Origin of the sequence: Paenibacillus hodogayensis (assembly GCF_039536325.1) — a bacterium.
GTDB classification, from domain to species: domain Bacteria; phylum Bacillota; class Bacilli; order Paenibacillales; family NBRC-103111; genus Paenibacillus_AB; species Paenibacillus_AB hodogayensis.
Genome location: NZ_BAAAYO010000017.1, coordinates 1 through 115,343, shown reverse-complemented (window position 1 = coordinate 115,343; position 115,343 = coordinate 1). Strand labels below are relative to the sequence as shown.

Below are 115,343 nucleotides of genomic sequence, written 5' to 3'. Positions count from 1 at the left end.
CACCTTGGTGAGGGCAAAAGTTGCTCCACGCATACCAGCTTCCTCGTACTTGGTACAAGCCGAACTCGATTCCTGCGATTTTAAAAATCTTGCTTTTCATTTCCTCGATATCGGCTGTTTTTCCGACCCAATGTCTGCTCATTCATCTTCTCCCCAAGCATGCTCGGGAGACTGCTTCGATTTTCTGGCGATTTGATCGGCCAGGTCGTTGGCAGTGTCATCCCTTCTTGCCGGTCTTGTATGCAGCCCGTACAATTCCGCTGCGGTTCCCGCCAAAATACGCTGCTTCATTTCTTTCGGCATCCGAGGAAAGGCCATTTTGGGATTATCATTATCCCAATGCGGGTAGTCCGATGAGAACATGACTGTTTTCTCCGCCTCAATCATGTGCAAAATCTGCAATAAATACTCCGGATTATTCGGTTCTTCAACAGGCTGTGTCGTCAGCTTGATGTGGTCTTTGATATACTCGGACGGAAATCGTTTCAGCCACGGAGTCGATTCGCGAAGAGCCTTGTAATTTTTATCCATTCTCCACATCAAATGCGGCAACCAGGATATCCCTCCTTCGATGGCAACGAATTTTAGTTTCGGAAATTTCTCGAATACACCTTCGCATACAAGGCTGTTCACGTGAGTCATGTAGTTGATCGGTAAAATATTGTGCCATTCCATATACCGGGTAGGATAACCCGAAGGCGTCGGCGCTCCGGAGATGCCCTTGCCTTCTGTGCCAGGATGAATAGCTACTGGCAAGCCGCACTCGTTCGCAGCGTCGTAGATCGGATGATAAAAGCGCTGTCCATAAGGCATTCGCGCAGCGCTCGCCATAAGCACCTGAACCATATTAGGGTTGGAGGCATGACGGCGGATCTCCGTTGCCGCCTCCGTTGGATCGGATGCGTTGACAAAGATGGAACCTCTGAATCGCGGGCTTACATTCAACCATGTGTCGGTCATACGGTCGTTACATGCGGCAGCAAGTACATTTCCATAGTCCGGGTCCGGGTCCAAGGAAAGGCCCAAAACTCCGGAGCCAGTGAGAATGGCATAATCGATGCCGTACCGATCCATATGGTCGCTGATCAGAAACTGCGGATCGCTGCCTGGAACTCCGCCTTTGTCCGGAACCGCATCCTTACGGTTTGTGCCTACGGACGAATAGTACTGCGCGCCATAGGGCACTTTGACAGTTTGATATCTTTCATGCCACGCCTTTGGTAAATAAGGCAATAACGAACCGATCTGGTTATGAACGTCCGTATCGATTAAGACTGGTGAATCCTTCATTGGGTATGCCTCCTCCTATTTGTCGCGACACCGATATTATATCGTCGAGCAAGGTTGCCTAGCCATGAAATATCCTCTATTATATTTGTACAATCTTCTACTAAAATGAGCATCATCTTGATGGAGGAATACGTCAATGAATCCGCCAAATGGGATGGACAATTTCGATTTCACCATTACAAATTTGCATTATGTCGTTGACTTGCTGTCGAGAAGCTCCGTCAATGTCCAACCAACTCAAGAATCGGTTTCCCAGAATGAATATGTGCTTTCCCTGACAACTCACGGATCGACCAATTATTATATATCGGACAATCATTACAGCATCTCGAAAGGGGATATATTGTTTTTTCCAAAAGATTTGGCGCGCAAGAAAATATTGGGGGAATCGGACCAATGGAGACATATCATAGTGAGGTTTAATGTTCAGTTCGGAGGAGACGCGGATCAGGCTGCGCTCGAAAGTTTGAAGCCTGTATTCAAAAATATAGATCAGAATCGATCCGGTCTATTGTTTCAAGAGCTCCTTCAGGCGTGGGTCGGAAAACAACCGGGATATTGGATTCGATGCCGCAGTCGCATTATGGACATCTTGCATTTATTAATTATTGATTCTCTGGAGCACAAAACGTCTCATTTGCAGATGGTTGAATCGCTGCTGGAATTGATGTATGCAAACGAACAAAAATTTTTTTCGATTGCGGAATTGAGCCGCGAGATCGGCATCAGTCCCTCCTATTTGTGCCTGATCTTCAAAAAAACGACGGGCTTAACGGTTATTGAATACCAGAACCGAATCAAAATCGGCAAAGCAAGCGATTTGTTGCGAAGCGGAGAGTACAACATAACCGCAGTAGCAGAACGCCTAGGCTTCAAAGATATTTATTATTTCAGTCGGCTTTTCAAGAAAATGATGGGGACACCCCCCTCCTATATCATGAAGAAACTGTAGGGTTACAGACTGCAAACAATGCTGCATCAGCACTCGTACATCCGCCGCTCGTTAGCGTGAAATGCAATGAAGCCCGCTTGCGGATCGCTGAAACGTGCTGCGATCTGCAAGCGGGCTTTCTTCACACATGCTGCATGTGCCTATACAAGCGCGCCTGGCGACGGAACAGCAACGACGTGACCAATCGCGCTTGTGCATCTGGATGTCGGCGTAATTGGGTAACACGTAATCTCCTACGATCGCCGATCGCGCGGTGGCATCCTCATGAAATTATGGTTTTGTGTCATCTGGCACATGATCTGCTCGAATGCCGGACGTATTATGATCAGATCGCCGCACTTGCGAATGGCTTCATACTCCTTGCAGGTCTGAATGAATCGCATACAAATACGAAGGCGCGATAAGACTTTTGTGAAGCGCGCCTGGTCCGCTCACAGGCATCTGCCTCCACGCTTTTTCGAAATACAATTTTGGAATGCGAGGGTTCGCACAAACATGCCGCCCAAGCTGCAAGCCGGAATCCAGTACTGAGCCCGAATACTCAGGCTGCCCCTTGTTTTATTGGGCTTAATCGCTTAACTACAACTTCTGGAACGCGTGGACCAGTTGTGTTGTCGGGAATGGGATAAAGTTCTTGTCACGGAGAATTGACAAGAACTTTATCCCATAAATAGCAAAAGCCGCGATTTATGCGGCAATTAATGGGACAATGTTCTTGTCACCCGACAATACTTCACCTCTGTATAAAAGACAAGAAAATGAACGCTTTCTCTGAAACTCCTCAATCTCATTAAATGAAAAATGAAAAACGGTATCTTTGCCTTAATACAGGGCTAAAATAAAAAATCCGCTCTAATCGTGGGATTCGCATCGATATATGTTCTTGTCTTCTTACAATTATTTTTTTGACGTCCCGACGGACTTAGGGGCTGGATGTGGTCACTCGCTTCTCAGAGTGACCCGGAGCGTCAATATGGTGTTAGTCGAAGGAAGTTCTGGAAGCAGCCATTGCATTTAAGGCGTTCTCAAAATAGCTATATACTTCATCTGCAATTCCCAGAAACTCTTCAACAAGTACATTATTACTATCCAAGTAACAAGCATACAGATAATCAACTAAAGCGGAGTCAATCTCACAATAGTTTAATATGGCATTCTTCATCTTAATAATGTCATCTTGCCATACACCTGTATCTTCTAAAACCAAAGAGTATAATGCACGAATTAATCTCTTAGAGTAACCTTTAATATATCTATTTTTCATTGTGTTATCACTAGCATTAGAAAGTAAACTATGTCTACGATCTACTTCCTTCTTGGTCTCTGTATTTAAGTCTAAAATGAACTCTGGAGAAATAATTATCGGTGGTACTTTTTCACCAACGTCATGACCATATATGCAAACACAAATTATCTTTACCCAAAAACCCCAATCATTTGGTTTACTTAATACATCGTCAATCGAGCAAATTGTCGTATCAATCTTAGTTACTACTGGATATTCTTCCAAAAGCCTGTCTTTAATATTTGACAATCTTTCGTAATCAATATCTTTGGGATTTACACATACAATAGTAAAGTCTGCATCTGACTTAAAAGGTTTAGCAGTTCCTTTTGGAATCGAGCCACACATATAAATGCTATGAATCTTACCTTTAAATTCGGTAAGTATATTATCTATATACTTATCAACAAAATCCTTATATTCACTTTGTATTACAATTCTATTTATAACTTTTTCTAATATCATATAGACTCCTCCTAAATTAAGAACTTCTTTCGGCTAAAGTCCTTCCACCTTAAGCCCAACGGGCGGCCGCGACGCGGTTAGGTGGAAGGATGTGTCCGCCTGAATCTGCTTCTCCGAAATCCCTCGGGCGGACCGAGGGCCGTATGGCCCGAAGCGTGAATATGGTGTTAGCTGAAGTACTTCAAGTACTTTTGGTTCGAATTTCACCCCCAAAAATTCTTGTGTTGGACGAAGCTTAATAGTTTTATATTCCCAACGTTCCATTCTTACAACAATCCCCTCTACTCTATCTTATGAGTAAGCATATGATACCCTTGTTTTAATGTTTCATATACCGACCCTTCAATAATTTGGATTGGGTACTGCCGTGCTATTAGTACACAATTTCTTATTGATTACATTTCAATCAGTGTAACATTGTTCTCAGGTAAATGTATCAAAATAGGTTTTCTAAAAGCTTCTAAAACATGTTCTGCGGTAGTTTTAAGATCACCATATTCTTCCCAACCAAAATCGAATCTGCACAATCAACCCACCCTTTGATATTACCAGTTATTTCATCATAATTCCAAATAGTTCACTCCCAAATGAGTAAAAGCATGTTTTTATCGGCTCATGTAGTTTTTCAAATTAATTCTGTTTGAAGAATATATGGGAAGAAAGAGTAGATTAATTCAATGACACAAAACATATCATATCATTAAAGCGCCCGCGAACTTTTTTAATAGACAGGTTTTCTGTAAATGCTTCTCGTTCTAATAAGTATATGTTTGTCATCAGAAGTGTTTAAGGGGACGTTTGTGTCACTGGCTAGTGACACAAACGTCCCTGCACCACTCAATGCCACTCTCATTTGCCAGCAGTATCCAGAAGTCCAAAAAAGCCTGTGGGGAATTAGACCACAGGCTTTCACTGGTTATGCTCTATTTTTCGCCACATCTCCGAATTATGTCCCGCTCCAAACTAACAGTGAGCAGCACTCCACATGTGTGGGGTGGGCAAACCTTAATCCCTTTGCCTGTTGACCCCAGCTTCGCCGATTAATTGTAACTCAACTTGCTTCATCTTATAAAAATAGCCGTTTTGCTCCATCAGCTCTGAATACGATCCCGTTTCGATCACTCTTCCTTGCTCCACGACTACAATTCTGTCCATTCCTTCCAAGCCATTAAGCCGGTGACAGATTAACAGAAGCGTATCTTCGGACGCCTGTTCGTATAGGTGTGTCAAAACACGTTGCTCTGTCACGTAGTCCAGCGAAGACGTCGGCTCATCCAGCAGCCATAGCTTTCCATTGCGAAGCATGGCCCGCGCCAGGGCCAAGCGCTGTTTTTCGCCATCCGATAAATTTTCTCCCTTTTCGTACACGGGGTCCGTTAATGAAGTGGTCGGCAATTGCACTTTAGCGAGGATATCCAACAGGTCGCCGTCAGAATGGTCCTCACCATCCATGAGCAAGTTATCCCGGATCGTTCCCCGGAAAAAATGGCTTTGCTGCAGCACGACATTAGCCGTTTTCCAAATGCTCGATTCCTCCAGCTCTTGTACCGATAAGCCGCTCAGTCGCAAATCCCCGGCCGTCGGCGTACGCAGCTTGAGCAACAACTCAATCAGCGTGGACTTTCCTGAACCGCTAGGTCCGACAATCGCCGTTTTGGATCCTGGTGGAATTTGCAACGAAAAGTTCTTCAACGCTGGCCTCCAATCCCCTTCATATTGAAAGGAAACGCCGGATAACTCAATAGAAACGGCATGGTCGGTATTCAACGTGCGACTTGGCTGCACCGGCTGCATGGTAGGAGCAAATACGGCTTCCGTCAGCCGCTTGGCTGCATGTTCGCTATCTTGCTTATAGGCTGGCAGCGTGGCCATAGCCGCTGCTTCTTCAAATACAGTTAATGAGGCCATGACAAGCATAGCCAGATATACGCCAGCTAGCGTTCCATCCGATATCAGATAAGCACCAAGTGCTAACACCCCCCAGGAAATCAGATAGGTGACAAAGACATGCATCGATTGTCCGCGTAGCAGTTGTCCGGCCGCTCGCTGCTGCTCGGCTGCCAATGCGGCAGAAGCTTGGCGAAGTTGCTCCCCCCTCTGCGCAAGCTGACCATACACTTTAAGTTCGCGAAAACCGTATAACACCTCTGTTACTTCCGTAGACAACAACGCACGTTGGTTGCGAACATGCCCAATGATATTCCGATATCCCAGCAATACGATTCCCGGCACGACCAATACGGTCCCCAGCATACCGAGTAGCAACAAGCAAGCCATCCAGAAAGAAAAGGAGGCGGTAGCCAGCATTGTCGTCAAAAAGACCATGACGACAATGATCGGCGGATACGCAACGCGTAAAAAATAGTGCTGCAAACTCTCTACATCCCCAACGATTCGCGCAAGCAGATCCCCGCTACGGTTATGATTTAAAATGCCTGGCGTTAAAGGGATAAGTTTGGCAAAAAAGGATGTTCGCAAACGGCTAAGCATAGAGAATGTCGCTCTGTGCGAATATAAGCGCTCGCCATAACGACTTATCGCTCGAATCAAACCAAGCAGCTTGACCAACGAAGTAAGTACAATCAGCGTATAAAGCGGAGGTGCAAACACCGTTTGCGAAATTAGATATCCGCTCGCAGAAAAGAGGACCACACCAGCAATACCGGCGACAAATCCGCCTAAAATCGAAAGAATAATATCCTTGCGCTCCCTAATCATAGCGTGGGACAAAATAGCCAACTCGTTCATCCCGGCACCCCTTTGCGTTGGACATCGACCATCTCTGCATACGCAGGCAGGCGTTTCATAAGCTCGTCGTGATGTCCCGAGCCCATTAGGACGCCATGGTCCATAAACAAAATGTTGTCCGCATATCGAATGGTATACAATCGGTGAGCCACCGTAATCATCGTCGCCGATTTTGCCAAGGTTGCAATCGAATGTTGCAGGATGCCCTCGGTGTGAAGATCGAGTCCGACGGTCGGCTCATCGAACAAAATGATGGGGGCTCGCTTCAAAAAAGCCCGCGCTACGGCAAGTCGTTGCTTTTCCCCACCGGATAGTCCTCTACCGCCTTCACCGACGGGGGTATCAAATCCCTGCTCCAGTTGGGATACAACCTTCGAAAGACCCGCGTCCGCAGCCGCCACCTCAATTTCAGCCCTGGAGACTTTCCGCCCGGCACCGATCGCGATATTATCGGCGAAGGTACCTGCAAAAATGTAAGGATGCTGCGTAATGTAGCTAATATGTTCGAACCATATCGTCTCATTCTGTTGAGTAAGCGGATTTCCATTCACCAAAATGGTCCCCGACACCGGTTTTAGTAATCCCGCTATAAGATGGAGCAAGGTCGTTTTGCCGGATCCGCTAGGACCAACAAGGGCAATATGAGCTCCTGGTCCAATTGTGATCGAACCTGTATTCAGCTCAAATGAGTCAGGTGCATACTGAAACCGGACATTGTCCAGTTCAATGGCGGGCGGCATTGGATACAGCTTCTTCGGGAATGTCCGGAGCCCTATCGGCTGATCCTTCAGATCGTTTCTATCGTTCGTGTCCACGAGCATGGTTTCAACCTTGCGAATCGCCCCCATACTGGTTCGCCCATTGTGAAAAGCTGTACCCGAACTCTTTAGTAAGCTGTAAAATTCGGGCACGAGCAACAAAACAAAAAAGGCCGTGTGAAACGACATCGATTTGAAGACAAGCAGCTGAATGGCCAGTTCAAGAGCAACAATCCCGATGCCCAGCATCACAATCGATTCCAGCATGAGGGTATTCGTAAACGCAATCTTCAAAATATCCATTGTGGCATCGCGGTATCTCAAACTGCTGCGTTCGATTTCTTGCTGCTGACGGCGGGTCCGTCCGAATATTTTTAACGTAACGAGCCCTTGAAGGGAATCCAGAAATGTACCGGCAAACTCGGCCAACTGCGCATACTTTTCTTCTGATTTATTTTTCGTCTTCAGCCCCACCAAAATCATAAAAATCGGGATAAACGGAGCCGTAACTAGCATGATGATACCTGAATTGGCATGTTGGGTAAACGTAACGACTAAAATCAGAATGGGGATAATGACCGTTTCCACCATACGCGGCATGTATTGACTGAAATAACTATCCGCCTCATCCACAGTATCCAGCGCAATACTGACCTTTCCTCCCGTTTGCCCTCGAAGAGAGGAAGGCATGGAAGCATGCGTGAAATTCTCAAGCACGGTTGCTCGCATATTTATTTTGGCGGTCGCTGCCATTTGCAAACCAACTGTCCCGTTCCCATATGACAACAGTGTACGTATCGCCATCACAACCAGCAGGATGCCGAGCAGTAGGGAAGCCGATGAAAATGATGCTTTCTCTACAAAGATCCGCTGGACGGCTTCAGCCAGCAATGCAGCCTGGCTTACAATGGCGGCGCCTAGTGCGAGCGAGATGAATGTCAGATACATGAGACGTTTGCGTTGGGCGGTCATCTGTATAGCGATCAAGCTTCTTTTCCCCTTCACCAAACTCAGCTCCTTTACGGTACTAGCCTGCGAGTAATCAGCCTACTTTTTCCCTTTCACGTAATCTGCATCGAACAAGAACAGCTTGAAAACCAAAATAAGGGAAGGAATCAATAGACACATGCCTCCGATAAATACGACAACCAGCGCGAAGCCCATGGAGGATGAGGTTACGCCGCTCTGAATCGTAATGTAGGGATCAAGAATATAGGGATACTGCCCAATCCCGTAAGCGAAAAAGGCACAGAAAAATTGCAGCATGATGCAAACAAATGCTAACCCATAGCGGCGGCCGCGGTAGAACAGCCACATCGCAATCATGAAAAAGGCAACAGAAAGTGCAAGCAGCCACCATAAATCCATCATATTTTGATAGTGTCGCTCATTGTGTTGCCCCAAATAGATAAAGGCCGTCAGGGCGATAATAATCGTCGGTGTGCTCCAGAACAGCGCATAGGTCCGCATAAGCTTTAGCGCAGCTTGATCCTCTGCCCGTGAAGCGTAAAACGCCAGAAAACAGGCGCTAATAAACAAGACAGACACAATCGCCAATCCAACGATGCTCCACGACAATGGATTGGTAAATAAAGCCCAATAATCCAGAGAAACCGTCTTATCCTGCTTCAAGATAAAGCCGCCTTCAGACAAGGCCAGCGCCACGGACAACGAAGCCGGGATCAGCAAACCCGATGCGCCATACAAAAACAGATAGACGATATTATTTTTGGAACCATAGTTTTCAAATGCATAGAACGAACCGCGAATAGCAAGCAGCACGATCGCAACACTCCCCGGAATCAGCAGCGCCGAGCCATAGTAATAGGCGGTATCCGGAAAAAATCCGATCATGCCGATGTAGAAAAAGACGAAAAATACATTTGTGATCTCCCATACGGGTGACAAATATCGAGAAATCAGACGATTAATGAGGTGATCCTGCTTGGTCAGGCGGGCATAAAAGGCAAAGAAACCGGCTCCAAAGTCAATGGAGGCTATAATCAGATACCCGTACAAAAATAGCCAAAGTACCAAAATCCCAATCAAATCGTAACCCATCAGGCATGCGCTCCCTTCCCTGTCCTCTTGTCGCCCGCATGCTGCGACCACTTCTCCATCTCCGATTCTGCTGGATTATTGTTGAATAAGCGGCGAAGTACAAGAACGCTAACCACGCCTAATACGATATAGAGAAGAAGGAAGAGAAAAAAAAGAATACTCACGCTTGGCGATGTCGTCGCCGCTTCTTCTACACGCATATATCCTCGTAAAATCCACGGCTGCCGCCCCAACTCGGCGTAAAACCAGCCCAGCTCGACTCCCAAAAATGCGAGCGGCGCACCTAAAGCAATAATGCGGAGCAGCCATTTGTTGTGTTCATTGCGCTTTTTCCAGAATGTAAATAGGAAATACAGAACGGATATGCCCAATAACGCAAACCCGATGCCAGCCATCAAATCAAAAAAATAATGCACAAGGAGCGGAGGTTGTTCATCCGGAGGAAATTCATTCAAACCTGTTACTTTCGAGTTAAAATTTCCAAAAGCCAGAAAGCTGAGAATCTTCGGCAGATGAAGCGCGCCTATAATTTCATGCTCGGCATTAAGCCATCCTAATAGAATCAAATCCGCTCCGCTCTTGGTCTCAAAATGCCATTCCGCAGCAGCAAGCTTTTCCGGTTGATGCTCGGCCAAGAACTTGGCGGACACATCTCCAGCTACCGTGTTTAGCAGTCCGAACAACAGGACAACGGCCATCATAAGCTTTAACGCCTTTTGGTGGTATCCAGTGACCCCTTTTCTAAGCATCGTAAAGGCCGCGATTCCTGCTAGCAGAGCGCCTCCTGTTAAGTAGGCCGAGCTTAATACATGGAATACTTTGGAGAACGTCGCCGTATTCAGCATAGCTTGCACCGGGTTAACGGCTGTAAATTGTCCGCCATGCATGGTAAATCCTCCGGGTTGATTCATAAAACCATTCACAGTCGTGATAAAAACAGCGGACATGCCTGCCCCTGCGACAATGGGGATCGTGAGCAGCCAATGAATGTATGGTTTTTTGAACCTATCCCACGTGTACAGATAAATGCCTAAAAATATAGCCTCAAAAAAGAATGCAAACACCTCCATGAATAACGGAAGCGCAATTACGTTCCCCGCCAACTTCATAAAATTCGGCCACACCAATGCCAATTGCAGTGAGATCGCCGTACCTGTTACGACACCGACCGCGACGGATACAACAAACCCCCGCGCCCACCTCTTAGCCATCAATGTGTAGTGAGAATCTTGCTTGCGGATGCCGATGAGTTCAGCAATCGCGATCATGAGAGGGATACCGACACCAATCGTCGCGAATATCGCATGAAAACCTAGTGTCATTCCTGTCACCAGCTTGCTCCATAGTACCGTATCAATTTCCATTCCTTACTGCCTCCCTTCCAAAGCGATTTGTAATTTGAGTTGATTATATCTCTGTCCTTTAGCAGTTCAAGCGTGGTCACATCTTCTCCCTTAATCGTTCAAGAAGGGAACAATTCTTTCTGACAAATCGATGAAAAATGCAAAAAAAGCTCGATCGAGCTATTGATCGAGCTTGCTTATCATGATAACTTTATCCGTTTCTTTGTTTGCTGATAAATGGATTAAACAAGGTTTGTGGGGATAGACTGTGGGCTCTTTAAGCAGCATAGCTGCAAATAGGACGAGAAGGTTGTCTTGTTCATTAGCATATGCTTGTTATCTCCATCCAACTTACTTAACAAAATGCCTCCCTCCAACAAAGAAAATGCAAATGAAGCAAGCGCATCCGAATCCAGATCTTCCTTAAACTCCCCAGCTTCGATCCCGTCACGAATAATAATTTTCATCATATCCAAAACGATATTCAGCCCCTGCCTTGCCCGATCACGAAGTTCCGAATGAGTATCGTCACTTTCTACAGCCGTATTCTGCATGGGACATCCGCCAATAAATGGTGGATTGTGCACAACATCTTCATAAACGCGAAAAAAAGCAATCAACCGACCTGACGCAGACTGCTCTTGATCGACCGCCTCGGAAAATTTCCTGGTGACCAAACTAGCAGCGTAATTGTAAGCTTCAAGCGCAATCTCGTCTTTACTGGCAAAATGTCGATAAATGCCCCCCTTCTTAATTCCTGTATCGGCAATAATATCGTTTAACGACGTACCGGCAAAACCTCTCTGATTAAAGATGGCTGCCGACTTCATAATAATGTGATCTCTTGTTCGATCTCCTTTTTTCATGGGTTCCTCCGAATGATCTTATTCTTATCTAATATTATATCAATTTTTTCGACTGAGGCCTTGTCAATCACTCCAATCATGATACAATAAAGATACCGATCGGTCTCTTTTATAATACAACAACCCCTTTCTAATGGGAATCGTGTCCGGCGCGGCCAATTTCCTTTGATTTCATGTCAGGCATTTGTCTTGCTTGGGATAAAATAAAAATTGCAGGAGGAATATTCCATGACAGTAAAAGTAGGCATTAACGGTTTTGGACGGATCGGAAGACTCGCTTTTCGTCGAATTCAAGAGGTTGAGGATGTCGAGGTTGTGGCGATTAACGATCTTACCAATGCGAAAATGTTGGCTCATCTGCTCAAATATGATACTACGCAAGGTACTTTTCATGGTGACATTGAAGTTCATGACGGAGCCTTCACTGTTAACGGTAAAGAAGTTAAGGTACTGGCTAACCGTAACCCTGAAGAAATCCCTTGGGGCGAGATTGGCGTAGACATCGTGCTCGAATGTACGGGTTTCTTCACTACCAAAGAAAAGGCCGAGCTTCATCTAAAAGGCGGAGCAAAGAAAGTCGTCATTTCCGCACCGGCAACAGGGGACATGAAAACAATCGTATATAACGTGAACCATGACACGCTGGACGGAACGGAAACGGTTATTTCCGGCGCTTCCTGCACAACGAACTGTCTGGCTCCTATGGCTAAAGCTCTGAACGATAAGTTTGGTATTCAATCGGGATTAATGACGACCATTCACGCCTATACAGGCAACCAGAGCACACTAGACGCCCCGAATCCAAAAAACGATTTCCGCGCGGCACGGGCCGCAGCAGAGAACATAGTTCCTTATTCCACCGGTGCTGCTAAAGCCATTGGCCACGTTCTTCCCGAACTGAAGGGCAAACTTGATGGGGCGTCTCAACGTGTGCCAGTATCAACAGGTTCCGTAACGGAACTCGTAGCCGTATTGAATTCTACGGTAACGGCTGAGGAAATTAACAACGCTATGAAAGAAGCGTCCGATCCAGAAACTTACGGATACACGGAAGACGAGATCGTGTCTTCCGATATTAAGGGCATGACATTCGGTTCGCTTTTTGATGCCACTCAAACGAAAGTTCTGACAGTCGGTGACCAGCAACTGGTGAAAACCGTAGCTTGGTACGATAACGAAATGTCTTATACAGCCCAATTGGTTCGCACCCTGGAGCATTTCGCTAAAATCGCTAGGTAAGTAACCTCCCAAAATCAAAAGATGAAAAGCTGTTATCAAGAACGATCGGGGCAATAGCAGTATGTTGCGTATGACTCCTGTGCTCATACTATTAGCGGCCGTATTGTTCGCAGGAGTGGGTACCCAATAGTGGATAGCGAATGTTTTTGTGTACATGCTAATGAACTTAGGTTTTGCTATCATCAGCATTAGCGTTTCAAACAAAATTTCGCGCATATTGCCTCCTCCCAAATTGGTTCAGGCACGGGGTTGTTTCAACTGATGCAGTTTATCAGCGGCGCATTCGGCCTTGCCACGTTGTCTAGTGCGTTAGAATGGCAACAATTCCTTTCACTTAGCCATGCTTTTGCAAACCTATCATTTTTATGCTCATTACACTCATTATTTCAACAATCTGAATGCAATGTATAGTTAATAAATCATTAAACTAAACTCCCGTTAGCGGAACGAGCCGCCAATCAACTCGTCAGTCTCGCGGATGTAATTTTGTTGAGTCCTCAAGATTTATGATGTAAACAATATATTGGTGATACGGCAATCAATATAGGTTCTTGTCCCAATACGGCAAAGGATATAGGTCCTTGTCCTGAGCCAAGGACAAGAACCTATATCCTTAAAACACAAAAACCGCGATTTGCGCGGATTTTTAAGCATACATGTTCTTGTCCCCGACATCACCTCCTTGCGAGAAAAATGGACAAGAAACCGATATCCGAAGGGTGCAGCGGAGAAAAATCGCCTTTCCTGGGCAAATTCGCACAAAAATATGAAATCACAACAGCAGACATCGGTTGGAGCGAACGCCTACGAGTGGTAATCTGTATAAAACGGATGCCGTGGGAGGAGTAGCGAAACATGCCCGAACCCGTCTTGAAGCAGGATCCGACAAAAGGAAAGCGCTTCCCATTCAAAACTACGCACGTCGTCATGCAGGTTAACAAATTTTTGGTTCTCGCTCACTGGCACGAGGAGCCGGAGTTTATCCGAGTGAGAGGCGGAACGGTGCTCGTTACGATCGACAACCACCAGTTCACCGCGACCGAGCATGACATCATTTTCGTGAATAAGGGTCAGATCCATTCCGTCAAAGCGTTATCGGGAGCGGATGCCCGAATCGAAGGGATGATATTCGACAATCTGTTTCTGACGCAGCCGGGCGACCGTATGGACACGATGTACTTGCATACGCTCTACTTGCGAGGGCATCAGTACAATATGTACCCCCGCTCCCACCCTTTATGGGCGAGTCTAAGCGAATGCATGGATGCGGCCATACGTGAGTATGCCGAGAAAGAGATGTACCACGAGACGATTATCCAGTCGCACGTAAGCCGCATGATCGTATCGATCCTTCGTCATTACTGGAAAGTAAACTTAATGGACCCCGCTGTCCATAAATTGCAAGTCGAGCGGCAGTTCGCCATCCTCGCTCCGGTTCTCGATTTTATCGAAGTGCATGCCGCCGAGCCGCTTTATTTAAGCGAACTATGCAAGCTGGTCAATATGAGCCCCTACTATTTCAGCAGATTTTTCAAAAAAAGCATGGGCGTCACCTTAACGGAGCATATTACAGCCACCCGCATCCGGCTAGCCAAAAAAATGCTGCTTACCAGTGACGACACTGTCGTGGATATCGCCGGGAAAACCGGCTTTTGCGATATTCAATACTTCGGCAAAGTGTTCAAACGAGAGACAGGCTTATCGCCCTCGCTGTATAAAAAAAGTTACCGACACACCAGCTTCGATCCGCAGTGACGACTAAAGGGCAAAAAGCTGGATTCGGGATGTAACCGAAGCCAGCTTTTTGTATTTTGGCCGAGCTATGAAACTTACATGTGGTGGTAATATACGGGGTTCAATCGACAGCTAGGAGGAGGCGCTCCATCCTGTTTTCAAGTTTCCGCCCAGCTGTTTCGTCCATGCAGTTCCTGTGCTTTTATCGATCCAACGGCTCGGAACGGATGCCCGTACCGCATTTTCTGGCGTTCCAGTACCGACATGGTCGATCCAGAGATAGTCAATTTGGGCGGTGTCTTCCCACATGATTGGCACCGCCGTATTCAAAATCGTATTGTGTGTGATTTCGGCTTGACCAAGATGAGCATTGCATCGGATACCTTCTCTCATCTGCCCAACGCTCGAATTTTCAATCCAGTTGTTCGAGATGCGAAGCGCTTTCAATTTGTTCAGGCTGTTTAAGGAAATCGCGCCCTTGTAAGCCTGATTTTGTGTGCGGCAGCAATCGATAATTTCATTGTGATCGAATCGCAGCGAGGTCAAGTTCGGTTCAATAATGGCAAGCTCAATGGCCCGTCCTGCCAAATATTGAAATCTATTGTGGGAAACGTCCAACTGCTCCACTTTGCCGACCATAATACCGGAACCTCGGTTCGTCGATGCCGCTTCTGTGGATACAAAGGAATTGCCGCGAATGGTCATCGATGTCACTTTCGTCTTCGTTTGCGTACTAATATTGATAATCGGAAGGAACGAGATGGACTGCTCAAATACGTTGTCGATGACCTGGACCCGGTCCATTGTAAAGTTCGCGTGGCACCACACCTCGATCGCGTAGTTGCATCCATTGACCACGTTGTGGCTGTATATCGTGTTTACCTGATCATTGACTGTTGCCACGATATTGAATCCTTTTCCATAGTTTTGAACGACGTTTCCGTATACAAGAGCATTCAAGCAGTGAATTTCCATTGCGGTGGCGACTTGATCCTTCACCGGGTTCAGGAACTGATTGTTGGCAATGACGCAGACGTTAGCCTGTGCATAAATCGCGCTATGATCGTTCTGGAGGACATTGCCGGGAACAGCAGTTGCGACTGTGTCGAACAAACAATTTTGAATGGTCAGGTTGCGAATCGTAACCGGGTTGTGGTTGCTGCCAAACATAAAGCATTGACGTCCGGCGTTATTCACCACGACGACATGATCGACGACAATATTGCTCCCGACCGGAATGCCTATGGCGGCGTTTTTGTGCGATTTTGTTTCGACCTCGAGATTGTTTTGTCCGTTGCAATCGATTTTAAAGTTGCGGAATGTTACGTTGTTTACAGGATCTCCGTTTTGGACCGGGAAGATCATATTCCATCCATATCGACGTCCGTCATTTAAATGGTCGGCAGCTTTCAACACGGAGAAGTGGCTCTGGCCAATCAAATTGACATTGCTGCGTGGAATAATCAATGCATCGGCATGACCTTGCGGGGATGCAAGCAGATAGGTGCCCTCGGCAAGAAAGACGGTTCCGCCGCCGCTTTGCCATACCGCGGTAATGGCCGCATTGATCGCCGCTGCATCATCATGAACGCCGTCTGCTTGCGCTCCCCACCATTGGGGATACACGTGCTCCGCCCCCATAGAGCCGATCACATGTCCAGCTCCGGCAAAAATGGCATACAAACCGGCCGTTACCCCAGCATGGATCGTTAGCGTCGTCTGGGCATCTGGTGCGAAACAGGCTCCATGGTCAAACAACAGACGAACCGTTCCGGGGATCGTCACATTGCCTGCAAATACATACGTCCCTGCAGGAATGTAAAGGGTTGCATGATCTTGCACACCGGCAAGCCAGGCGATCAGGCCAGGGGAACAGTTCGTGATGCCGTCTCCCGCGCAGCCAATATCACGGATATGGACCCAATCCGTTTCTGTATACGCTTGCAGGATGGTATCCAGTTCATGCGAAGTAACAGGCTTGTTCCCATTTTTCGGCAGGCCGGCGCCATACGTATCTCCCGTTACAGAGGTGACAGGTCCGTTTGCATGCCCCGTTACATTAGTCAAAAAGGCGCTGCCTGCGAGAGAAGCGCCAGCCATGCCGATCGTAGCCAGCATTTGTCTACGGCTGAATGTTTTCTTCATCTTCCTACCTCCTATGTTTGTAAACATGCAAACATTTCATCGAATTCAACAAACGTATGTATGGACGTCGGGCGAAAGACAGGAGACGCCTGTCCCTGTCTTCCGGTACCTTCTGCTGCGTTTTACGCTCCGTCGTTACTTCGGCTGGGCCGCAATGTCTTTGCTCGCCGCTTCCTCCGCTTCGCGAAGAGCGCTGTTGACGTCCGTTTCACCGTTGATCACTTTTTTGACCGCTTCGTTTAGACGGACAGTGACCAACGCATCGTACTTCGTCGGCGTAAAGGGAGACGCGAAAGCGCTTTTGAATACGGCTTTAATATTTTTCCCTTCCATCGACTTCATGTTTTTGCCGTACAGCGCCTTAATATTTTCATCTTTAAGAGAGGTAAACCTTCCGCTCGCGGTCGTTTTCTTCTGCACTTCTTCCCCGGTCACCACCTGGATGGCCTGAAACGCCGCTTCCTTCTGCTTGCTCAACGACGAAACGAGCAGGAAGTGACCCGACGAAGTGAGACTCGTATTCGGCCGGTCGGCTTGACTTGGGAACTGGGTCACGTCCCAGTTGAACTGGTTCGGCGTACCGTGCAGCTTCTCCAAGGCGGCGAATCTGGCGTCGTAGCTAGCCACCATCGCCAGTGTCTGATCCTTGAGGAAATGATCCAGAATGGCGCCCTTGTTGCCGGGCACATCGTTCACGGACTGGATGAGCTGCATGATCCGTTTCCAACCGTCCGTTGTGATCTCTACCTTGTTCGTAGTTTTGTTGACATACGGCAACGTAAGCTGGGTGTTCAACTCTCCAGCGCTGGGGATCGCACCGAGCCCCCTGTACTGAACACCTTCCATAACTTTGCCGAAGCTTTTGGACAAACCGATGACTTGTTCCCACGTCATGCCTTCCTTTGGATAGCCGACCCCGAACCTGTCGAACAGATCTTTGTTGTAGAACGTCGCGAGGAAATTCAGAGAGAATGGAATCGCAAACAAATGATCGCTTTCGCCATATACAAGTGACGTTTGCATGGCCGCTGGATCGAACTTGCCGGTATCCATATTGTACTTTTTGATCAGATCGTTCAGATCGTAAGCTGTGCCGAGCTCTTTGAACACCTTGATTGACGGATATACGGTCAGCATGAAGTCGGGAAAATCGCCAGACGCTATCATATTGCTGAGCCCGTCCTTCCCCTTCGTGTTTCGGAGCATCGTGACCGTAATATGCGGATATTTGGCATGAACCGGACCCGCGATGAAATTGTCGAATTCCTCGTCCGTAATCGTCGCCCCGTCCTGCAGCATCACTAGCTGCACCGGCTCCGGCGGCTTCTCTTCCGGCTTGACCGGCGAAGCGCCGCCCCCGCCGCCTCCGCTCCCGCAAGCGGTTTCAAACAGCAATGCAAAACCTGCTAAAATGGCCGCGCTTTTTTTGAACAAAACCATCGTTCCCCCTATCGCCCTTCAGTTTTTTGTTCCAGCCGTTCTTTGTACTTCATCGGTGAATGACAACATCTGTGCCCTCCTCCCTATTTATCATAACAATCGCACCGCTCGCTCCCAACGGATGATCTTGCCGGATACTAAGTAATTTTTTGTTCAATTGCACAAGCCGGACGGAAAAATAGCCCTGCTCCTTGTCGATAGGCCGACAAAGGAACAAGGCTATTGTGGCTGCTTCCGCTCTTGGGGCAGAACTCGCTTATCTGGAAGCGCGAATATTGAAGTTCAGACCGGTCACGCCCATGAACGGTGTAGGCGGACTTTGGCAGCATGGCGACGACCTTTTGCTGCATGAAGCCTGCGCGGTCCTCGGCAATTTTGTCGGGACGGTTTCCCGGAATCGAATACAGATCCTTGACGAACTGCTTAATTTCCTTCAAAGGGGTAATCTTTGTGTCATTAATTTGCGACAGAAAGTTTTTCCCGAAAATAAAAAAAACTGAACATATCAGGTTTCTTTACAGGTTAAACTTGTTGTCACTGTACAAAAAACTCCACTTGCCTTTAATACTCTTCCTCGGCTTCAAGCTATTAGACCGATGCGAGCAGCTACCATTGGCGCTCCTAGTACTGCTTCCGGAAAAAGCGAGACTTTGCAATCGGCCGGCCCGACAAAAATCGGACGCTAGCAAATCCCGCTTTTCTACGAACTTACCTATCCGAAGCTATATATAACGCTCCTTCTCCTGCAGCAGCTCGTGGGCGGCGCGACCTAACCCGCGACCGGCTCGCCGTATCATCAACAAGATGAACCTCAGCTTGTTCCTTGTCTACTCGATCATTGATGTCGCTCATCACCATTGTTGAGAACTTTAACTGGATCGCCCTTCAGTTGACCGCTTTGCCATCCGAAGAGCGATCTTTTTTTGGAATCAAATCCAACCGTCTGCGTCGCATATATCCTTGTTTGCTAACTCGATTTCGCCGATCCGCAACCTGGCTCTTGAATGGATTGAAAAAAATGGATTACGAGCCTACCTTTTTGCGGAATTGTGCTGGCGACAGCCCAATCTGCTCTTTGAAACGTCGGCTAAAATGCGTAGGGTTTTTAAAGCCGACCTGATAACATACATCCGTAACGGATAATGGTCCGCCGAGCAAAATCAATATTCTCGCCTCGTTGATTCGGCGTTGGATAATAAAATCGAATATCGTCATGCCGGTTACGCTGCGAAATAATTTGGATACATAGTATTTGCTCATATGCAATTCCTTAGCCATCTGATCCAAATTGATTTCGTCCATAAACCGATTTTCGATGTAGGCGACAATTCTTTGCACATTCCATTCTTTACTAGAAGATACTGATCTGCACTCTTCCATTGCACTTCGGCACTTGTCGTAGATGAATAGCAGCAGGTCGTAAAATGCCGTTAAAAAACGGTGGTAGCATACAATATCCTCTTTACCATAAAAACAGTCGATGCGGCTTAAAATATCCTCGACCTCTGATTGGGATTGTTTATTAAGACGAATATGAAAGTTTTTCAGTTTCTCGAATGGAGATAGCGGATTGAGCGAACGGACCTGTTGTTCAAACATTTGGATAATGGATGGCTCGAACGAAATCATGGAACGAACATACTCCCGCAGATCGTCAACCTTGGGCTGATGTCTCGTCATGCCATGCATGATAATCATATCGCCGGGCTGCAAATCGTAAACTTGATCGCCTATCACATAATTGCATACGCCACTGTGAAAGTAATAAATTTCATATTGCGGGTGGACGTCGAACTCGAACTTGTACGGAATATCAAAACGATAGTTATACTGTTTGAAGAATGGAAACGGGATAAGTCGATTCATGCGCATCCTCCTCGTTCAATACTGCATTTGGATAAAGCGTTTTCAGAAATTCACAAGCGAAGCCGTCTATAGATTTATTATATCAGGTTCTTGCCGGAAGCAATCAAAAAAGCGTATGCTTAGCCGAATACGGCTGCGACACACGCTTTTTCAATGAGCCCAATCAAGGATTCCATGTCCGTTCAAGTGGGTCCGGCAAATTGGTTCCAAAAGTAGCTCCCGTCCGAGTGTTTCATGCAAACATAACAACGATCCTCAGAACCATTGGACGAAGTCGTGACCGTCTTTCCGTGATAAAACAATACTCCTAAATAAATCGGTATGGACAGGAAAAGGGCCGGATTGGAAACAACCGGCCTTTTTCTCTTCGATTTGTTTACCGCTCCGTTACAAATACCCTGCCAGCCGGATCAAAATATCCGCCTTCTCCTGCGTGAACGCCTTCCCGGCAAGCGCCTTCACTTCAAGCGCGAACGCTTTCATTACGGCTTTCTTCGCGTTCTCGTTTCCGTTTTCCTGTGCTTTCTGCGCGACCTTCAGCTGGGCGCACAGCGATTTCTCGACCCAATCAAGGTGCGAGGAGGAAAACTGCTCGGCCAGCTTGCACACGCTGTCGTATGTAACGGCGACGGTAAAGGCGAATTCGGCGGATGCCGTATTGCCGGCTTTATCTTTCGCTTGCACGTTCAGCTTGTGGACACCCGGGTCAAGCATATAGACGGGCTGCTGCATCAAGGGCGCCGTACAAGGATCGGCAGCGAGACCCGAACCGAAATCCGTCGCCGTACAGCTAATCGACGCTACTTGGTCAACCGTGTATGTGCCTGCCCCAGCAGAACGGATTTGCGGGGCCGTCTTATCCAGCCGTATTGCCAAAGTATGCGCCGGCTCTGCATTGCCCGCGAGGTCCGTCGCCCCGTAAGTAACGGTTGTAACTCCCTCGGTCGTAATAGCGATTGCGGCTGCATGGCCTCGTACCGTAACAGGAGCGAGGGGCTGAACTCCGTATGTGGAATACGTTACACTCACCACTCCGCTGCCTGCCGTTCCGTCCGTCGCCGTAATCCGGACGACTGCGTCCGTGTTCAGCCAGCCGTATTCGTTCGGCTGCGGCGTTATGACCGCTTCGGAGCGGGGAGTTTCGGAGTCCGCATTGCGAACCGTAATTTTGTGCATGAGCGTTTTATTCCCATAGGGCGAATAATACAGGTTGCCGTCTTCGCCGAGCGCGAATGCCTCGGAATCGCCGAAATAGCGGGATTCCAGCGTAATCGGATCGATAACCGCCAGCCGGCGGCCGAGCACCGCATACAGGAGGCCGTCCTCCGTCCATTCGGTTTTGTAGGAGCCCCATTGCCCCCAGCTGCCGTCCTGCGGGAATACGTTTTTCGATTTGATCACTTTCAGATTGCCCGGTTCGATCGCGAAAATGTAGCCGTTCACGCCGCCCCACAGCAAGCCGTCCGGCCCGATGCTCAATCCCCCGATCGCCGGCGGTTTATTCAGTCCCGGAATATCCAGTTTGAATTCCGTTACTTTCCGAGCCGTTGCCGCGTCCCATACGAACAGCTTCGCTTCTTCGGTCGTCGGCTGGGAGCTGAGTCCTCCGTTGATCGATGTCGATCCGTAAATTTTGCCGTCCTTGTATGCGAGCGAGATCATACTTTGATCCTGAACGATGTTCCGGTTGACCTTGTAAGACTGGGCCGGATCGGTTACTGCAGGATCGTAGACGGTAATGGCCCCGCCAAGCTGCCCGTAGTCGGGAATCGAACCGATATAAATTTTATTGCCGCCGACGACACTTTGGCCCGGCCGGTCCTGCTCATCGCCGAAATTGAACAACGTTCTCGGATTCGTGCCGCTCGGCTCGACGGCCGGATCGTAAACCCGGAACAGTGCTTTCGGGTAAGAGCCGAAATACATTTTGCCCCCGTAAGGCGTAATGCTCCCCGCCTGTCCCATGCTGAGCAGCTTCGTTTGCCCGGTGTAGACGTCATATTCGGCCGCTCTTGACGCCTGTATCCCCGAAATGTAAATTTTGCCGTTCGGTCCTTTTTCGAAAGTATGGGTAATGGACGGCGAAGGAGGCAGCAGGTTCGGATAAGACTTTACCTTGGTAGTCTGCGGGTTGAAGAAATGAACGCCCCCGCTGAAGTCCATGCTCGCTATGCTTTTGCCGGGCAAATCCGGATCGTCGACCTCGACCCAATCCGCACCCCGGAACGCGGTGCTGAACCACATACCGGAATCCTCGATTGCATGCGTGTTGACGTCGAACGTTTTGATTTTTTTGTCGGCCGGAAAATAGACTTTGCCGTTCAGCGACTGCTTGGCGATGTGCAATCCGGAAGAGCTGTTCTCGATGACGAGGTCGAGCCACTGGCCGGTTTCGATGTTGTAAATGTACCGTTTCTGGGACGTGTCGAACCGGGCGATGACGAATTTGTCGTCGACGACGTCCATATCGTAGCAGTATCCCGCTTCATTCAAGGAAGCGCCGATCTCGACCTTCTCGCCGGTGTCCACGTTCAGCTTATAGATTTTGGCAAGCGATGTGCCGACGTACACGTAGCCGTTGCTGTAGGCGATCGATCTGGCGTATTCTTGGCCGATCAAGCCCATCAGTCTGCCGTAGTCTCTTCCCTGCTGCGTGACGGGATCGTAGTGGAGCACTTTGCCGCCCGGTCCCGTGGCGATGTACACCTTCCCCGCCGCATCGATATCGATCGCCCAGAACACATTCTCCTCGGGAAAGGTGAATGCTTTGCGCGCCTGCTTCGTAACGGGCGAATAAGCCCACAGTTGTCCGCCGGCGGCGATATAGACCGTTCCGTCCGGAGCGACCCGATGGCTCCAAACGTCCCCCGCATCGTCGAGCGGAATGCTGCGAACCAGCTTGTAGTCGTCGATATCGATTATATGGAACATTTGCGGAATGCCTTTGACGGTCGTGTACATGACGTTGTGGCCGTCTTCCTTGCCGGCGGTTCCGTCGAAGAGCCCGATCGTATCCGCGATCGGAGCGCCAAGGTTCTCCGGAGCGCCGAACACTTTATCGGACAAGGCGGGCCAATGCCCGGTGCCGATCGTCATGAGGGAAACCCGGTCCCGCGCAACCGGATGGGTGTCGTTAAGGACGGACTCCTTGCCGATTCCGATCCACGTGTCGCCGCTGTCGCCGATCACTTCGAACCGGACTACGGCGATATCCGTGTCGGCATTCAGCTTCACGTCAGCCGGTTGAACGGCATCGATTACGAGCGCACCGTCCAGCACGGATGGATTGACGGAAGCGCCCGCATTGGCGAAAGCACCGGCCGCCTGTACTTCCGCGAATCGCAGCTTCTGCCGGTCATAGAACAGATGGGCGCTCGCTTTCGCGAGATTGTTCACTTCCGTTGCGCGCAGCATAACGGAGAGCGACTGGCCCGGCACAACCGACGAAGGGCCGACAAGTCCCAGCACGGCCGGCATATCGTTGATTTCGTATGTAATGGACATATCGTCGTAATAGGCGACGCCGATCGCGTAGGTCGTCGTGTACGCCATCAATTTGGCGTACTTGGCGTTCGAGGGAGCGACGAGTGCGGGTGTCGAAGTTTCCTTCCACTGATTGATCGGAAAGCCGTTGGACGTTTCGTTGTGAACCGGCGCCTCGGCGATCTGCTTGTCGCTTGCATCATAGAAGCGCAAGTTCAAGCTGGCGGTGCTTCCGTACTCGAGCAGCATCTTCGCTCTGCCCGTATAAGCGACTCCGGGGACGACGTTCAGCCGATCGCTAATGACGGCGACCGATTTGTCTCGGCGGGAATCCGCTATTTTCAAGCTGTACGAGCCGGATGCGCTCTTCGTGTCTGTCCATTCGTAGCGGAAGTCGGTTCCCGTTTCGTCGAAAAAGGAAGTCCATCCCGGTATTTTGCCGTTTACAAGCGGCTGCTCGAAGCCCGGATTAGCCAAGGTCAGATTGGCGATCGCGGCATAGGCCGGCAGCGGGGCGATCCACGTTGCGGCGGATAAGAAGACGATGAATGACAGCAGAAGCGCTAACGACGGTTTCCTTTTTCCTTTCAATTCTCAATACCCCGTTTCTTTGGAAGATTGGTTGGTCGGCCCCGAGTGCAAGTGCTGGATATTCACGGCAGCGGCGAACGTTGCGGATTGCGTACGGGGTGTCAAATCCGTGACAGTCCAAATTCGATAAAATCGGTTGTTATAGATTAATAAAGCGCTTGCAGAAAATACGGCGGAACCGGCAAATCGTACAAAGCGCCGGAACGGCCGGCTTCGATGATTTCATCGATAAACAATTGGACAAATTAGTGGTTCCCAAATATAAAAATAAAAGGAACCACAACCAAGTTTGGATATTACTGACCGGATTTCAGCTTCTCAATCTCCTTCACGGCATTTTCATCAGCCATCCGCAAAGTTGTATTAATGTCAAGCTCGCCTTTGCCGAGTTGATACCAGAGCTTTTCAAGCTGGTTGTTCGTAATCGCTTGATAAGGCGATTGCTGGAATGGGGCAGCCGGTTTGTTTTTCGTCAAGGCCTTCAGGTTTTTCCCTGCCAGATTCGGATTGTCTTGCCCGAAAGCTTCTTTTGCCGATTGCGTTTTGATGACCGGCAGTCCCAGCGCTTTTTTGGCACTCTCGGTTTGATATTCGTCGCTGGTCATGTAAGCGATGATTTCAAAAGCTTGCTCCTTATGTTTACTGATGCTTGGTATATAAGCCAAGTTCAGCGAAGCCTGCGAACCGATACCGCGAAGATTGCCGAATTCCGGCAAGGTGACCAAATCCCAATTCACTTGTTGCGGTGTTCCGGGAATCGAGGCGGCATACATAGCCGCTACTTTTGAAGTATAGAACAGGTTGTTGATTCCGCCGAAGCTGCTTTCCAACAAGGCATTGCCTGGAATTTCGTAGAAACGGTTAATATTTTTGACATACTGCGACCAACGCTCATCGGAAGAAAATAACGGCTTATCCGTTTTTGGATCGGCAAATCCGAGAGACATTTGGTTCTGCCAAGCGATGCTGTAAGACTGCGTAATAAAGCCTCTATACTGCGTTTCTCCGTCTTTCCGAGTGACTCGCTTCGCAAGCTCGTAAGCTTGGTCCCATGTCATTCCGTCCGTTGGATAAGGAACAGCGAATTTATCGAAAATGTCTTTATTATACAAAAGGGACATTACATTCATCCGCAAAGGCAAAGCATAAATTTCGTCATTCGGTGAGAGGGCTTTCACAGCCTCTAGCGTACTAGGCTCGAGACGATTCAGATCATAGCCGCTTCTCTTGATCATGTCCGTCATGTCGTACTGAAACTTAAACGGCGTAATGTATCGGTAATGGTTCGTATCACCATTCAGGAAAATATCGATCGGCTCTTGCGAAGCGAGCAAGTTGGACAGATTGCCCGCCACGTTCGTATCCGGGGAATTGATGACTTTTAAATTAACATGCGGAAATTTCTTGGCGATCGAATTGCCATACTGCTCCATGAACGTAGCCGTATCACCTGCGTACGGCAAATAGAAGCTAATAGTAACAGGCTCCTTCGGTTTTTCCCAAGCCTTCGCCGCCGACTCCCCGGCTTGACCGGATTTGCCGTCTTGCCCCCCGCCGCACCCGGCCAAAATACCGACTCCCGCTGTCGTAAGCATTAACAACTTCAACATTCTCTTTCTATCCAAAACAGTTCATCCTCTCTGTACTTATTATCAACGCGGCTTTCCCCCATCTAAAATCGATCCATTACATGCTCACATAATCACATAAACCCGTAAACGAATCACGGGCCGCCATTCGCACTTGCCGCCCGCCCTCTCTGGCTGAACGATTTCCCCTGCCCGGTCAAAAAAGCCACTGCCGTACCCGCCGCTTCTCCCCTTGCAAAGCAATTCGGCAGAACAAACCAATTGAACGTTTTAACATGCTGCTCCCCCTTAACTTGTTTTTTTCAATTTTCACTTTTTTTGAACCCTCTAATAGGGTACCATTTCATCGATTTTGATTCCTACCTTCCATTGTCCGTTTTCCAGGCGAACCTTGCTGTAATTGTTATCTTGTGTGATCGCTGAACTCTTCGTCCTGAGCATGTTTGGCAAATTGGATAGCCCAGCGGTCACCGTTTGATCAAAAAGATCTGTGGCGTCCTTGTGTCGCTCACACAGCGTTCTTTGCCGAAAATGTCCCCGTTATCGGAAATGCTGGTGGTTAAGCCGACTCCACTTCGACGAGCCGGTACAAGGATACGTGGAAACGAACGAGTCGGAAGTCCAATTCAGCGGAACAGCGAGCGTTCGTGTTAATAGGTACTGCCCGTTAGCGCAACAACGGCAGCCGAACATTTTGGCCGGCTGCCGTAGTGTAACGATTGAGCTATCGTCTCCGTTAGTTTATCGCTGCAAAGAAAATAACTACGAAATAATAGCTATTGCGTCCATTTGCACCATAACTGGACCCATATTTGCAGGGAATATCGTTCTTGCGGGATATGGTTGACTAAAGTAATCCTTATAGATTTTATTGAAGGAGTCGAATTTCGGCACCTTCGCCTAGAACAACTAGCAGTTTCCGTTTTCTGTAAAAATCGAATCAGCGGATACTATCGGCATAAACGAAGAATTGTCCGTGGTAGCAGTGATTAAAAATATAACTGACCAAACTCACGTGATTCAACATGGCATTACAGTATTTAAATTTTTGGTGTTTGACATTAATGGAAAGCAACCAAATACATCTAAACGACCATCTGTTATGAAAGATACTACCGTGGAAGCCAGCGGAACCATAGAAGAGAAGTTCAGTTACATTTTTAAGGAACCCGGAATTTACTATGTAGAAGAAATCGCTGATATTTCCGTTTTAAATGGAGAACCGTATCAATTAACAACGGATAAAAAGAAAGTTACAATAAAATGAAATAAGGCGCACTGGACCTACTTTTTGATCCAGTGCGCCCCGACTACATGACCAGTTCAACAGCCCATAGGTTAAGATCTTGATAAGTGGCCCATACTGGAGCATAATTCCCGTAAGTTCCGCCAACAATGACGTTACTGCCCGATATTGTGATTTCCGCCGTGACTGTCCCTGCTAGGCTAAATAACCAGCTTTGTTTACTGTTATCCCACCTGTAATTGGCTAATACAACACCTCCGCTATCTCCGCTCATTGGAATCCAATCGACCCATACTTCGTGATTGTTGTAACCATATCCACTGGAACCGTTCCAAGACATAACGTTAGCATATTTTATAGTTCCGCTCCTAAGATATTATAATGTTCTTGTCAATTTCGGGAATGGGATAAAGTTCTTGTCATTGAGTTTTGACAAGAACTTGATGACGCTGCCGGTTGCGAAGGCAGAGATCCAGTATACCTTTATTGTCGATACCGCTTTTCAGATGAAGCTGCAGACGGCGGGCAGCGGCGACCTGCTGACGCCGGACGGGGCCAAATCGTTTATCGCCAGCTCCGCTCCCGGCAGCGCGATCACCTTGCGCGGGCGCGCCGATCTGAAGTGGGAGATCGTAACGGCCGTCGGCGACTGGCTGACCGACAGCGGCGTATAGCGAAGGGATATGCAAGAAAAAGCGCTTCCGAAGGCGATGAGCCGTTCCGGAAGCGATTTGTTTACTCAGGCCAAGCCAGCTCAATCCCCTGTGCGACAAGCCGGCTTTGAAAATCCTCCAGCATTTCCGCCTGCTCATATACGTCTCGCGGTTTACAGCCCTGGTCGAGACAGTATGAGACAAGCAGCCCCGCGCTTTCGCCAATGTTCCATTCGACCGGGTGCAGCCGGTAGCAGCCGTTCGTAATGTGCGTAGTTCCGATGTTTTTGCAGGCCGGGATTACATTTTGCATACGGATCGGAATCAGGCTGCCAAGTGGAATTTGAAATGGCAGGCTCGGGACGTCGATATAGGGACGGTTGCCGCTGCTCGGATGCAGATCGATCGGGTAGCTGCCGATGCCGACAGCGTCCCGAAACAGCTCGGCGCGGCCGTCAGGATGCTCTGCCGCACTGACGTGCTGCTCCAGCACCGTAAATGCCGCCCGGATGCGGCGGGACTCCCGTATGTACGGGGACATGGCCAGTCCATCCTTCGTTCCTACGGCATCCCGGCGGTGGCGCAAGCCGGGGTAACCGATGCCTCCGTCAGGACGAGGCGCTTCCGTCTGCATCCAGTACAGCAGCGACAGGCTGAGCTGCTTCGCCCCCTCGAGATGCCGTTGACGCTCTTTCTCGGGAACGTCGATGACAGAGCCGAGCCAATAATCGTTTTGCGGCCAGTTGACAACCGTCATGTCGCTGCCGAACGTCCCCGGCTCGAACAGTCTCGCATCCACGATGCGCCGGTATTCCCATAGCGGAAACAGTCCTTGTCCCCGAAACAGCGCATATTGCCGCGGCTCCAGCGTATCCGGCCTAACGCCGGTCCAATTCAGCAGCTCATTCGGCCAAAAGTCTGCCTTGTACGAACGCCAAAACGCATAGTCCTTCGGTTTGTCGATCGTATGGTCTTCCCCGTTCCAATAATCCAGCACATAGCAATAAGTGAAGGCTTGCATATCCATCGGCCGCGCCGGTCCGTCCACTGCGTGCGCTTCGCCCGTGTCGCGCTTCGACTCGGCTCCCGTCACATACTCGATGCCGGCGAGCGGCAGCACGTCTCCACAGTCGGTTGCGTCGAGCATATACGGAGCAGTCAGCACGGTCCGCTCCCCACTCCCGGTATCGACAACGGCAACGGCCCGAACGGCATCCCCGTCCGTTTCCGCCGACTCGATGCGTGTGTGATATAAAATGATCAAGCGGCCGCTGTGGATATAGGGCGCCAGCATCTCCAGCAGCACCGCGAGCGCCGCCCGGGGCTCGTGGCTGATCGGGCTGACAATCGCGCTGCCGGGATTAAGCAGCGGATTCAGCCGGGCATCGGCAGTAAGCGGAAATCTCGTGCGGTAATAGCTCCTCACGCCCTCCCGAAATGCCCGGTAGCTTCGCGTGCATCCGCGCGCTTCGATCCAACGGTGCTCGTCGGGCGGAACGGCCTGGCTGGTCAGTTGACCGCCGATCCATTCCGTCTCCTCGGTCATCACGACAGTTTTGCCGGTGCGGCAGGCAGCTAACGCAGCCGCGCATCCTCCTGTTCCCCCGCCGATTATGACGAGATCCGCCCGCAACTCAGAGCCTATTTTATTGTTGTCCTTCACTGGATAAGTCCCCCGTTCTCTTTCAGTCCGGACCGTTTACGCATGTCCCCCGCCTCGCTGCCTGTTTACTGGCTGTGTATGGCCGACCAGTTCAGCTTCACCTCGGCTCCGTTTGCCGGCGCGGTTACGAACCGGACGATGATATGCGTCGCATCTGCACTCTCCGCCCATACCCCTGCCGCCGCTGCGGCGGCCGAAGCGGCGCCGACCTGATAGTCCCCCGCCTCCGGAGCGCTGCCAAGCCCGTGAGGAATCTGGCGCACGGCAGTGATCCCGTCTCCCGTAAATGACACCTGCCCGCTTGTCACGCGGTCGGCGCGGACATAAGCTTCGAACGGCTCCTGTGCCAGTTCGTACATCGTCGTGCTGCCCGGGACCGTATCGCAAGCGTTGTTGCCGACGAACCGGTTCCCGCTGCTGGCCGGTTCGCTCCCCCTGATCGCGGTCAGCGGCCGGTTGTCCGGATTGACGATCATATTGTCGCTGAACACGGAGGCGATTTGCGCATATCCCGGGGCATCGACCTCGATGGCCGCAGACCCGTCGGCGCTGAGATTCCAGCGATACACGATGTTTTGGGACACCACATTCGCCTTGCCGCCTTTGGCAAAACGGATCGCCGCCTTCTCGCAATAGCCGAATCGGTTGCCCGTCACATTCATATAGGTGGCGCTTTCGGCAAATACGAGCCCCCTGCTGGCGTAGGAAGGATACACGCCGGGCACCTCGTTGTAGCGTCTGGCCTGAATGAAGTTATTACCTGAAATGGTCGAATTGGAAGCCTCCAGCACATAACAGCCATAGTTGACCGTGTGGTAGCATGCATTGTTGGCGAGCAGCGAATCAACCAGCCGTCCGTAGAAAAAGGTAGCAAACGAATCGTTGAAGTTGTTCTGTATCGACAGCCCGTAAGCCGCCGGGGAGGACACGACGATGCATCCCATTTCGCTGTGGTCTGTACCCGACCATTTAACGGCATGAAAGCTGTTGTCGTGAATCCGGTACGCGCGAGACGGCCCTCCATATAGGCCAGTGCTGTTCATTGAATTGATCCGCACGCCAAGATAGAGTGAGCTGAACAGATTGTCCTTGACCAGCAGCTGTCGGCCGTAAACGTCCAGACCGATTCGCAGCACCATAATCAGGCAGTCCTCCACGATGGAATCCAGATCGTTATATGCGTCGATATTGTTGTCCGGCGCATCGGCCATCTTCATCACGATGCCGTCCTGCGGCGCTCCCGCTCCGCGAATATACAGATTGGACAGCTTAACGCCCCCGGACATGCAGCGGATCATCGGGCTGAACGAGCTGTTCGCCGCCTGGATTCTCGCCCGCCCGTACCATGCATTGTCGGAGGAAATATGGATGCCCGACGCATGGACATACGGCACGGTAACCGTATCCGAAATGAGGTAAACCCCTTCTGAAAAAAACAGACTTCGGCTCGGACTTCCGACGATATAATCGAATGCGGCCTGGATCGCAGCGGTATCGTCCGTCGTCCCATCGCCCTTTGCCCCGAACCATTTCACCTCGACGCGGCCCGTGTACAGTCTTTTAAAGCGCGCCCCCGAGGACGATACGAGGACCGTTCCCGTATTATCGGGCGATGTGTTGTCCGTCGGATCATAGATAAAAGGGCCCTCCTGCCCGGAATCCTTAACATAATAAAGGAAATCCTGGACAGGGTCCGTACAGGCGCGAAGCGAAACGATCGTTGTCGCTATGCACAAATCCATATGCAGAAGCTCCCTAAGTTTCATTCTGAACGGTTCGGAATCAGAGCCATATACAGCATTTAACACCGAGGCGTCCGCATGGGCGTTCCCGTTCCCGTTCCACAAACCGCCGACCACCGCCGCTGTTCCCAGCATCCCGATAGCTGCCAGCACTTTCCTTCGCTCAAGCTGAGGAGTTTGTCCCTCCTGATCCGCCATTTTGCATCCCTCCGTTTGAACATTTTGGCCATCCACGCCTTCGCATGGCAAAGGACTGCACCCCAAAAAAAGAAAGCGCTTTCCAATAAAGGGAATCGCACACGATTGCCCTCTGTACTACAAGTGTGGTGAAAAACCGAAAGCAGCAGCAGAGATTTTCACCACATTTGCCTCCTGACAACGGCTTGTCAAAAACGTATAGCCTGTTGTCGATCAAGGCGGCAATTCCAACCCTATCCCACTCCGGGAGCTCACCGTTACTTGAATTATAGCTTTCCGCTTCTTGGCTTGGATATAGGACATTGTTTTCGTAACAGGTCAAATTATTGCTGCTCTGCTAAGGTGGACCCGGGGCGCACCTTTGTCGTGACCGACCGGGAGAGGCATGTCAGCTCCGCTCGCAAAGGCGAGTTGCCTTATCCGCAGCGGGCCATTCGGACTGAAGAATATCTGTACATCATCAATTTTGAGCCGGACCACTGGCCAATGGGCGCTCTCATCCAGAAATGCATTCGACAGTTATTTCCAAAATCTTTTGTCTTCTTCATTAGATTGACTTTTAAGCACTTCTGCCCGTTCGTAAACATGCCGCCTGGGCTGCAAGCGGGAATCCAATATTCTACCCGAATACACAAACTGCCCCTTGTTTTATTGGGCTCAATCGCTTAACTACTCTTTTAAGTACGCATGGACAAGTTGTCTTGTCGGGAATAGGATAAAGTTCTTGTCACCCGACAAATGTCAAGAACTTGATAACATTCCGACATTTCCGCCGATTATTGGTTTTGAAATTAGTTGGTAATTTGGTAATATATAATAAGAACTCTTACTGTTACTCTCAGTAAGAGTTCTCAATTTTTGGGGTTGAGGTGAATTTATTGAAGAAGTTCGGTTGGTTCATGATCAGTGTATTTTTCAGCGCCCTACTGCTTCTCGTCTTCACTACAATTCTAAGTGAGAAAGGTGATTCTGGACTTATCTTTTCGATTTGCCTAGTAATTTCAATTCAAGCTTCGGTAATTATTGCGTTAATAATAGATTTCAATAAGAACACAAAGATCCGATGAATAAAAAATTCACAGTAAATCGCGCCATCGCCCAGTAACGGGTCGGGTGGTTTAATAAGCTCTCGACCCTCATCGGTTGTAATACTTTTCAGGACCTCTTCAGGAATTGTGGTTGATTTTACCATTTATGGATAGCTCATTAAGGTCCTCCATTCATCCGTCCCAGGTTTTATCGGATAATCATAACCAGCAACTACTTTATTCATCTCTACTTTAGTATGATCTGGCGCAGAGTAAATCAAAGTTGGCCCCTTAGAATATCCTGCGAAAAGAATTAAAACTAGGAGAAATGAAATTAACTTCAGTTTCATAAATTATTCCTTTATTAGTTAAGTTATAAATTAATAATTATACTTTACCAAAACATCATAACAGCGAAACTGTAACTCTGGAAATAAAAAACAACTATAATTGAACTAATCTGCCCGTTACTTCAATAAACATCAAGAGGAGCTGTCCTTGCGGCAGCACCACGGGGTAGTACCAGCGTCGCTGTCACCAGGGGCAAAATGAATGGATAAATATGCCAAATATAAGTGTTGGGAATTTCGCTTTGATTGGAGAAATACCAGCGTCTCAAACGTATGGAATAAACCTATATAAGATGAACTGAAGAAGACTTTGATATTTAAGTCAGCAAACGGTCAATCACCCGCTGTGGCGAAAGGTTGATTTGCTTCATGAAATCAGTGACATGCTTTCGAATATGATAGAATTTGCTGAAGAAAACATTGTTAACAACGTCATGCTTGAGCCACTTCCACAGCCCTTCGACCGGGTTCAGTTCGGGACTGTACTTCGGCAGAAAAACCAGCGTTAGACGTTCCTGTTTTCGGAGAAAAGGTTGCAACCGGTCCGCATGATGAATTCGAGCGTCATCGAGGACCATCACGATTTTGCCTTCCGCATATTCTTCAAGCACTTGTTCCAGGAAGCACTGAAACGCCGCAGCATCACACTGTTCGACCTCCTGCTGCGTGACCTTTCCGGTCTCATAGTGAATGGCAGCCAGCAGTTTCGCACCTTCGTGGCGTCCGTACGTTGGAATCTTCCGCTGCTGTCCTTTGGGAAACCAGTTATATTGCAGGGCCAGATAAGCACGGATCATCGACTCGTCTTCGAAAAGCAAATGATCGATCTCTCCATGCACGATCTGCTCTTTCAGCTCCGGCAGCGTAATTTCACGAAATACGTTTTGCTCGGCCGAGTTCGCGCGGGCGAGTGTATACGTCGCTTTGGTATAGCTGAATCCAAGTCGCTTGAGCAGTTTGGATACACCTTTTTCCGTAAACGACTGGCCGAATTGACGCTCGATCCATGAAGCCAGAATGGCAAGCGTCCATGTATGCCGGGCATCGAAGCCGACATCGACGGGCTTCTTGCTGACAATCGTCTCTGCGATTTCCTGCTCCTGCTCATCGGTCAGTTTTCGGGGACCACCGGGAGAGTGACCCATTTCGAGGGCAGGCAAGCCGCCTTCTTCATAACACTTGCAGTAGGTGCTGATGGATTGGTACGTTCTTCCGAGGATGTCCGCAATCTCGGTATAAGTTCGACCCGTCAAATGAAGACGAACCGCCAAATATCGCTCATACTGACGTGTGCTGTCCGTTTGTTTCATCGCCACGGTTAGCTTCTGAATTTTCTCTTGAGTAGACATTGTTCATCCCGCCCTTCGGTCGTCTTTCTTTTTTTTACCCGAATTGGCTGGTTTGACGCTTTGTTGAAATCATGAGTTCATCTTATATACATTTATCTTGTTGGGTTGTTTACGTTAATGGCCAAAGACAGAGCTAGGCTGCCGACATTGATCGGTAGCCTAGTTACGGAAGCCTTCGTTTTATGGATATTTTCCCCATATGGTTTCAGGATTATCCTGCCATTTCGTTGAGCGACGGCTTCGATAAGACAACCGCCGCTGCATACCTAGAAATAACGACGATACCGTTCTCGTCGATGGCATTAACCCCAATCTTCCCTCGACTTGCAAGCTTTTGTCTAAAAAAGAAAAAGCCGCGATTTACGCGGCAATGAGCGGGACAATGTTCATCTTTGAAACGCTTGCAGCGGCCCGGCATATGGCGCATGTTCAAATCGACATGGGTTCTCCGTTACCCGCGGGTCCTGCTGCTTGTGCAGCACCTCCATCAGCTCCACGTTCAGCTTCTTCTTGATGTCCGAATATTCCGACCTGTCAGCCACATTCTCCATATAAAAAGGATCCTTCCGCAAATCGTACAGTTCCTCATACGGGCGTTTACCGAAGCCCAAACGGAACAGCGGCTTGATCTCCTCTTCATTTCGGTGATGAATCATCCATGCTTTAGTTGGGCTAGCATCCATTTCGGCGTAGGCGACTCCGGTTTTCCAATGCAAGTCCTCGTAGGAGGGAGGCACGGTATTCGGATTGTCCAAGCCACGGGGAGCGCCCATTGGCCAGCGGTCCGGCTCAAAATTGATGATGTACAGATATTCCTCAGTCCGAATGGCCCGCTGTGGATAAGGCAACTCGCCTTTGCGAGCGGAGGGGACATGCCTCTCCCGGCCGGTCACGACAAAGGTGCGCCCCGGGTCCACCTGACCGCTTATCTCGCTCAGCAGAACCGGCAGCAGACTGCGTCCCGTCATCGATTCTGGAACCGGCATCCCCGCCGCCTCCAGGAAGGTCGGCGCCAGATCCATCAGGTTCACGAAGTCGTCGATGACCCGTCCCGGCTGGATATGACCCGGCCAACGCATAGCGAGTGCGACCTCGCAGCCGATATTGTACAGATTGCATTTGCCTCGCGGCATTCCGGGAATCCCGTGGTCCCCGCTCACGACGATCAGCGTCTCGTCGAGCTCGCCTAACTCCTCCAGCCGCTGCAGAATAATGCCTAGTCCGGTATCCAGCGCTAGGCATTCGCCCAAATAATCGCAAACATCCTCTCGAACCTCCGGAACGTCCGGCAAAAATGCGGGCAGCCGGCCCATGAGATCGTCTGGATTCAGCCCCCACAGCGCCTTGCCGGAACCCTGCTCCCACGAACGATGGGTATTGGTCGGACCCCACCAATAGCAAAACGGCTTTCCCTCCGGCCGGGATTCCATGAAAGAGTCAAAGTTCATTCGAACTTCGTCTAGAAGCTCTCGCTTGGCTGCTTCTATCCCGATCTCCTGCGCGCGCTTGGTGGCATGGTGAGAAAACTTGCCGAAGTTGGCGCCACCCGTTACATACGCGGTTCGCTTCCCGCCATACGGAGCATTGGCGGTTTTCCCGGGAGACCACACTTTGTAAGTGTGGCCGATGTGGTAGCCGTTTTTCTCCAGCTCAAGCGGATAAGTCGGAATCGTTTCGTCCCAGACGGCCCCGAGCAGAATGGCGCCGAGACCAGTCTGCCAAAAATATTGGCCGGACAGCAAGGAACTGCGGCAAGGTGTGCAGCTCGGCGCCGGAACGGAGGCATTCATAAAGAGCGCGCCTTCTCGGGCGATCCGATCGAAACTCGGAGTGGAGATAAGCTTATTGATAGAATCAGGTCCTTCGTGCTCGGCATAAATGCTGGCATAGCGTCCCCAGTCGTCGGCGAAAGCAAACAAGATATTCAAATCGAAATCACCTTTCCTTAGAAAGATTTTTACGTCTCCTCGGCAAAATAATCATTCAAAATCCTTACCTATACCACTCACTCCGTTTGCGGAATGTCGATGGTTTGAATAGGTCTTCATCAACCAACTTTTAAAAGGTACCCATTCACTTCTCCACCTTCGAGAAATTACCATCCACCGTCTTTCTCATCATGAGTTACAAGTAATATGGGGCATGCAATTGATACAATTCAATCGCTAAAGCTTTAATACGTTCTTCGAGCATATTGGGCAGCCGTAAGCTAACAGCGTTTCAATTTTTCGAAAAAGTATATCATCATTTGTTGAGGCGAGTGAGCCAACTTTCGGTCTTTTATCAATTGAAGATAACAAGCTCGCTTCAATAACAAACATCAATCGCGTCTTCTTTTCATAAATTGGGAAGGAAAGGAGGGCGGGACGCAGATGGTTATTAATGATGTTTATGAAGAGCGGGCGATCTTTCTGGCTGCAATCTGCGGTCAAACCTATACCCAATTTACCAATACAGATGGTTCCTTCGTTGTTCCATTACATTATTCAGTCAACTATACGTTTCAAATGAAATCGGTCGCTAATATATGGGAACGATTCGGATTTATTATTGAATCTCCGAAAGAGATCATTATTGCGTTTCGAGGAACCAGTTCAACGAGTGATTGGATTTCTGATATCATTGCCTCACAAACGAAGTTCAAATATAGTAAGGGAGACTGTTACACGCATCGCGGCTTCACAAATATCTATTCTTCAGGTAGGAGCGGGATTATCTCCGCGCTCGCCGAGCTATCACCTAATAAAGCATTATACATTACAGGTCACAGTCTCGGTGCGGCACTCTCGACGTTATGCGCTTTTGATATTGTGGCGAACACCGTTTACAGCTCGCCCAAACTGTTTACGTATGGATCTCCTCGAGTAGGAGATCCGGCTTTCGCGAAAGCTTTTTCAAAGTATGTCCAGAACAGCTACCGTATTGCCAATCCATATGACGTTGTCACGCATACTCCGCCATCCATCTACAAACAGCCCAAACGGGATGAAAAATTTTACTACAGTCATGTTCGAACCTTCGAATCACTGCCTTTCCAAAATGGTGCAATAGACCTTAATCACGCGATTGATAGCTATTTCGCAACGCTCTCCCAGCTTAAACCGATATTCGCCCAAAGGTTATGTTCATCGAACCCTGGTTTCTGTCCATCCTAATCCATGCACTCCCAAATAAGTAGTTGCAGCAGAAGCTAGTCCTCGCAATGAAAAAGCCCCGTATCAGAAAAATATCTTAGTAAATTGAAGAGAGACATTGGAAAAATTCAACCGGTGTTTCTATCGGAGCTTTGTAATTTCTTCGACGATGTGATTAAACTCTCCTGCCTGTTACTTCAATGAATAAGAGGAGCTGCCCTCATTAGCAAGCTCCCCCACACTATCGTCTCCGTTAGAATTCCTGTAAAACGAATAATTTGGAGTTTGAACAAAAACGAGCGCCTCTGTATGATGGGGTTACGCACGAGGTCAAAAGCCTCAAAAAGCCCATCAGGAGGTCGCTAGCGTCATCGTTGGCATGGAACCTACCGGCCACTACTGGTTTAGTCTTGCACGTTGGCTCCTCGATCAAGGTATAGAGCCCGTTTTCTGGTACATGGTCAAAAACGGGTACTATTCCCCTGTTCGTTTCCATCCCGAAGACTACGAGGAACTGCGTATTCTAATGGCAAATCGAGAGACGGTTACCAAACGCCTCAATGCTGCGGTTAATCAGATTCATCGTTGGGTAGATATTGTTTTCCCTGAACTTCGCCAGGTCTTTAAAATTCTTACTTGTACCAGTGCAATAGCAACACTTAGGCTCTTCCCTTTACCGAAAGAAATCAGTAGACTAAGCACGGAACAAGTCCTTGCCGGTTGGAAGCAATATGTAAAGCGTCATGCTGGTGTGAAACGTGCTGAACTGCTCATTTCACTAGCAAAAACCAGTGTGGGTACCACTCAAGCACTTCATGCTTATAAGCTCCATCTTGGGCAATTAATTGAAGAATATGACCTGGCTCAGCGTCAGCTTGAACAAATTGAGCATGAGCTCCGAATCATTCTTGAACGCATTCCCTATGCACACAAACTCCTTGAAGTACGAGGTATTTATGTAACAAATCTAGCTGGTATACTCGGCGAAGCTGGCGATCTATGTGGCTATGTGCATGGCAATGCCTTGCTTCGTCATGCTGGGTTAAATCTTGCTGAGGCTAGCTCAGGGAAATGGCGAGGAAAGATGGTGCTTAGTAAGCGAGGCCGGCCACGCTTACGTCATTTTCTTTATCTCATGACGATGAGTATGGTCATGACAAATCCGGAAGTTCGAGCGGCACATCGTTACAATGTAGAGGAAAAGAACCTGAAGAAGATGAAATCCATCATGAAATTAATTGGTAAGGTTGCACGAATGCTAATCGCTTTGGCTAAAAGCTGTAATGCTTACGAACCAAATAAGGTATTCTCACAAGCAGCATAAATCCACTTTTTCCTCATCAGCTCATGCATTCGCAGGATGACAAGAAGCACGGAGTATCGGGAGATGTTACGCAAAAGGGCTCGGACCCGTTCCGTTAGAAAGACCGACCTCCACCCCTTAGTTAAGATGTGACGAAGGAATGAAAGGGCTTTGACCCGTTGAGACATGGGAGCGTGAATCGCTAGGGCGAAGTGGAGACGTGCGCATTATGGAACAATATGGGTGATCCCTATTCACCTTTATTTCCTCATGCCCGTTCCCCCCATCTACGGGCTACCGCTCTCCCTCATCCTTTTCTTCAATTTAACTATAAGGATGAAATCCTGCGAATTCATGAGTCTGAGTGAGGAAATTGATTCATTTCGAGGGAGCGTAATGATTCGAAATTCATATTGATACCTGATCTGTTGCTGACACGAATAATTGAATCTAGTTGACTCTTGGGATATTCAATCCATCCCCTGCTCATTACTTGATTACTTATTTCAAAAGAATGATATCCTGGATAGGTCTTAAACTGCTTCAAATAATCTTGAATTTGTTTGATCATATGAGCTGAGTTAAATAATTTTGAGTCAAATGCAAATATTATAGCCCCTTCTCCCCAGGGTTTACCTGGTGCATTTCCAAAAAATCCTCCAGTTAATGCACCTGCAATAAACTCCATACCCATAGCTAACCAAAGACCTTTAGTTCCACCCAAGGGCGGAAAAGATCCGCAACTTCGATCTCCTTCGAGAATCTTATACAATATATTTAAGTCTTGAGATGCCTCACCATTTGCATCTTGTACGATTCCAGGAGGAAGTATTCGATATTGGTCAGCATATTCTTTTAGCCCGACCGCTGAGTGACGAATATCATGAGTACTTAAAGAACCGTCAAATAAAAAGGGCGGGGTACCTGGTGCACATATTGCAAGCGGATTATTACCAATAACATTTAGATCGGTAATGCCTTTATTCAGTAATGGGTTGTTTTGCGTTATTATTAACCCTATTTGGTTTGCTGATAAAATCGGTTTTAATCCTTCCCCAATGATGTTCGGTTTAGGCACCGCGACGATCCCAATTCCATACGTATCAGCTAGGGATGATGCAAGTGACGCACCTTTCCTGGCGACTTCATCAGGCCAATTTCTATAAGTAGAAAAAACACGAGCTGAAATTGGTGTAATATGCTCCGTTGTGACTTCCAATTGCTTAGTCACAATTCCGCTATTAATTCTATCAATAATTGATTCGAGCCGTGCAGTACCTCTTGGAAAATCACCAATAATATCACGATTGATTTGTATTTCTGTCCACGTGTTTACAACATAGTCATCTTCCACCCATTGACGTAGAATACTCTTACACCAATGAGTCATCTCAGAAATACTTATTTTTACTGACTCAGGCATTTTAGTTGCGCTCCTTTCCCTTTTTCAAAGTACAACCGAACATCTTTCTTAAAAATTATTTTTCCAATTATATCCTTCCACTCAGATGCATGCAACACTTATTTTTAAACATTCTTTCAATTTATTACTACTCTAACGAGTTGGATACTGTAGCTCAACTTTTTTGCCCGTCCCTCGGCATCTCAAAAGTACTTTTCGTTAAACAGCTGCACGAGTTTTGCAGCCAGCGCCTCCGCCGCTTCTTGCTTAAAGCCTGTTTTGAAAAAAGTATAGGGACTGAGTTGAGATCAAATATGCGATCTGCTGTCCCGCCTAATCTTAAATATTGCCGCGGATGGGCGGGATGGATACGCCCTTCGTGATCATGCTTGTCTGGCGTTCCTAGAGACTCGGACCCTCGACGAACTGTAGATAAGCAAAACGTACGATTAGTGAAGAGAACAGGAGAAATGTAAGCATGAAAAAGACATTTAACCTAATACTGAAATGGCGACGGTTTCGAACTTTTTCTTTCGTACTTCGGTTTTATCATTAATTTCCATACCGTTCCCTCATTCCGTCACTCGATATCCACCCTTTAATTGTCATATATTCAGACGAATTCCTTTTTAGAGAGGTGCAATCTTTATCCCTGCACAATAAGAATAAGCAACCTTACGGGAATGGCGGGTATCCGAACTCAATACCAAGTTATTTTTCAAAATTTACGCTTCCGAATCCATGAGACCGATGAATTCCCGGATCGGCTGTCGTCTATATAGACGAAGGCATAAATGAACACAACTAATTTGACGAAGAGGTGTTTTGAAAATGGCATTAACGTCCGCATTCACGAGCTTCAACCTGCCTGTAAAAAACGTAGAACAATCGAAAGCGTTCTTCACCGGACTCGGATTCGAGCTCAACCCGCAATTCCCCGAGAACGAGAATTCGGTAGCCATCGTGATCGGCGACAACCTGCAGGTCATGCTGATCAATCAAGCATTCTTTAATACGCTCACGGAGAAGGAATCCGTCGATACGAGCAAGTATGCGCAGATGACGATCGCATTGGCCTTCGAGAGCCGGGAAAAGGTCGATGAAATCGTGAATACCGCGGTCTCCTTGGGCGGGAAATTGCACGCTGAACCTGAAGATCATGGGTTCATGTATCATTGGGGCTTCGTGGACTTGGACGGCCATCTGTGGGCCATTAACTACATGAACATGGATGCGGCACAAGGTTAAGGCTAACGGAGAGCACGCTCGTACTAGGGTTCAAAAAGAAAGACGCCGGGCATCTTCCCCGGCGTCTTCTTCGTGATGATTAGTTTTGTTCGGTATAGGCTTTGAAATTGTCCATGATCGCTTGCCAGCCTGCTTGCTGGAACTCGACGGGATTGGAGCTTTCCGCGTCGAACGTTTCAATGACCTTCGTCTCATTCCCTTGATCGACGAAAGCAATATCCACTCTTCTTCCGTCTTCCATGGTGTAACCGATCGCCTCATGCCGATTCACGACATCGTAGACGCCGCCAAAATCAAAGCCCATGCTGCCATCCTTCGCTTCCATCCGTGTCAGAAACTTGCCTCCGACCCGCAGATCGTTTTCGGCTCTCGGCGCATGCCAGTCCTCGGACGCTTGATTCCACTTCGTGATGTGATCCGGCTCGGTCCAATAGCGCCATACCTTCTCGACAGGGGCTTGAATAACGGCTTGCACGGTTACTTTCGTAGGTTGACTCGTTTCCATTTTAAATAGACACCTCTCTCATGATATTCGTCGTTTGGTTATTCTCAATGATATAGACGTATGCCAATGACGAAATTCATCGGTCAATTCGCTCAGGTAGCCCAAATCGCGAAAATAATGGCGTATGAATGAAGTTTTGAACGTGCAGGATTTGATTTTCTTTGGTTTCGATGACGTGGATGCCCCAGGGTACCAGGCCAGAGCCCTCTTTGCCCGGCATATACTGGGCCAACGCCGGATAACCGCCATTCACCGTAATGGGCACAAATCGTGAACCTTCGCAATGCCAGCGAGTAAGTGAATAGAAGGCGGACAAATCTTCCTTGCCGCGGATCCACATCTCGAAGGGCGGCATCGACATGCAGCCTTCCTCGTGGAACAACGCGACGAGCGCAGCAATATCGAATTGCTCGAAGGCCTCCACATACCGGGACAGCAGCTGCTGCTCCGGTTGAACGACCATGCTGCTGAGCTCATCCGAGCGAAGCTGCGCCCGGTCCATCGTCTCTCGGGCTCTTTGCAAGGCGCTGTTCACCGCTGCCGGCGACATCGCCAACGTTTCCGCGATCTGCTTGGAGGACCATTCAAATACATCCTTCAAAATGAGTACCGCGCGCTGCCGCGGAGGCAAGGTCTGCAGGAGAGCGATGAAGCACAGCTGAAGGGTATCTCTGCGGACGAGCCGATCCTCCGGATTGCCCCCAAAGTCGGGAGATGGCCAGATCCAGGCAGAGTCCGGCAGCGTGTCGCGCGGCTCGACGATGGCGACGGCCGGATCGAACAGGTCAACGGGAAGCGCGCGGCGTTTAGATTGTCTCAGCTTGTCCAAGCACAGGTTGGAGGCAATCCGATAGACCCAAGTTTTGAACGAGGAATCCTGTCTGAACGTGCTCCAGCTCTGCCAGACCCGAATACTCGTCTCCTGAACGGCATCATCCGCATCGTCCATGGAGCCTAGCATTCGGTAACAGAACGAGGTTAAGCCCGGCTTCAAGCTTGCAAATAATGGTTCGTCAAATGCGGTCTCGTTCATCGCGGCCTCCCTTAACGATCTCCCCGAAGGGCGGTACCTTCATTATATGCAATGAAGCGGACAGCTTCAATCCGAATAAATAGGCAGGATTATGGGTTCATTTATCATGGGTGCTCCGGCTGCCGTAGCAGGCCGTGCGCCCGGTCGATCGGCGACCGCAATCACGTAGTGGAGCACATACAGCTCCCGCGTATAGTCGGGCAGACGCAACGGGTCTTCGCCGGCTCGAGTAGCTCCTGGAGCGCCAGCAGGCAGGCGATCCAGCGCGGCGGCGTCCGGTCGGCGTGGCTCGGCAGCGCATCGGAGTCGCCGCGGCCGGACTGACGCAGCCACCACAGCGCCGCGCCTTCGTCGTCCGTGCCAAGCGCGGCGATAAGCAGCTAGAGCCTTTGCGGGCTGCGGACGTAAGCGGCCGTCCAGACGCCGGTCTCGCGTTTGTCATCGCCCAGCACGACCCACGGGGCGTTCGGCCGGCTAAGGTCCGCCTCTCCCAACACGCCGCACCGGACCAGCCGTCTTTGCCGTTGAGCCGCCGGTAGCTCGCTTGGCTGGACTCCGGCCGCGCAGCACATAGCGGCGGCCGTGCCGGCCACCTCGCCGACGAGGTGCATATTGGGCTGCATGCGCAAGCCCGTATGTACGTTGCGGTCCATCGACAGCGCCTGGCAGCCGATCAGCAGGCCGTCCAGCCCTTCCGGCATTCCGGCAGGAAGCAGCAGTACGGAATGTCGCCGCCGATTTTCTGGCTCCACTTGTTCATAACACCAAATGCATCGCGCCATCCCACTCCCGTCAGGCCGTGTAAGGAACACAGGCCAGCGCGCATAAGTCGCCATTGGCCGTACAATCGATAGTGACCACTCGGCTACCGAAACCCTCTGTCTACCTAAAACGCAGCAGCAGCCGAGAGCGCCTTCTCTTCCCTATTCAGCATTTCAAGCGTCATTGAGATTTCCCGTTCATTTATATTACTAATGGTGTATTACTAAGCACAAATTTTTCAAGCGCAACTGCAACACCATCATTATCATTTGATTCAGTTATTTGTTTTGAACAATCTTTCAGTTCAATTATCGCGTTTCCCATTGCGATTGGAGATCCGCACATATGGAACAGTCCTAAATCGTTAAAGTCATCCCCGAAAACCATAACATTTTCTGAATTCACACCAATATCGTCAAGCACCCATTGCACAGCCTTTTCCTTTGATGCTGACTTTTGCATAATTTGAATCAATACGCCTCCATCAGTTGCAATTACGTTCACATGATTTCCGAATTGTTCTATTATTTCTCTCCATGAACTGTAGCCATGCACTAATATTTTTGTGGGGGAGATTGAACTAATAAACTCATTCTCAACAACCTGGGGTGAGGGATCATTTGGTCGAAGACCGAAGTGAGCACGTTGCGAGTCGGGGATTTGATTACCCGGATACCATGAATCATTAACCTCATATGAAATTAACGATTGAGGAGCATTTATTTCGATGAATTTGCTAATCTGTTGGCTAATGTCGTTTGGGATACTTATGTGCCGATTTGATTGCTTTGACTTACATGTTACCAGAGCACCATTGTAATAAACCAAGTAGTCTACAAAAGGAAAATCCTTTACAAATTGATTAGCATCTCTAGGCGGCCGCGCCGTGGCAACAATAATATGTATTCCAGAATCATAACATTTTTTAACAGCCTGATAATTCCTAGGAGATATCGTCTTATCACTACTAAGCAAGGTTCCGTCTAAGTCTAGTACAATCGCCTGAATATCAGTCATCTATACCCTCCTTAAAATAAATTAAATTGGAAGAATAATACTACTTTTGTTAAACACCTGTCAATGCTTAATTTGTATTGTCCAGCCACTTTGACGAACAACGACAGCCGGCTATTGTTGTCGTTCTAACAATAATCGAATTCTGTACGAGCATATGATTCGACAAAGTCAATTTCTGATATTCCGCAATAAGGTGTGTTTGGGTAGGTAACAAACCGGCGTATAACAATGGGGAGTTGAAACATCGTTGTTCTTAGATGATAATAAAGTTATTTAAAATGGTTGCAAAAAATGCAGTAAACCCGACCTATGATGCGGGCCGGGTCAGAATAGAGTTGTTTAAAAGCACTGAATCATGTTCCTCGTTAGAGTAGTGATAAAACTACTATCTCAGGCAGCATAGTCCCTTCTAGGTTGATACTATAAATTTCTCGACCTATTATTCGGTGTATTCCGCAAGATTCTCCAGAGTGGACCTCAAACCAACGTCGTGATCTTCCTTCCGAATTCCTTCGGGTACGTTCTCACAAACGACAGTAACATTGGTGCCTTCTGGAACAGCTGTTAAGGTCCATGTCATGATCATCTCTCCGGCGTAAACGGGGTCCTCAGACTCGAATTCTACCGACCATACAATTCGCTCTCCCGGGGTGAGCTCTAAGAATCTCCCTTTGGAAATGTCAGTATTTTCCGAGGTCTTGCCCTCTATTGGATGGTCCGTTCCGATATAAGATAGAGATATGCGATAGGCTCCACCGGCTCGAGCGTCGAACTCGAAGATATGGCCTTTCATACCCTTCGGTGGCAGCCACAAAACCAAAGCCCCAGGGTCCACGAATGCCTTATAGATAGTTTTCGTTGATGCTTTGATGATTCTCGAAGCAGAGTCAACTCTCTTCTTACTCGACTCATTTGTCATAACTTCAACCCTCCAAAGTTGCGTATTGTAATGGCCTTCAAATAATAGACCAGTGCGCCGACATCATAGAAACACTGACTTAGAAACTGTTCAGACTGTCTCACGACTTTATGCTTCGCAATTCGTGTAATTGTATTGATTACTCCGCTTGAAACAAGTCAAATTGATTACCGTACAAATCCTCAAAACCGACCCCTTTTCCTCCCGGAACTAGGGTTGGTTCTCCGTGGAACACGACACCACGTTCTTTCATTTCAAAGTAGTCGCCTTCGATATCATCTGTTTCAAACATGATCAGGACTTGATTAGCGCTTTGTTTGCCTATCAAAGCTCTTTGGTCTGGTGTGTCCGCCTTTACAAGTTCAAATAATGTTTCATTACTCTCTCTCGGAGCGACCGCTAGATATCGCGATCCCGGACCAAATTCCATATCCGAGATTACAAAAAAAACAAGTCTTTCCGTATAAAATTGTTTGGCTTCCTCCTGATCTTTCACTAGAATCGTAAGTTGGGCCGCTTTAAGAATCATGTCCCCAGTCCCTTCTTTCTTTGATATTTCGAAATCAAACTTTTATGATTAAATTATACCTTCTAAAGAAGAAATCGGGTTCTTATCGATTGCGAACCTGTTCATTCAACGGAATTAACATTCACTATGCTGCCCGTTACTTCAATGAAAAAAGCAGCTGATCATAGTGACCGGCTGCGCTCATGTCCCATTTGAACTATCGTCTCCGTTAGTTGAGTCTTATAGTATCCTTCCATTCAGTTATAAGGTATGAGTTTCCAAAAATTGAAGAATAGTGTCATTTACTAAAGCTGGATATTCCCTTACCATGTGAGGTCTGTGGCTTTCCTCGCAAGTTGAAAGCCAAGCCCCTGACCACGCACTGATTTATTCACTTGGATTGAGAGCTCTGCCAACCCACCCCCAAGAAATGCGGAATTACACAGTCCCATCACACTTCCATCTGATGACAAAGCGATCCATCCAACATCATGTTGCAGATAATTTTCTGTACTTCCCCAAAGACCTTGTATCTCTCTACGCAACGATTCATGTGACTGAAGCATCGCTGCATCTATTCGAAACATGTCTTTGTTGGTTTCGACTGGTCCTAGAGTTTCGAAGACGTGTCTGTCAAATTTAAATTGTGTCCTGCTAATACGAAATACCTTATAACCAAATATGCAAAAAATTAATTCATCCCATGTTTCGGAGGCAGTTGACCAGAATAATTTAAAGTTACTGGAAGAAACATTTGAAAAAAAATGTTCTTTCATCGTAGCAATAAATCCTTCGTTAAATTCCTTATCGACAGCATGACCAATCAAACGCCCCCCGATGAAATCGCTGGAAATTACAGCGGCACACTGAGGATGATCTTGGTTGTCTACAAAGACGATGCCATCAATCGTTTCTTCTAAAATTGAGAGTGGATAGGGCGTAAACACCGATTCCATCCCAGAGAATAACCCCTTAACAACATGATATTGATCTCTTTCAATGCGAACAAAGGACATTTAGGACTCCTCCATTGGAAAGATTCTTCCTTTAGTTACATTGTCACACAATACGGACCATTTTTTCAATGAAATAAGGCAGCAGCAGCCGCGTAGTCTGTTCCCTAGTTTCGTCACACTAATGTATCCGTTAGTTCAATCATTGGAAGATCACCTTACTCTTAAGGTATTTCTAAAGTCATTATCGTCTGTTATATATGTCAATGAGTCAACCTTGAGCGATGCTGCATTAACGTACAATTCACTCAAGGTTTTAAGATCTTTACAATAAATTGACGTGTATACTGAATCCACAATTAGAAAAATTAGTTCGCAGTCGCTTACTAGAAAATCTTCGTAGGTGTTAATATCAAATGAATTGGTGTCTAGAGGGAAAGCCTTTAGATCAGCAAAGACTATATATTGGGGTTCAACAGTATCGATGATTTTAAATAGTTCCTCGCCCCTGAGTATACTTACATCATCTGAAAATAACCGTATTAAGTCATTATCTTGGTATTTGTATTCCTCTCCTGAACCAATAGACCATTTGTATTTCTTGAAATCAATCGGCTTCAGAATATTAAATAGCCATTTATCGTATTCGTTTGGGATCAGAAAACTAATACCCCTCACATTTTGTCCCATATTCTTTCCCTTTCTAACACCCACTACATTGTCCGGCTGCCGTCGTGTAAGGATCGAGCTATCTCACCCGTTAGCGCACACAAACTATTTTACGTCATCTGAGTCTGCATCGCCGAATCGACTCCATCGAACACTTGCAGCGAGAAGCAACCGCTTGGGAAACGAATCGCAATCAGGCACAGAAGTCGGTACACTGGCATTGCACTACGGAGCAGGCCAGAGGAAAATTAAAGCATTTATACCCTGTAATTTGATCCGGCCAAGGTACTAGAGAATGAATCTGTTTCTTAACGATTCTTTTTTCATTGAATTCGACAAGATTAGGGGGAATTCCGCTTTAATCCTCCATCCTCATACAGTGTTCTCGCAGTCATACACAGTGACCGCTTGCCACTCCCTCATACTCGTCCAAAAACCATTCGGCGGCTTTGATCATATAGACGGTCACTTCATTTTCCTTGAAGGAGACGGTCATCTTAAGCGAGCCCAGATGAATATCCGTTATATAGACCAGCAGATTAAGCTTATGCTCTTCTACCCATGCTGCCGATGAAAGGCAATCATAGCCTTTGCCGGATACGGTTCCGATTCTTTTGCCGTAATAGTTCGTTTGAGGAAATGGCCCTTGAACCATCTTGCCTATTCCAAATCTCAGACGGTGTTCGCCCGAGGCATTCTCATATTCCCATAGACCTTCATCTCCTAGAAAACTAAACCGCATCCGCTTGAGTCCCATCGTATTTTCTTGGAAGGCATACCAGTTTCCAGCCACCTTCCGTTCAAAGGAGGAAGTGTGATTACCTGTCTGTGGCAATATCTCTAGCGTTTTCAGTTTTTCTTTCAGGATCGTATAGGTCGCATCCTCCTCTGGTAGCGGATACTCAGTAACAGCATTAAATATCTCTTCGCGAAACGCGTGAACAATGTTGACCTCTGCATTAGGGGAGCCCTGCGTATCGGCTATACAAGCAAAGATTAGATCCTGTTCGGGAAAGCAATAGGCAAGCTGGGACCCCATCCCTCGGAACGAAAATCCGTTATTCCTCTCTATCCAAATTTGATAGCCGTACCCGTGATGGCCTGTGATGGAATTATCCATTTGCTTCGATGTAGCTTCGCGAATATACGATTCCGAAATAAGCTGACGCTCATTCCAACGGCCTTTGTTCAAGCAAACATAGGCCAGTTTGGCCATATCCCTCAAGCTGCAAATTACGCCGGACCCTCCCCACGATGTGCCTTCTGGAGTTTGAACACACCATGCATCCTGGGAAAAGCCGATTGGATCTAACAGCCGCTCGCGCATATACGACAGAAAGGTAAGCCCACTGATCCGTTCCACAATCGTGGAAAGGGCTACTGTAGCCGAGGTGTCGTAGGAAAAAAGGGTTCCCGGGATGTGCGTTGGCTTGCTGTTCAAAAAAGTGGCGGCCCAGTCCGTATCATGGCGAGTATACGTCGTTCTGATATGAGGACTTGCCATCATCAATAGGTCTCTTACGGTGGCTTGAGCCAGATAAGGATGAAGGGGATCCGGCAATTTATCCTTGAAGAAGGCGACAACCCGGTCATGTAAATTAAGTTTACCTTCATCAATTAACAACCCTATAGCTAAAGACACGATGCTCTTGCTTACGGAATACATGCGATGCATGCTAGTCTCCGAAAAAGGTGACCAGTAGCCTTCAGCGGCTATTTGCCCCTGTCGCAACAACAAAAATCCATGCATGCAGATTTGTTCCCTATGTAATTTATCCATAAATCGAAGGATAGACGATGAGGGAATCCCTAAACGTTCAGGCGAGAATGACAGCGCAAACAATTCATTTTGGTTCATTTGCTTCTCCAGCTCCTCTTTTCATAATGTTTCGTAGGTATTGTGTCGCTGCGGGGTCGGATCTCGTCAAGTTAAGCAAATCGTAAACAATCGCCCCTTTCGGCCGAGTAAGGCTTATGATGAAAAACCCTGATCTCCTAACGAGACCAGGGCTGCAACTCGACTTTTGAAGTACTAGAATTTTTTTAATCAATTAACGGTGACATTCGTCGTCCGTTGACTCGAGTTTCCTGCTTGATCCGTCACCGTAACTTGAACGACATGGGCTCCTAACTGACCTGCCCAATTCAATACTGTTCCCGGCACGTAAGGCTGGCCATCGACAGTAACCACCTGTGAGGCAACACCGGATAAGCTATCTCCGCTTACAATAGTCAGCGTAACGGGCTGGCTGTCATCAAACACCGCGCTCTCCATCAGCGGATTTCCGTTCGCCGATACCGTAAACGTCGGTGCAATCTTATCGGACTTCACTGTTATGGATTTGGCGGTTTCTGCATTGCCCGCCTTATCTATCGAGCGATACTGCACATCATAGATGCCGTCACCAAGCACAAGCGGTGAAGCGTATGCTATAAAGCCAATCGTCGGTGGCGTGCCGTAAACGCTCTGTACGACGGTTAACGCATATTGGGTCGCATGGATACCGGCAATGTCATATGAGGCTGAGAGCGAAACCGTGACGTCCGATTTATACCATCCTCCCGATCCGGCCGTTCCGGACACAGCTGCAGAGCTTACAGGCGGAGTGGTGTCCGGCTGCCACTTGGCGTATAGAACGGTATCCGCTTCGACTGGTTTGCTGAAATCAAACTTGTTCGCATATGTGGCGTCGAACCAGCCTAAGAAGGCATAAAATTCTTTTGTCCGCGTCGGAGGGGTAACGATTGCGCCGAGCGACATTCCGTTTGCATTGACGGTCGCCGTTTGTTCGAATGCCCCGTCTTTAAAGGTAACATTATGGCTCGCGTTATAACTGCCTTCCGTCACATATACCGAAATCGGCAAGGAAAGACCATCTGCCAATTTAACCAAGAAGGCTCCTTTCCCTTTTGCCGGTTGACCCGTTAATACATTAAACTTCGAATTAGCCAGATCAACCAGACCTTTTGTTATCGTTGTTCCGAATTGTCCGCCCATGAAATTTTTACCGATTTTCTTGGGATAGCCAGTTACAGTGAGCACCAGGTCGACACCCTCTGTAATCGTGCCGCTGGTACCCCCTGCAGCATTTGTAACGGTAAACCAAACATTATCGTTGTTCTTCCGTAGATCATATTTGGTTCCGGTCGGAATACCGTTCGTTTTGATCGTGACGGTTTGAGTTGTATTCCCTGTAATGTTGACCTGATATTTGTTGCCATCTGACCTTAAAGCGGTTGGTCTGGTAGGAATGATCACATCTTTGCCGCTTTCGATAGCTCCAATATCAGGTGCGGAGCCTGAGTACGAAGCACTGGTTACAAAGTTAGGAATCGTGGTGCCCGCATCAAAACCGAGACTCCCGCTCGTTTGGCTATAATCCCCTTCCGTTCTGTTGGAGAACGTCGCCTTTTTGCTCGAATCGGGTGCTATAGCTGTTCCGGTCTTTACCCCGGTGATCCCGTGAGGCTCAACGGTCGGCGCAGGTCCGCCGGTACTGGTATTATTCGTGGATGTCGAAGCTCCGTTAAGCAAGTCGTAATCGTAGCTAACGCCGGGATAATTGTACATATGTTTAAGCGTAATTACGTTCTGGCCGCCAACAGGACTATCTTGGGATTCAATGATATTATTCCGATAATACGGTCTGTATAATTGAGCGTCTTTCCGGGTTATGTGCCCCATTGGACTAATGATTGTATTGTTAAACAGATAGTTAACGCCCAATCCCATTCTCCAATCAGCAGGATCTGTTCCGTGCTTGGTTACTCCTGTAACCAATCCCCATTCGTCACCCAAGTTCGTGATCAGATTTCTAAACACATACACGGGACCTATATAAACCGAATCCATCCCTAAGCCGCCAGACATGCCCTCTATTTTGTTGTTGTAAAACCTTACGTTCATATTCGAGCCTTCTAATTCCATGCTGTCGGCTTGACCAAACGCCAAATAGTTTCCGTATACGTCGGAATCGACCCCGATACCGCCGTCTGTATCGTGATTTCCGTAAGTTTCAATGAGAGCGTTAAAACGGTGATCGTCGCTTCCGACAATGTCGTTGTATCGGATCACGACGCCTACTCCTCCTCTTGCATACATGCCGCTTACACCTTGCGGATGTTTTTCATTCCATTCGAAGAACCCCGGCACATTTTCGTACCATCCTCTACCTCCGCCGGCATTCCAGGCATTGGATTTTGTTCTTGCATTATGGATAAAGTTTTTTTCAATGACGAGATAACTGGCGTCGCTTACATGGATACCCGAGTCATTGTTGACAGGCGTGGAGTTGGCCGAATAAACTTGCCCTGTGCGCAGGTCAACAGCCAGATTCGGATTTGAATTGTTGACTATCGTTTGCTTTCCCAAGTAGAGAGTTGCTTCTCTTCCGAAACCGGAAATATCACAATTGATAATTCGGATGTGGTGACTGGAACTGAGAACCGAGATCCCGCTCCTTTTGCCTCCCCGGATGATGACGTTTTCCAAAATTACATATTCGGACTGCGCGATCATGACCGCTTCCCAAAATTCATCGGTTACTTCGACCACAGTAGTTCCGTCTCCGATGATACGGATATATCCGCTTGCTGTTCCTCTCAACCCTTGAACGGACAGAGGTTTACCCGGCACATAGATGGATGAGAGAGGGATGTCCGTTGCGATCGGGACCTCTTCTTTCCATGTTCGGATTATATCGGTGTACGTAGAATTGTCCTTAAGGACTTTCACTTGCACTTCATATTCCGTGTCGGGCTCAAGACCGACGATAGAGCCTCTGAAATTCTTGTTAGCCGAATCGTATGCCAGAGAAAGGCCTTCTTCCCATGCCACAGCTCCAACTTTCCTGAAACGTACCTCATTAGCAGGATCAAGTGGAACTTGCATGGTGTTAGGAGATGCAACTGGAAGCGTATACGTAATTGAATCTCCGGCCGTATATCCGAAATAATCCAGATACACGCTTATATTATTGAACGTACTTCTTAGATGATAGGTGTAGTCGGGTATACTGTTACCGCCTCCGACGACTGTGGAAATGGTGGTTTTAAACCACTTATCCGGCGTGATGCCGTCTGAGTATTTAATTCTAACGCGAATGATTTCGTTGCCGGGGCCGCCCGCATAACTAATGCCTCCTTCAAAGGCGCCTATTGCCGCATTATAACCGGGCTTAGGCATTTCAAGCCAAGCGTAGCCCGTATTTCTCGGTTTAGCAGGGATGACATAGTTGGCCGGATCCGCCGATTTCCGCCATACCGTTACTACAGCATTCGGATCGCTAAGCGGAATCCTATAATAGCCGTCTCTCGATTTTCCTACGGCTGTTATATCAACACCAGGCACGGCTGTAGGTATAGCGGCCTCATCGGTAATATGCCGGTTTTCATCATAGAGCATTTCCGCCGTATTGCTCCCGGCATTCCACGTGTATGTGGCTTCAAACGCATACATGAGCGTATCCAATGGGATAAAACTTCTATAGCCGTCTTTAAAGGGCATTGCGGTAGTAAGGGTTGTAGTCGTTGAACCGTTATTTACTGTTACTTGATTGCTTCCGTATTCGGCTGTCATTTTATAGTAATCATTTTTTAAAACAAATTGCGTGTGATCGGTAGTTTCATAAAATACCGAATAGAGATAATGAGCCATTGCCTCGGCCGATACCCAGATTTTACCATCGATAAATTTGGGCGGTAAGTCCGATTTCACTAATTTGCCGTTCACCGTTATATTGATCGGCGAGGCCGGGCTTGTAATTGTAACAGGCGCATGCGTATATCCCGCCCATATCGAAGTAGGAAAAACAAGCGAAAGAAGTAAGGCAACAACAAAAATAAATTTCAACCTTGGTTTCACCTTGTTGGCCATTTCAATAACATCCTCCCTTTTTCGATTTGCTGATTGCCTCCTGGAATATCTGGTTGCCGGTAAATCCATCAGAAAAATATAAAGTACTATTCACCCCTCCTTTTTCACAGTTTCGCAGGTATTGTGTCGCAATGGTAACGGAGTCTCGTCGAGTTAAGAAAAACATAAAACAACGCTCCATTCTATTCAATCAATCATTTTCCAATCGGTCCTTATTATTCTACAAGCCCCGGCGTTTTCTCCATTCCAAGTTGGACTTCTTTTTCACAAGGCACACAAATTCTACAATGGGTACAATTCAACTTTTCCAGCAGCAGCTCACGAAAAGCCTCGCTGTCTACATCGATACAGGCCTCGACATTTCCGCGAGTGTTTCCCAAGTCCAGCCATATACTCTCTTCCGGAGCTATTGCAACGGTTTGGCCGGTACCTACACGGTGATCATACTCGACCGTTACTTTCATTTTTCGGGTGGTAACCAAAGAACGGTTCAATAATAGGGAGACGGCTAGTGGATCTTGCATATGTGTTTTATCTTGACCGGTTTGACGGATATCCGGTCTCTTGGTGCGAATCACTTCAAACCATTGTTCCACCATGTTCGCCAGCATTTCGTTCAGCGGATTTCCTGATTTTCGCAACAGGTCGCATTCATTTTGCGTGAAACCCACCTTCATAGTAACGTCTAATCCAACCATCACAATCGGTGCCTGGGATGAAAACACGACGGAGGCCGCTTCGGGATCGCGCTTTACGTTAGCTTCGGCAGGGTTAAGCCCCGCTCCGTTGCCCCCCAGTCGGTGAGCTCCCCCCATCAGGATAATTTCCTTGACATGTTGGATGATCCTGGGCTCCCGGACCATGGCCACGGCAACATTAGTCAGTGGACCGAGAGCCACAAGTGTGATTTCCCCGGGATTGTCCATAATGGTCTTGATCATGAAGTCAACCGCATGCCCTTTCCATTCCCTTCCGATGTCAACACCTTCATCCTGGCGACCGGCCTCCCAAGGCAATCCGTCAATGGTATGCCCGCCAGGACGATTGCGCAGCATCGTTTCGCTTAATCCGGGATAAACGTCAATGTCATCCCTGCCTCCCAAATGCAGGATCTTTTGTGCAAAGCGGGCGCGCGGTATCGCATCTCTATAAACTGTGGTCACGCCTTCCAGCTTGATTTCCGGTGAGTTCATGGCGAGCGCAAGGGCTATAGCATCGTCCGGGTCCCCTCCGAGTACGGCTCCGGTTCCAATATCCGTATCGATTATGATTCTGTTCGCAGACATATCATCAACTCCTCTTCTATAGGTGAGGTTGTTTCATCCCATACTTATTGGCTGCCTACAATTCGGCCAGCATCCCTCCGTCAATGACCACACCGGTACCAATGATAAACTTGGCTTCATCACTTGCCAAAAAGCAAATAAGGCTAGCGATCTCTTCGGGTTTTCCGATTCGGCCCAACGGCTGGGAGTCTTTCCATGCTTCGTTCAGATCCGCATGGAACAATCCCCCCAATTCGGCATATCGATTCAACATGCCGGTATCGGTGGCCCCCGGGAGGACGGCATTCACGCGGATCCCCTGCTTGGCATAATCGATGGCCATGCTTCGGGTCAACGCCATCAATCCTCCTTTGGATGCGGCGTAGGCGGCATAATTGCGTATCGTAGCCTGAGCATGTACGGAAGCGACATGGATGATCACGCCCCCGCCTGCATCGATCATAGGCGGAATCCCGTATTTCCCGAGCAGAAAAGCAGACGTTAAATTGACATTGAGCGTCGTATGCCACTCCTCGACCGATAAATCCACGACTCCCTGTAAGGATTCAATGGCGGCGCTATGGACGATCCCGTCCAGCCGCCCATAGGTATCGACCGTGGTTTGGATCAAGTTCCGAATATCGTCATGCTGCCCGACATCCGTCTTCACGAACAACCCAAGTCCCGCCAGACCTTCAATCTGCTCCAGGGTCTCTTCGGCATGTTGCTCCGACCGGTTCGCGATGACTACGCGAGCCCCTTCGCCAGCCAAGCGTATAGCGGTTGCCCGCCCGATTCCGGTCCCTCCGCCGGTAACGATGAACACTTTGTTATCGAATCTCATGGCATCGCATCCTTCTTTACGGATTCAGAATGATTTTGCTGAAAGGGGATTTCCCCTCCACTAAATGCTGAAAAGAGGCGGGGCCTTCCGTCAAGCTGCGGGCAGCCGTCCACGGATCCATTCGGATGTGACCTCCGGCCAACAACTGAACCGCTTGTTGGAAATCCGCGTTGGAATACGAATAGGAACCGATGATGGATACTTCTTGCCGCACAAGGCGGCTCATCAGGATCGGCGATTCCTCATGCCCCAAGCCGACCATAATGATTGTCCCGCCGGAATTAATCAGTTGCAAAGCTTGGTTGCGAGTGGCCGTCACGCCGACACAATCAATGATCGTATCGATTCCTTGCGGCAAGCAGTCATTCGCCCCGTTGCCCAATCGTTCCGGCGTGACAACGTCCGCCCCCAGCGCCTTGGCATGGTGCATGCGCGCCTCTTGCCTCTCCACGACCAGAACTCGATTGGCTCCCATCCTCATCGCTGCTTGCACGGTGAGCAGCCCGATAGCTCCGGCGCCGAATATAAGGACATCCTCAAACGGCTGGAGACCCAGCTTGACCGCATGGATGCAAACCGCTAACGGCTCCGCCAAAGCAGCTAACGAGGCGTTCATCTCCTTGGGAACGGGGTACAAATTGCTCAAAGGTACTGCTACATAGTCGGCAAAGGCACCGGGCCGATGAACGCCGATCAACTCGCGCCTGCGGCATAGATTATGTTTCCCCTTCGTGCAACGATCGCAGCTCCCGCAAGAGATAAGCGGATTCGCAACGACCTTATCCCCTACGGACCATTCGGATTTGTGGCCGGATGGTCCGACGACTTCGACGATCGTTCCGCAGAACTCATGGCCCATGATGAGCGGAGGAATCCTCACGCTGCTATGGCCCAAATACCCTTCCAATTCGCTCCCGCAAATGCCTACGGCTTCCACCTTGATCAGGGCTTCGTGCGGGCCCGCCTTCGGCAGCTCTTGCTCTTCGACGCTGATTTGCCCAGGTCCGTGATAAACCAAAGTTTTCATGATTTCCTACACCTCTACCCCGTTCACGACATACTTGGGACGCTCGCCGCTGAATATACGTTTAATTTCTAGAGCCGCATGTCGCTGCAATCGGTTTAACGAGCTTTCCGAATACCAGGCGCAGTGGCTCGTGATGAAACAGTTGTCGAATTGGAGAAGCGGGCTGCTCATCGGAATCGGTTGCTCCTCCAAAACATCCAACGCCGCACCCGCGATTTTGTTGGTTTGCAACGCATCTATTAAACTTTCGGTTCGGATGACTCCGCCCCTGGACGTGTTAACAAGGTAGGCGGTTGATTTCATTCGCTCAAAGGCTTCATCATGAAAGAGATGCTTGGTCTCCGGGGTTAAGGGCAGATGAACCGAAATCATATCGCTTCGTTCCAGCAAGGTATGCCAATCGACCTTCTCTGTGTTTAACTCGTTGCAGACGTTTTCCGGCACATAAGGATCGTAGGCGATAGTCTGGATTCCAAAGCTTTGGGCTCGTTTCGCCACATCTTTTCCGATATGGCCGAAGCCGGCGATTCCGAGCATTTTCCCTTGCAAGCCCATAATCGGTCGGCACGGAGTCGTTTGCCACACCCCTCGGCGCACCTGGGAAACAATTTGAGGTATTTTCCGAACGCTCGAGAGCAAGAGCGACATCGCATGATCGGCGACTTCCCCCGTCCCATAATCCGGTACGTTGACAACGGGAATATTTCGTTCTTTTGCCGCTTGAATATCCACGCTATCGACACCGACGCCATACCTTACGATGATTTTGCAACGCTCCAAGTTCTCGATGACTTCTTTGGTGATCGGCGCTCTTTCGATTAAAATCGCATCCGCGTGTCTGGTTAATTGCATCACTTCATCCGCCGTTTTGCACTGTCCCGTTACAAATTCAAAGCCCATAGGAAGTAACACATCTTCTTCCTGATGCAAATCAGGAAAGCCATAGTCGGTCACCGCTACCGTATACTTGGTCATCTCATCAACCTCTCCTTTGCGTTGACTATAGCCGGACCATACTCTCCTGTGGTAACCGGGATATATTTCACCATATTCATATCCTCGGATTCAAAGGCATGCTCCCACATCTTGCCGTACATTTCCTTCAAAAGAGCTTCCGATTCCGGACGGTTCGCAATATTGTGCATTTCATACGGATCCGATTCCAGGTCATATAGCTCGTCAAAGTCGGTAGGATTATAGACGAACTTATAGTTTTTCGTCTTGACCATCCGGCTGGTATAGTATAATTCCGTACCGTTGCATTGGGCGTATATGCTGTCCCGCCAGTTATCCGGCGTTTCACCGGACAGGAACGGAACCAGGCTGCGCCCGCTCGTTTTGCCCAGCGGCTCCGCTCCAGTAAGTTCGATCAATGTAGGAGCTATATCCATGAGGGTCACGAATTGTTCGACGGCTCTCCCCGGATTCTGGACAAGCTTGGGAGAGCTCATAATAAGAGGAACGCGATACCCTTCATCGAACATGCTGATTCCTTTGCAATATAACCCGTGGGCTCCCGCATGTTCGCCATGATCCGATACGACGATTATCAGCGTATTGTCCATCTGGTTGTTGCGGGCCAAAGCATCCAGGACTTCCCCGAATAAATCGTCAACTAGCGTGCAGTAGCCCCAATAATGCGCAATGGATTCCTTCACTTCTTGTTCGCTTAATTGGCTGAACACCTTTCGCATGCGTTGATAGATTCGGGGTTTATCCTGCAGATCGTCATAGTAATTGGGCGGCAATTCGATTTGATCGGGATCATACATAGTGGCGTACTTTTCTGGAATAACAAAAGGATCATGCGGACCGTTCGGTCCGATATACATGCACCAGGGATCAACACTATCTTGCAGCCGATCCAATTGCGAGATGGCTTGATGCACGCATTCATAGTCGTCTATCTCGGTGTAAGATTTGTCCGATGTGCCGTAAAGGGTATAGCCTCCCCATCCGGGACGCAAGATTTCCCCGCGTTTTCGGCTTCTTTGTCCGCTTTCGCAGATCATTTCCCGATACGCTTTTCTGCGTGATCCATTGTCCAATTCCTGTTCCTTCAGGTACAATTCCGTCCACCCTCTGGATTGCGGCGTTTCTGTGGCTGAGACGTGCCACTTTCCGGCATAGTACATTTGATAACCGCTCTCCGCTAGTTTCTCGGAAAAGGTTTCGATCCCGGGGTTTAGATGGCTATGTATCGCCTGATCATTGGAAACGTTATTGTAGATCCCATGCTGCGAAGGATAAAGACTTGTCATGAATGAAGCCCTTGCCGGACAGCAATGTGCCATAGGCGGATACGCGGAGTGAAAACTAACGCCGGCTTCTTTGATTTTATCCATGTTTGGGGTTTTACAGGGGTGACCGGGAAATGTGATTTGGGCCTGCATTTGATCCGGCATAAAGATCAAGATGTTGGGACGGGTCTCGTTTTTCAACGGTTTTTACCTCTCCTATTCTTCTTGATTTAGATACAGATGCGGCTTTCCACAATGAACTGAAACTATTTCTTGTTCTTTTTGTTGGAATCGGCCATAAATTCATCCAACATTTTGTCTCCACCAGTTTTGCGCCATTTCTCGATTTCCTTCCTGAAACCGGCTTCGTCCATTTTGCCCATAATAAATTGGGTGGCCGCATCCGTGATGATTTGTTCCAGTTCCTTTCCGCGTTCCATGTAGGTTGCAGAGGTCAAAGTCTTGGACGCATCAAAAACACCGTATTTTTCATCATCTTTGTCGCTGCGATCCGATTTATCCAATAGAGCATGCTGTTTGGGCGGCATGGTGTTGTGAAATATCCAGGTTTTCAGAAGCTGGTTGCGTAAATCGGCTACTTCCTTAAGGAATAATGCGCCGTCGGTGGTCAGCGCTTTGCCGTCTTCAACTTTGTAGTGCTTTCCTTCGATCCCTCTCGCGAGCAGAGTCGCCATTTCCGGTTCCGCGAGTTTATCGAAGAAGGCGAGAATGCGAAGCAGCTCTTCCTCTGTTTTCACGGATGATTTAGGAATAAGGGTCAAGGTTTCCGTATTAATCTCCGCAACCACTTTTCTGCCCTTTGGCTCCTCAAAAGCTGTGAAATAATCCACTTCCGCTTGAGGCACCGGTTTGACCAGAACTGCATAGAAGTTATACGCGTTGCCGGAAACGGCTTGAACCATGCCCGACTTTCCTGTAGTGAATGAGCCTTGCGTTTGAGCTCTCGTGGCGACCGCAAAATCCTGATTCATCAATTTTTCGGCATATAAACGCTTCATGAATTTTAAAACATCCATGTACTCATTGGTCTCAAAATCGGGAATCAACTTTCCGCTTTCGATCGCAAATTTGTTAGGACCGCCATGCATCACAACGATGTTGTTGAGCTTGCCTAAGCCTTCCATGGCTAGGCCAACCGTATCGTTAACGCCATTTTTGTCCGGATCATTTTGTGTATACGCTTTTAAGACTTGATAAAGCTCCTCTAAGTTTTTCGGCTCCTTCAAACCTGCATTCTTAAGCCAATCGCTGCGGTAAATGAGTGATTGCCTGGTGATCGGCCGTGAAGAGGGAATTCCATAAATTTTTCCATCGACCACAGTATGATCGAAATACGCTTTATTGAAAGTAGATAAGTTTTTGAATTTGGACAAATGCGGACCGATTTCCCAAAACATGCCGGATTTCATGGCACTTTGAATCGTAGGACTATAGTTTGCATTCACGACCTTAGGCAGCTCTCCGGATGCAATCATCAAATTGATTTTGTCGGTATAGGCAGCCAAGGGAATCCACTGAATGGACAGCTTGGTATTCGTGAATGCCGCAATCCGTTTTTCGATTTCATTACCATCGACGGGCGGTTCTTGAAAAGCCACCGCGGCCATTGTAAGCTCGAGGGGCTTTTCCTCCTTCTTGACTGCACTTCCTTCCGGATTACCCGAGCTGCTAGTTCCTGCGGTGGAGCAAGCTAAGGTCGTCAAGAGCATCGAAGCAACAACCATCCCTTTAACCGGTAGCCATCCTTGCTGTTTCATTGACAAATGCTCCCCTCTCTTTGTAATAAAAACGGTCCCTTCTGATTTCCGGATAGCCATTCCTCACTGCCGATTCGTTCGTTTCACCCCCCTCAAGACTAACCTTTTACCGAACCCAACAGAACGCCCTTAGCAAAATGCTTTTGCAGGAACGGATACACCATTAGGATCGGTGCCGTCGCAAAAGTGATCACTGCCATTTTCACGGTTTCCGCCGGGAGTATCGCATCCTCCAGCGAAGACGAATCCGCGAAGCCGGATTGCGCTAAGATGACAATTTGCCGCAGCATAACTTGGATCGGCCATTTATCGGAATCGTTCAAATAAATGATGGCGTTGAAATAGCTGTTCCAGTGTCCGACCGCATAGAATAAGGCAAAAGTGGCCAAAGCCGGTGCCGACAGGGGAAGCACAATGCGGAGCAGAATCCGCATATCGTTTGCGCCGTCGATCTTGGCGGATTCCTGCAATCCATCCGGAATTTGCTGAAAGAAGTTTTTCAGAATAATCAGGTTGAATGCGCTGATCGCATTCGGGATCATTAGTGCCCACAAGGAATTGATCAGACCTAGTGACTTGACGACGATATAGGTGGGAATCAAGCCGCCTGTAAACAACATCGTAAATAGCACGAGTATAAGCAAGGTTCGTCTTCCGCGCAGACGATGATGGGCAAGCGGATACGCCATCAAGGAAGTGAGTATCAGATTGATCAGCGTTCCTACAATGGTCACGTACAACGAAATCATCATGCTGCGAACGAGTGTATTGGTGGAAAAAATATACTTGTATGCATCAAGCGTTACATCAGTCGGAAAAAGCAAGAACGTTCCCTTCGCAACAATATGTTCCGATGAGAAGGATGCGGAGACGATATATATAAAGGGAAGTACCGCCGATAAACCGATCAAGGTCAAAAGAATGACATTGAATGCGTCAAACATATGACCCCCGAGGCCTCGATGATTCACCAGATTCCCTCCTCTCCCGTCTTTCGTACCGCCCAGTTGGCCGACAATACCAGAACCAGTCCGATTAAGGATTTGAATAGACCGACAGCGGTGCTGTAGCTGAATTGTGCTTGTGTCAAGCCTACTCTGTAAATGTAAGTTTCAAACACTTCCGCAACCTCCCGATTCATCGGATTCAGCATCAGAAAAATATGCTCGAAGCCTACATCCAAGAAATTGCCCAGACGGAGGATAAACAAAATCACGATGGTGCTGCGGATGGCGGGCAAAGTAATCAGCCATAGCTGATGCCAACGGTTAGCTCCGTCTATACGAGAGGCCTCGTAGAGCTGGGGATCGACTCCCGCCAAAGCGGCCAAGAAGATGATCGTCCCCCATCCCGCGTCCTTCCAGATCGCCTGAAGCATAAACAGAGGCCGGAACCATTCCTCGCTCAGCAGAAAAGGGATCTTCTCCATTCCCATCGAGGCGATCAGGTCATTCACGACCCCGCCTTCTGTTGTGAAGAAAAGATAAGAAATCGCGACCACAACGACCCAGGATATAAAGTGTGGAATATAGACCAGCGTTTGGATGGTTCGCTTGAACAATTGAAGACGAATCTCGTTGAGAAGCAGCGATAAAATAATCGGTATAGGGAAATAAAAAACGATGTCGTACACGGCCAAAATCAATGTGTTTTTCAGAAGATTCATAAACTGCGGATCCGCAAACAGACGTTCAAAATGCTTGAACCCGACCCACGGACTGTTTAAGATCCCCAAATGCGGCCTATAATCTTGGAACGCCATAGCTATACCAATCATGGGTACATATTTAAACAAAATGAAAAAAACGATACCTGGAACAAGCATTACATACAACCATCGATCCATGATCAGGTCGGCTACCCACGGCCTGCGTTTTTTAACAGACGGAGTGCTTTGAAGATCGGTTGTCGCCATGGCGTTGTTCTTCATGTTTGATGTTCTCCTTTCCCTAATCGTTATTGGATACCTGAAATGTAACGCGCCGTGTTCAAAGAAGTATATATCCCTCAGTTAACTATTTCACCGAAATCGACATTGATGATCGTTATATACAGCAGATAACCTATACATCCACCCCATTTAGCTATTAGGTCTGATAAGAAGAAACACCCAAGTTTCCTTAGGAAGCATGGGTGTTTGTATGTCCTACAACTGCTTATGATCTTTACGATACGTTCCAGGTGTAACTCCGGTAGCCTTGCTAAAATATCGGATAAACGGGGTTGAATTCGCGTAATTCAGCCGCGTGGCGATTTCCAAAATGGTCATATCCGTCTCGACCAGCCATTTCTTGGCGAACCGTAGCCGATACTGCGCCAAAAAATCACTGAAGGTTAACCCGGTTTCCTTCTTGAACACGCGACTGACATAAACCGGGTGAAAATTAAGTCTCGCCGAGCAATCCTCCAGCGTCAAATTGGACTCGAATTCTCTTTCTATTATCCGAATCAGATCTTCCGTTATCCGATTATTGTGCGATTCGCGTTCATCCCTTAAGTGGTTGGCTATAGGCATCGCGATTTCGTCCAATAGCCATCGTTTCCACTCTATCAATGACTTTCCTTGCAACAAATGATGGGCAACCTGCTTATCGCCAAGAGCCTTCTCGGCTGACAAACCTGAATCGTAAAGCAACTCAGTCAAACTTCCGATTAATTGCATCAGCATAAATTGGAATTCTTGAATATGGATATTGGATTGGATGGCATGTACCAAATAGACTTCCAAGCTTGCGGAGATCCGCTCGGGATGCCCGAGCTTAACCGCATCCACAATATCCCTTTCCAACTGCTTGGGGTATACGGTTTGCTTGTTTCTGTTCAATTGAATGTCATTAATGTGCAATATCATTTCCGATCCCAGTTGGAACCTATACTTCAGAGCCTCAAGACCTTCCTGGTAAGCACCCGATACATCGACAAGGTCGCCATAAGAACGGCTGACCCCAATGCTTACCTTCAAACCGAGGAATTCCGCTATCTTGATTCGAATATCTTCCGCAATCGAGAGAGCCCATCTGCCGCATTCTTCATCTGTTTCAAATTCCGAAGCCAGAATCGTCACTTGCGAGTTGTCCATGGATACCGGCTGAAATCTTTTCATGGGATCTACCAAATCGCCCACAATATTCCCGATTGCGAAAAGTAACAAATCACGGTCTCGTTCCTGATAATGGGTATTCTTCAAAGTATCAATTTGGACGACAAGCACAATCAATCGCTTCCAAGCAACGGGAAAGCCTATTGCGGACAAGTGCTCCAGCAATTTGCTTTTAGTGATTTTTCCGGCCAATAACCGCTGCACGAAGCTGTCCCTGAGTTGGACGGCATAGAAGGTCAATTGGTCCTGCATCTGAAGACTGCTGTTCATCAAATGACGAATACGTTGGGCCAAGTCGGCGAAATCTTCCTTCACATCCCCGTCTTCTTTCTTGCCTAAGTCACTTCGCAGGAATTGGACAAATCCCCGGATTGGCGAATACATCCAATGGGAGCCATAAAGGGCTGCCGCTCCGAAAAGCAGGAATAACGCCGCACAGCTGGCCAATGTGAAGATCCCGATTTGTCGAGCCTCCATTGTAGACTTTTTGGCATCTTGAACGGCAAGATAAGTCCAACCGTGCTGGGGTGATTGTATAAAATGAATCCATACATCTCGCCCTTCCCACTCCATCGGAAAGTGACCGTTGCGACTTTGTAAGGACTCTATCCTTTCAGTAATCCGGTTTTGGACTTCCACAGATAATTCACCGATATTCGGATCACCGAGCACGGCTTGGGGGGAACGATCCAGCACGAACAAGTTTCCCAGCTCATTTTGCACCAAAAATTGCCGATTCAATTCACTTTTTTTGATTTTTAAAACTAACAAAGCACTAGTTTCCACGGAAAAATTCAATAGTGGCACTTTGCAGATCAGATTCAAGGTTCCCATCTCCGGGGAGGAAGTCGAATCCGGCATCCACACCAAATTGTTCCTCATCGAAGTATATCGTTCCAAGCTTTCATAATCGGCAAGCTCCTTAAGGTTGCTTCCGAATCCGTTTTTTCCTATGTACCAGTTTTCCCTCACATTAATCAAAGAAGCATCTTGCACACCGACGAAAAAATGAAGATTATGCAATCCTTGCGACAAATCGTTGATTTCCTTGAAGTGGGTGGTGGTAGTGAGCGGCTTATAAAGAGCATTAGTAACAATTGGCGAACTGACATATTGCATCACCACGTACTCCAGTGTTTTGAGCAACTGCTCCACCCGCATTTGGGTCTGTAACAGATTTTGCAGATTGCCCTCGTCTACTTTCTCCTGAATGCCCTTGGATGCAATTGTATATGAAAACACTCCCAAAAAAAGAATCGGGAGTAGCGTAAGAAGCGTGCTGAACACAAACCATCTTCTTAACAGTGAAGAAGCGATCACCGGTTGCACCTCTCCCGATAAGCTTTTCTGCGTTTTCCGGACGGGTCTGGTTTTTCATAGGGAAGCCCATAAATCGGTCATGGCGATCAAAGGGTTATGGCCCATATACTCGCGACACGGTTGATTAAACTCGGTATAAGGTTTTCTTTGGAGTTCGGTCGGATGTCCTCCATGAGGATGATAGAACTCCCATAATGTCCCGGTCTCGGAAAATTTCTCGGCTGTATGGTCCAATGCGCGTTCCAGAATCACTTTGGCTGCATCGTTTCTCCCGTACAGGGTACAACCCCGGGCGACCCAATAGGTGATACTGTTCCAGGAAGGCCCCCGCCACATGCGAAGTTCAAAGGCCGGATCCTCCAGAGCGATGGTCGGAACCGGATGCTTGGTGAAAAAACGCTTGGGATTCAATACATTTTCATCGATCACGCGATTCGCTTGCTCCACGGTTGCCGCACCTACCATCATCGGCCACATGCCCTCAAACGTAAGGCGACGGCTCCCGGGATTATTAACCGACCAAATATCGTGGAATAGAGCCGTTTCTTCATCGAACAAGGCGCTGCGCATAAATTCCGCCAGCTGTCCGGCTCTGCTTTGCCATTTCGCGGATTCAGCAGGCAAATCAAGGAGGCTCGCCCATTGTGCAGCGTAGACATGCATTTGATAAACATGCGCAGTCGCATCGACGCACGCATAGGGACCCGGTGTGATATGGTCATAACGAATTCCGTCATCGACACCGCTTTCCCATACCTTTTTCCACAGATCGATATAATAATAACCTTCATTTTCAGCCTTCCGTTTGGTTTCAAACCAACCGATTTGACGAACCAGGGCAAGGTAGGCTGTTTTCAACAAATCGATATCTTCGTATAGGTCATAATAATCCTGCACGGCCACCGGCCAAAACGGAGGATGCCCCTTCACCGTACTCCATTTCACCTCGCCGCCGCGGAACCAAATGCAGCCGGGGATCAATCCGTCGGAAGTCTGCAGCTTTAAGTAGTTTAAAATTTGATGTTTGGCATGATCCCGCTGATAACGGAGGGTGTCCAAAGTCGCATGGGTTAGATCGATGTGACCGAATGCCGGACCGTAGCAGTACCCCGTTCCGATTTCTTCCCATGGATAATGAAAGGGAGGCTCCGGTTCCCGAGTGCACTTGTTATGAAGCTCTACCGTATATTCCAGCATCGATTTCCACTCGGGCTTGCCCATGTCATACACTTGCTGTTTCAAACTTCTCATGAAAGTGTCTCCTTCTCTCTCCACAATCCTTCCCCGAGCGAACGTCCGTGACCGTGATACATCCTTCGATTCTCCAGCCGGTGCAACGTTTCCTTGACTGCGATATCGACAGCAGCATCGATGATTTCATTGCCGAATTCCGCGCTTGAATCCCTGGGATCCATCTTACCTCCCGCACCGATCAGCAGTTCTCCTCGTGGCGGAAGCACATCCAGTTTCACTGTATCGGGATGTAGCGCCATCATATGCGATGTCTCCCATCCTCCCGCATGATCGCCGGCAACTTCGTATTGGTCGGCTACCAGCAAATGATCGACGAACGCCCAAGCCAACATTCCGACGCTTCGGCTGTACTGCCGTTTATTGAATAGCAGCGCCGCCGACCTTGCATGGTCAATCAAGGGGTAATGACCCGCTACCAATACGCCGACTCGAAAGCCGAGCGACTCCGCTTCGGCAAGAATGTGCAGCAGAAGTTTCTCATATTGAAACACTTGCTCGGTTGCGGAAAAAGGCATGCGCTCCGGAAGAAAATTGTCCGGTGGCAGCTCCATTTTCTCGGCAATCAAATGTCTGTCTTGCGCACTGGCCTCCATTAAACATTCCAACCGGCTCTCGCCGTAGTACAAAGGGGGGAACACAAGCCCACCACCTTTCTGCGCACAGCGAATGGCAATACCTTCCGCCTGCAGGGAATCAGCGCCGACTGCATTGTGCAAGCCGTGCCATTCCAGTGTGCCGATCGGAATATACACAACCGGACACGCTTTCCTCCGGGAAACAATTTGATCGGGACGCAGCATGTGATACCTGACTTCGTCGCTCATAAGTAGTTTCGCTCCTCTTCAATCGATATGGTTCTAGCAAATTTGGAAACTGGCGAATGATTTCCGGTCGGAGGATCGATTCAACTATTCTGTCCGCCCATCGTTCGGTACAACTGCTCGTAGGCTTCTGCGATCGCTTCCGATGCCCGGTAGGCGCGGACAGGCCAATATCCAAAAGCGTCGTGCGTTCGAATCGTGGCAACGACCAATTCTTCGGCAGGAGCGCCTGCAAGCTCGCCGGGAGAATCCGTCAACTTGCATTCCGAGCTGATGGCGAGCAGGTTGTCGAATTTTTTCGGTCCGATCACATAACTGCCCCCATCCGTAGCGGCTCTCAGGTAGAATGCGTGCGTGGTTGCTGTTTCATCTTTGGCCACTGCCTGTACGGCTACACGGGCACCTGTAACGAGTCCTCCGTTAACCGGATGAATGATGAGTCGTGCGCCGAACATGACAGGCAACGTTCTCAGATCGGGATATCTTCGGTCATGGCATACATGTAGGCTGACCGGGACGCCGTAAATGTCAAATTCGTTCAGCATGTGCCCATGGTAATAGTACCTTTCGCAAGTCCTGAATTTTAGATTGTCGCGCACGGTATTGCCGTCCGGATCGTACAACCTGCAAGAATTGAAGACAGGTTCGGACGAACCGGGTCTCACCTGATCCCAATTCGGTCTCCCGACAATCAGGTAGGGCGAGTTTGCGGTTTCCCGCAAACAGGCTCGAATGATCGCTTCGGCCTCTTGCATCGGTTCCACCTGATCGAGCGTCGGCTTGGTGCGAAAAAAACCGAATATACAGTATTCCGGCGCTACTAATAATTCAATACCGAGCTCCGCCGCGCTTCGTATCCCTTTGCAAATGGATCGAACATTGTCATTCACATCGCGGGAATTCAGCATTTGCCAGGCGCCCGTCTTCAAATACTCTTTCATCAGCGCTGTTGGACCTTCATGCGCGAATCGCCGCAGCTCCACATCCGCATCCTCGACACTAATCCTTACTCCCAGCTGAGGGATGATATCATGATCGACGCTGCGAATCACGCATTCGCCGTTCCAATAGATTGCCAGATCGGCCAGCTTGATCCGATTGCCGGCTCCTTCAGTTTTGACCAAAGTAACTTCGTTCTCGTCCTGCACAGCAGGCGGCAACGCGACCCGAACGACGGGCTGTGCGCGATTCCACTCGCTGGTGAAAAGCGCAGCCTCGCGACAATCGAGGTTGCATTCCACATAGGCGTATTCGAAACCGCCGTCAAAGCCGAATCGCACATAACCGGAGCCGCTGCCCAGATCTTTGAAAACTAAGTGAATGGCGTCGCCGTTGCGCGTATGAACGCCCGGACCTTCAATCTCAATCGACGGTCCGCCCGAAGCCCGTACGGACAATCCGTTCTCCTGCCGTACAACCCGATCCGATTCCGGGATCACCCATGCATCGGATTCTTTTGCAAAATCGAACTTGTTTAATACAATCACAGGATCGTCTCCTCCCCATTTTTCGATCAATCGTTTCATCGAGATATAGTACTTCTCGGTAAGTATCCACATCAGAGATGTCGGCTTCATATCCGGCTCCGACGCCGACTCTCGCTTCCACCCGGTTGCAGTAGGCCATGATCGCCGCATCCGCGGCTTTCACCGCCAGCCATGACTGGTAAGATTCGTCCGCTTTATAAAACTTCCCGGTCACGAGCAGGTCCTTCCATGCCCGAAGTGAAGATCAGCCGTTCGGTGCCGGGTCATAAGCAACATTCCATTCTTCCAAGGACAACGGGCGTCTCAGATATAAGGATTCCATGGCGGAATTGATCAAGTAAGTAGTAAGCAAATTTCTTTCAATCCGGCAAGGAAGGGTCCCGTTGATGAACATCTCCTCCATCATTTCGGTCAGCCTGGTAAAATGGCGATAAGGCCTCTCGGTCCCTGTATTACAGTACGCAGCGATATAAGCTCCTTCATCATCCTGAACGGCAAAGCTCCATCGGGTTGCAAATTTATCGAGCTGAGCCACGTACCCCATCGTACCATCCTGATAGGTTACGACGAACAGCGCGGGATTAGGACACTCCTTGCGGGGATGTCTCCCTGCTAGCTCCGGCTCGAGTGCGAGGGCACGCAGCATCAGCGCTTCCGGCCATTCTCCACGGTCCATCGCTTGCCACATCTCGTTACCGGACAAGGCATGAACGGATGCGACGCCCAACTCCGCCCCGTGACGGTGTTCAGCTAGCGCCTGCAGCACTTCCATGCCATGGAATCCGTAAGACTCATGCCCGCCATGACTGTTGATGAAGAATATCCGTCCTCTCTGCAGAAACGCCCGATCGAAGTGAGGCAAATAATCCGTGTAGGGGATGGAAGAACCGGCCATGAAAGGAATACCCCGACGCTTGACCTCATCATAAATCCAGCGCGCATCCGTATTGTTGTATGAGAAATGCTTATCCAGAAAGATCGGCACGCGAATGCCGTGAAGATCCATGGCTGCCAGCGTCTCTTGCATGAACCGCAGCCGCGGATACAAGTGCTGCTGCTTCTCATTCCACGGGTAATCTCCATGCTCTCCGATGACGACAACACCGTCGACCGGCCGTTCTGGGGCACCCCAGGCGACCGCTTCCTCAATGGTGGCACAGATGGGTACGCCGTGCCTCACGGATAGCTCACGACTCAAGTCTCTGGCTGTCACTTGTTCGACGTACATAGCGACAAGCTCGACTTGCGGTTTATATCCAAGCTCGCCAAGCAGCCTGCTGACGATCACATCAGCGTGGGAATTAAGCCAGTATTGGGTAATGATCACCGCAACCCGCTTCCTCATATCCGGATCCCTCCGTCGATCGTATACAGCGATCCCGTGATGTAGGCGGAGGCATCTGACAGCAGGAAGGCGGCCAGCTCGGATACTTCGTCCGGAGTTCCGCTTCGCCCGAGCAAGATGTCCTTACGAATCTCCGCCGCCTTTTCTGGTGTCCGCTGCTTCGGCTCTTTTATGTCCCCCGGTACGATCACATTCGCCCTGATGCCATGATTGGCATTCTCGGCGGCAATCACTTGCGTTAAGAAGTTAATCCCGGCTTTAGCCGATCCATAGGCCCCTTCGCCCACTCGCGGTTTCATGCCCAAGATCGAGGAGGTATTGACGATGGACCCGCCACCGGAATCCTTCATCAGCAGAATGGCATGCTTGCTGATGAGAAATGTCGAATTGAGCGTGCCCTGGATCACTTGGTTCCAATCCTCCAGCGTATAACCCGTAACTGGCTTCCGATTCTGCAAATAACAATTATGAAATGACCCGTCCAGTCGGCCGAACCTATCGCGGATTTGGCTGAATAGGCCGATGACCTGATCCTCATCGCTCGCGTCTGCTTCCACAAACAGCAGCCTTTCCGGGCCATATTGCTCCATCAGCGCCAACATCCGGGGAGAATCATTCGCAACTACCCAATCATTGGCGACCACCTTGGCGCCTCTCGCCAGAAACATTCGAGTGGAAGAGAAGCCGATCTTGCCCAGCGCGCCGGTTATGACAATCACTTTATTTTGAAGCTGCATCCTCATCCAGTCCCCTCCATGCCTGGATTCAAACACCACTTTTAACGTTCGAACACCGCAGGCTTCCATAGCCGCTCGTCTGCAGCGTGATCATTTACGCCTACCTCCGGCGAAAAATTCCTGCTGCAGCCTTCCGGTTTCCTCTTCGGCTTTTAGGATCGTTCGATAATAATAAAAGATCGGGTAGTAGTACTGGGCAAACTTTTTCGGACTGTCTCCCCAAAAAATAAGCGCCTCGCCGGATATTTCCCTTGTTTTACCACTCGCCTGAGCGACTCTGATGGCCTCTTCGAAGGTGACTCGGCCGGCTTCCAAATAGTTGAGGTCGCCGGTGAATTCGTAGGCATAGGAGAGCGATTCCAGACAGATTGGATTGCTGTGCAGATGCTGCGTGCTCGGCAGTTCTTTGTAATAGAACATGCCCGTTTCCTTCACATAGCAATGCTCCACATAATCCTCCATCGCGTCCACGATCATTTGCTTGATTCGTTCTTCCGGGCGGATTCGATAATAGCGCATCAAGCTGTTGACGGCGATGCATATCATGAAGCCTGAACGATAAACGACATGCCCTGCAGCCGGTGCCAGCCAGGCGCCATACTTCTTTTTCCAGGCTTCGAAATGATCGACGATTTGGTCGGCGGATTGCAGCCATTTCTCGTCATGGGTCTCGGAATACAAAGCTCCCAGACTGCGAAGCGCCCAACCGCTTTCTCTTGCGGAAATGCCGCCTTCGCCTTGGTAACGGGGAGTAGCCAGCAGCCTCCTCACATTGTCTCCGATGCCGATTGCGGCCTCGAGTGCGGATGCTTCCCCCGTTAGGTGGTAGTAATCAAGCAACCCTTCCACCCACTCATGACATACTTTCACCTCGCCTGTCACATGCTTGGCGGAATGCATCACTTGACCTTGATGACGCAGCGGATTGGGGCTGTAATGGAGAATGTCCACGTCCTTCCAATGTTCCGCCGCTCTCATCAAATAGTCGTAAAACCTTCGTTTCCCGGTTCTCGCATACAAATGCATCATGGCATGCGGCAGATCATATTCGTTGTTCACCCATACCCAATCTCCGCCGCCTCTGCCCTGGGCCGTATAGTCTTTATCCGGCGCATCGCCCCAATAAAGCATGCCGTATGTTTTCGTACGGCCGTCGGCCATCCGATAAAATCCGCGTTCCACCCAATCTATCGTCTGATCGCCGGGAATCGATTCGATTATGCCGGCGCGCTCGAACGCAGCGGACTCCAGAACAGGATGATCCGCAAGCTGGAATTGCAGACTGCGCACATTCACCTCATCTAGCGTTTCGTCCCCGTCATGCACATTCAGGAACAATCGATGGGTCTTGGCCATCCCCTGCAGCATAGTAATCGGATGTCCCGCAGGAATGATGCCGACGGTTATTTCTTCGCCTGTAATATCCAGCGATTTGGGGCAATTTTGCAGGGCCTGAAACAACGTAACGGTAATTCCGCCCCGCTTCTCGTCGGACAGATCCGCCCAGAATGTACCCGCGAACGTTTCCGCCTGGTCCTCAATAAATTCTTTTTCGAGAACCTCAGCCGTAAATGTACACGACAACTGTTCTCCCGCCGATCCGCTCTTCATCCTGCGATCGGCTCCGGCGCGGCTAATCCCCAGTCGAAGCTGATCGGACGTCACAATATGTTGCGCGGAACGAACATGCAGTTGGGCTGCGTGAATCACCTGCTCGCTCTCCGGCTCCTTATTGACAATCTGATAATCGATCATCAGCCAAGGCTTGCCGGCATACGCATAGACCCGGACTACAAAATCAAACCATTGGCTCTCTTTTGCGCGACCGCGGTGCTTTCCTCTCGCTTCAACCGCGCAGCGAACAGGACCCGCTTCGATGACGCGCCAGCCTTCTGAGGAAATCTCGCAATCATACTCCTGCTCGGAAGCGTCTCGAAGCGAGGGTCCAACCACATCATGGGTGGGTACAAATCCCGTTCGCTTCAACGATTGGAATAATCCCGGTCCTCCCGGGGCTGTCAACTCGGCTTCGATCGCACCCGTGCGGATCACAAACGTGCCATTCACCGGCTCGATCACGACCGGTTTCGCAGGTACTGCCGTTACGCGATCCGTCGAGAGTGCGAACGCTTTGCCCGAATTGGCCGGAAGATCGGCTAGAAAATGCAGCAGCAGCCATTTTACGGAACCATCCGGCCATTTGGCGGTCACCCTTGTTTGCGTCGGTACAGCCACGGTGCCGTCAAGGACGGATACTCTTGTTGTATCAGACACTGCCCCTTTCGCGAATGGCACCGCGATCATGCACGGTTCCTCATGTCTGGGATACATGGAAATTTTCTCGAAATGGAGCGATATCATTCGCGCATCTCCTTCTCAATCAAGCTTCATGCTGTGATTAACCCGATCAATCGCGATTGTAAATTGGAAGGCGCAACTGCCTTCCAATTTACAATCTTTATTGCATTCTTGCATTCTTGCATTATTGGGAAGCTTTCAAAGCACGTTGATACGCCGCATTATAAGTCTTGACCAAGTCATCCAAACCGCGTTGCTTCAGTTCTCCTACGTATTTATCGAAGTTTGTCAACGGTTCCTGGCCGATGATGAATTTGATCATGTACTCGCTCGTTTTGTCCATAATCGGCTGCAGGTTTTTGGACACGATATCTTGCTCCGCTTGCGTAAAGCTCAGTTGCGGCTCCTGCTTGGTCCAATCGGGCTTCGACGTCTCTACGGCAGCGGCCACTAACATGCCTTCGTTTCGATCCTTGAATAGGCTCGGCAGAGGAGCGGTAAAGAAATATTTGGATGTGCCTATGCCTAGATTTGTGGGGTTATTCACCATATCTTTCTTGAAATCATCCGTATATTGCGGCTTTCCATCTTTCATGGTATAGCTCTGACCTTCAATGCCATATTGCGTCAGAAGCCTGCCTACAGGGCTGTACAAGAAGTCATAATATTTTACGATCAACTCCGCGTTTTTGGACTTGGACGAAATCGCCATGACACCTTTCAGGCTGAAATCCGGCAGCAACTCTCCTTTTCCGTTTTTATCCTTGAGCGCTCCGCCGCCCACCATCTTGGCTTTCGCATTTTCCTTCTTGAGCACATCCGTGAAGAAATCGGTGCGGCCCGGGTTAAAGAAGATCGCTCCCACATTGCCTTTACTAACCTTCGCTTCCCATTGCTGTTTCGAGATGATCGCAAATTCGGGATCGATTAATTTTTCGTTATATAGTTTGTTCAAGAAGGTCAGCGCATCTTTCATCCCTGGAAGAGCAGGGCCAAATTGATACACCCCCTCTTTGTTCAGATACATGCGCGGATCCGTTCCGAACGCCCTGAAGATCGGGAAGTTGTTATACCCTTGCGGAGCGAACGGAATTGTGTCCTTTCCGCCCAAATTCGCATCTTTGAAAGCTTTGAGGACTTGATAAAACTCATCCGGGTTTGTTGGGGCTTTCAGTTTCACCTCATCCAACCAATCCTGTCTGTATTGCGGGACGGTAGCGGTGGTACCCGGCATGGAGAAATAGGGAATTCCATAAATTTTCCCGTCGGCTGCCCGCAAGGAAGTATCTATGCCTTCTTCTTTGATCGCTTTCAAAATGTTGGGGCCGAATTTTTTGAGCAAGTCGTCCAGCGCCAGGAACGCTCCATCCATGCCGTACTTTTTCGCCGAGGCGACGTCCGAATCCATCACATCCGGCAAATCGCCGGAAACCAGAGTTACCTTGAATTTATCGGCGTAGCTTGCAGTGGGAATGTTGGTCAATTTCAGCTGTACATTCGTTCTTTTTTCAATTTCGGCAAAAATTGGTTCGGTTCCCCTTTGCGGTTTCGTATCGTGGGCGGCGGAGAATATTTCGAATGAAGCCTTTTCCTTTAGCGGGAATGTGGCAGTTGGAGGCGCGCTTGACGCTGCACCGGCAGACGGCGCCGCGCTCGGGCTGGATGGCCCTGCCGAACCCGAATCCGAGCTGCCGCATCCTGCCGCGCAGATCACCAAAGCCGAACCGGCCGTCATCAGCCACGAGATTTTCTTGAATTCCTTCATCGTTATACCATTCCTTTCGCTTCGCTCAAAACACAAAACGGAATGAAATCCGTTGGCGGCGATGAGCAATTCTTTTTGTATGCTGGAAATACAGAGACCCCGTATACTGCAAATCACGCGGAGGTGAGTGGGCCGCCTCTTCACGAGGTGACCGCATCGTTATATGGGTCGGTTGCAGGATTGACGTCCACCAAACCTTTGTCGTTGCAAACCCTAGGTTACAGTTACCATGTGATGCCGTGGCCACCTGACTTTTTACGCGCCCCCACATACATTTTTTTCCATGAAGTCGTTCTGAGCACGACTTATTTTGCTATGCCCGTTCTCCCTACTACGTGCGGTGAGCTTAGTTTTCAGACTTCGAACCCCTCCTAAGGTTTTTGGATATATGGTAAAAAGCTTGCGCTTCTTCACCCTTTCAGCGAGCCGATCATGGCACCTTTTACAAAATGCTTCTGGACAAACGGGTATACGAGCATGATCGGCAAAGCAACAATCATGATCGTTGCATATTTGAGCGATTCCGCCATCAAGATCGTCTCCGTGCTCCCTTGTCCCCCCGTGATATCGGCCGTTTGACCAAGCAATACGATCTTGCGCAAAAATAATTGCACGGGATACAAGTGTTCACTCTGCAAATAGATCATCGCCGGAAAATAGCTGTTCCAGTGTCCGACCGCATAAAACAAGGCAATCGTTACGAAGGCGGGTTTCGATAAAGGCAAGATGATGCGAAACAAAATTTGCATCGACGACGCGCCGTCGATCGTGGCCGCTTCTTCCAGCTCTTTGGGCAAGTTTTCGAAGAAGGTCTTCATCAGAATGACGTTCCACGTACTGATGGCGCCTGGAATTAACAGCGCCCAATAAGTATCCACCATACCAAGCGACTTCACGATCAGGAACGTAGGGATCAAACCTCCGGAAAAGACAAGGGTGAAGGTGATCATGATCATGAACGGTTTGCGGAATACGAGGTTCTTCCTGGAAAGTGGGTAAGCCATCAAGGAAGTGAGCAACATGTTGATGGTCGTTCCTACAACGGTATAGAAGACGGTGTTCACATATCCCATTCTTAATTCCGGGTAACTTAATATGGTTTTATACGCCTTCAAGCTGAACCCGATCGGCCACAAAAAGATTTGATTTTTATATACCGCTGTCGGATCGCTGATCGAAGACGAGAAAACGTATACAAACGGATACAAGGTAACGAGTACGACGAACCAAACCAGGATCCGCGAAATATTGGCAAAGATTCGGTCTCCCCAGCTATCGGCGATTTTCATTGGATGTTCCCCCACTCGGCTTACCATATACTGGTTTCCGTTGCTTTTTTGCTGATTTTGTTCGCAGCGAACACAAGAACGAGGCCTACGACGGAATTAAACAAGTCGACCGCTGCAGCGAAGCTGAACTCGCCAGAAATCAATCCTCTGCGGTAAACGTATGTCGACAGCACATCGGCCGTTTCATAGGTGACCGGATTGTATAAAAGAATGATGGATTCTGCGCCGACGCTAAGGATATCGCCCAATTGCAAAATGAATAAGATGATGATGACCGGCATTATCCCCGGGAGTGTCACATACCACACTTTTTTAAGCTTACTGGCTCCATCAATGGAAGCGGCTTCGTACAATTCCGGATTAATCCCCGCCATCGCTGCCAAGTAAATGATCGTTCCCCATCCCACCGATTTCCAGATGCCCATGCTGATGAAAATCGTCCTGAAATAATCCGGCATCATCATAAACGAAATCGGACTGATCTCGAAAAGGCCCAGCAATTTGTTGGCAAGCCCCGTCGATGGCGAAAGAAAATTGACGACAAGTCCGGCGATGACAACGGTAGAGATAAAATGCGGCAGAAAACTGATTGTCTGACTAATCTTTTTGAACCAGACCTTTCTCAATTCATTAAAGGCAAGCGCTAAAAGGATCGGCGCCGGGAAGGCAAATAGGAGTTGATACACATTGAGGAGCAGCGTATTGCGGATCAGCCGCCACGCGTCCGGGCCTTGAAAAAACTCTATAAAATACTTGAGGCCCACCCATTCGCTGTGAAAAATGCCTTTGTACAGATTGTATCTTTGGAAGGCGATGACGACTCCGTACATGGGGGCATACTTGAAGACGAGAAAATAAAGGATTCCGGGAAGCAGCATGAATAAAAGCAAGCGGTCTCTTTTGATTAATCGTAAGGTTTGTTTCAACTTATCTCCCTCTTCCTGATCGCAACCAATTGCATGTCTTTTCCGCATCGTATTGGATCTGCTCACTCTGTGTTAACCCGATCATAAGAGCGGTTTCAATGCGATTCAAGCATTCAATTTCGAAGAGGAATTCAAATTCTACATTCTGGGCAAATGCGGCATCTATTTTCTATATTTGCTTCGTAAAAACCGCAAGTCCTAAGAAAAACCGTCCGGTTCGCGGACGGTTTTTGGCTTCGGCGTTCGGTTAGGCTCGTGAAGCGGGGGTTCGATGGGATAAATCGGAAAATTGCGGCGTTACGTTTGTCAGAGTAAGAAAAAACCTCTGAGCAGATCACTTCAGAGGTTTTGGGTCGATAGTTCCCTGAACTTTCCGGGGGTCATCCCTTCATGTTTTTTGAAAGTGGTAATAAACGTATTTTTGTTCAAATAGCCAACTTTTTCCCCAATCTCTTCGATATGGAGCCTTTTTTCTTTTAGCAATAGCAGTTTGGCTTGATCTATCCGCAGCCGATTGACATACTGGATGAAGTTCGTTCCGGTCTGGTCTTTAAAATAGCGGCTCAAATATTTGGGGTTCAAGTTAAAATGATCCGCAAGTGTTGTTAAAGATATATCGCTGCTAAAGTGGGATTCGATGTAGTGAATCATTTGGTTCTTTAAATCGTAGTTTTTGCTCTCCTTATTCCCGTATAACGTTTCGATCATATACCGGTAGATGCCGAATACGGAGTCCTTCATACTTTCCAGGCTCGCCATTTCTTTGTTCATATAAATGCTGATGACGGCTTCGTCAAACACCTCTTCCTTCTTCACACTGCTCCTTTGGATGATTTTGTTGGCCGTAGCCATAAGCGTGTTGTAAAGATCGTTCAATAGCACATACGAGTTTATGGCATGCCTGTTTCTGTCGATGGTTTCATTCAATACCGTTTCGAGCTTCGCGTAATCGCCGGAAAGAACATTTCCAATGATTTGCTGTTCCAAATCGATCGGATAATCCACAAACTTCTGTACGAAGTGGATGTCCTGATGTTGAATAAGCTGAATCGTTTTGTCTACTTCACGATAATTTAATGCTTCCAGCGCTTCTTCGTAAGATCGATTCACGGTCAATAGATCATCACACGGTCTTCCGATCCCTAGCGCAAGAGAAAAGCAAACCTTTTCCGGCAACCCGGATATTTGCTCCATGGCCGCCTGCAAGTTCAGAGTGAGTTTGTCTTCTTGTTCATAATTCGCAAGAATGGAGATTTGATTCCGGCCAATATTCGTTACCATGCACGAGATATCCGCATCATTGTTCAAGAGCTGATTGAACACCTCGATCAGGCGGCTATTGAAATTCAATTGTTGGAAGGTGGTGCTTAAGGGATCAGTTATTTCGATCTTCGCCGCGATAACGGAAAACAACGGATACTTGAATCCAGCCGCTGAATCCGGCCTGACCTTCATCCGTTCCTCCGGTATGCCCAGGATCATCGTTTTCGCATAATAATCTTTCAAAAGAGAGATATGCTCCGTTTCGCTTTGCATCAAATGCTGATTTCGCTCTGTGATGTAGTGAATGTGGCTCGAGATCAGCTCCAATTCGCTTATTTTTTTCTCCTTTTTCCAATCCACGGCGGACATGTCGAATTGGAACGACCTCATAATTTCTCCAATCGGCTTGTATAAGTTTCTCGCGAGAAAGATGGACAGCATCACGCCTAAACTTAGCAGGAATAAGCTGGTGATCACCATCCAATTGCGTAAAAAGAAAACCGGTTTAAAAATATGGGCCGCCGATGAAAACGCGATATATTTCCAATCCGTCACATTGGAATGAAATTGGGAAACGAAGTAATTATTGTAGCGGGCTCCATTGGAAGGGCTTTCAATCAGAGTCTCATTTAAAAACTGCTGCAGCTTCCAATCCGAGAATCGTACATTGAAATGGTTCGCATCCGATTCCATGATCGTTTGAAGCTGCTCGTTCACGATATAAAAACCGGTTTGAGCGTCCGATGGATTCACGGAATTCATCATGGACATAAATTTAGTCTCATTGATTAAAACAACAAGAGTCCCCCTGATCCCAGCGTTGTAAAGGGGAAACGACGACAAAACCACGATATACCGTTTGCCGGACCCAGCACCGTCTGTCAGCTTGAAAGTACCCAGATCTTGAAAGAGATTGCGGTCCTGCAGCTTCTGAAGCAATTGTTCTCGATCGTTCGTTTCGGGTTTATACACGTAGTCGAAGAAATAATCCGGATAAAACAAACCCGACTCCGTGATAATCCAATTCTTCTCCTTATAGTACACGTATACATCGTCTATAAAAGATTGCGTGCCCTTGATGCGATTTAATGTTTTGGACACGTCCAGCAATTTCGTTGGATTGCCGGGATCGACATCAACGGTCAACGAAATTTGATACAAGGTTTGCCGGACTTCCTCCATTTTTTGCTCAATGTTGACATACACATGCTTCAACAGGAGTTCGTTGTTCTTTTTCACTTCCTCTTGAAGCGCATTAGAGAATAGGAAATAAGCCAAGCTTCCAAAGATTAGAATCGGCACCAAAATCAGAATGATAAAGGAGCTTAGCAGCTTGAAAAAAACGCTGCTCGTATTAGGAAAATGCATTTGCAGCCTTCTGTTTTTCATTTCGAAGCGCCCCCCCTTTGGGATTGCCAAGATGAACTATACTTCTCATCTTGTGCCAATATAGAATAGGGTGACACAAGAAGTCAAGGCAAAATTTTCTAAAAATAATAAGCAAAAATCTCTTACAAGGAAAGAGAGACTTCCTCTGCAAAGTCGGTACTCTTTATGGTGGCAATATCGAAAGCCGGCGAATTTCGCACTTGATAAAAATGCCCCCCTCCTGTTGCCCAAAATGGATCCAGTAGCACATCCATAATATTCGGACAATACATCTCCTTATAACGTAATCAAATTACCCCAGACAGCCTGGTTCTCTAATCTTTTCGTCTCCCGTTGGCGTACTCCCCGTTAAGCTCGCCCTTGAGTTCCAACGTGGACGAGATGACCGTCACGTTTTTGAGCAGCCCGGAAAAATCAAAGACCGAAGCGCCGGACAGATTCTTTAACAACACGAACGATATTTTGAAGATTTCGGACGTCTTCACCTCCACTTTCACCCAAATTGTAGCAATCTGATGCTTCGACAACAATTAAATAAAGGACATCTTTTCATTGAAGATGTCCTGATTCATGCAACCGTGGGATAGCCTTCCAGTCAGCTCTCGAAGCAAGGACAGAGGTGCAGATATAAGGCGCGATCAAAAAATGGCGGATCCAATTTTGTTCGAAATTGCGCGTCACTACGCTGTAATGGATCATCTAATTGGTCTATTCTTTTTTGATCGCGCCTAAACGAAAAGACATGGGCACCGATACGATATCGGACTCATGCATTTTCCTCTTGCAAACGGGCCGCGAAGCAGTTCGCTATCCTTTAACGAGCCGATTATCGTCCCTTTTTCACAATAGCGAAGCAGGAACGGGTACACCGCCACAGGCAGCACGGAGACAATCACCGCCTCCATCTACAAACCTTCCGGCGCAGGCGGAATCTCGTTTACCGCAGACGTAGACGGGGCCAGTCGGTTTCAACCGCTTCTGCACTAAACATCAGAAACAGTCTTACCTATACGATTATACGAGGAGATTGATGTAGATCCCGCCGAGAACCGTACGGTTCTGAAATCCGATATAGCGTCCATATTTCACTTGATGAGCGGTTGAACTGTAATACCAATCCGTAATCGGTACGCGCTGCGGAGTCTCATGAATGAAGTTCCACAGAGACCTGTACAAGCTTTCGCAATATTCGCTGTTTTCTGTAAAGACGGTTGTCCACGCCAGCCAGTCAATCTTCGTGTAATCGGATCGCGAGTCTAGCGGGATCCCGTACCTGTTCATTTTTTTCGCATATAATTCGATTTCATGTTCATAAACTTGTTCGTCGAACAACCCAACATCGAGCAGCTTATCCCACACCAGGTTGTATTTGAGGCTCCAGGTGTCGGGCTGATCGAAAGCGAGCTTTGAGCCATGTTCCAGTTGAGCGTCGGCGAGCCATCTGTTCGCCATCTCCTGTGCGGCCCGGATATACTTCTCGTCGTTCATCAGTTTGCCGTATGCCCCCAACGCAACGATAGCTTTGACGCTCAGGTTGCAGTTATGAGCAAGATGGCCCGCAAAGTCGTCCGTACATAACTGATTCCCGGGATCATAACCATACCTCACAAGGTAATCCGCCCATTTGTCCAGGATACCCTTCTCGTTTAGGGCGAATTCGTTCGACCGCTCAAAGCGGGACAACGCTGCTACGGTAAGAAGCATGTTGCCGCACTCTTCGACAGGCATTTGACTCTCCAGTTTATTGTCTCCATAAACTTGACCATTGCACAGTGGGTACTGACCACAGTCATGCGGAGCGAAATCGAACGTCCAGACGTTGGAATGGGCATATTTCAAAATCGGACGCAGCATCCCCTTAACGAGTTCGGGATTATATTTGAGAAACAGAGGAATAGAGGGATAAGTGACGTCCAACGTTGCAATACAGCCATTGCTGAAGCATTCCTTGGACAAAAATAGGATATCCCCATCGTGCAGCACGAGCTTATGCGCGGCGATTGTCTGACGATAAGCGAGGGCAGCGATGTCCGCATAATAACGGTTTACTTTCGCTGCTTCGCCGGCGAGCTCCTCCTCGAACTCTTCCGCAAGGGAACGAACGTGTTCAAAGTCGGATAAGGCGGCCTTCAGCATATTGTCAAAGCTGCCGTACTCATTCTTGTAGTATGCATCAACCTGTTTTCCAAAATATTCAATCGATTTGATATCGTCGTAAGCAAGGCAGATCCTATCGGAGCGTTGATCGCTGATCAGGGCAATACAGGAATAGGCGCTGGCCGGGCTTGGCGTTTCGTCCTCCAAACGCGTAACTTCCTTATTGTTCAGAAATTGATGCCTACCGTTATAATCGGTCACAAACGCTTTGGGGTGCGCAACGTGAAGATAGCCCCAATCGATTCGTATGTTGTCCCCGCTTGCATGAAGCGGATTTTGCACCTCGTTGCCGCAATAGACGGAGTCTGGGCCATGGCTGAAAACGATCTGCTGCTTCATGTCATTGACACAACATTCGCCAGCAATGTCAACATACACTTGAATATCATGCACGCCTCCATCCTTAACCTCGATGTCATATGAGATGTAAGAAACGGGACGAGACAAAAGGTGAAGCCGATCCGGAAGAAGCGGGGTCAGAAATTTCAGCGTCAATACGACTTTCTCGTTTTCGAAGGTGTATATCGTCGTCAGCGGTTTGACTTCCACCTTGACTTGCGGGATCACTTGCGGCTCTGCGTAATATCGCTCACTGAATGCTTCCACTTTTCCCATGAAACGATACACTTGACCGTCTATTTTCAACAAACCGAGCATTCCGTTACGCTGTCCTGTCCAATGACGCGTATGGTCGTCGTACAGATGGTCAGCGAAGGACCAGATACTAAAATACGGATCTACCGTAATAAGGGGCACTGCGGATGGTCTAAAGCTCATTTTCTCGGCTCCTCGATAGAGATTTTACATCTAGTATAAGAGCGGAGCGCATGATAAGGTATAGAGAAAAGAAGAATATGGATGAGGAAAACACGCATGAGGGAACAAATTTATTATTTCGGCGAAGGGGCCGATAGGCAGCTTGGATTGAACTTTGAGATGGCAGGGAAGTCATTTTGCGATGAGACCTATCGGATTGGGCGCCCCTGCTCGAAAGTAAGCTGCATAGAGTATATCGTCAAGGGAAGAGGTACAATTAGAATCGACTCGAACGAGTTTTATCCCGCGGCAGGGGATACGTATTTTTTGCACCAGGGTAAAGACCACTATTATTTCTCCGATAGAGATGACCCGTGGGTGAAGATCTGGGTTAATTTTAACGGAGAGTTGTTGACGGAGTTGGTACGCAGTTACAAGCTTGAAGGCTGTTATCATATCCCTGATTTTTATTCCATGCACTATTTGCAGCAGATCATCAGGAATGCCCGAACGAATGACAACAACTCCGTTCTGAATTGCACCTTGGCCGTGCATGAGCTTCTGTTCAAGATCAGTGAGCATTTGCATACCCCGGATATTCATTCGGATGCAATGAGGATGAGAAAGTATTTGGATGGCCGCGTCTCGGAGAACGTTTCCTTGTCAGAGCTTGCGCAAGTGATCGGAAAATCGGAATCGCAGGCGATACGCCTGTTTAAACACCAGTACGGCATCACTCCGTACAACTACCATCTTCAATTGAAGATGGAGTTTGCCAAAAAGCTTCTCAGAAGCACCAGTATGACCATTAGAGAAATTGCGGCCTATCTTTCCTTTGCGGATGAATTTTATTTTTCGAATTTGTTTAAACAGAAGACAGGAATAGCCCCATATTACTTTCGAAATACAGGTTTATGATACAAGCTTACATACCAAATGTATTTGTCTACTGAAAATCCGGCCACATGGTCATTTAATTTCCGGCCACTGTGCACAAAATAAAAAGCTTGTACGGCTGCTGATTTAGTTGTCAAAGAACAAGATTCTGCCGGTCCGATAACGCGGTGTCGCGTTAAATTAAAAAAGTATATTTAAGGCTGTCGACACTTTCTCGACAGCCTGAAGCTCTTGCCACCCGGCAAGAGCTTCTCTTCACGTTAAGATACGGCGAGACGCTGCTGCAGCTTGTCCGCCAGCTCCTCGGCTTGCTCCCATACGATTGGTCGCATCTGATTCGACTGAATGACGAGCCGTTCGGCGTCGCTTCGCTTCACCGAGCAAAGCACCGGTACTTCCAAACCAAGCGCGTAGCCTGCGGCAAAATAAATGTCCGCACAGTCGCCAGACAAGTCGGCAATGAGCAGTTTGCTTTCGGCAATTGTCTGAAAGGCGCTGTCTCCCACCTTGTTAAACCTCGAATGCTCGATCATGCGAGGAAAATAACCGCACTGCTGGAGCTTCGGGAATATGGTCATCGACCATTCCGCCCGGACCTCTTCGAGGTCGGACACGATGACGGCGCAAGGCTTCAGCAGCTTGCCGCCGGCTTTTGCGTCCGCTTCCCGCCACCCGTTTTCCGTCAGCTTGAACGCCGTTCCCGTTCTTTCGAGCAGCCGCTCGTCTCTCAGCTTCTCGATAATGTGGACGAACTCCTGCAAGTTCGGCGAATAAGTAAGGTTGAAATGTTCGCCAAGCTGCCTGATGACGACCGTTTCGTTCGGTCCTTTCACATGTCTGTGAAAATAGAGGAGCAGCTTTTCCGATTTCGCTTCGATCGTCACCGGTATGCGCGGCGAATTGCGAATCGCTTCCAAGTCCTCGAACGAAAGAATGACGGGTTCCTCGCAATCGACCAGCTCTCGAATGTAGGCCGAGACGATCGGGAACATTTGATGCTTCGTTTGGTGGGGAAGCGAGGCGTATGGCTCATAGCTGTCGATGCGCAGCTTGTAGGATTCGCCGGGTGCGCAGTTGCAGCCCAAAAAGGTGTAGGTTTCGTCTTTCTGCTTGATCGGTACGATTTTGTCGCAAAAGATGCACCGTTTTGTTTCCATTACGTTCATCCCCCCTACCATCTTAGTTCGTACGGCAGCGGTGGGTTGAGGGGGCAACGATCGGATTAAAATTTACCTTTGACTTCTGCGGGAAACGCGCGCTTTCTGCGATTGGACAACGATAACCTTATTGCCGTCATCGTCACGAATTCGAAAATGGGCCTGACCGGAAGTCCGGTCGATGCCCTCCGCCTCTTCAAAGCCCGCGGAAATCGAAAAATTGTATGCCGCATCGATATCGGCCGCGTACACCGTGAACGACTGGGAGCTTGATGGCGAAATACGTGCATCGTCCACTCTGTCCTCGCTATCCCTTGCCTCGAGCACCAAATCGGTGCCGTTCTCAAGCTTGAACGTGTGCAGCTTGCCGTCGAACCGGTCCACCGGGTTGACGTTCAAATCGAGTAGCCGGGCGTAGCGCTCCACAGCGCGGTCCAAGTCGCGGACCGCCAAACGGACTGCGCCGACATGCGGCCGAATCGGACTGCGCATCCCGCCGGGCCGGCCGTCCACGCCCCCGATCGCAATCCCGTATCCGTCCGGATCGCGTACGATGAACTCTTTCCACGGCCCACCGTCCGGGTATGTCACGATGTCCTGCGCAAGGAAGGCGCCTTTTTCTTTAAACTCCTTGTATAAAGACTCCAATTTCGCCCATGTATCCACGTACGCGTAAATGTCTACTCCGACCGAGCTGCCTTTCGCAGCTGCCTTCGGTCGCACGTCCTCCGGCGAAGCGGCCTGCAGCAGCTTGAGCGCCAAGCCGTTCAACCCGTCCCTCTCCGCCCACCAGTCGGTGACGTCGAAGCCGAGCACATCGCGATAGTACGCCTGCGACTTGGCCGTATCGCTTACAAGCAGCACGGTCAAGGAAGATCCGATCGTTTTCGGTTGCGCCATTGTTTATCCCCCTTTATTGTGTGCTGCTTTGATTAACGACCAGGAGATGACCGTCCGGATCGTAAAACTTCACGTACCCGCCGCAAGGCTCCACGAAATACGGTGCGGCTTCGATCCGGACGCCCGAGCGGACAAGCCTCCGATGCAGCGTGCGAACGTCCCGGCTGTGCAGCTCGAGGCCGTGAACCGGCTTGCCTTCGCGAAGCCAATGGTCGGTTTTGAACTCGCCATCCGCAACCTCGCACAAATGCAAGCCCGGGCCGGAGCCGGATTTGGTGCGCAGAAACGCATGCTCTTCGATCGGCCGCTCGGGATGTTCGAGCACATAGCCAAGCATATCCATATAGAAGGCGACGGACCGCTTCAAGTTCCGAACCGGCAGTTGAACGAGTGTATAGCCGTCGATATCTCCGGCATGCTCTTCATCGTCGCCGCATACCATGACCAAGTTGCCGTCCGGATCGGCAAGCGCGAAGAACGCTAAGCTTCGGTGACGCTCGATGCCGTGAAAAACGGTCAGTCCCCGTTCCAAGACGTAAGCAAGGGCGCCGCCGATGTCATTCGTATCGAGCATAAACGGGATTTCGAACGAATCTCCGTTTTGCGCGCGATTATCGTCCAGCAGCAGATCGGCCCCCCGGGAAGCGGATATCACATAAATCGAACCCGACGTTTCCTTCTCCCTAAGAGGAACGCCAAGCAGGTCGCTAAGCCAAGCGGCGCTAGCGCGCATATCGCGGACATTAATAAACACTCCGCCGACTCGCGGCCTTACCGGACTTAAGCTTGCCGGAAGCTCCGGCTGGGTGCCACCGTCCTTCGACCAGCACACCATATACACCCGTCCGTCCGGCGAACGAAAACAAAAATGCGCTACGTTCGTATATCGCTCCGGCTCGCCCAGCACTTCCGCCTTTGACTGCACATAGTCGTATGCTTCATCGATATTATCACAGGCGAACATGAACAGCGGCTTCATTTCCTCGCGCCAATCCGGATTTTCGCGGTTGCCGCTATTGTCGTCAAGAAGGAGGCCGGTCCCCGGCAGGTCGAACCAATACACTGGTCCTCCATTCAACCGTTCCTCCATAATCGGCAAACCGAGCAAGTCGCTGTACCATTCCGCAGCTCTGCGCAAATCAGATACGTGCACGAACAGGCTAGCCGCTCCCGTCTGCAGCGGAACCGTTTTCGAGGTTGCTTCCATCGGCTACTCTCCTTTTTGGGCCGGCGGCTGCCAAGCCTGATACTTATTTCCGTCCGGGTCTTTGAAATCGAGCTGCAAGCCGCAGCCACCCTCGTCACGGACGGCTGCTTCCGTCCAGGTTCCCGACTCGGCGAGCGAGGCGTGGAGCGCCGCAATGTCGTCCGTCTCGAAGCAGAGCGGGAACATCTCGAACGATTCTCCCTCTCCGGCCCAGCCGGTCGTTTCGAACGTCAGCGGCGTCATGCCCGGGCTCGGCAGCAAAAATAGCCATTGCCCGCCGCCCATAATCATAATCGCTCCGCTGCCCGGCTTGACGGGGGAGCGCAGTTTCAAGCCGAGCACCCGCTCGTACCATTCCGCAGACACGCCCGGATCGGATACGGGCATATAGGCGCACTCGATTTTGTTCAAAAGCGCTTTCTTCGTTTGCGTAGCCGTCATTCGATTCACTTGCCTCTCTGAGTAATAATGGGGTTTTGGGCGCCTTACACGACCGGCGCGTCAATCGGAATCATCTCGATCAAATTGATCGGGTGCCCGTCCGGGTCGTACAGATCGAACATCCAATGACGGTTCCACGGGCTATCCCATGACACCAGCTCCGTTACGCGGCATCCGTGCGCCTGCAGCAAGCGATGCATCTCCGTGGCATCGCTGCACGAGAAATTGAACCAAGGCCTGTCGGACACCATAAAAGGCTCCTTCGTTTCCGCGAGCGTAATCATCGCCGCACCCGCAGGCGAATTGCTTACGAACAACGTCGCGCCGCGCTGTCCATCGCCCCATTCCTCGATTCCGCGACACGTCAGCTTCAAGTGATTCGTATAAAATTCGATCGAGGCTTCCAGCCTGCTGACTGGAATAAAGATGCTTCCCAGCAATTTAACCGCCATTTCAGATTTCCTCCTTATTTAAGCAGGTTATTGAAGCTTATTTAGGGTAAGCGACGAGGGGAGACATCGTCGCATTTCGCCCCGACGGGCGTACATGCGCGTGCTCGCGTCGACCGATACCGACTAAAGGCGTTCGTCCGGGTCCGGATGCGGCATCATTTCGAAGAGCCGGGTTTTAACGGCAAGTCCCCACCCGAATATCGCCTCGGTGCTCCCAACTTCGGCGCGAATCGTGTTCAAACCGGCTCGCCAGCGTACCCGGGCTTCCGCAAAATCGGGCCGGATTCGTCCGTCGCTTCCCGGAGGAGTCCAGGTCCAATCGCCTTGATACACCGCTTCCCCGTTCACCCACAGACGGAGACAGTCGCTAAAGCCAAAAGTAAGCACCGTCTCCTTTTCTTCGGGTATCGTAAACTTGCAGGAGGCTTGCACCGCCATCCCGCTGGCGCATGGGAATAACCGGTTCAAGTTTAACGTGCCGTTCTCCTCGACGTCCGCATATACCGAAGAGCCGCCGCCGCTAACGTTAAAGTCCCCGTCCGCGAAGTACGGTTCCGAAACCGTCCAGCCGGTTATGAACGTTTCGGCTGCGAGCCGTTTCAGCCCGGCCGCTTTTTCAGCCGGAACGGAATCGTTCGGCTCGATGGTCTCCACGCTAAGATTGCGGATATAGCTGGGCAAATAGCCCCAGACGCCGATCGTGCCGCAGCAGCGCCCGTGCTGAAGATTGCGGATGACGAGTTGGGGGACAGGATCTTCGCCGACGCGAATCGATACTTCGTGCTGCTGCACCTCCAAACAAAGCTTCGACCATTCCTGATCGATAAACGGGGCCGCCGCCTGATACTCCGGGCCGTTATTAATTTGCCATGTTGTCGATCCGTTCATGACCGGATCGTATTGAATTTCGCCTGGATCAGTTTCTGTGCCAGGCGATACGTATACCAATTCATAGTTGCGCGAATCGCGGACTCCAAAGACGAGTCCGATAAAGCCCGGTGCTTGAGGACAAGCGATTTCCGCCTGTAGACGGTAACGATCGAGATTCAACTGGCTTTTCAGCAAAACAGGGGCTCCCAGCCGATTTTCAATATATAGCGCCTCCCGGCCGTGCCAAGCGCCGGGGTAAGCTCCGGAGCCGTTCAAATCGAATTCGTTCAAGTCGGTAGTCAGGCTCCACGCCGATTTGGACACGAACACACCTCTTTCCGCCGATTCAGCTGCAAACTTTACAGCGTTTACATCTATTACCATATAGAACGTACGTTCTCTTGTCAATATATTTCCAATTTCCGTTTAACACCTGTTCTAAGATTCCGGTAATACGCTCAAACTCGTCTAAATCGGCGAAACTGGACAGCAAACTGAATCGAACTGCCAAATCGGCGGCATCCTCTCCGGCCCAGAGCTCCGGAAGCGAATGGACAGCGGCTCGGCCCTTCTCCCCGCCTGATATCCGCTTCCTGCAGCGGACGGTAGGCAATCAGGAGGTCCGGATGATGCAGCCGGATTCGCCGGAGCGCAAAGCTCTTGCCGCGAAGCCGCACCGGACCGCCCCTGCCGGCACTCTCGTACAGCGGACGCTAGGAGATGACGACCCAACCCGCTTGCAGCAGCGCTTCGCAAACGAAGCGAAGCCGACGAACCAAGCCGCCCTGAACGCCGAGCGTAGGCTTAAGAACGCGCTTCCGGAAGAATCGTGGCTGGAAACCGAGTACAAGGACATGGACCAGACGTTTAAGAAAAACAAGCCAAGCGCGGATGCGGGCACCTTGGACACGCAGTTAACGCAGCTCGTTACCGCGGCCAATACGATCACGGCAGCCGAAACGGCCCGGCAAGCCGAACTGAACAATATATGAGGCCTATATCGGATAACGGGTATTACGGGGGGATAAAATGCCTTAGCCGGCTCGATTTCCAAAGCGGCCAAGCAGCTGCATATGACCCAGCCGAGCGTCAGTCTGGCGATCAAACAGCTCGAAGGAGCTTTGCAGCTGAATCTGTTTGTGCGGACACCGAAAGGCGTCGAACTGACGATCGACGGCAAGATGCTCTTTTCTTTTGTCGAACAAGCATATGGGCTTATTTCGTCGGCGGTGAAAAAGATGGGTGAGGTCGTCAATCTGAACAACGGGGAAGTAAGAATCGGGGCAAGCGATTCTACTATCCGATTTGTGCTGCTGCCGTTTCTGAAAGATTTCAAGCAGCATTATTCGGGAGTTAAAATCAAGCTGGTCACGGGCTCGACGCTAGGTTGCCTGTAGCATCTGAGAGACGGGACCGTCGATTTCGTTAGAGGCCACATATTGTTCTTGTCCTTTATCAAGTTTAAGATTTTATTCTCGTGATTAATTCTCCTACAAGCATGATTGAGATTTATTCACACCCTTTGGTGTCACATTCCTCTTCGATAAACCTTATAAAATCTAATCATTCCACATTCTTGTTACTTCTTCTAATTCTAAGTCCTCGAATTGCATTTTATAGATATCTGGTTTCTTTAATTGATTCAAAAACTCCAAGCCAAAAGCTGGATCGAAATGATTCATCATCAAAGTCATTACAAGACCATGAGTCCCGATTGCTATTTTCTTCCCTGTGTGCTCTTTTAATATGGTTTTTAGAACTGAGATTGCTCTTTTCTGACAATCAGCATTAGACTCTCCACCCGGTAAGGTATCGTTAGGGTCATTAAAACTCTCTCTAATACTAGACATTAACTCTGCATTTTCAATAATATAAGATGCAAAATGACGTTCTCTAAGATCTTCAAATACTTTAATACCTAACTTTAAGTGCTCGGCCAATCCCTCAACACTAAGAATTGCTCGAGTATAAGGACTTGATATAATCATGTCTATTCCTTCACCTACAAGTAACTTCGTTACTTTTTCAATATCGATCTTTCCTTTTGGGGTAAGCCCTCTTGTTCTTTCATTTCCTTCATTGTATGGTGATTCTCCATGCCTAACCATATAGATAATTGTCTTCATACAAGCCTCCTTTAGATGCTTTCATTTACTTCTTTAATATCAAGAGCATCTAGCGAAAATCTTATTCACTCTTAAAACCTGTAATTCCACAATAAACCAATTATCACTGCTATGCAAACCTGTCAGTTACTTCAAAGCAGAAGGGAGCAGCTACCGCGGTGATCTGCTCCCCCGCCTAATTTCACTATCGTACCCGTTACTTCAATGAGGCCAGCTTAACAGATTCAGCGGGGTCTTATGAAATAAAAAAAGACCAGCATGACGGCTAGTCCCTTCCTTATGTCCAACCCCAGAAAAAAACGTCCCGATCCCAAGCGACTTTCCGCTGTGGAGCTTTTTGAAAACTTTTGTACGAATGTAGTTCACGGCCTCCTATTGGTACAGAATTCCCACGAACTCCAGCATCCCGATGGCGAATACGGTGTTAGGTGAAGTCCCCCGCTTCATTCTAATTTACGTTCGAGACCATTTTATATGTTCAGTTATGTACTTTCCATCTTGGAAAATTAGACAGTTCAACTGCATACCGTATGCGCATCCACCATCTATTCCGATCTTATCCTCGCTAAACCAAATATCAGGTTGAGTATGTATATCAACTGTTCTCGTATGACCAAAAATAACTTTCCTCTTCAAGTCAAAGCTCGATCTTATAAACTCGTCCTTTATATACATAAAATCACGCTCAGATTGTTTCTTCCAGTCTGTAAAGCTAGGATTCAACCCAGCATGAACATATATGTGATGATTGTCTTCGTAATATAGAGGTAATTGTCCAAGAAAATCTGTATGGTGCCGATAGTTAGTCCGAATCATCTCAATTCCCTGTTGCAATCGCTCTTCCGTGATCTCAGCATTCGAGCCACAGTAGCTTTGAATCGTTTGTATCCCACCATGCTCTAGGAATTTGATTCTCACTTCCTTGCTATGGCTATTCACTAGATCATAAAGTCGTTGGTCATGATTACCTCGTAATGCTATTGCTTTATTATTTCTCACTAGTTCAATTACTCTATCGACTACTGCTTTGCTATCAGGGCCTCTATCTACATAATCACCTAGCAGGATGAGCTGATCATCAATTGGATTATATTCAATAAGTAAAAGTAATTGATTGAATTGCTTGATGCATCCATGAATATCACTGATCATAACTGTTCTCTTCATAAGATCTCCTCTAATTATGGCTTGGGGGATTTTGCCTAACGTCTTTATTGCAAACTCTGAAGGGCGTGTTGAGCGCCGAACAAAGGAATTAGGGCACCGCTGGAGCGCAGTCAGGCGGCCAACTACGCCAAAGCAACTGTATGTGATCCACGCCGGGTTATGGCGTGCCAGAGCGCCCTTGCCTTCAGCTCGCCTTCGTGAGTCTCGTGCCGCGAACGGATGCCACAGCGTATAGGACGAGCGCTGACCAGATGAGCGCGAAGCCGACAAGCAGAACCGGTGAGACTGCTTCCTTGAATACGATTACGCTCAAAAACAGCATGATCGTCGGCCCGATGTATTGTACAAAGCCGAGCGTGGATAGCGCCATCCGGGTAGCCGCCCGCGCAAAGAAGAGCAGCGGCAGCGCCGTTACTGCGCCGGACAGAAGCAGCTCGACGAGCGTGAACGCGGGCAGCGTCCAAGCCGTCGTCCTTCCCACGGCGGCCAAGTAGATCCAGTAGCCAAGCGCGACGGGCAAGACAACAGCCGTCTCCGACAGCAAGCCTACAGAAGCGTCTTGCCCGATCTTCTTCTTCGCTAAGCCGTACAAACTGAACGAAGCGGCTAGCGAGATCGCGACCCACGGGAACCGCCCGTAGTCGATGGCAATGATGAGCACCGCGATTCCAGCGATGGCAATCGCGAGCCATTGGCCTCGGGTAGGCTTCTCGCGAAGGAAGACGACCGCCAGCAGCACGTTCAGCAAAGGGTTCAAGTAATAGCCGAGACTTGTCTCGACAACATGGCCGTTGTTGACCGCCCAGATGAAGATGAGCCAATTTGCTGTGATCAGCAGTCCGCTGGCAGCGAGCGACAGCAGGAGCACACGGCTAGCTGCAATCCGCTTCAAGTTGCCCCAGCGGCGCTGAACGGCGACGAGAATACCCATGAAGACGAACGACCAGACGATTCGATGCGATAGAATCTCGCCTGCCGGCACGTTGTTAAACAGCTTCCAATATAGTGGGAGAATCCCCCACATGATATACGCGATAATGGCGTTGACCAACCCGTTGTTCATAACCAATTTCCCCACTTCTTACTCCGGCGTCAGAACGGATTATACGCCTCGCTCAGAACTTAAGCAACTGGGTACTCTTTCGACAATCGGATATTCACCATCTTTGTTACTTAAAGCTGTCTTCAATGTGTGTTCGGTTAGTTGGCTTTGCGAGAGTAATTGGCCTAATGTCTTATGTCGATTAACTCCATCGGAATTTTTATCTTTTCATATCCGTGACATTCGCATAACTCCCGTTACTTCAATGATCAGGAGCAGGTCGCCGCGGCGCCTGCTCCAGTTCTGATGATTGCACTCTCGTAACCCGTTAGGGCAATGAAGATTTTTTTATTTAATTTATGTGCTTCCAGAATCGCAACAGTCTCAATACATAACACCGTAGATGCGTTTATTACCTCTGGAGCAACACTTGTCAAAATTAGGCCATTTTCAGTACACATGGCTGCTGCACCGCCCCATCCAGTTATTAAAACGATTCAAACGAAGATAAAAGTCCGGTAATTGAGTAGGCTGCCGATTATGTCGGCAGCCTGTGTCATGGATAATCGTATCCGTTTGTTCAAACTAGTTTCTGGTTTCGTAGGTTGCATTTTTTACTTGACAGTTTCGGCGAATAGAATTATTCTGACCGTAATTTTAATGAATAAGGGAGAAGTTGCCGTGGCGATCTGTTCCCTATCTAAGTTCACTATCGTATCCGTTAGGGCAATAATCCAAACGTTCATCAGGCGGATCTTCGATAAAAAGATCCGCCTGAAAGGATTGTTTTACTTGGACCCTACAGCTTTGAAATGACCTCGAGGCTTTTTGCCGCTCCAGCGCTCATCAACCTTCTCGAGCGAAGATTGGTAGCGCGTATCCACGCTGATCCGATATTGGTTCGTCATGTTCTCGAGCGAACAGTGCATGAGGAACATACCGAAGATCAACACGTCTCCTGCCTGGAATTCCGTTGTCGCCCACTTGCCTCCGTATTTATTCGTGATGGCCAGAGGATCGTCCGTGTAATGGCCTATGCCGTCATTGTCCGAATCTTTGGTGCCGTATGTTTTCTTTAACTCATCAAAATTGTGGGATTCTAAACAGATGGCAAGCCCGCCCATATCATAATTGATATCACCAATCGGCGACCAGACGGTATACAGGTTGTGCGTACCGCGCCCCATGTATACGATATCGTAATGCGCGCCCGTATAGGCGCCCTGTCCGATGGCCCGGAGCCACTTATATTGATAAGTAAGCGACTGCTCGCCCAGTAATTGATCGAAGAAGCGCATGATGTGATCGCCGTTCAGTACGTCAAGCAACTCCGGCAAGTCCTCGTTCGTGCCGCCCATGAACAATGTTTTGCTTCCGTCCGACATGATGCCTTCTTCTAGGATCGTATCGCGTTCGATTTTCCCCATTTTCTGCATCTTTTCCAATATGGCTCGTCTTGCGTTGAATACTTTCGCACGATCATGGAAGCCTCTAAGCAATAAATAACCATCCTCCGCGATCCGCTCTCTCATAGCGTCGAAGTCGTGAAGAAGATCATTAGAATCCCGCAATTCCGTTAGATGGGGACCCCCAAGCTCCAGTTCGCGATTGCCTACTTTTAAGAACATTTGCTGATACCCCTTTGCGTCGTTATGCTCTTATTGTAGTTGCAAACTTGCCTGTCTCCCATGGAACGCGATCTTTATTACATGTATATTCGTACGGAATTGAACTAAATTTATTTACCGGCTATTTATCCGTTAAACATTGCCGATATGTGCTAGGTGCCATGCCGTATCTCGTTTTAAACAGCTTAGAAAAATGAAATTCATCGTAAAATTGAAGTGCGCCCGCGATCTCTTTCACGGATGCGTTCGTTGTTTCCAGCGCCACTTTGGCGGTTGCAAGCTTAAGCTGTTGGATATAACGGCTTGGAGTCATCCCCGTTCTTGAACGAAACCGCGCGAAGAAAACGGTGCGAGACAATCCGCTTTGGCGGACCAGATCATCGATCGGCATGGGATGTCCAATCTGTCTATGCATTTGAAATAAGATGTCGTCCAGTTCGGGATGGCGACTCTGTGCATAAGCGAATTTTTCCTTCGCGAAATGCAGCAGCAACTCTTGCGCCGAAAGTTGAGCAGTTAATCCGAAGCCTTTGGGGCTAATGATCAAATTGTCGATCAATCTCTCGCACAACCGAACCGCATCCGGCATTTTCGCCGTCGTTACCGGTTGACCGACGGACAAATCCAGATGGGATACGATTTCCATGGGATCGAATAAAATAAAATAAAATTTCCAATCCCCGTCCACGCAACTGTAAGCGCTAGGAATGCTCGGCGGAACGATGATGTACGTACCGGTTTCAAGCCCAAACGTCTGATCCAACAGCTTAAGCGATCCTTCGCCTTCGAAGGTGACGAATATTCCGGTATATTTGAATCCGTGAGGCTTGGACACCTGATAAGTATCGTTTGCATGCACTTTCCAGATCGATTTGAATCGAAACGTCGGGAGAGCCACGCCATCGTCCAATTCATACGGAATATCCATGTAAACCATTTTATTGAACTCCATTCTCCTGGAACATCCAGCGCTTATTAGCGATACTTCCTTTATTGTCATCCTAATTCCGCAAAACCCTGAAAGACAATAACGGGTACAAAGTCAGACCTTAAACGGTATCCTTGGAATAGACGGAATCCCTTGCACCTCAAGGGATCGGGCCTTCCCGAATACACAGGATTAGCTCTGGCTTTGTACTGGGTCCATCGTACCGTGCAGTTCAAAAATAATCAATTCGTTTTTTCCTTCGCAAAGTAAAGGCGTACGCTAAAGCAACTGTGTTGTGATCCACGCCGGCTGGCGGTCTCCTCCCGGGAAAATACTCCTCTCAGCACCAAATAGCCGTTTTGTTTGATTCGTCCAATTCCGCGTACGGTAACGTGTTCCTCATTCCATTTTCTCCTTCCCTTTTTTGTTTGCCTTCCATTTCATATCCGTATCGTATATCTTTATGGTTATAAAGAACATGCATTGCTTTGCTGCTTTGCTGTTTTGCTTATACCTTATTGCAAAGTGAGGGAAAGCGTATGCATCATGCGAACATAATCGCGATCGAAACGAAACTGCTCGCCCAATCCTACTCCCGGGACCGAACCAGCTTCCTGATGCCGGAGGAAACGTACGAAGGCTGGGTATTGCTCGCCGGCGAAAAAGGCGTGTTCCGGTACACAGTTGCCGACGAAGCCGGGGAAGCTAAAGTCGGGGACGTGGTGCTTTGTCCTCCAGGCACCTCGCTTCATCGCGAAATGATCGAGAAGCTGGATTTCCATTACGTGCATTTCCGGCTGTATGCCCGGTCCTCCGAAGGGCCTATCGAATTTCCGTACTTCGGAAAAATCGTCTTCCGCAATACGTCCCGCCTGCTTTCCATCCTAGCCGGAATGCGCGCAGCGCGCAGCAACGTATCACTGTCGTATTTGGAGCATCTGGTCAGCGACGTTCTGTACTAGTTCATCGGGGAACGCGCGCTGCGGCGCAAAGAAATGAAGCCGCGGGATGCCGCCATCGACGAAGCCGTGCGATATATCAACGAACGGGCTTGCCAGAGCATTTCCATGCAATCGGTCGCTTCGCTCGTCGGACTGAGCCATTCCAAATTCACCCGCAAATTTCAAAAAGAGCTGGGCATCTCGCCGGTCAAGTATTGGACGGGAATCCGGCTGCACAAGGTCAGACAAATGCTGGTGGAAACCGATGATTCGCTCGAGACCATCGCCGAAAAGTGCGGGTACCAGAACGCCTTTTATTTGAGTCGCGTCTTCTCGAAGGAAATGGGCATTAACCCGTCCTGCTACCGCAGCACTCATCGGGTGTGAGTGGCTTGATTCCGAGGGCGGCGGGGCCAGGACAACAAAAAAGACCGTCAGGGACCCCGACGGTCCTTTTTCTGCGCGAGACGAAAGACAGTCTTGCTTACGGGACGGGGTCAGCCCGTTTCCCGCTGAACAACGGTGCTTCTCACTCCCATCATGTCTCGATTCGAATCAGCTCTCCCATCGTCCCGCGCTCGATTCTGTTCTGCACCAAAACTATACGTTCGGGATGACGGTCGTCCCTTTGTAAAAATCGCCCTGCAGCATCGTATGCTCATACGGCGCGTTCGGATTGGCGATGCGCCACAGCATTCGTTCCTCTGCGCGTGCCCCTATTCCCGAATCAGGAGCAGCGGGCGAGACAGCTCGGGAATATACGCATTGACTGTGTCTTCCAGACTGATGAGCGATATGTCTTCCGGAATGCGAAGACCAGACATCGTCACGCCTGGTAAACCCATGGCAAATGGTAGCCGACGCCGCATAAAATAGCTGTCGCCTGACGCTCGCGCACCTGATCCAACAGATGCTTAATCTTAATGTCTCGCTCGAGACCCCGAATATGTGTCAGACGATCTTCCACGCGCGCTTCGATGCCATGCTCAGCCATCGCCATCCGAAACGCATCCCAACGCATTACAAATCCGCGTATCGCCATATCCAGTTCGCCTACGTACACCACGCGCCGATGCCCTTGTGCAAGCAAATACTGAACAGACTGATACACGGCCGTCCCCGTATCCCAAATGACACTGTCCACTTTCCAACGCGGTGTAGGGAAATGAAGCAGAACACGCGGAATGGAGCACCCGAGCAAATAAATCGATTGTTAGCTTAATCATCATCGGCCACTGGAACATATTCTTGGCCTATTTCGTTAGCGGTATAGATTCTAGACATTGACTTTTGACAAGAATCTGGACCGCTAAAAAAGAAAACCCGCAATTAATGCGGGTTCAGTGCAGACCATATTCTTGTTACGAAGAAGCTCATTGAAAGTATAGGGAATGTGGTAAGTATCTTGTCAAAATCGGCAATATGGTAATATTCCTATCATCCGACACTTAAGCCTGCACCATCAGCGTTCCGCATCACAACATGCTTGTGCGGAGCTTTTAGCTCGGACCCATGTAACCTTCTAGATACCTACCCGATCTAATATATGTAACGTTACGAACATTCTAATACTTCTAGTCAAGAAAGCAGGTGAAGCCCTTGCATACAGTTCCTATTGTCGTCAAAGCCAAAGCTGGGGACCCTGAAGCATTCATGCAGTTGATGCAAGAGATAGAGTTACCTTTATATAGAACTGCAAGGTCCATCGTCAATAAAGACGAAGATTGTGCAGATGCCCTGCAGGAGACGATGCTTAAAGCCTTTAAGTCCATCCACACACTCAGAGAGCCCACTTTTTTCAAAACGTGGATCTTCCGGATTCTTATTAATGAATGCAACAAAATGGTCAAAAGCAGCTCAAGAGTCCTCCCTTATGGAGAGCTTCCCGACATCCCTTCCACTTCCAAGGATTATGAGAAAATCGAATTGTGGGATGCCGTTCAACATCTTGAGGAGAACCTACGGATTGTCATTCTCCTTCATTATCTACAGGACATGCCGATCAGTCAAATTTCTGACATTCTCGAAATTTCTACGATAGCCGTGAAGACCCGGCTGCATCGCGCCCGCAAAAAGCTAAAGCATTCATCTCAAATCCATCAAGAAAAGGGAGTTGCGACATGGTGAACACTAAGTTAGAAGAACAATTAAAGAACTGCCAAAGCCTACTTCCCGATCAGTTATCTGATATTGCCCGCTCCAAGCTGAATAAGACTTACCAAATCATCAGGGAAACCGATAATTCCATTTCCCCCATTCCGAGAAAGATAGATGTATCAAGAACTTTTAATAAATGGTGGGTTTCCACTTCAGTCGCTGCAATACTTGGAGTTACATTCATTGCTTCCGGCTTTGTATCGCCCGCAATAGCTGATGCACTCAAGCAAATTCCGGTACTGGGACAAATCTATTCATTATGGAGCGAAAAAAACGCAGATCCCGGTGTTCAACAAGCCGAGGATTTCATCACAAACGTAAACCAAAGCGTGACCCATGGCAAGGTGACTATGAATATTCCAACGTTGTTATTTGACGGGACCCGAATTCTCATGAACATAACCACTCCTGGAAACCGTCTGGCTTCGGAGCCCAATTCGCCGCCATCCGATGCCAATAAAGGGTCGGTAGATAAGTTTGAGGTCCTCTATAAAGGCCAACCTCTGCTCTGGAATTACGAACACATGGACGGTGAGACTGCTTCCAGCCTAATCGTTGAGGTTTTCAGCACTTATTATGAGCCGCGCACAACACAGACGACTGTCCAGTTCCCTGATCAGTTTGACTTGACTGTAAATGTAACGTTAAAGGGCTACGATGTCCCGTTCCAATTCGTTCTGCCTGTTACAAAATCAGCGCCCGTTACCGTTTGAATGCTTCAAGGGATCAGATCACCGTCGCTATCGCCACCTTTTTCGTTATGTTATTTGATTTTCTTAAGTTTAGGTCTTGATAATTTTCAGTCTAATGGTTTATTTCTTTTAACACCGATGAACATGCTGTATTGGACGGGGCATTGGGAGCGAACCGAATGCTGTAACGCTTCGGTTGGATGAAGCGATCCGGCAAAGGGCCGCCGAATCATTTCAGCAGCCCCGTCTTTATCGATTATTAAACTATCGTGCCCGTTACTTCAACGATCAAGGGCTCGAAAGCATGTTCTTGTCATCCACTAACAATCGCCTCATGGCTTCGGCTGTTCGTCTATCATTTTCTGCGTCTCTTCCGCCATCATGCGTAAGCCTGTATTGAGATCGACCGTTCCGGCGAGCAGTGTATTCAGATGCTTCTCGTAGATGCTCCTCGCTTTGGAATCAACGTTCGTTGTCGCAGCAAGCGGCGCGAAAGGATAATAGGTGACCGCCTTCCAGTTTTTATCCGGAAAAGGAGATTCCGATCCAAGTGCCTCCCTCACTTCCTTAGCTCTCGAAGCCATCAAGGTGCCGCCTTTCGAATTTTCGACAAAAAATTCGAGCGAGGTCCAAAACTTAATCGCTTCCATTGCCGCCTCCTTATGTTCGGACAGCGAAGTGACACCGAAATAATTGGGAGAAACTTGCGAGCCGATTTCCGTCAAGCCGGGCATTACCGGAAAGGAAACCATGTCCCAATCGAGCGACGAAAACTCTTTCGTCAGTGCGAGCGGAGCGGCCGCCGTGTACAAAAGCATGGCAACCCGGCGATCCTTGCTGAACGAGGACCAATCCGGTATTTTCCCTATTTCCTTGTATGCTTTCGTAAATACGGGATTCAGAAGTACGCTTTGGATCAGTGTCTGCCATTGCGCGCTCGTATAAATCGTCGGTGTTCGCTTGGTCCCGTCCACCAGGGGCAACGAATAGGGATTCCAGCCGATCATCGCCCCCGTACCGTGGCTGCCGATTCCGTAATATTGCACGCTGCCGTCCAAACGTGTCATTCTGTTCGCCAAATCGAGCGTTTCCGCCCATGACATCCCGTCTTTCGGATAGGGCACTCCGAACGTATCGAAAAGCGTCTTGTTGTAGTAGAGCAGCAGGCTGTTCATCTTTACGGGAAGGCCGTAAAGCTTTCCGCCAAACATCTGCCTCATTGATTCGATGGCCGTCGGCTCCAGATGGCCGATATCGACGTTCTGTTTGCGAATCAAGTCGCTCATATCGTACTTCAGATCGTAATCGAGCAGCGCCTCCTCGAAACCTCCCCGCGAATTGGTGTACAGATCGAACTTGACGCCGACCGCCAGCAGTTCGGGAATCGTCGTGCCGTCGGCCTTTGAGGTTTGAATGTACCGCACATCGAGATGCGGATATTTTTTGCGCAGCGGCTCCAAATAAACCACTTCCATCTCCTCGAGAGGGGAAATGGATACTAAGGTTAGCGTAACACGTTCGGCCGGATTTTCCTTAGCCGTTTGAGGAACATCGGCTCCCTCTTTTGCCCCTCCGCTGCAAGCGCCTACAATAACGGTTACTCCTGCTAAGAGGATTAGCAACCTCGCTCTCTGTTTGAACATAGGATCAGAGCACCCTCGCGTCTCCATTATTCCGGTTTAAAACCCGCTTCCTTCAACATGCGCTCCAGGTGCATTCGAGCATCGGCGATTCGCTGATCGATCAGTTCGGGTACAGTCGGTCCGTCCACCCGCTCCAAAAATACATGGCCCTCGAACCCGCTCCTCTTTAAAACGGTAAAAATAGCCGGGAAATCTACATCTCCTGTGCCGGGTATCGGGAAGTCGCGTGCGCCCCGCTCCCCGCGATGATCTTTAGCGATAAGCGAATGCGTGCGCTCCGCCACCTGGGGAAAATCGTCAGAGGCAACAATTCCTTCGTAAAACTCCACATTGCCAGGATCGTAGCATCCCCGAATATGCGGGGAATCGATCTGCTGCAAGGTCTCCAGCATATGCGCGGCGGTTGCCGTATTGCCGGTATGCGGTTTGATCGTTATGATGAGGTCCCGTGCGGCCGCTTCCTCAGCAATTTGTTTGTACCGTTCGATGTAGGCCCGGTTTAGCAGTTGCATGTCCCCCTCTGTCAGAGGAGCCGACGGAAAGGAGCGGTAGCTTTGCGTCCCGATTGTAAGTATTTCCCTGATTCCCAGCGCTTTCGCTAGTTGCATTCGCTGCCTCGCCCGCTCGATCGGCTGATCGATTTTAAAATGAGCATTAGACATAAGCTGTAGCGGCTGCAAGTTGTACCTGGCAAACAGTCCGTTCAATTGACCGATGGCACGGCTGTCGTCCGCATCCGGTAATTCAATCCCCGCGTGAGGATTCCCGATGCCAATATATCGAAACCCTGCGCGCGAGATTCCTTCCAAAGCCCTTTCCAGTGAACAGGTTGCATAAGGCAATGTCATACAGGCCAGTTTCATCTTCCGTCCCCCTCCTATTTCAGTTCCCGCAATCCCGCGTTCAGTACCATTCGTACGGAACCCCAACCTCGCTCAATACGGGATGGGCGACATAAACGAGACTGGTTGCATGGGCAGACAGTTTCCGTATACCGAAGGAAACCGTTCCCGAGGATGGCAATAAGTCTACGTAAGAGACGAGCTGCCAATCCGTATTCTCAAAATAGGCTGACGTGTTCGGACCCAACTGACTGGAATAGGCCGCAGCACCCGTTGACGCCTCCGAAGCTCTCGCATAAAAAGCAAAATAAACGTACTTGCCCGCTAACTCCGGATACAACGCCAAATCGATCGTGAATCCCCAGTCGCTCGTATTGGCGGCCCCGGACAGTTCAAACGCCTCGTAGGTGCGGTAGGTGGCACTCGACAAAGCAAACGATCCGCTTCCCATCGTGACGGGAACGAATTGTCCCAGAGCAGGCGAGTAGTTTACTCTCGCGACACCTTGAATTTCGGCCTTATGAAGGTGTGTCTTGGCTGCGGCCAAGTCGTCGATTTGCAAATTCGCCAGCGAAGCGTATGTTTCGTCGTAAGCGATGCCGTTCCCGTATATTTTCAGATTGTTAACCCACGCTCCCATTCCGGTCCTGCTCGTCCCTGTTCTTAGCAGCGTGTAGGCTTTGAAAGGAGCGCTCGAGCGGGAGATGCTGTTGTTGCCGATCTCCAGCCCAAGCTTAGCGGAATAACAAGCTACCAAGCAGTCGGCATCCCGCAGACTGGCGAAATTATTGACGATCCGAACGGAGCTGACCGGCTGCGTGTTGCCAACCGTGGCTGCTACGACCGTGCCGTTTATAATGATCTGCGCTTTCACCAACCGCACCGGATTCGTAAACGAATAACCCACCGAGCCATTATTTTCGAAGTAATTGTCAGACAGATCGAAGGGCATGATCGAATTGCGGGCGAAAACGCCGCATACTTTGTTTCCTTCGATATTGCAGCCGTTGATCCGGACGCCAAGCGCTTTCCTGGACAAATAGATGCCGATGCCGTCATTCGTGAATATTTTCGTATTCACAACATTAAAGACGTTCATTTCGCCATCAACAAATTGAATGCCATCGCCGCGGTTGTACGATATTTCGCATGTCTCCACGTCATTGCACCAGCCGTAGCCGATAGCAAGCGCGGCCAAGGTCGTACCTTTAATGGAAATCCGGCGGAACAGCGAATGCGCGATTTTTTTGGAATAAATCCCATATTTCGTCTTGTTGTCCCCGGATATGTCGAGATTCGAAAATTCGAATTGATTCCCCACCTCGGTATCCGTAAATTTGAAGATCGCCTCCAACGGAGCCGACACCGTGACGGAAGCATGCGTACGAATGACGGAAGAATGGACCCGTCGGTTGTAGTCGTCCCCGATCAAACGAATCCCTCGTTTACTTGAATCAATCAGGATCGGGCTTGAGATCAAATAAAAATCGGAAGACGGAAAGTAGACGACCGCCCCCCGGTTCTGCGCGGCATCCACAGCCGCTTGTATGGACTGTGTATCGTCAGACGCGTTGTCCCCTTTCGCCCCAAACCATTTTACGTTGAACGCTCCTTGGAAAATGCGCTTGAACCGCGCTCCTGTAGCCGACACAATGACCAGTCCGGTATCATCCGCGCTCGACACGTCCGCCGGATCGAAACGGAAGACACCCTCCTTGCCCGGGTCTGTCACATCATACAGTTCCGCAGGAGCCGTCGATAAGGAGCGCAACTCGGCAATCGTTACCTTGGGCCAACAACATCCCTCCTCTTCCGCCCCGTATACCCCTTCTGTCACACTTTTCCCCTGGACATTCGCTGCACTCCACATACTGCCTGCGACCAAAGCCGTGCCTGCCAAGCCAATCGATGCGAGCAGCTTTCTTCTGCTGACACTGACCGTTCCCGAATCGAAAACTTTATTCATTGTGTCGATTTCTTTCTCTTGATTCATAATAGACCTCCCATCGGTAGTTTTGGGTTTCAAGTATCGGTAAGCGTTTGCAAAAAACAAGCAAGCCGATCCTGCTTTCAGCATAGTTGAACCCGATTGCTTTTAAAATAAAGAGAATTAAACTAGACTATATATAAATTTTAACGAAATTCCGAGAGAAGTCCCCTTCCTCAACAGGGAGAGGCTGAATGTCGGCAAGGCAAGGCAACGCCTGGCTGATCTTCCTGGATCCTGCCCTCGTATGATACAATCAGTCTCAGAGATTCCGAACAGATTTTCAACAGAAATTCAAGGGAGGGAGCGCAAGCAATCCGCCCTCAAGCATCAATTCGGCTTGCACTCGCAATCCGTACAAGCGGTCTACCACAAGTACCTCTTTGCCAGAGACAGCGCCAGACAAGCCAGACGCCAAGGCTTACCCGCCCAATACCGGATTCGCCTCAGCATGGGTCAAGTTGGTCTACGGCCGCAAGCTGATGATTACCATCAGCTATGAGGATGGAAGAGTAGCCGAAGCGAACCATGGCGCCGAGGTTGCGTGGTTTGTTTGTAGAAGGGAACGGTTATGGCTTCCTATTTCTAAGAGCAGCGAAAGTAGGGGAGGTTCATTCTCTCGATAGGTACTCTCGCAGAACGGAGGAGCCGATCTTGCATACCGAAGAGGGTCGACATGTTCTGATCCCCCAGCTCACATACTGTAGATATTGGGAGCGCAAAGACAAATTTTTGTTTTATGAGGATACCTGCAAGGAGTGGACCATTTTCGCCGTCATTGACGGGTCGTTCCAGTATGAATTTAACGAGGAGAAAGGCATTGCCGCATTCGGCGATTTGATCATTTGTCCGGCAAATACTGTTCTGCGCAGGGTCGTTATATCGCCGCTTACTTTTTTTGCGATACGGGTTCGATGGCGGATCAACGACATGGTGAGCATGGGACAGGCGGAACCGCCCCGGTTTGTCGGCAAAACGAGTATCGCCGACACGAAGCGGTTGGCAGGCAACTATTCCTTGATGAAGCAATCCGAAGGACTCAGCGAGGAAGTTAAGCTGTGGCTGTGCGGTCACTATATGCAGGATATTTGGTTGTTATATGGGAAGGAGTGCAGCAAATGGCCTTGGCCGGTAGAATGGCAAGCGGGCAAACAGCCGGAGCCGATCATGAACGAAGCCTCCTCCCTCATTCGCAAGCATGCCTTTGAGCCTTTTGATCTGAAGGAGATTGCCGCACAATTGCGACTGAGTCCAGCACGGCTATGCCAGAAGTTTAAAGCGAGCTTCGGACAAACCCCGATCCAGTTTTTGACCGATTTGCGTTTGGAGAAAGCGAGACAGCTGCTGCTGGAAACAACAATGACGCTTGATCAAATCTCGGAATACATTGGTTACCAGAACGCCTACTATTTAAGTCACATCTTCAAGAAGCATATGGGAGTCACGCCGTCCGCCTTCAGAAAAACGCATCGGGTCTAGCTACTTCCCTTCCTAACCTCCCCCCCCCATTCTGCATAGAACTATAGACCAAGGGCATATAGGGAAATTCGGAAAAGGAACAGCATATACTAGGGTGAAAAAAATGGATCATTTCGCTTTACTCCCTATATCAAGGTGATCCAGTAAATACTTGCATGCGTAAGCATTTGGCAGCCCGTGTTCAATTCCGGCTTATAGATTGCTACACATAACTGCTGGTTACTTCAATAGAAAAGAGGAGCTGCCTTGTAGCAAGCTCCTCCGCTAACGTATACGTTAGTTGAATACCATAATGGTTTTCTTGTACTTTCTCTCTACAGGTATAATTCATCGACTTCAGCTATTTTCCTCGCTCGCCATAAACGGATTAAAGCTCATCTGGGCGTATTCCATAGCATCGATATACTTTTGCTGTTTTGACCGCTCTATCATTTCTTCAGGGCTAACGTCTTCTACTTTAGAAGTTATCCACCAAACATTACCAAAATGGATCAATCACTCTCCCTCCTCGCTCCCCCCCAGGCCATGGTTGTCGGCTTGGTCATAGATATAGCGCCAGCCATTATGGCCTGCGAATACACCTCATCGCCGTTCTCTACATACAGACGAATAAAGCAAGGAAATGCTGGCCATTCGTCAGGGGATGTCTAACGACAAGAACATGTGGTTGCATCTGCAACAAACATCATCCGCCAAGATGGACATCGACGGCGAGCTGCCGGACGGCACGATGGAGCCGGTATTCCGCCGCGGCAATTGGGCGATCCAGCCCCGAGCCTAACCCTCCTATTACATCCCGCATTAGAGCCGCTAACCGCCCGGATGCGGGATTTTTCGGCTGTAACGATTTTCTCCCGTGTCCTATTACCGGAAAATGTCTATACTAGAATGGAATTCAAATGCATCCGAAAGGAATTGATGTAATATGCACATGACCTTTGCCGCCAACCTTCAATCACTCTCTGCAGCAGGCGACCTCGGATGACGTCATGAGTAAGAGGATGCCTGCCCTGTAGAGAGATTCGGGTATACCCCCTGCATCTACAATCTACTTTACAGGAGGATCATCGCAATGAATTTACAACAATTAGGCTGGACCCCAAGCTGGGAAACCGCCTTTCAACCTTACCGCACGAAAAACCTGGTCCCGGGCCGAATCGCGCTCGAGCACAAGCACATGTATCGCGTCTATACCGAGCAAGGGGACTTTCTCGCAGAGGTCTCCGGCAAGCTGCGACACGAAGCGCTGGAACGCGCGGACTATCCGGCGGTCGGCGACTGGGTCGCCCTGACCGAGCGGATCGAGGAAGGCCGGGCGACGATTCACGCCGTGCTGCCCAGGACGAGCAAGTTCTCTCGGCGCGCGGCCGGCAGCGTCCCGGAGGAGCAGATCGTTGCCTCCAATGTCGACACGGTGTTCCTCGTGAACGCGCTGAATCAGGATTACAACCTCAGGCGCATCGAGCGGTACCTGACCCTTGCCTGGGAGAGCGGCGCGAATCCGGTGCTCGTCCTGACGAAGGCCGATCTGTGCGGCGATGTTGATGCGGCCGTTCGCGAGGCGGAAGCCGTCGCGATGGGCGTACCGGTTCACGCCGTCCATGCGCTCTCCATTGAAGGGCTGCAGGCGCTGGCGCCTTACATCGGGCAAGGCAAGACTGTTGCCCTGCTCGGCTCCTCGGGGGCTGGCAAGTCAACGCTCGTCAACCGGCTGTATGGACGCGACGTACAAGCTACCGGCGTTATCCGGGAGGATGACGACCGGGGGAAGCATACGACAACCCACCGGGAGCTCGTCGTGCTGCCGACAGGCGCCCTTCTCATCGATACACCAGGGATGCGGGAGCTGCAGCTGTGGGAAGCGGACGAAGGCATTAGTGCCTCGTTCCACGATATCGAGGAGCTGGCGGAGCGATGCCGGTTCCCGGACTGCAAGCATCAGAAGGAGCCGGGGTGCGCGGTGAATGCTGGTCTCGCCGACGGGACGCTGGAGCGCAGCCGTTACGACAATTACGTGAAGCTCCAGAAGGAGCTAGACTACTTGGCGCGCAAAGAAAACCGCACCCTGCAGGCGGCCGAGAAAGCGAAGTGGAAGAAGATCCACAAGGCACAGCGGGCCCAATACAATAACGACCACTAGCTCAACGCAAGAAAAGGCATCCAATAACGGCGCAGCCGCTCCTGGATGCCTTTTTCTTTTCCCGATCACTTCTTCCGCAGCGGATACTCGTCAGCCGTGGCTCCCTCGTCGCTCCCTGCAGAAACGGCATCCGCCAGGCGACGATACCCCGCGCCCAGGCGCGGCGATCAGTCGGCAGCGTTTGCCCCGGAAGGAGCAAGGCTTCGATCGACAACGCTATCCTCTTTACCGAGAACGTGCGGGCCGAAGCCCAAAGCCGCAGCATAACGAAGAACCTGCTTTCTCCCAGGGGAAGAAAGTCAGGTTCCCTGTTATCTGCTGCGCATTGTTCGCTACACCCTCTTCGGCAGCAGCTTCTGATATTTTCGCCGCAGCTCGTGCAGCTCCTCACTGACGGCAACCGCATGCTCCTCCATCTGCTTGCCTACCTTCACGATCAGCGTTTCGAGCAGAGCGATGGGCGCTACCATCGAATGAAACTCCCATAGCTGACCTCGGGCCGTATACAAAGTGACGGTCGCCTTCTCCACCATCTCGCTGATGACAAGGTCGGTGATCAACAGCGTTTTGCAGCCCTTGGACCCGGCATGGTCGAGCAGCACCGCAAGCTCCGGCGATTCGGTGACGAAACCAAAGATCAGCATCACATCCTGCGGCTGCACATGCACCAGACGGTCGAACAGCTCATGACCGCCTCGGGATAAGTGGCTTACCCGTATCCCGAATCTCGTCAGTCGGAAGTCGATCAGCGCGGCAAGGCTCGCGGAGGAGCCAGGGCCGTAGATATAAACCGTCCCCGCCTCGCGCAGCATGCTTGCGGCCCGCTCGAAGGACTCCTGGCTCAGCCTCTCCGCGGTTTGCTGCAAATAATCGACGCCGATCAAGAGACTTGCGGCCGCATCCTCCTCATTCATTTTGGAAAAGGCGGACTGCAGCTTCTGCGACGGCGACAGAAAAATCTCATCCTTCACCTTCTGCTTGAATTCCTTCAGGTTTTTGCAGCCGACCTCAGCCCAGAACCGCGATACGGTGGACGTGCTGACCTGACAAGCAGCAGCCAGATCTTCTTCTACCATAAACGGAAGCTCTTCCATGTGTTTGCTGATATAATCGGCGATCCGCCGGTGTCCCCGGGATAACTCCTTACTCTCAAACGTCAGCTCCAAGCTGCTCCCCCCTCCCCAATGATCGAAACGTACGGTTATACGTTACACGTCTTCAACCTCAACTTTTTTCTTCAGCAGCCTTTTGACCGCTCCCGCTGCCCTCACCTGCAGATGAAGGCTCGGCGAAATGACTCTCTTGTAAGCACCGGACTGGATGGCCACCTTTAGGTCGGCCACCGACTCGCAAGGACCGGACAGCTCGTTGTGCACGCAGCCGACTTGGAACATCTGGTGGGCGTCACTGCCGGCGACCACAGGTACGCCGAGCTCCGCGCCAAGCGTGAGCACCTTGGCGACATTTTCCTGGATGCCGATCTCATGCAGATCTTTACCGTTGAGATCGAAAGCATCGAAGCGGCGCAGCAGCTCCCGGTCTACATGATACAGATGATTCGACTCGCGGAATGGATGGCCGCCAATCACCAGCATGCCCCGGGGCTCGCACAGCAAGAACAGCTGCTCCAGCCCGATAAAAGATTCGGCTGTTGTATGGTTATCCAGCAAGGCGCGAATTTCCAGCAGGGCGTCCTTGGGCCCGCTGACCAAAATATGCCCGCCTTCCGCCACATCGACTTCCATGCCAGTGAAAATTTTGAAGCCGTCACGGTCATAGTAGTGATTGTTGCCAGGCAGCACCCGATCCAGTGTGCCGTACACTTCGTCGAAGCGGCGCGTATTAAAATGCTCCGTCAGCGTAATCGCCTGAAGCCCTTGCTCCCGTGCTTCATCCAGCATTTCGTTGAAATGCTCTAGGGAAAAATCCGTTTTTTTGGACAATTTAACATGAAAGTGAAAATCGATTTTCATTCGTGGTGTTCCTCCATTGTACATGTTGAGATGAATAGAGAACAGCCTCCAGCCGGTGGCCGGTAAGCTGGTCATAGAGATTGATGCGCTCCTCCCGGAACGCGGCATACAGCATGCGGCCCGGTGCATAATCCGTATCTCCGAGCGTACGTGCAGTTAGCGCGATGTCTCCAGCCTCGACGCGTACGAGCGATTCCGGGCCCGAGGACAACACATCGGTCACCCGGACCGGGATGAAGCCGCGCTCCCCCGGATGCTCGTGCAGTGCCATATCCTCGGGCCTCAAGGTCAGCACGACCTGGCGGTCCGCTTCCAGGGCATCTCCCTCGACCCGGAAATCCCCGAGAGGCGTGCTCACGATGCCGATCTGATCGATGACGCGTGCAAAGCCGTCTATCCGATTCAAGGGATGATCGGAGCTGCCTATAAATTCCGCCACCTCCAGCGTTCTCGGATGCCGATACAGCTCTCGCGGGGTATCTAGCTGAACCAGCTCGCCGCCGAAAAACACAGCGACCTTGGTCGACAGCGTGATCGCCTCGTGCTGGTCGTGGGTCACATAGACGATGGTGGTACCGAGCTCGCGGTGCAGTCGCTTGAGCTCGGCCCGCATCTCGGTCCGCAGCTTGGCGTCCAGATTGGAAAGCGGCTCGTCCAGCAGCAAAATATCCGGCGAGGTGACGATAGCGCGAGCGATGGCGACGCGCTGCTGCTGGCCGCCGGACAGCTCGCCGGGATACCGATCGCTGAGCTCCGGGATGCGCATCTTCTCGAGGGACGACATCACGCGCTGCCGGATCTCGCTCTTCGTGAGCCTACGGATCTGCAAGCCGAAGGCGATATTGTCGAATACCGTCATATGCGGCCAGAGGGCATAGCTCTGGAACACGAGGCTCACGCCCCGCTTCGCCGGGTCCATGTGAAAGGCCGTTCCGCCGCTCGCAACTTCGCGGCCGGCAATGACGATCCGGCCTTCATTCAGCTTCTGCAGGCCGGCGATCGTACGGAGCAGGGTCGTCTTCCCGCAGCCCGAAGGACCGAGCAGAGTCACGAAGTCTCCCTGCTCGATGATCAGGTCGATGCCTTTCAAGACCTGCTTCTGCTGGATATGGACCTGAGCCTGCTGCAATTCAATAGCGCTCACTTTACGAACCTCCTAAGCCCTTGGTCAAATCGGCTTTACCAAACTTCACAGCCAACAGGTATACCGTGATGACGATGGCGATAATGATCATCAACACGACGTTCGTCAGCTGCTCATACCCTTTTTCCACATAATAAAAAGTCAGCGTGGTCAGCGTCTCTGTCCGCGGCGTCACGAGCATAATGATCAGCTCCATCTCCTTCAAGGCTCCGATGAACACGAGTATGAAGATGGACAGCAGGCTCTTGCGGCTAAGCGGCAGCAGCAGACGCCGGAACCGGGTCAGCCAGGAGGCTCCGCTCAGCACGGCGGCTTCCTCCAATTCACTGCCGATCTGCATCAGCGACGCCCCTCCGGCTTTGACCGTGAACGGAAGCTCCTTGACCACCGTGATGAGAATAATAATGGTGATCGTGCCGTACAAGGCCGGGATAAACAGCACCGGCTTGGCAAACATCGAAATGTAGATCGCTGCTAGGGATATCCCCGGAATGAAATACGGGAAAAACGAAAGCTGGTCCACCAACCGGCCCATGAGGGTATTTTTGCCCCGGGAGACAACATAGCCGAGCAATAACCCCATCACCGCCGCAATGACCGAAGCGCTGACCGCAATGATCAGAGAGTTCTTCAAGGCGAGCAGGAAAATCGGATTTTGCAGCACGCCCATCTCCCCCGTGTTAATCGCCGGGTTGGAGCCGCCAAGCCAGTAGTGAAGCGTTAGGTTGTCCAGGCTGAAGGTGCCGTTTTGGAGCAAGAAGGTTTGCAACAGCAGCACCAACAGCGGAATGACGGCTACCGCCCCCATGCTGAGCAGGATCAGGACAGCACCCGGCCGCTTCCATCTCCCCAGTGATAGGTAGGTGACGGAGCTGCTTTTGCCGGATACGGTCACATAACTGCGTCTTGCGCCCATCAGGCGCTGGTTCGCATAGATCGCGACGATGGAGATCAGCATGAGCGTCAGGGACAGGGTGTTGGCTTCGGTCGTCAGCCGTGAGCGCATGCTGGAGTACAGCATCGTCGAGATCATGTAGAAGTTAACTGGTGTCCCCAACAGAGCCGGCACGCCATAGGAGCTAACCGCCTTGGTGAAAATCAGGATAAAGCCCGACAGCACCGAAGGCAGAACCAGCGGAAATACAATCCGGCGCAGCACCTGCAGACGGCTCGCCCCCGCCATCTCCGCTGCTTCTTCCAACTGGCTGTTCATGGAGCTAAAGGCCGCACCAACCAGCAGGAAAAAATATACGCTGTCGTGGATCGAAAGGGTGATCACGATCGGGACATACCCATAGGCCAGCCAGTCGGGAGGCGCCACATGCAGCAGCGACTGCAGGATGCCTGGGGTTCCGCCGATCTTGCTGTTTTTGAAAAAGGTCAGCCACGCCTGCGACAGCATCCAGGACGGCAGCAGGTACGGGATGATCGCCAGCAAAGCGATCGTCTTCTTGAACGGAATATCCGTCCTTGTCACGAGCCAGGCCAGCCCGCAGCCCAAGCCCATGGACACGGCCGAGACCGAGAGTCCCACCGCCAACGCATGCAGCACCGGCTTGTAGAAGAGAGACCAGCTGATGTCGCTCGCCAGAATGCGCTGCCAATGGTACAGCGTCAGATGTCCCGGATCGGCGGCGGCCGTCAATCTGGCATCCTGGGTCCTCCAGACAAACGTTGTATACAGGATGTTCAGTACGGGCCAGATGATGGTATACGCAAGAAAAAGAAGCGACACCGTCCCAATTAGATTCAGCGGATTGCGCAGACCGTTCCGCCACCGGTTCCACCACCTCGTCTGCCATATGGGCCGAACAGACTTGTCAAGCAAGGGGGCCCCTCCTCATTTTTTCACAGACTCGCATAGAACCCGTTACTTTTGTTTGATCCAGAAATCGCGCACCTTCGGCGATGTCTTGTACAGGGCATCCCCGTTGAACAGCCACAGGTTCAGGCTCTCGAACGGAATATCGTTTTTGGTTTTCACATCGGAGCGAGGAACCCACGAGCCGACTTCGTTGAAGGGCTTCACGCCCTCACCGGTGCCATCCTTCTCCCCCATCATCCAGCGGATAAAGAGCTTACCAGCAGCCGCATGCGGCGCATTTTTCGCCATAAACAGATAGCCGGAGTCGGGAACCGAGGTCTTGGGCTTGATGTCGTAGATCGGCAGAATGCTCCAGCCTTTCTCTTTCACCTTGGATACATCCCCGGACACCGCCAAGCCGACCGCATCGCTGCCCGACTTGCCGATCGCATCCAGCACGTCGTCGCTGCCCTTTAAAACGACCAGCTTGTTCGCGAACAACTGCTTGATGAACTCATAGCCGGCATTTTCGGTCCCGTGCAGTTCAATTTCCTTGCCGAACTTCAGCTTATAGGCAGCCGCCATGTCGTTGCTGTTCACCACCATGGTCGTGAACAAGTCCATGAAGGCCGGGGAGCTCAGCGGATCGGCCGTATAGACCTTGCCTTGGAATTCCGGGGTGGTCAGATCCCACCAGTTGGTGATGGGAGGCGACTTGTAACGATCGGTATTGTAGAAGACCGTGCGGAACTCGACGTAATTGGCGTAGCTTTCCGCCTGAGTCCGGTAAGGCTCGTCCACCTTGGCAGCCAGGTCTTCAGGCAAATACTTGATATATCGTCCCGGTTTCACCATCTCTTCCTCCACGGCTCCGCTGACTTCCTTCGTGATGATGACGTCTGGATTAAATTGTCCCGCATCCTGCTCCTTCGTCACCTTGTCCATCAGCTCGTCGGATTTCACTTTACTGACTTCTACTTTTATGCCCGGGTACTGCTTCATGAAAGATTCCGCCGCCACATTGGCACGCCCCGAAGGGGAGTAAACGATGAGCTTGCCTTCCTTCTTAGCCTTCTCGTACAGAGCCTCTACGGTTTCGTCAGGCCCGGATGCGAATTTCGCCGAACTTGCTTCCTGTACGCCACTGGCGGACTTCGATACATCGGCCTTGAGTCCGCTTCCTCCCGCATCGGAGCATGCCGCTAACAGGAACATGGTGCCCAGCACCAAAGCAGCCGCCTTATTCCGTTTTGAGGTTTGAAGCTTGTTGCCTGCCCAGTGTTGCATCTTCATTAGAATGTCGCCTCCCCAAATTCAATCCCATTTTGTAAAGCGTGTAATCATCCGGATATTTCGCTTACAACGTTTACTATAAGAATGGATTGTCATCGGAATGTTAAATAGAAATTATGGTTTGGTAAATAATTATCATAAAAGTTAGTCACGGTAATAAATTATCATTTTTCAAGCAACTTTGAAGGTCATGAGTGGGATCTAGCTTCTACCTTTAGACATGAACTTGATTCCATAAAAAGAAAAAGCCGCGTTTTTCGCGGATTTGAATGGGACAATGTCGTTGGCTTCCGGCTTGAAGCAGCGCGTATCCGACGGGCGTTCACGCAGGCTGTAACCGACAATAAGTTGGTTTTTCGTTCCGATACCGTCAAGCTTGCCGGAATTTCCGGAGAATGCGGCAAAACGGCAAGTTTGCGCGCCACGCCTGCTGTCGCCAACTTTGAAATCGCAATTCCAAGCATAGTTGATCATTTAAAAACTTGCTCTGTTACTGCTGCTTCTCTACATGTACCCGCTTCAGGAAGAATGCCAAAAACAAACCGACAGTAGCCATAACGCTGGCAAAAATAAAACTGTTTTGGGTACCTTCAATCAAGGCAAGCGGACCGTTGGCCGGGTCTGAAGGGTCTGCCGCCCTCTCCATAAAGCGGTGGATTCCGGCAGTCATAAGGCTAATTGCAATGGCCGTACCAATCGCGCCTGCTATTTGCTGGAGCGTATTCATAATTGCGTTTCCATGTGGGTAAAGCTCGGGAGGCAATTGGTTAAGACCGTTTGTCTGGGATGGCAGCCATACCAGACAAATACCGAGCATCAGACTAGAATGAAGCACGGTAATCAGCACTAGGGGGGTAGCAGCCGTAATGCCTGTAAGAGACCATAGCACCACAAAAATCAAGACAAATCCTAAAGGAACGATCCGTCTGGGTCCGAATCTATCAAATATTTTCCCCGTAACCGGGGACATAACGGCTTGTAAAATCCCTCCAGGCAATAAGACGAGCCCCGCTGTTAACGCATTGAGACCGAGTCCGCGAATCAAGTACATGGGCAACACGACCATTGCCGACAATGTAAGCACCATACAAATAAACAGCATTAGTGTACCGATGGCGAACATCGGATGTTTAAGTGCTCTGAGGTTCAACATCGGATGTTTCATCTTACATTGGCGAAGGACAAAAATAATCAAAAACAACAGGCCAACGCTCATCGAAACGATGACTTTTATGCTACTCCAGCCGCCTTCGCCTTCCCCCACACTGCTAAAAGCAAATACAATTCCACCGAAGCCTGCCGTAGACGACACAAGTGAAAATAGATCTATTTTCGGTTTTGTAATGGCTGATACGTTTTGCATATAACGCAGACCAATCAATAGACAAATCACTAAAAAAGGAATAGACAACCAAAAGATCCATTCCCATCCTAAGCTCTCGATCATCAGTCCGGACAAGGTAGGCCCAGTAGCAGGAGCGACCACCAGAACGAGGCCGAGAATACCAATTACTCCTCCTCTTTTTTCTGCCGGAAAAATGATCAGTATCGTATTGAACATAAGCGGCAATAAAATACCCATACTAACGGCTTGAATGACACGTCCGATTAACAGCACTTCAAACCCTGGCGCAAGAGCGGCTACCAGTGCGCCGAAAACAGATAAACAAAGCCCTGAGATGAATAACTGCCGGGTCGAAAACCATTGAAGCAGCAAACCCGATAATGGCACTAATATGCCAAGCGTCAGCAAGTAGCCGGTCGTCAGCCATTGCGCTGTTACAGCGGAAATATGAAATTGACTCATTAAGTCGCTTAGTGCGACATTCAGCGCCGTCTCACTGAACATCCCGATAAAACCACTCAGTAATAATGAAATCATGATAGGAATAACTTTATAGCAGGCCTGTTGAATAACCACAAAATGGTAGAAAAAGAGCCGTCAACCCGGTAAACTGTT

At 49.5% G+C, this 115,343-nt stretch carries 89 protein-coding genes and 3 pseudogenes (1 of these 92 running past the window's edge); 17 read left to right on the top strand and 75 right to left on the bottom strand.

The features are described 5' to 3' along the window. Positions 1–142 carry the 5' portion of a Rieske (2Fe-2S) protein gene (locus tag ABD796_RS31295; RefSeq protein ID WP_139606902.1) on the bottom strand. It extends 215 nt beyond the left edge of the window, so only the first 142 of its 357 coding nucleotides appear in the window; its start codon is at positions 140–142; its stop codon lies off the left edge, out of view. Next, the gene (locus ABD796_RS31290) at positions 139–1,074 is read right to left on the bottom strand and encodes an amidohydrolase family protein (RefSeq protein WP_344915881.1); all 936 of its coding nucleotides are present in this window, start codon (positions 1,072–1,074) and stop codon (positions 139–141) included. Before ABD796_RS31290 ends, ABD796_RS31295 begins: the two co-directional genes overlap by 4 nt. Positions 1,075–1,444: 370 nt before the next feature. Here ABD796_RS31290 and ABD796_RS31285 point away from each other — a divergent pair, with 370 nt between their 5' ends. Beyond that, entirely contained in the window at positions 1,445–2,242 is a 798-nt protein-coding gene (locus tag ABD796_RS31285) for a helix-turn-helix domain-containing protein (protein ID WP_344915879.1), read from the top strand. A gap of 979 nt (positions 2,243–3,221) precedes the next feature. Here ABD796_RS31285 and ABD796_RS31280 read toward each other — a convergent pair. The 6 genes from ABD796_RS31280 to ABD796_RS31255 form a co-directional block, all read right to left on the bottom strand. Continuing rightward, positions 3,222–3,992 (bottom strand): nucleotidyltransferase domain-containing protein, encoded by a 771-nt coding sequence (locus ABD796_RS31280; protein ID WP_344915877.1) that lies wholly within the window; start codon positions 3,990–3,992, stop codon positions 3,222–3,224. A gap of 1,005 nt (positions 3,993–4,997) precedes the next feature. Then, on the bottom strand, positions 4,998–6,740 hold the full coding sequence (gene cydC / locus ABD796_RS31275) for a thiol reductant ABC exporter subunit CydC (RefSeq protein WP_344915875.1): 1,743 nt from the start codon (positions 6,738–6,740) through the stop codon (positions 4,998–5,000). Further along, positions 6,737–8,503, bottom strand: a complete 1,767-nt coding sequence (gene cydD / locus ABD796_RS31270; protein ID WP_379117217.1) for a thiol reductant ABC exporter subunit CydD — start codon at positions 8,501–8,503, stop codon at positions 6,737–6,739. The genes cydC and cydD overlap by 4 nt, the downstream gene beginning before the upstream one ends. Positions 8,504–8,545: 42 nt before the next feature. Further along, the gene (locus ABD796_RS31265) at positions 8,546–9,559 is read right to left on the bottom strand and encodes a cytochrome d ubiquinol oxidase subunit II (protein ID WP_344915873.1); all 1,014 of its coding nucleotides are present in this window, start codon (positions 9,557–9,559) and stop codon (positions 8,546–8,548) included. Then, positions 9,559–10,923, bottom strand: coding sequence for a cytochrome ubiquinol oxidase subunit I (locus tag ABD796_RS31260; protein WP_344915871.1), 1,365 nt, complete (start codon positions 10,921–10,923; stop codon positions 9,559–9,561). Before ABD796_RS31260 ends, ABD796_RS31265 begins: the two co-directional genes overlap by 1 nt. A gap of 221 nt (positions 10,924–11,144) precedes the next feature. Beyond that, positions 11,145–11,768: a TetR/AcrR family transcriptional regulator gene (locus tag ABD796_RS31255; RefSeq protein WP_344915869.1), complete on the bottom strand. Its 624-nt coding sequence runs from the start codon at positions 11,766–11,768 to the stop codon at positions 11,145–11,147. A 228-nt stretch (positions 11,769–11,996) separates the two neighbouring features. Between ABD796_RS31255 and gap the strand changes: the two genes are divergently transcribed. Continuing rightward, complete coding sequence (gene gap, locus ABD796_RS31250; protein ID WP_344915867.1) at positions 11,997–13,007, top strand: type I glyceraldehyde-3-phosphate dehydrogenase; 1,011 nt, start codon at positions 11,997–11,999, stop codon at positions 13,005–13,007. Positions 13,008–13,862: 855 nt separating this feature from the next. Continuing rightward, positions 13,863–14,762 (top strand): helix-turn-helix domain-containing protein, encoded by a 900-nt coding sequence (locus tag ABD796_RS31245; protein WP_344915865.1) that lies wholly within the window; start codon positions 13,863–13,865, stop codon positions 14,760–14,762. 111 nt (positions 14,763–14,873) lie between these two features. Here ABD796_RS31245 and ABD796_RS31240 read toward each other — a convergent pair whose 3' ends face one another. The 6 genes from ABD796_RS31240 to ABD796_RS31215 all read right to left on the bottom strand — a co-directional run bounded on the left by ABD796_RS31240 (position 14,874) and on the right by ABD796_RS31215 (position 25,876). Continuing rightward, complete coding sequence (locus ABD796_RS31240) at positions 14,874–16,886, bottom strand: glycosyl hydrolase family 28-related protein (protein ID WP_344915863.1); 2,013 nt, start codon at positions 16,884–16,886, stop codon at positions 14,874–14,876. Between the two features lie 135 nt (positions 16,887–17,021). Then, positions 17,022–18,320, bottom strand: coding sequence for an ABC transporter substrate-binding protein (locus ABD796_RS31235; RefSeq protein ID WP_344915861.1), 1,299 nt, complete (start codon positions 18,318–18,320; stop codon positions 17,022–17,024). A 143-nt stretch (positions 18,321–18,463) separates the two neighbouring features. Beyond that, positions 18,464–18,763, bottom strand: a complete 300-nt coding sequence (locus tag ABD796_RS31230) for a hypothetical protein (RefSeq protein WP_344915859.1) — start codon at positions 18,761–18,763, stop codon at positions 18,464–18,466. Positions 18,764–19,349: 586 nt separating this feature from the next. Then, complete coding sequence (locus tag ABD796_RS31225) at positions 19,350–20,192, bottom strand: AraC family transcriptional regulator (RefSeq protein ID WP_344915857.1); 843 nt, start codon at positions 20,190–20,192, stop codon at positions 19,350–19,352. 387 nt (positions 20,193–20,579) lie between these two features. Then, positions 20,580–24,266 (bottom strand): hypothetical protein, encoded by a 3,687-nt coding sequence (locus tag ABD796_RS31220; protein ID WP_344915855.1) that lies wholly within the window; start codon positions 24,264–24,266, stop codon positions 20,580–20,582. A 296-nt stretch (positions 24,267–24,562) separates the two neighbouring features. Next, entirely contained in the window at positions 24,563–25,876 is a 1,314-nt protein-coding gene (locus ABD796_RS31215; RefSeq protein ID WP_344915853.1) for an ABC transporter substrate-binding protein, read from the bottom strand. A gap of 955 nt (positions 25,877–26,831) precedes the next feature. On the opposite strand from ABD796_RS31215, the gene ABD796_RS31210 reads away from it, so the two are divergent. Next, positions 26,832–27,122, top strand: a complete 291-nt coding sequence (locus ABD796_RS31210; protein WP_344915851.1) for a hypothetical protein — start codon at positions 26,832–26,834, stop codon at positions 27,120–27,122. A gap of 401 nt (positions 27,123–27,523) precedes the next feature. Next, positions 27,524–27,775, top strand: coding sequence for a hypothetical protein (locus ABD796_RS31205; protein WP_344915849.1), 252 nt, complete (start codon positions 27,524–27,526; stop codon positions 27,773–27,775). 61 nt (positions 27,776–27,836) lie between these two features. Here the strand turns inward: ABD796_RS31205 and ABD796_RS31200 are convergent, their stop codons facing one another. The 4 genes from ABD796_RS31200 to ABD796_RS31185 all read right to left on the bottom strand — a co-directional run bounded on the left by ABD796_RS31200 (position 27,837) and on the right by ABD796_RS31185 (position 36,012). Further along, positions 27,837–29,399 (bottom strand): FAD-dependent oxidoreductase, encoded by a 1,563-nt coding sequence (locus ABD796_RS31200; RefSeq protein WP_344915931.1) that lies wholly within the window; start codon positions 29,397–29,399, stop codon positions 27,837–27,839. Positions 29,400–29,482: 83 nt separating this feature from the next. Then, positions 29,483–31,357 carry a right-handed parallel beta-helix repeat-containing protein gene (locus ABD796_RS31195; protein ID WP_344915847.1) on the bottom strand — a complete coding sequence of 625 codons (1,875 nt, stop codon included), beginning with the start codon at positions 31,355–31,357 and terminating at the stop codon, positions 29,483–29,485. A 1,695-nt stretch (positions 31,358–33,052) separates the two neighbouring features. Further along, positions 33,053–34,084 (bottom strand): IS630 family transposase, encoded by a 1,032-nt coding sequence (locus tag ABD796_RS31190; RefSeq protein ID WP_344915845.1) that lies wholly within the window; start codon positions 34,082–34,084, stop codon positions 33,053–33,055. 386 nt (positions 34,085–34,470) lie between these two features. Next, complete coding sequence (locus tag ABD796_RS31185; protein WP_344915843.1) at positions 34,471–36,012, bottom strand: sulfatase family protein; 1,542 nt, start codon at positions 36,010–36,012, stop codon at positions 34,471–34,473. Between the two features lie 444 nt (positions 36,013–36,456). Between ABD796_RS31185 and ABD796_RS31180 the strand changes: the two genes are divergently transcribed. Together ABD796_RS31180 and ABD796_RS31175 are read left to right on the top strand one after the other, a co-directional pair. Beyond that, on the top strand, positions 36,457–37,239 hold the full coding sequence (locus tag ABD796_RS31180) for a lipase family protein (RefSeq protein ID WP_344915841.1): 783 nt from the start codon (positions 36,457–36,459) through the stop codon (positions 37,237–37,239). A gap of 346 nt (positions 37,240–37,585) precedes the next feature. After that, positions 37,586–38,542 (top strand): annotated as a pseudogene (locus ABD796_RS31175) (transposase); the annotation flags it as partial. A gap of 331 nt (positions 38,543–38,873) precedes the next feature. On the opposite strand, the gene ABD796_RS31170 reads toward ABD796_RS31175, so the two are convergent. After that, complete coding sequence (locus ABD796_RS31170) at positions 38,874–39,944, bottom strand: Ldh family oxidoreductase (RefSeq protein ID WP_344915837.1); 1,071 nt, start codon at positions 39,942–39,944, stop codon at positions 38,874–38,876. Positions 39,945–40,754: 810 nt separating this feature from the next. On the opposite strand from ABD796_RS31170, the gene ABD796_RS31165 reads away from it, so the two are divergent. After that, the gene (locus ABD796_RS31165; RefSeq protein WP_007729208.1) at positions 40,755–41,171 is read left to right on the top strand and encodes a VOC family protein; all 417 of its coding nucleotides are present in this window, start codon (positions 40,755–40,757) and stop codon (positions 41,169–41,171) included. A 79-nt stretch (positions 41,172–41,250) separates the two neighbouring features. On the opposite strand, the gene ABD796_RS31160 is transcribed toward ABD796_RS31165, so the two are convergent. From ABD796_RS31160 to ABD796_RS31005, 32 genes and pseudogenes are all read right to left on the bottom strand, one after another. After that, entirely contained in the window at positions 41,251–41,676 is a 426-nt protein-coding gene (locus ABD796_RS31160) for an SRPBCC family protein (protein WP_028548475.1), read from the bottom strand. Positions 41,677–41,752: 76 nt separating this feature from the next. Then, entirely contained in the window at positions 41,753–42,709 is a 957-nt protein-coding gene (locus ABD796_RS31155; RefSeq protein ID WP_344915829.1) for a sigma-70 family RNA polymerase sigma factor, read from the bottom strand. A gap of 380 nt (positions 42,710–43,089) precedes the next feature. After that, a complete protein-coding gene (locus ABD796_RS31150) occupies positions 43,090–43,461 on the bottom strand; it encodes an FAD-dependent oxidoreductase (protein ID WP_344915827.1) in 372 nt (123 codons plus the stop codon). A gap of 211 nt (positions 43,462–43,672) precedes the next feature. Then, positions 43,673–44,488, bottom strand: a complete 816-nt coding sequence (locus tag ABD796_RS31145) for a Cof-type HAD-IIB family hydrolase (protein ID WP_344915825.1) — start codon at positions 44,486–44,488, stop codon at positions 43,673–43,675. Between the two features lie 439 nt (positions 44,489–44,927). Further along, complete coding sequence (locus ABD796_RS31140; RefSeq protein ID WP_344915823.1) at positions 44,928–45,407, bottom strand: SRPBCC family protein; 480 nt, start codon at positions 45,405–45,407, stop codon at positions 44,928–44,930. 139 nt (positions 45,408–45,546) lie between these two features. Further along, positions 45,547–45,936 carry a VOC family protein gene (locus ABD796_RS31135; protein ID WP_344915821.1) on the bottom strand — a complete coding sequence of 130 codons (390 nt, stop codon included), beginning with the start codon at positions 45,934–45,936 and terminating at the stop codon, positions 45,547–45,549. Between the two features lie 302 nt (positions 45,937–46,238). Beyond that, a complete protein-coding gene (locus tag ABD796_RS31130; protein WP_344915819.1) occupies positions 46,239–46,931 on the bottom strand; it encodes a GNAT family N-acetyltransferase in 693 nt (230 codons plus the stop codon). Between the two features lie 150 nt (positions 46,932–47,081). Then, positions 47,082–47,582, bottom strand: a complete 501-nt coding sequence (locus tag ABD796_RS31125; RefSeq protein ID WP_344915817.1) for a DUF2691 family protein — start codon at positions 47,580–47,582, stop codon at positions 47,082–47,084. 346 nt (positions 47,583–47,928) lie between these two features. After that, positions 47,929–49,395, bottom strand: a complete 1,467-nt coding sequence (locus ABD796_RS31120; RefSeq protein WP_344915815.1) for a serine hydrolase domain-containing protein — start codon at positions 49,393–49,395, stop codon at positions 47,929–47,931. Positions 49,396–49,584: 189 nt separating this feature from the next. Next, positions 49,585–53,412, bottom strand: a complete 3,828-nt coding sequence (locus ABD796_RS31115) for a stalk domain-containing protein (protein WP_344915813.1) — start codon at positions 53,410–53,412, stop codon at positions 49,585–49,587. Positions 53,413–53,627: 215 nt separating this feature from the next. Continuing rightward, positions 53,628–54,698 (bottom strand): nucleoside hydrolase, encoded by a 1,071-nt coding sequence (locus ABD796_RS31110; RefSeq protein WP_344915811.1) that lies wholly within the window; start codon positions 54,696–54,698, stop codon positions 53,628–53,630. A 55-nt stretch (positions 54,699–54,753) separates the two neighbouring features. Further along, positions 54,754–55,521: an SDR family NAD(P)-dependent oxidoreductase gene (locus ABD796_RS31105; RefSeq protein ID WP_344915809.1), complete on the bottom strand. Its 768-nt coding sequence runs from the start codon at positions 55,519–55,521 to the stop codon at positions 54,754–54,756. A gap of 16 nt (positions 55,522–55,537) precedes the next feature. Continuing rightward, the gene (locus ABD796_RS31100; protein WP_344915808.1) at positions 55,538–56,548 is read right to left on the bottom strand and encodes a zinc-dependent alcohol dehydrogenase; all 1,011 of its coding nucleotides are present in this window, start codon (positions 56,546–56,548) and stop codon (positions 55,538–55,540) included. A gap of 6 nt (positions 56,549–56,554) precedes the next feature. After that, positions 56,555–57,523: a C-terminal binding protein gene (locus tag ABD796_RS31095; protein WP_344915806.1), complete on the bottom strand. Its 969-nt coding sequence runs from the start codon at positions 57,521–57,523 to the stop codon at positions 56,555–56,557. Next, positions 57,520–58,989, bottom strand: coding sequence for a sulfatase family protein (locus ABD796_RS31090; RefSeq protein ID WP_344915805.1), 1,470 nt, complete (start codon positions 58,987–58,989; stop codon positions 57,520–57,522). Before ABD796_RS31090 ends, ABD796_RS31095 begins: the two co-directional genes overlap by 4 nt. 65 nt (positions 58,990–59,054) lie before the next feature. Then, positions 59,055–60,566: an extracellular solute-binding protein gene (locus ABD796_RS31085; RefSeq protein ID WP_344915804.1), complete on the bottom strand. Its 1,512-nt coding sequence runs from the start codon at positions 60,564–60,566 to the stop codon at positions 59,055–59,057. A 98-nt stretch (positions 60,567–60,664) separates the two neighbouring features. Then, on the bottom strand, positions 60,665–61,510 hold the full coding sequence (locus ABD796_RS31080) for a carbohydrate ABC transporter permease (RefSeq protein ID WP_139603472.1): 846 nt from the start codon (positions 61,508–61,510) through the stop codon (positions 60,665–60,667). 23 nt (positions 61,511–61,533) lie between these two features. After that, the gene (locus tag ABD796_RS31075; protein ID WP_139603432.1) at positions 61,534–62,496 is read right to left on the bottom strand and encodes an ABC transporter permease; all 963 of its coding nucleotides are present in this window, start codon (positions 62,494–62,496) and stop codon (positions 61,534–61,536) included. Positions 62,497–62,712: 216 nt separating this feature from the next. Further along, positions 62,713–64,986 (bottom strand): helix-turn-helix domain-containing protein, encoded by a 2,274-nt coding sequence (locus ABD796_RS31070; protein ID WP_344915801.1) that lies wholly within the window; start codon positions 64,984–64,986, stop codon positions 62,713–62,715. 54 nt (positions 64,987–65,040) lie between these two features. After that, the gene (locus ABD796_RS31065; RefSeq protein ID WP_344915799.1) at positions 65,041–66,237 is read right to left on the bottom strand and encodes an MGH1-like glycoside hydrolase domain-containing protein; all 1,197 of its coding nucleotides are present in this window, start codon (positions 66,235–66,237) and stop codon (positions 65,041–65,043) included. Continuing rightward, on the bottom strand, positions 66,234–67,040 hold the full coding sequence (locus ABD796_RS31060) for a creatininase family protein (RefSeq protein WP_344915928.1): 807 nt from the start codon (positions 67,038–67,040) through the stop codon (positions 66,234–66,236). The genes ABD796_RS31065 and ABD796_RS31060 overlap by 4 nt, the downstream gene beginning before the upstream one ends. A gap of 104 nt (positions 67,041–67,144) precedes the next feature. Beyond that, on the bottom strand, positions 67,145–68,638 hold the full coding sequence (locus ABD796_RS31055) for a carbon-nitrogen hydrolase family protein (RefSeq protein WP_344915798.1): 1,494 nt from the start codon (positions 68,636–68,638) through the stop codon (positions 67,145–67,147). Positions 68,639–68,792: 154 nt separating this feature from the next. Then, positions 68,793–69,893, bottom strand: coding sequence for a hypothetical protein (locus ABD796_RS31050; protein ID WP_344915796.1), 1,101 nt, complete (start codon positions 69,891–69,893; stop codon positions 68,793–68,795). Then, positions 69,890–70,636, bottom strand: coding sequence for an SDR family NAD(P)-dependent oxidoreductase (locus ABD796_RS31045; RefSeq protein ID WP_344915795.1), 747 nt, complete (start codon positions 70,634–70,636; stop codon positions 69,890–69,892). Before ABD796_RS31045 ends, ABD796_RS31050 begins: the two co-directional genes overlap by 4 nt. Positions 70,637–70,720: 84 nt before the next feature. Continuing rightward, positions 70,721–72,991: an RIFT barrel domain-containing protein gene (locus tag ABD796_RS31040; RefSeq protein WP_344915793.1), complete on the bottom strand. Its 2,271-nt coding sequence runs from the start codon at positions 72,989–72,991 to the stop codon at positions 70,721–70,723. 121 nt (positions 72,992–73,112) lie between these two features. Next, positions 73,113–74,693, bottom strand: coding sequence for an extracellular solute-binding protein (locus tag ABD796_RS31035; protein WP_344915792.1), 1,581 nt, complete (start codon positions 74,691–74,693; stop codon positions 73,113–73,115). Between the two features lie 410 nt (positions 74,694–75,103). Beyond that, positions 75,104–75,982, bottom strand: a complete 879-nt coding sequence (locus ABD796_RS31030) for a carbohydrate ABC transporter permease (RefSeq protein ID WP_344915790.1) — start codon at positions 75,980–75,982, stop codon at positions 75,104–75,106. Between the two features lie 20 nt (positions 75,983–76,002). Then, a complete protein-coding gene (locus ABD796_RS31025; protein WP_344915788.1) occupies positions 76,003–76,908 on the bottom strand; it encodes an ABC transporter permease in 906 nt (301 codons plus the stop codon). 339 nt (positions 76,909–77,247) lie between these two features. Continuing rightward, on the bottom strand, positions 77,248–79,110 hold the full coding sequence (locus ABD796_RS31020; protein ID WP_344915786.1) for a helix-turn-helix domain-containing protein: 1,863 nt from the start codon (positions 79,108–79,110) through the stop codon (positions 77,248–77,250). Between the two features lie 764 nt (positions 79,111–79,874). Beyond that, positions 79,875–80,045 carry a hypothetical protein gene (locus ABD796_RS31015; protein WP_344915784.1) on the bottom strand — a complete coding sequence of 57 codons (171 nt, stop codon included), beginning with the start codon at positions 80,043–80,045 and terminating at the stop codon, positions 79,875–79,877. A 529-nt stretch (positions 80,046–80,574) separates the two neighbouring features. Beyond that, the gene (locus ABD796_RS31010; protein WP_344915925.1) at positions 80,575–82,332 is read right to left on the bottom strand and encodes a glutaminase domain-containing protein; all 1,758 of its coding nucleotides are present in this window, start codon (positions 82,330–82,332) and stop codon (positions 80,575–80,577) included. After that, positions 82,333–82,503, bottom strand: a pseudogene (locus ABD796_RS31005) (DUF4964 domain-containing protein); the annotation flags it as partial. A gap of 87 nt (positions 82,504–82,590) precedes the next feature. On the opposite strand from ABD796_RS31005, the gene ABD796_RS31000 reads away from it, so the two are divergent. After that, positions 82,591–83,391: a helix-turn-helix domain-containing protein gene (locus ABD796_RS31000; protein WP_344915782.1), complete on the top strand. Its 801-nt coding sequence runs from the start codon at positions 82,591–82,593 to the stop codon at positions 83,389–83,391. 239 nt (positions 83,392–83,630) lie between these two features. On the opposite strand, the gene ABD796_RS30995 is transcribed toward ABD796_RS31000, so the two are convergent. The 6 genes from ABD796_RS30995 to ABD796_RS30970 all read right to left on the bottom strand — a co-directional run bounded on the left by ABD796_RS30995 (position 83,631) and on the right by ABD796_RS30970 (position 88,721). After that, on the bottom strand, positions 83,631–84,527 hold the full coding sequence (locus ABD796_RS30995) for a hypothetical protein (RefSeq protein ID WP_344915780.1): 897 nt from the start codon (positions 84,525–84,527) through the stop codon (positions 83,631–83,633). A 72-nt stretch (positions 84,528–84,599) separates the two neighbouring features. Further along, positions 84,600–85,427: a VOC family protein gene (locus ABD796_RS30990; protein WP_344915778.1), complete on the bottom strand. Its 828-nt coding sequence runs from the start codon at positions 85,425–85,427 to the stop codon at positions 84,600–84,602. A gap of 13 nt (positions 85,428–85,440) precedes the next feature. Then, positions 85,441–86,634 carry a VOC family protein gene (locus ABD796_RS30985; RefSeq protein ID WP_344915776.1) on the bottom strand — a complete coding sequence of 398 codons (1,194 nt, stop codon included), beginning with the start codon at positions 86,632–86,634 and terminating at the stop codon, positions 85,441–85,443. 3 nt (positions 86,635–86,637) lie between these two features. Continuing rightward, positions 86,638–87,075 carry a VOC family protein gene (locus ABD796_RS30980; protein WP_344915774.1) on the bottom strand — a complete coding sequence of 146 codons (438 nt, stop codon included), beginning with the start codon at positions 87,073–87,075 and terminating at the stop codon, positions 86,638–86,640. Between the two features lie 44 nt (positions 87,076–87,119). Next, complete coding sequence (locus ABD796_RS30975) at positions 87,120–87,527, bottom strand: VOC family protein (RefSeq protein ID WP_344915772.1); 408 nt, start codon at positions 87,525–87,527, stop codon at positions 87,120–87,122. A gap of 123 nt (positions 87,528–87,650) precedes the next feature. After that, positions 87,651–88,721 (bottom strand): hypothetical protein, encoded by a 1,071-nt coding sequence (locus tag ABD796_RS30970; RefSeq protein WP_344915770.1) that lies wholly within the window; start codon positions 88,719–88,721, stop codon positions 87,651–87,653. Between the two features lie 302 nt (positions 88,722–89,023). Here ABD796_RS30970 and ABD796_RS30965 point away from each other — a divergent pair, with 302 nt between their 5' ends. Continuing rightward, complete coding sequence (locus tag ABD796_RS30965) at positions 89,024–89,389, top strand: hypothetical protein (RefSeq protein WP_344915768.1); 366 nt, start codon at positions 89,024–89,026, stop codon at positions 89,387–89,389. Positions 89,390–89,443: 54 nt separating this feature from the next. Continuing rightward, positions 89,444–89,794 (top strand): LysR family transcriptional regulator, encoded by a 351-nt coding sequence (locus tag ABD796_RS30960; RefSeq protein ID WP_344915923.1) that lies wholly within the window; start codon positions 89,444–89,446, stop codon positions 89,792–89,794. 162 nt (positions 89,795–89,956) lie between these two features. On the opposite strand, the gene ABD796_RS30955 is transcribed toward ABD796_RS30960, so the two are convergent. The 6 genes and pseudogenes from ABD796_RS30955 to ABD796_RS30930 form a co-directional block, all read right to left on the bottom strand. Then, positions 89,957–90,523 carry a histidine phosphatase family protein gene (locus ABD796_RS30955; protein ID WP_344915766.1) on the bottom strand — a complete coding sequence of 189 codons (567 nt, stop codon included), beginning with the start codon at positions 90,521–90,523 and terminating at the stop codon, positions 89,957–89,959. Between the two features lie 453 nt (positions 90,524–90,976). Continuing rightward, positions 90,977–91,690 (bottom strand): metallophosphoesterase family protein, encoded by a 714-nt coding sequence (locus ABD796_RS30950; RefSeq protein ID WP_344915764.1) that lies wholly within the window; start codon positions 91,688–91,690, stop codon positions 90,977–90,979. A gap of 184 nt (positions 91,691–91,874) precedes the next feature. Continuing rightward, positions 91,875–92,753 carry an EamA family transporter RarD gene (gene rarD, locus ABD796_RS30945; RefSeq protein ID WP_344915762.1) on the bottom strand — a complete coding sequence of 293 codons (879 nt, stop codon included), beginning with the start codon at positions 92,751–92,753 and terminating at the stop codon, positions 91,875–91,877. 320 nt (positions 92,754–93,073) lie between these two features. Further along, positions 93,074–93,229 (bottom strand): annotated as a pseudogene (locus ABD796_RS30940) (cytidine/deoxycytidylate deaminase family protein); the annotation flags it as partial. Between the two features lie 291 nt (positions 93,230–93,520). Continuing rightward, positions 93,521–94,360: a phytanoyl-CoA dioxygenase family protein gene (locus tag ABD796_RS30935; protein WP_344915760.1), complete on the bottom strand. Its 840-nt coding sequence runs from the start codon at positions 94,358–94,360 to the stop codon at positions 93,521–93,523. Positions 94,361–94,481: 121 nt separating this feature from the next. Then, the gene (locus ABD796_RS30930) at positions 94,482–95,297 is read right to left on the bottom strand and encodes an AraC family transcriptional regulator (protein ID WP_344915758.1); all 816 of its coding nucleotides are present in this window, start codon (positions 95,295–95,297) and stop codon (positions 94,482–94,484) included. 530 nt (positions 95,298–95,827) lie between these two features. Here ABD796_RS30930 and ABD796_RS30925 point away from each other — a divergent pair. Further along, positions 95,828–96,250: a hypothetical protein gene (locus ABD796_RS30925; RefSeq protein WP_344915756.1), complete on the top strand. Its 423-nt coding sequence runs from the start codon at positions 95,828–95,830 to the stop codon at positions 96,248–96,250. A 33-nt stretch (positions 96,251–96,283) separates the two neighbouring features. Beyond that, entirely contained in the window at positions 96,284–96,616 is a 333-nt protein-coding gene (locus tag ABD796_RS30920) for a helix-turn-helix domain-containing protein (RefSeq protein ID WP_344915754.1), read from the top strand. A 439-nt stretch (positions 96,617–97,055) separates the two neighbouring features. On the opposite strand, the gene ABD796_RS30915 is transcribed toward ABD796_RS30920, so the two are convergent. Then, the gene (locus ABD796_RS30915; protein ID WP_344915752.1) at positions 97,056–97,373 is read right to left on the bottom strand and encodes a type 1 periplasmic-binding domain-containing protein; all 318 of its coding nucleotides are present in this window, start codon (positions 97,371–97,373) and stop codon (positions 97,056–97,058) included. Positions 97,374–97,828: 455 nt separating this feature from the next. Between ABD796_RS30915 and ABD796_RS30910 the strand changes: the two genes are divergently transcribed. Both ABD796_RS30910 and ABD796_RS30905 read left to right on the top strand, forming a co-directional pair. Further along, a complete protein-coding gene (locus ABD796_RS30910; RefSeq protein ID WP_344915750.1) occupies positions 97,829–98,356 on the top strand; it encodes a sigma-70 family RNA polymerase sigma factor in 528 nt (175 codons plus the stop codon). Then, positions 98,350–99,099 (top strand): DUF4179 domain-containing protein, encoded by a 750-nt coding sequence (locus ABD796_RS30905; protein WP_344915749.1) that lies wholly within the window; start codon positions 98,350–98,352, stop codon positions 99,097–99,099. Before ABD796_RS30910 ends, ABD796_RS30905 begins: the two co-directional genes overlap by 7 nt. A 311-nt stretch (positions 99,100–99,410) precedes the next feature. Here the strand turns inward: ABD796_RS30905 and ABD796_RS30900 are convergent, their stop codons facing one another. The 3 genes from ABD796_RS30900 to ABD796_RS30890 all read right to left on the bottom strand — a co-directional run bounded on the left by ABD796_RS30900 (position 99,411) and on the right by ABD796_RS30890 (position 103,556). Next, positions 99,411–100,547 (bottom strand): ABC transporter substrate-binding protein, encoded by a 1,137-nt coding sequence (locus tag ABD796_RS30900; RefSeq protein ID WP_344915748.1) that lies wholly within the window; start codon positions 100,545–100,547, stop codon positions 99,411–99,413. Between the two features lie 200 nt (positions 100,548–100,747). Beyond that, entirely contained in the window at positions 100,748–101,569 is an 822-nt protein-coding gene (locus ABD796_RS30895; protein WP_344915921.1) for a sugar phosphate isomerase/epimerase family protein, read from the bottom strand. A 55-nt stretch (positions 101,570–101,624) separates the two neighbouring features. Beyond that, a complete protein-coding gene (locus tag ABD796_RS30890) occupies positions 101,625–103,556 on the bottom strand; it encodes a glycosyl hydrolase family 28-related protein (RefSeq protein WP_344915746.1) in 1,932 nt (643 codons plus the stop codon). Positions 103,557–104,204: 648 nt separating this feature from the next. On the opposite strand from ABD796_RS30890, the gene ABD796_RS30885 reads away from it, so the two are divergent. After that, positions 104,205–105,029 (top strand): helix-turn-helix domain-containing protein, encoded by an 825-nt coding sequence (locus tag ABD796_RS30885; protein WP_344915744.1) that lies wholly within the window; start codon positions 104,205–104,207, stop codon positions 105,027–105,029. A gap of 336 nt (positions 105,030–105,365) precedes the next feature. Here the strand turns inward: ABD796_RS30885 and ABD796_RS30880 are convergent, their stop codons facing one another. Then, on the bottom strand, positions 105,366–105,524 hold the full coding sequence (locus ABD796_RS30880) for a hypothetical protein (protein WP_344915742.1): 159 nt from the start codon (positions 105,522–105,524) through the stop codon (positions 105,366–105,368). Between the two features lie 577 nt (positions 105,525–106,101). Here ABD796_RS30880 and rsgA point away from each other — a divergent pair. Further along, the gene (gene rsgA / locus ABD796_RS30875) at positions 106,102–107,169 is read left to right on the top strand and encodes a ribosome small subunit-dependent GTPase A (protein ID WP_344915740.1); all 1,068 of its coding nucleotides are present in this window, start codon (positions 106,102–106,104) and stop codon (positions 107,167–107,169) included. Between the two features lie 332 nt (positions 107,170–107,501). Here rsgA and ABD796_RS30870 read toward each other — a convergent pair whose 3' ends face one another. The 7 genes from ABD796_RS30870 to ABD796_RS30840 all read right to left on the bottom strand — a co-directional run bounded on the left by ABD796_RS30870 (position 107,502) and on the right by ABD796_RS30840 (position 115,265). Next, positions 107,502–108,335, bottom strand: coding sequence for a MurR/RpiR family transcriptional regulator (locus ABD796_RS30870; RefSeq protein ID WP_344915738.1), 834 nt, complete (start codon positions 108,333–108,335; stop codon positions 107,502–107,504). Positions 108,336–108,377: 42 nt separating this feature from the next. Continuing rightward, the gene (locus ABD796_RS30865; RefSeq protein WP_344915736.1) at positions 108,378–109,142 is read right to left on the bottom strand and encodes a PHP-associated domain-containing protein; all 765 of its coding nucleotides are present in this window, start codon (positions 109,140–109,142) and stop codon (positions 108,378–108,380) included. After that, entirely contained in the window at positions 109,114–110,286 is a 1,173-nt protein-coding gene (locus ABD796_RS30860) for an ABC transporter ATP-binding protein (RefSeq protein WP_344915734.1), read from the bottom strand. The genes ABD796_RS30865 and ABD796_RS30860 overlap by 29 nt, the downstream gene beginning before the upstream one ends. A gap of 1 nt (position 110,287) precedes the next feature. Beyond that, entirely contained in the window at positions 110,288–112,114 is a 1,827-nt protein-coding gene (locus ABD796_RS30855; protein ID WP_344915732.1) for an ABC transporter permease, read from the bottom strand. Positions 112,115–112,156: 42 nt separating this feature from the next. Then, a complete protein-coding gene (locus ABD796_RS30850; RefSeq protein ID WP_344915731.1) occupies positions 112,157–113,383 on the bottom strand; it encodes an ABC transporter substrate-binding protein in 1,227 nt (408 codons plus the stop codon). Positions 113,384–113,584: 201 nt separating this feature from the next. After that, positions 113,585–113,857 (bottom strand): hypothetical protein, encoded by a 273-nt coding sequence (locus ABD796_RS30845; protein ID WP_344915729.1) that lies wholly within the window; start codon positions 113,855–113,857, stop codon positions 113,585–113,587. Between the two features lie 16 nt (positions 113,858–113,873). After that, positions 113,874–115,265, bottom strand: coding sequence for a DHA2 family efflux MFS transporter permease subunit (locus tag ABD796_RS30840; RefSeq protein ID WP_344915726.1), 1,392 nt, complete (start codon positions 115,263–115,265; stop codon positions 113,874–113,876). Between the last annotated feature and the right edge of the window lie 78 nt (positions 115,266–115,343).

Bases quoted from the DNA above. Each gene is read 5' to 3' on its own strand.
- ABD796_RS31290 (WP_344915881.1), bottom strand. From the start codon at position 1,074: ATGGATCGGTACGGCATCGATTATGCCATTCTCACTGGCTCCGGAGTT.
- ABD796_RS31285 (WP_344915879.1), top strand. From the start codon at position 1,445: ATGGACAATTTCGATTTCACCATTACAAATTTGCATTATGTCGTTGAC.
- ABD796_RS31280 (WP_344915877.1), bottom strand. From the start codon at position 3,992: ATGATATTAGAAAAAGTTATAAATAGAATTGTAATACAAAGTGAATAT.
- cydC (WP_344915875.1), bottom strand. From the start codon at position 6,740: ATGAACGAGTTGGCTATTTTGTCCCACGCTATGATTAGGGAGCGCAAG.
- ABD796_RS31265 (WP_344915873.1), bottom strand. From the start codon at position 9,559: ATGGGTTACGATTTGATTGGGATTTTGGTACTTTGGCTATTTTTGTAC.
- ABD796_RS31260 (WP_344915871.1), bottom strand. From the start codon at position 10,923: ATGGAAATTGATACGGTACTATGGAGCAAGCTGGTGACAGGAATGACA.
- ABD796_RS31255 (WP_344915869.1), bottom strand. From the start codon at position 11,768: ATGAAAAAAGGAGATCGAACAAGAGATCACATTATTATGAAGTCGGCA.
- gap (WP_344915867.1), top strand. From the start codon at position 11,997: ATGACAGTAAAAGTAGGCATTAACGGTTTTGGACGGATCGGAAGACTC.
- ABD796_RS31245 (WP_344915865.1), top strand. From the start codon at position 13,863: ATGCCCGAACCCGTCTTGAAGCAGGATCCGACAAAAGGAAAGCGCTTC.
- ABD796_RS31240 (WP_344915863.1), bottom strand. From the start codon at position 16,886: ATGAAGAAAACATTCAGCCGTAGACAAATGCTGGCTACGATCGGCATG.
- ABD796_RS31225 (WP_344915857.1), bottom strand. From the start codon at position 20,192: ATGAATCGACTTATCCCGTTTCCATTCTTCAAACAGTATAACTATCGT.
- ABD796_RS31215 (WP_344915853.1), bottom strand. From the start codon at position 25,876: ATGTTGAAGTTGTTAATGCTTACGACAGCGGGAGTCGGTATTTTGGCC.
- ABD796_RS31195 (WP_344915847.1), bottom strand. From the start codon at position 31,357: ATGGCGGATCAGGAGGGACAAACTCCTCAGCTTGAGCGAAGGAAAGTG.
- ABD796_RS31190 (WP_344915845.1), bottom strand. From the start codon at position 34,084: ATGTCTACTCAAGAGAAAATTCAGAAGCTAACCGTGGCGATGAAACAA.
- ABD796_RS31180 (WP_344915841.1), top strand. From the start codon at position 36,457: ATGGTTATTAATGATGTTTATGAAGAGCGGGCGATCTTTCTGGCTGCA.
- ABD796_RS31170 (WP_344915837.1), bottom strand. From the start codon at position 39,944: ATGCCTGAGTCAGTAAAAATAAGTATTTCTGAGATGACTCATTGGTGT.
- ABD796_RS31165 (WP_007729208.1), top strand. From the start codon at position 40,755: ATGGCATTAACGTCCGCATTCACGAGCTTCAACCTGCCTGTAAAAAAC.
- ABD796_RS31160 (WP_028548475.1), bottom strand. From the start codon at position 41,676: ATGGAAACGAGTCAACCTACGAAAGTAACCGTGCAAGCCGTTATTCAA.
- ABD796_RS31155 (WP_344915829.1), bottom strand. From the start codon at position 42,709: ATGAACGAGACCGCATTTGACGAACCATTATTTGCAAGCTTGAAGCCG.
- ABD796_RS31145 (WP_344915825.1), bottom strand. From the start codon at position 44,488: ATGACTGATATTCAGGCGATTGTACTAGACTTAGACGGAACCTTGCTT.
- ABD796_RS31140 (WP_344915823.1), bottom strand. From the start codon at position 45,407: ATGACAAATGAGTCGAGTAAGAAGAGAGTTGACTCTGCTTCGAGAATC.
- ABD796_RS31135 (WP_344915821.1), bottom strand. From the start codon at position 45,936: ATGATTCTTAAAGCGGCCCAACTTACGATTCTAGTGAAAGATCAGGAG.
- ABD796_RS31130 (WP_344915819.1), bottom strand. From the start codon at position 46,931: ATGTCCTTTGTTCGCATTGAAAGAGATCAATATCATGTTGTTAAGGGG.
- ABD796_RS31120 (WP_344915815.1), bottom strand. From the start codon at position 49,395: ATGAACCAAAATGAATTGTTTGCGCTGTCATTCTCGCCTGAACGTTTA.
- ABD796_RS31115 (WP_344915813.1), bottom strand. From the start codon at position 53,412: ATGGCCAACAAGGTGAAACCAAGGTTGAAATTTATTTTTGTTGTTGCC.
- ABD796_RS31110 (WP_344915811.1), bottom strand. From the start codon at position 54,698: ATGTCTGCGAACAGAATCATAATCGATACGGATATTGGAACCGGAGCC.
- ABD796_RS31105 (WP_344915809.1), bottom strand. From the start codon at position 55,521: ATGAGATTCGATAACAAAGTGTTCATCGTTACCGGCGGAGGGACCGGA.
- ABD796_RS31100 (WP_344915808.1), bottom strand. From the start codon at position 56,548: ATGAAAACTTTGGTTTATCACGGACCTGGGCAAATCAGCGTCGAAGAG.
- ABD796_RS31095 (WP_344915806.1), bottom strand. From the start codon at position 57,523: ATGACCAAGTATACGGTAGCGGTGACCGACTATGGCTTTCCTGATTTG.
- ABD796_RS31085 (WP_344915804.1), bottom strand. From the start codon at position 60,566: ATGAAACAGCAAGGATGGCTACCGGTTAAAGGGATGGTTGTTGCTTCG.
- ABD796_RS31080 (WP_139603472.1), bottom strand. From the start codon at position 61,510: ATGTTTGACGCATTCAATGTCATTCTTTTGACCTTGATCGGTTTATCG.
- ABD796_RS31075 (WP_139603432.1), bottom strand. From the start codon at position 62,496: ATGAAGAACAACGCCATGGCGACAACCGATCTTCAAAGCACTCCGTCT.
- ABD796_RS31065 (WP_344915799.1), bottom strand. From the start codon at position 66,237: ATGAGAAGTTTGAAACAGCAAGTGTATGACATGGGCAAGCCCGAGTGG.
- ABD796_RS31060 (WP_344915928.1), bottom strand. From the start codon at position 67,040: ATGCTGCGTCCCGATCAAATTGTTTCCCGGAGGAAAGCGTGTCCGGTT.
- ABD796_RS31055 (WP_344915798.1), bottom strand. From the start codon at position 68,638: ATGAAGCCGACATCTCTGATGTGGATACTTACCGAGAAGTACTATATC.
- ABD796_RS31050 (WP_344915796.1), bottom strand. From the start codon at position 69,893: ATGAGGAAGCGGGTTGCGGTGATCATTACCCAATACTGGCTTAATTCC.
- ABD796_RS31045 (WP_344915795.1), bottom strand. From the start codon at position 70,636: ATGAGGATGCAGCTTCAAAATAAAGTGATTGTCATAACCGGCGCGCTG.
- ABD796_RS31040 (WP_344915793.1), bottom strand. From the start codon at position 72,991: ATGATATCGCTCCATTTCGAGAAAATTTCCATGTATCCCAGACATGAG.
- ABD796_RS31035 (WP_344915792.1), bottom strand. From the start codon at position 74,693: ATGAAGGAATTCAAGAAAATCTCGTGGCTGATGACGGCCGGTTCGGCT.
- ABD796_RS31030 (WP_344915790.1), bottom strand. From the start codon at position 75,982: ATGAAAATCGCCGATAGCTGGGGAGACCGAATCTTTGCCAATATTTCG.
- ABD796_RS31010 (WP_344915925.1), bottom strand. From the start codon at position 82,332: ATGGGAAAAGTGGAAGCATTCAGTGAGCGATATTACGCAGAGCCGCAA.
- ABD796_RS31000 (WP_344915782.1), top strand. From the start codon at position 82,591: ATGAGGGAACAAATTTATTATTTCGGCGAAGGGGCCGATAGGCAGCTT.
- ABD796_RS30995 (WP_344915780.1), bottom strand. From the start codon at position 84,527: ATGGAAACAAAACGGTGCATCTTTTGCGACAAAATCGTACCGATCAAG.
- ABD796_RS30990 (WP_344915778.1), bottom strand. From the start codon at position 85,427: ATGGCGCAACCGAAAACGATCGGATCTTCCTTGACCGTGCTGCTTGTA.
- ABD796_RS30985 (WP_344915776.1), bottom strand. From the start codon at position 86,634: ATGGAAGCAACCTCGAAAACGGTTCCGCTGCAGACGGGAGCGGCTAGC.
- ABD796_RS30980 (WP_344915774.1), bottom strand. From the start codon at position 87,075: ATGACGGCTACGCAAACGAAGAAAGCGCTTTTGAACAAAATCGAGTGC.
- ABD796_RS30975 (WP_344915772.1), bottom strand. From the start codon at position 87,527: ATGGCGGTTAAATTGCTGGGAAGCATCTTTATTCCAGTCAGCAGGCTG.
- ABD796_RS30965 (WP_344915768.1), top strand. From the start codon at position 89,024: ATGATGCAGCCGGATTCGCCGGAGCGCAAAGCTCTTGCCGCGAAGCCG.
- ABD796_RS30955 (WP_344915766.1), bottom strand. From the start codon at position 90,523: ATGAAGACAATTATCTATATGGTTAGGCATGGAGAATCACCATACAAT.
- ABD796_RS30950 (WP_344915764.1), bottom strand. From the start codon at position 91,690: ATGAAGAGAACAGTTATGATCAGTGATATTCATGGATGCATCAAGCAA.
- rarD (WP_344915762.1), bottom strand. From the start codon at position 92,753: ATGAACAACGGGTTGGTCAACGCCATTATCGCGTATATCATGTGGGGG.
- ABD796_RS30935 (WP_344915760.1), bottom strand. From the start codon at position 94,360: ATGTTCTTAAAAGTAGGCAATCGCGAACTGGAGCTTGGGGGTCCCCAT.
- ABD796_RS30930 (WP_344915758.1), bottom strand. From the start codon at position 95,297: ATGGTTTACATGGATATTCCGTATGAATTGGACGATGGCGTGGCTCTC.
- ABD796_RS30925 (WP_344915756.1), top strand. From the start codon at position 95,828: ATGCATCATGCGAACATAATCGCGATCGAAACGAAACTGCTCGCCCAA.
- ABD796_RS30920 (WP_344915754.1), top strand. From the start codon at position 96,284: ATGAAGCCGCGGGATGCCGCCATCGACGAAGCCGTGCGATATATCAAC.
- ABD796_RS30905 (WP_344915749.1), top strand. From the start codon at position 98,350: ATGGTGAACACTAAGTTAGAAGAACAATTAAAGAACTGCCAAAGCCTA.
- ABD796_RS30895 (WP_344915921.1), bottom strand. From the start codon at position 101,569: ATGACATTGCCTTATGCAACCTGTTCACTGGAAAGGGCTTTGGAAGGA.
- ABD796_RS30890 (WP_344915746.1), bottom strand. From the start codon at position 103,556: ATGAATCAAGAGAAAGAAATCGACACAATGAATAAAGTTTTCGATTCG.
- rsgA (WP_344915740.1), top strand. From the start codon at position 106,102: ATGAATTTACAACAATTAGGCTGGACCCCAAGCTGGGAAACCGCCTTT.
- ABD796_RS30865 (WP_344915736.1), bottom strand. From the start codon at position 109,142: ATGAAAATCGATTTTCACTTTCATGTTAAATTGTCCAAAAAAACGGAT.
- ABD796_RS30850 (WP_344915731.1), bottom strand. From the start codon at position 113,383: ATGAAGATGCAACACTGGGCAGGCAACAAGCTTCAAACCTCAAAACGG.
- ABD796_RS30845 (WP_344915729.1), bottom strand. From the start codon at position 113,857: ATGATCAACTATGCTTGGAATTGCGATTTCAAAGTTGGCGACAGCAGG.
- ABD796_RS30840 (WP_344915726.1), bottom strand. From the start codon at position 115,265: ATGATTTCATTATTACTGAGTGGTTTTATCGGGATGTTCAGTGAGACG.